This window comes from Celeribacter litoreus, assembly GCF_020165855.1.
Taxonomy (GTDB): Bacteria; Pseudomonadota; Alphaproteobacteria; order Rhodobacterales; family Rhodobacteraceae; genus Celeribacter; species Celeribacter litoreus.
In genome coordinates this window covers 922,087-1,037,429 of record NZ_JAIUFY010000005.1, presented here as the reverse complement: position 1 = coordinate 1,037,429, position 115,343 = coordinate 922,087, and the positions used below count along the sequence as shown (strand labels likewise).

Here is a 115,343-nt window from a genome sequence, read left to right as displayed (position 1 = left end):
TTGGACAAACTCATTGCGGCCCCTGCGCCGAAGGAGGGCTAAGAGATGGAGATCCCCGTTCTCGACTGGCAACGTTTTACCTCCGGCAATGACGTTGAGGGCTTTGTCAAAGACCTCGGCCACGCCTGCCGCGATACAGGGTTCTTCCTGATTTCCGGCCATGGCATTTCAGAAGACCTCATCGCAGACGTCTTCGCGAAAGGCGATGAATTCTTTGCGCTCCCTGTCGCGGAAAAATCCAAAATCGACATCCGCAACAACCCGCACAATCGGGGCTGGGCCTGTCAGGGCTCAGAGGCGCTTGACGAGACGTCCGGCCTGATGGACCGCAAAGAGGCGTTCAATGTCGGGTTTGACCTGCCTGCCGACGACCCGCGCGTCCTTGCCGGAGAGCCGTTCAGGGGCGTCAACATCTGGCCAGAGGTCGATGGCTTTCGTGACACGATGCTCGCCTATTACAACGCCATTCTTGCGCTCTCCGTCGACCTTCATGAAGCGTTCGAGATGGACCTCGAACTGCCGAAGGGCTACTTCGCCCCGCACTTTACCGAACCGATGGCCACACTCCGCGTCCTGTCCTATCCCGCAGCGCCTGATGGCGAGGGGATCGGCGCGGGCGCGCATACGGACTATGGATCTGTCACCATGCTCTGGACCGATGGCGTCGGCGGGCTTCAGGTGAAACCGCGCGGGAAAGACTGGATTGACGTGCCGCATGTGCCGGGGGCCTTTGTGGTCAATATCGGCGACTGCCTCATGCGTTGGTCCAATGACATCTACGTTTCGACCCCGCACCGCGTCCTGCCCCCGAAACAGGCGCGTCGCTCCATCGCCTTCTTCCTCGACCCCAATCCGGACAGCGTGCTCTCTGCCCTCCCGGGCACGGGTGAGCCGAAATACCCGACTGTGACGGGTGCCGATTATCTGCGGTCGCGGCTGGACGCGACCTACACACCAAAGGAAATCCAATGAGACGTTTCGATTGGGCCGAATACCGCACGACGGAATTCGCCGACTTCGACCCCGAGAAAACCATCGTCATCCTGCCCACGGCCGCCATAGAGCAGCACGGTCCGCACCTGCCGGTTGGCGTCGATACCTACATCAACGAAGGCATGCTCGCACAACTTCGCGCAACCTGCCCCGACGATGTCGACATCCTGATCCTGCCCGTTCAGGCGGTCGGCAAGTCGAACGAACACATCCACGCCAAGGGCACGCTGACCTACACGGCCAAAACCGCGCTCGACGCGTGGACGGAGATCGGTCTGTCTGTCGCGCGCGCCGGTCTCAAGAAGATGGTGATTGTCAACTCCCACGGCGGGAACCTCGATCTGATTTCCATTCTGGGCCGCGAGCTGCGCGTGCAGGCAGGCATGATGGTCGTCAAATGCCAGTGGGGCAACTTCGGCAAGCCGGAGGGCATGTATAGCGCGCAAGAGAACAGCTACGGCATCCACGGTGGTGACCTCGAGACCTCGCTGATGCTCCACTTCAAACCGCATCTGGTGGATATGGAGATGGCCGAGGACTTCCGCTCCACCGCCGAGACCGCGCCGATTTCTCCGATTGGTCCGGTGAACCTCGCGTGGGTCTCCAAAGACCTGAACCCGAAAGGCACCGTCGGCGAAGCGCATCTGGCCACCGCCGAGAAAGGCGTCGCCACCTGCGAACATCAGGTTGCGGGCTTTATCGAGATGCTCAAAGAGTTGCGGGACCTGCCAACGGACGGCTACGCGCGGACCATTCCGGACTAAGCCGACCGCAGCGCTGGATTGAAAAAGGGGGCCATTTGGCCCCCTTTCTTATTCGTCGGTTTTCGGGGCCGTGATGCCCCCGAAGGCGCCGCCAAAGGCGGACGGGCTTTCCGGTTTGGGCGCTGGCTCGGGCGCGGGCGCAGGCGTTCCGAGACCGCCAAACGCGCCACCGAAGGCGGAGTTGGACTTCGGCAGGGTCTTTTCCTGCTCGGCTTCCATCGCTTCGATCTTGGCCCGTTGCGCCGCGCGGAGTTCTTCCTGACGGTCGAGCTTTTCTTGCAGGACACCGGCTTCGCAGACAGAGCTGTCATGTTGCGACCCTGCGTAGGAAATCCCGCCAATCACCGCCACAAGGATCGCAAGGACCACACCCGGGTGCGTGAGTGTCCGCGTGACCGGATTGAGATAGAGCGGAGAGCGTGAGGCACGCCCACCCATCTCGGCCTCTTTGCGACGTTGCAGCGCCTCGTTGGTCAGGGCCCCCACGAGTGTGATCGTGATGATGATCACCGCGAGCGCGGACAGGGAGGGGTCCGTGCCGTGGCGGACTTTGGAGGCCAGTGCGGTGGTGAATGTGCTCTCCGAGAGAACCGTGAACACCGTCGTGTTGTAGTTCTCGAACGACGCCAACAGCGTGATGAACGCAGCAGAGCCAATCGCAGGCGCCATGAACGGCAACAGGATTTTGCGGAACGCCTGCCCCGGTGTTGCGCCGAGGTCGAGCGCGGCTTCGGTCTGCGTCGCGTCAAAGCGTTGCAAGCGCGCGATGAAGACGAGCATCGCGTAGGCCGACACAAAGGTGATCTGACCCACGATGGTGAGGAAGTAACCGTTGTAGAGGAACCCCGCCCCCATCCCGCGAGAGATTTGGCCCCAAAGGACGATGGTCGAAATACCAAGCACAACGCCCGGGATCAGGATCGGCAGGATCAGAACCGTATAGAGCGCAGCGCGGAGCTTAGCCGGCAGTTCAGAGAGCGCGAGCGCACCGGCGAGACCAATTGGCACCGCGAGCGCCACAACGCCCACACCGATGATCACGGAGTTCAGCAAGCCCTCCATAAGGCGCGCATTGCCGAACAACTCGTTGAACCAGCCCGTCGTAAAACACTCCCACGGAGACACCCGCGGAAAGCGCGAGGAGTTGAACGCGGTCATCGACATGATGATCAGCGGGCCGAACAGGAAGGAGAAAAAGGCGATGGCATAGGCGCCACCGAAAAGCGTGTGTCGGTTCATTTGCCAATCTCCCCGACAGAAACCTTGAACACCCGCATCATCAGAAGGACGAAGGAGATACAGGTCACGAGAAGCACGACCGCATAGGCGGAGCCGCGCGGCCAGTTCGAGGATTCATTGAACCACTGATAGATGACTTGCGTGAACCAGAGGGACGACGGCCCGCCCAAAATCTGCGGCGCGGCCAGCGCACCGGCGGTGAGCATAAAGACCATCGTCGCACCGGACGCGATCCCCGGCTTGGCCATCGGCAGGACAACACGCCAGTGCACGCGCCAGAGCGGTGCGCCCATATCGCGCGCGGCCTCGACCTGCGTATGATCGAGCGCTTCGACCGCGTTGTAGATCGGGAAGATCATCAGGAGGATATAGGCATAGGCCAACCCGCAATAGAGCGCGACATCGGCACGGATGAAATCAATCGGCGCATCCCAAAGGCCGAGCTGCATCCCCCATGTGTTCACAACGCCCGTAGCACCGAAAAGCACACGGAACGCAAAAGCGCGCAAAATTTCGTTGATCCAGTAGGGAATGATCAGACCAATCACCATGAGGCGGGCAGCGACGCCGTTGGCCCCATGCGCGAGGATGTAGGCGATGGGGTAGCAGATGATCACGTCAATCGCCGTGACGATCAGCGCCGCAACCAAGGTGCGCACGAGGATCGTGATGTCGAGCGTATTGATCGAGCCATCGTTGTTGAAGAAGAAACTGCGGTATTGCTCAAGCGTGTAGTGGTCCGCATCGGTGCCGAGTTGGTCGACCGGCAGGTTGAAGCGGAAGGAATAGTCGAGCATCGACAGCTGCGGCAGGGTGATAAAGACGACGACCCAGAGCGTGACGGCAATGGCCACGAACAGCGCGGCCCCCATGCCGTGACGCGCGGCGAGCGTCGTATAGGCGGCTTTCAGATGTTTCATGCTTCACTCGCCATGTGACCGACGGGAAGGATGGTGGCGTTCAGGGGCCGGAACCCGAGGGAGAGGGTTTCGCCCTGCCCCGGCAAGCTGCCTGCGAGACCGGCGTTGACCATGGAGATGCGAAGTTCCTGATCGCCGGTATTAGCAAACACATGGTTCGTCGCCCCCTCGAATTCCTGACGCGAGAGCACGGATTGGAATGCATTCGCGCTTTCGCCGGGAATGAGTTGTTCGGGACGAACGAACAGGAGCGCTTTGTCCCCTGCCTTGTATTTGCGGCCACCGCCGACGCGGGCTTCAAACGTGCCCATCGGGGTCTCAAGTGCTGCGGTTTCCCCCGACTGGCCTTTGATAATCCCCTCAACGGCGTTGTTCTCCCCCACGAAGGACGCAACAAAGGCAGAGCGTGGACGGTTGTAGATGCGGTCCGGTTCGCCAACCTGTTCGATCACACCGCGGCTCATAACGGCCACACGGTCGGACATGGTCAGAGCCTCGCCTTGGTCGTGGGTGATGTAGATGAAGGTCACGCCGACCTGTTTCTGAATGGCGCGAAGTTCCGTCCGCATATGCTGGCGCAGTTTGAGATCGAGCGCGGAGAGCGGTTCGTCGAGCAAGAGGATATCCGGCTCCACCGCGAGTGCGCGGGCGATAGCCACACGCTGTTTCTGACCGCCCGAAAGTTCGCCGGGCTTCTTGTCACCAATCCCCGGAAGCGCAATCATTTCAAGAAGTTCATCCGCTTTCTTGCGACGCTCTTTTTTGGAGACACCACGGACCTCCAGCGGGAAGGCAATGTTCTCCGCCACGGTCATCAACGGGAACAACGCGAGGTGTTGAAAGATCAGTGCCGTCGGACGTTTGTTCGGTCCGACACCGGCCATATCCTTGCCGCCGATGAGCACCTTGCCCTCGGTCGGCTCGGAGAAGCCCGAGATACAGCGCAGCATGGTCGTCTTGCCGCAGCCGGAGGGCCCTAGGAAGGAAAAGAATTCGCCTGAATTAATTTTGAGATTTGCGTTGTCGACGGCAGTGAAATTGCCGAAGCGGATCGTGATGTGGTCGAGGAGGACGGATCTGTCGGGCATATCGATTCTGATTTTTATGGTGCCAAAAGGTCAGGCCCCGCACACGGGGTGCACGGGGCCTGATGGAGGAGTGTTTAGGCAGAGAGGAACTTGTTGGTGAATTCGGTACGTTTTTCCGAATACCACGGGGCCTCTGCCGGCCATGCGTTGAGGTTCGCGAGGGCCTCACCCGGATAGGCGTCTGCGAAGTTTTTCGCGTAGATCTCGCCACCATAGGTGTCAGCGCCCAGAACCGGCGAGTTGTAGCCGTGCGTCTTGATCGCTTCACCGGCCCACTCGGGGTTGTAGCAAGCGTCGATGAAGGCATAGGCCTGTTCGATGTTCTTGGCACCGGTCGGCATCGCCATACCGTCGACCCACGCCATCGCGCCTTCGACTGGCGCACGGTACATGACCGGCTCACCTTCGTTTTTCAGGGCGATCGGCGGGCCGTCCCAAGTCTGGCCAACGATGACGCCTTCGTTCAGGAGACCGTTTTTCTGGGTGTCCGCGTCGTTCCAGATCAGCTTGATGTTGCCTTTCTTTTCGATCGCGTGCTCAACGAGCATGCTCCAGACCTCATCCATTTTCTCCGGTGTCTCATAGGCCGCCCACATGGAACCCGGCTCCATCATGCCGAGACGTTCCATGCCGAGACCGAGGCCCAAGAGCATGGAGTGACCGCGACCCATGGTTTTACCGGCGTTGGCGTCGTCCCAGATGTCGTAATAGGACGGGAACTCGCCCGCAGGGGTGAACATGTCGGTGCGCCATGCAACGCCTTCGGTGCCCCAGATGTGCGGGACCCAGCAGGTGCCGCCGAAGTTCCAGTGCGCCTCACCCAGAGCCATCGCCGGGTTCACCTTTTCAATGGCGATCTTGGACATGTCGAACGGCTGCAGAAGGCCCAGTTCAGCCCACAGGAGGTTACGGTTCACGGTCGGGGAGATGATGTCGAACCCTTCGCCACCGGTGGCTTTGAGTTTATTGATGATCTCTTCGTTGGAGCCGATGCCGGTAAAGTTCAGTTTGATGCCGGTGGAGCCTTCAAACGCGGTGACAAAGCTTTCCGGAAGATAGTCGGACCACATCATCACATTGATCTCGCCGGAGGAGGCGAGAGCCTGTTTGCTCACGATGGCCGGTGCTGCCAGACCGCCGAGCACCGTTGCGGTGCCCTTGAGGAACGAGCGGCGTTTCAGACCGGTGGGTTTGGTGAGGTTTGTCATAATCACTCCCTGTGATTTTTAATATTTAAAATACGTTACGCGCGAAGCCGCTGGCCCCCGCGGACTGACAAAGATGTCCACGCTGCGTATGAGAATGAGCCTAGGAGCCAGCAAAAGAGCCCATTTAGAGCCAGAGGCCCCAAACTATAGGTCCAGAAGGGGATTGCCCTGACCACTTGGAAAAATGCACAATAGAGTGGCACCTGTCGCCGCGCCTTGCACGTGATCGGGGCAGGACATGAACATGTTGAAAAGGCACGAGTCGCCCCATGCTGGAACGCTATTTCGAGACCCCGTTTGACGACAGCGCCTCTTTGCAGCATCAGATTCAGGAACGCTTGATCGAAGCCATTCTTGACGGGGCGGTTTCACCTGTCGATCCCCTGCCCTCCTCGCGAGAATTTGCCAAGACAATCAATGTCTCCCGCAATACGGTTTCGATTGTCTACGACCGGTTGCATCAGGATGGGTTCATCACCGCGAAACCGCGCCGTGGCTATTTCATTGATGAGAATTTCGTCCGTGAAAAGCTCGACGTCGCGCCGCCGCGTCACCGGCCCGGATCGGCGTCCAAACCGGATTTCGGCCGGTTCATCCCACGGCGCTACACCGCACAGGTGAATATCGAGAAACTGCACGACTGGCACCGCTATCCCTATCCGTTCATCTTCGGACAGGTCGCGCGGGACGACGTTTCCGTGGCGCGCTGGCGCGACTGTCTCCGTCGCGCGGGCACGTCTCGGCACGTGGGCACATGGGCTGACGATTTGACGGACAGCGACGATCCGCTTCTCTTGGAACAGATTACCCGCCGCGTGCTCCCGCAGCGCGGGTTCCGTGCGGGAGCTGATGAGCTATTGATCACCGTCGGTGCGCAAAATGCGATTTGGATGGTCGCGACCCTGTTTCTCGACACCACCAAAACAATCGTTGTCGAGGACCCCGGTTATGTCGATGCCCGCAATATCTTTCTCTCGCACGGCTGCGAGGTCCGGCCTGCGCCTGTGGACAGCAAGGGGCTCAATTTCCGTTCAAAGCTCGACGGCGCGGATATGGTCTATGTCACCCCGGGACACCAGTCCCCTACCAATGTCACCATGCCGATGGAGCGACGTCTCGCGCTCATTGAGGCGGCGAATGAGCAGAACTTTCTCATTCTCGAAGACGACTACGAACACGAACTCAACTTTATCGGCGCCCAACACCCGACGCTCAAGGCGCTCGACGCCACCGGTCGCGTGATCCACGTTGGCTCTCTCACCAAACCGCTCTTCCCCGGCATTCGCCTCGGGTTCATTGCGGCGGATCGGGAGGTGATTGCGGAACTGCGGGATTTGCGCCGTCTGATGTATCGTCACCCCTCCGCGCTTGCGCAACGCGCGATGGCGCTCTTTCTGTCAGAAGGTCACTACGACGCCCATATCCGGCGGCACAGACGTGGAATGGCGGAGAAATGGCGTGTGATGCTGCGTGAAATCGACCGCCAGCTTCCCGAGTGCTCCGTGACGATGACGACGGGCGGGTCAGGCATCTGGCTCGCACTACCTGAGGGGGTAGATGCCCCGTCCGTCCAGAAAGCCGCCCTCGAACTCGGTGTCGTGATCGAGGCCGGCACGGTGCATTACATGCGTGAAAATCCACCCCAAAACAGGCTCCGGATGGGGTTTGGCGCGATTGATGTCTCGAAAATCCCGACCGGGATCGCCCGACTGTCAGAGGCTATCAACCGCGCCAGATGACGCGTGAGATTAGTCCATCGCGATGACGATGGTCTTGGAGCGCGTGAAATGCGCGAGCATGGCTTCGAGCGAGGCTTCTTTCCCGAGACCGGAGCGACCGAACCCGCCATAGGACACGTTCGGCTGGATCGTCAGGTTCTGGTTCACCTGCACATAGCCCGCGTTTAACCGAGACGTCGCATCGAGAGCAGTCGAGAGCGTTTCCGTCCACACCGTCGCGGCCAGGCCATAGCGACTGTCGTTCGCCTTTGCGATCACGTCCTCATAGTCGGACCACTTCTGAACAACGGCCACCGGCCCGAAAATCTCGTTCTGAACGCAGGGGTGATCTTCCGGCAGGTCGAGCAAGAGCGTCGGCAAAGCGAAGAGATCAAGTGAAAGCGTCGTCCCCTCCGGCATCTGACCGCAGCGGATCACAGTCGCGCCCTTAGCAGCCTCCGCCTGCGCGACGTAGTCGTCAACCACGGCCGCTTGTTTGGCGTTGATGATGGTGCCTATGTCGGTTTCCTCATCGAGCGGATCGCCAATTTTGAGCGCGTTCAGGGCATCCGTTAGCGCCTTGAGAAACGGCTCATAGAGGCTTTCATGCACGTAAATCCGCGAGGACGCCGTGCAGCTCTGTCCCTGGCGGGTGAAACGCATGCCGGAGATGGCACCAGCCACAGCTTTGTCCAGATTGGCATCGTCGCAGACGATCATCGGGCTTTTACCGCCAAGCTCCAAAGAGACTGGCACAATGCGCTCAGCGGCGGCTTTGTAGACCGTTTCACCGACAGCTTCGGAACCGGTGAAGGTGATCTTCGCCACGTCCGGATGCGCGGTCAGCGCCGCGCCACAATCGGGGCCGTTGCCGTTGATGACGTTGAGCACGCCAGCGGGGAGAAATTCCATCACAATCTCGGCGGCGAGATAGGTCGCGAACGGGGCTTCCTCCGACGCTTTGACCACCACCGTATTGCCCGCCACGAGTGCTGGTGCAATCTTGAGCATCATGAGCACGAGCGGCACGTTCCACGGCACGATCGCCCCCACAACACCGAGCGGCTCCCGCGTCGTCATGGTGAGCATATTCGGGCTGAACGGGATGGTCTCGCCTTTGAGTTCCGATCCCAAACCGCCATAGAATTCAAGGATATCTGCGGCTGTCTTGACCTCTCCACGGCATTCCGTGCGGATCGCTTTGCCCGTCTCGCGTGCGAGCACTTGCGCGACAAGTTCGAAGTTCTCCAGAAGCGCACGTCCCGCCGCGGCTACGGCCTTGCCCCGCTCCCGCGCCGGTGTCGCACCCCAAGCCGGAAAGGCCTCTTTCGCCGCCGCGACAGCGGCACCCGTTTCCTCGGCCCCCGACGCGGCCGCCTGACCAAGAACCGCGCCTGTCGCAGGGTTCAAAACGTCTAGCCCCGTAGAAACAGGCACACGTTTGCCCCCCACGAGGTTAAGGTTGCGGTAAGCCGCAGTTACGGCCTGCGAGTCGGGGAAGGTGGAAGCAATCTGGGTCATATCCCTTGCATTGCCCGAAACCTGTCAGCCGAATAGGTGCCAGAGATTCAAAACAATGAGTCCAGTATATTCGACCTCTTGCGCTGGACCGATAAATGTCATTCGCTGGCTCTAGACCCGTCTATGAGCGGTATGATTTGCTCATGGAACTGAACTACGGAGAACTCCATGCACGACAATGATCTCTCAGCCATCGTAGAGGCCGACCGCGCCCACGTCTGGCACCACATGTTCCAGCACAAGGCGCTGGAAACCCGCGACCCGCGTATCATCGTGGAGGGCAAAGGCATGTCTGTCTGGGATCAGAACGGGCGTGAGTTCCTCGACGCTGTGTCCGGCGGCGTCTGGACCGTGAACGTCGGCTACGGCCGCGAGCGCATCGCCAATGCCGTGCGCGACCAGCTCATCAAGATGAACTACTTTGCTGGCTCCGCTGGCTCCATACCGGGCGCGCAATTCTCTGAAATGCTGACCGAAAAAACCCCCGGCCTGAGCCGCGTTTACTACTGTAACTCTGGTTCGGAAGCCAATGAAAAGGCTTTCAAAATGGTCCGTCAGATCGCGCACAAACGCTATGGCGGCAAGAAGACCAAAATCCTGTTCCGCGACCGCGATTACCACGGCACAACCATCGGCACCCTGTCCGCATGCGGCCAGCAACAGCGCGCCCAACAGTACGGTCCGTTTGCCCCTGACTTCATCGAAGTTCCCCACTGCCTCGACTACCGCGCCCAGTGGGATGTCGAGAACTACGGCGAACGCGCTGCAGAAGCCATCGAAGAGGTCATTCTCCGCGAAGGCCCCGAGACGGTCGGCGCACTTTGCCTTGAGCCCGTAACCGCTGGCGGTGGCGTGATCGTTCCGCCGCAGGGCTACTGGGAAAAGGTGCAGGAGATCTGCAAAAAGTATGACGTGCTCCTCCACATCGACGAAGTCGTCTGTGGCATGGGCCGCACGGGTGAATGGTTCGGCTATCAGAACTATGGCATCAAGCCCGACTTCATCACCACCGCGAAAGGCGTCGCCTCCGGCTATGCCGCCATCGCTTGCATGATCACCACGGACGAAGTGTTCTCCATGTTCTCTGACACGCCGGAAGACCCGATGAACTACTTCCGCGACATCTCGACTTTCGGCGGCTGCACGGCCGGTCCGGCGGCGGCAATCGAGAACATGAAAATCATCGAAGAGGAAAACCTCCTCGCCAACACCAAAGTCATGGGCGATCGCCTGATGGCGGGCCTCGATGCTCTGATGGACAAGCACCCGCTCATCGGAGACACGCGTGGCAAGGGCCTCTTCTGTGGCGCTGAACTCGTTGTGGATCGCGCGACGAAAGAGCCGCTCTCCGAGAAACTCGTTGGCGCTGTCGTCGCGGAATGCGACAAGCAGGGCGTCATTATCGGCGCGACCAACCGTTCTGTGCCGGGATTCAACAACACACTGTGCTTCTCGCCTGCGCTGATCTCCACCGCAGACGACATTGATCGCATCCTGAATGCGGTCGACAACGCGCTCACGACCGTCGCGGCGACGATGTAACTTCGCCTCGCAACACTCTGATTAAAATGGATTACGCCTCGCCGATGTGCGGGGCGTTTTCTTGCGTGAGGGTGCCGCTTTCCTCTTTGAGACCGGTGCCCGTGAGCCCCCGCTCAAGCGCCGTACGTGTCAGCCAAGCGATTTTTTCCGCTGCCTGTTCGTAGGACATGCCGCCCTTGCCGTGGATGTTGGAGAGGCAGTTGCGCTGGCTGTCTTTGACACCTGCTTTCGGGCCATAGGTCAGGTAGGCTCCGAGGCTATCAGCAACCGTCAGGCCAGGGCGCTCACCGACCAGAAGGACGACAAGCCGTGCGCCGAGGGCTGCACCGATTTCGTCGCCGATGGCCACCCGCGCTTGTGAGGCAACCACGACAGGACCGAAGGACAGTCCTTCAAGTTTTGCGCGGGCCGCATGAACAACCGAGGCCGCATGGGCCTGCACAGCCGCGGAGGACAACCCGTCCGCAATGACGAAGGCCACATCACACAGGGGCCGCGCGTTGAGTTTATCCGCCTCGCCCGCCGCCAGTTTGCGCCCCAAATCCGGACGCCGCAGATAGTTCGCGCGGTCGGGCGCAGCAGAGGCTACTCGGATGGTTTCGAGCGGCGCCAACTCCGCCTCAAGCGCATCCATATCCAGCGCGGAGTGCACCGCATCACGGGCACGGGCATGGGCAAACTGGAATTCGAGGTTCGCACCGGTCGGAAGCCCCGCCCCCGTGCGCCCGAGCGCAATCCGCGCAGGCGTCGCCTGACGCAGGGCCGCCCATTTGTCTTTCACCACATCGCTCATTGTGCGGCCTCCAGAAGTCTCTCGGTGGCCTGTCCGCTCGGGAGCAAGTGGCCCGCCTCATTCACCAGCCCCATGGACGTCAACCACGCCTCGAACTCCGGCGCGGCCTTCAGGCCCAGAGAGTTACGCAGATAGGCGATGTCGTGGAAAGAGAGACTCTGGTAATTCAGCATGATGTCATCTGCCCCCGGCACGCCGATCAGGAACTGCGCGCGGGCATTGGCGAGGAGCGTCATCAGAACATCCATGTCGTTCTGATCGGCTTCTGCGTGGTTCGTGTAACAGACGTCACACCCCATCGGCAGGCCGAGAAGCTTGCCGCAGAACACGTCTTCGAGCCCCGCGCGGATGATCTCCTTGCCGTCGTAGAGGTATTCCGGCCCGATAAAGCCGACCACGGTATTGACGATCAGCGGATCATAGGCGCGGCAGACCGCATAGGCGCGCGCTTCCAAAGTTTGCTGATCGATCCCATGATGCGCGTCAGCAGAGAGCGCGCTGCCCTGCCCCGTTTCGAAATACATCACATTGGTGCCAACCGTGCCGCGCCCGAGCGACAGCGCCGCCTCATGCGCCTCTTTGAGCATCGAGAGCGTGACACCGAACCCCTCGTTCGCGGCCTGCGTCCCCGCCACGGATTGGAACACGAGATCGAGCGGCGCGCCACGATTTATGATCTCAATGGAGTTGGTGACATGGGTCAGCACGCAGCTTTGCGTCGGAATGTCATAGCGTGCCCGAAGATCGTCGAGCATGGACAATAGAGTCATCGCCGTCGGAATATTGTCCGTCGCCGGATTGATCCCGATCACCGCATCGCCCACCGCATAGGACAACCCGTCGAGGGTCGAGGCCACGATGCCCTTCAGATCATCAGCGGGGTGATTGGGCTGAAGCCGCGAGCCGATGCGGCCCTCAAGGCCGAGGGTAGAGCGAAACGCCGTCACGACCGTGATCTTGCGCGCCACGGCAATGAGATCGCGGCTTCGCATCAGTTTGGAGACTGCAGCCGCCATTTCCGGCATGAGACCGGGCGCGAGCGCCTTAAGCACCGTCGGCGTCGCTGCATCCGAGAGGAGCCAGTCGCGAAACTGTCCAACTGTCATGTGCGACACGGGCGCGAAGGCCTCCGCGTCATGGCTGTCGACGATCAGGCGTGCAACCTCGTCCTCCTCATAGGGGATCAACAGCTCCTCAAGAAACACCTTGAGCGGCAAATCGGCGAGAACCATCTGCGCCGCGACCCGCTGCACATCGCTTTCCGCGATCAATCCCGCCAGTGCATCGCCAGACCGCGCGGGCGTCGCTTTCGCCATCACATCTGCCAAGTTCGGGAATTGAAATCTCTCGCCACCAAGGGTGCAGGAATAGGCGCACATGGGTCTTCTCGTTCTTTAGGTCCTTTGAGACACTAGCGCGTGTTTGCGCGAACGCCCGCATTTTCGACGGGCGGCACGCACCAGAAAACGCTCTGCCCGCGTTTCAGGCACGCGCGCCCATTTTCACGGCACAGCCATCAAGGAACAAGCGGATGGCGAGAGCACGGCGTTCGGCTTCCTGTTCGGACGACGGCTCAACAAAATCGGGTTCGATCAACTTTCTGAGCGGATCATCGAAGGCCATATTAACCAGAAGATCTGCCGCCAGCGCGCATTGAGCAGACGTCAAAGTGAGGCGTCCCATTTCAATCTCGCGCTCCAATTCCTGACATACATACCGGTTGAGACGGTCGCGCCCGTTCCTTAGCAACTCAAGGCACAAGGTCGGGTAAGTCTGGGCCCGCGCAATCAAAGTGCGCAGGAATTCGCGTTTGTGAGCGTCCGTTCCCGGGGGCTTGTTGATCGTCAACAGCCGATCAAGACGTTCTGAGATGTGCGCATCACGCATTTCAGCCGGAAGTGGTTCAAAAATACTTTCCCCGACCCGCGCGATAACGCGGCCAAGAAGTTCTTCCTGACTGTCGAAATGTTCATAAACGGTCCGCTTCGACATCCCCGCACGCCGCGCAATCGATGCCATAGTGATCTGATCAAAGCCCTGCTCCGTCATCAACGCCTGTGTCGCATCGAGGATCAGACCTTCGCGGACCTCACCGTCCATCTGGACCGGACGTCCGCGCTTGCGTTCGGCGACACCGAACACACTACATCGCTCAACCTGCATTTTTTTTGCACACATGCAGCTACCCACACCCCCTTGATCATCAGAGCACACTCACCGCGCTTTACAAAACCATCGGGTTTCAATAATCGAAAATCAAGCCCAGTTCCAACGCACAAAACCGGAACGCGTCATTTTGAGGGCGATTTTTCCCTCCCCCGCACTAGATCGCGGGCATGTTCTGCCGGAGTTACCTATGACACACCTTCGCCCTTCCCTGACATTCGGCTCTGGAGCAGTGCTCGCACTGTCTCTCGCACTTGCCCAACCTGTTTTTGCCCAAAGCGGCCCGCCCGCGATGCCTGTGACTGTTGTTACGCTCTCTGCGCAAGACGTGACGCTGAGCAGCCCGCTCCCCGGTCGTGTGGCCGCCTCGTCCGAGGCAGAAGTGCGCCCGCAGGTCGGCGGCATCATCCAGACGCGCCAGTTCGAAGAAGGCAGCGCGGTGAATGAGGGGGATCCCCTCTACCAAATCGACGCGGCGACCTATCAGGCCGCGAAAGCCGTGGCAGAGGCCAGCCTCGCCCAAGCCAAAGCTGCGCTGAAGTCGGCTGAAATTGAATACGAGCGCCAGCAGGAACTCAAATCCCGCAACGTCGTCGCTCAGCAGAACCTCGACACGGCGATTGCAGAACGCGACTCCGCCGCAGCCGCGGTGAAAGTTGCCGAGGCGAACCTCCTCGCCGCTGAAATCGATCTGGAACGCACCGAAATCCGTGCGCCGATTTCTGGCGTGGTTGGCCTCAGCGACATCAGCCAGGGTGCACTCGTCACCGCAGGACAGGCGAGCGCCCTCACCACCATCCGTGCGCTTGATCCGATTTATGTGGACGTCACTCAATCCGCGTCTGAAATGCTGCGTTGGCGCCGTCTCGGCAGTGGCCAGGAATTCGCCGACGACCTCGGACAAACTGTGTCTCTCACACTCGCCGACGGCATCGCCTACGATCACAAAGGCGAACTTTCCGCCGCTGAACCCTATGTGAACGAGGACACCGGCACGATCCTGTTGCGTCTCTCCTTCCCGAACCCTGACAACTTCCTGCTGCCAGGCATGTACGTTCAGGTCGAGATGCCGCAAGGCGTCGTGTCTGACGCGATCCTCGTCCCTCAAGAAGCCGTCAGCCGCGACCGCCGCGGTCGTCCGATGGCGCTCGTCGTCAACGCAGAGAACGTCGTTGAACAGCGCGTCCTCGAGGTGGTGAGCGATCAAGGCGCTAACTGGGTCGTCACCGATGGTCTCGCCGCCGGTGATCGTGTCATCGTTGCAGGCCTCCAGAAAACCGCACCGGGTGCAACGGTCGTGCCGCAAGAACAAGGCGCGGCCGCACAACCCACCGCAGACAACAACTGACCGGCAAAAGGATCCCTTTGAATGGCTCGCTTTTTTATTGATCGCCCGGTCTTTGCGTGGGTGATTTCCATCTTGATCATGGGGATCGGCCTGTTGTCGATCTTCTCCCTCCCCGTCGCACAGTATCCGCAGATCGCGCCGCCCTCCATTTCGGTGCGCGCCACCTATCCGGGTGCGTCGGCTGAAACCGTCGCGAATACCGTCACCCAGATCATCGAACAGCAGATGACCGGCCTCGACGGCATGCGCTATATGTCGTCGTCCTCGACATCTGCCGGCTCTGCCTCGATCACATTGACGTTTGAGACAGGCACAGACCCTGACATTGCTCAGGTTCAGGTTCAAAACAAACTGTCACAGGCGACCGCGCTCCTCCCGGATGCGGTGCAAAGACAGGGTGTGACCGTCCAAAAGAGCTCCGCAGGCTTCCTCATGGTGATCGGCGTGATCTCTGAGGACGGCAGCATGGACCAATCCGACCTCGCCGACTATCTCAACACGAACCTCGTGGATGCCTTCAGCCGGATCGAAGGCGTGGGCGGTACGCAGGTCTTCGGTGCGAAATACGCAATGCGCGTCTGGCTTGACCCGTCCAAGCTCGCCGCATTCGACATGACGCCCTCCGACATTGTGTCTGCAATCTCCGGCTACAACGCCCAGATTTCCGCTGGCTCCTTTGGCTCCATGCCGTCGCCCGACGGTCAGGCCTTCACAGCAACCATCACCGCGCAATCGCTCCTGCAGACGCCGGACGACTTCCGCAACATCATTCTGCGGTCCGAGCAGGACGGCGGTCTTGTGCTGCTCGACGACGTGGCACGGGTGGAGATCGGTGCGGAAAACTACATGACCATTTCCCAATACAATGGTCAGCCCGCATCCGGCATGGCGATCCAGCTTGCCCCCGGTGCAAACGCTCTCGACACCTCGCACCGTGTGCGTGAGATGGTTGAGGACTACGCGGAATACTTCCCCGAGGGCATGAGCTACGTCATTCCTTACGACACCACACCGTTCATCGAAATCTCGATCCACGAAGTGCAGAAGACCCTCATGGAAGCCATCGTTCTGGTGTTCTTCGTGATGCTTCTCTTCCTGCAAAACCTCCGTGCAACCCTCATTCCGACGCTGGCTGTGCCGGTCGTGATCTTGGGGACCTTCGCGATCCTCGCGCTCTTCGGGTTCACCATCAACGTGCTGACCATGCTCGCCATGGTGCTCGCGATTGGTCTGCTCGTAGATGACGCGATCGTTGTGGTGGAGAACGTCGAACGGATTATGGAAGAAGAAGGGCTCAGTCCGCGTGAGGCGACCCGCAAGTCCATGGATCAGATCACCGGCGCGCTCGTGGGTATCGCCCTCGTGCTCTCCGCTGTGTTCATTCCGATGGCCTTCTTTGGCGGCTCCACCGGCGTGATCTATCGCCAGTTCTCGATCACCATCGTCTCCGCGATGATGCTCTCTGTGCTGGTCGCACTGACGCTGACCCCTGCACTCTGCGCCACGATCCTACGCGGCAAGGACGCCCACCACACCCATCGTGGCCCCTTCGGCTGGTTCAACACTGCGTTTGACAAGCTCTCCGGCGGCTACGGCGGCACTGTGGGCTATATCATCCGCCGTCCGCTCCGGATGCTAATGGTCTATGCCCTCATGGGTGGCGGCATCGCGTGGCTCTTCATGCAAACTCCGACAGGCTTCCTGCCGGATGAGGACCAAGGCATCATGATGGCCCTCGTTCAGGGTCCGTCGGGGTCCACCTCCGAGAACACGCTCAAGGCCAACACCCAGATTAAGGACTACTTCCTCTCCGCCGAGAGCGAGAACGTCGAAGCCGTGTTCAGCATCGTTGGTTTCTCCTTTTCCGGTGCGGGTCAGAACAACGGTCTCGCCTTCATCCGGATGAAGGACTGGGAAGAACGGCCTGATCCGTCCCAATCCGTTCAGGCCGTTGCAGGACGTGCCTTCCCGGCCATGATGGGCATTCAGGAGGCCATGGCCTTCCCGATCGTCCCACCGGCTGTGATCGAACTGGGCAACGTCTCCGGCTTTGACTTCTACTTGCAGGCGCAGGCCGGTCAGTCACACGAGCAGCTTCTCGAAGCACGTAACATGCTCCTTGGCATGGCGGGCCAAAGCGATCTGATCGCCTCCGTACGCCCCTCGGGTCTCGAAGATGCGACACAGTTCAAACTCGACATTGACTGGCGCGCTGCCGGTGCGATGGGGATTGATCCGGGTGTCGTCGGCAACACGCTCTCTATCGCGATGGCGGGCACCTATGTGAACGACTTTAACGACAATGGCCGCACCAAACGCGTCTATGTCCAAGGCGATCCGGATAGCCGTGCAACCCCGAGCGATCTCCAGAAATGGCGCGTCCGGAACAACGCTGGCGAGTTGGTGCCCTTCTCCAACTTCACGAGCGAGCGCTGGGTCTATGGTCCGCAGGGCCTCACCCGCTACAACGGCACCCCATCGATGCAGATTCAGGGCTCTCCGGCGCCGGGTGTCTCGACCGGCGAAGCAATGGCAGAGATCGAACGTCTCGTCTCTCAAATCCCCGGCGGCTTCTCCGTCGCATGGACGGGCCTGTCGCTCGAAGAACGTGAATCCGGCTCTCAGGCGCCGATGCTCTATATGCTCTCTCTTGCTGCGATCTTCTTCTGTCTCGCAGCACTCTATGAAAGCTGGGCGATCCCGTTCTCAGTCATGCTCGCCATGCCGGTGGGTATCCTAGGCACGCTCTTCACCGCATGGCACTTCGGCTTCCAGAACGGTGTGTTCTTTCAGGTGGGTCTGCTCACCGTCATCGGTCTGACCGGTAAGAACGCTATCCTGATCGTCGAATTCGCCCGTGAACAGGTGGAGGCGGGCGTGGATATGTTCGAGGCCGTATTGACAGCCGCGAAGCAGCGTTTCCGTCCGATCGTGATGACATCGATGGCCTTCTCCCTCGGGGTTGTGCCTCTGGTGCTCTCCTCCGGCGCAGGTGCCGGTGGCCGCCAAGCGGTTGGCGCAGCCGTCCTCGGCGGGACGATCACGGGGACGGTGCTCGGCATCCTGTTTGTGCCGCTGTTCTACGTCGTGGTGACCAAGCTCACAGGCAAAAAGAAACGCACGGCCTGACCGCTAAAATATGACCAAGAAAAAGGCCGGAGCATCTCTGCTCCGGCCTTTTTTGTTGAGATTTATGCTGCGCGTTAGGTGATGACATCCGGCGCATTCCGCCCAGTCCGCGTGCGGATTTCCGCGAGTTTGTCCGCCGCAGACACCACATCGGAAAGTGCATTCTGCGGGTTGTCTTGAAGCGCGGCAGGGTTCGTCTCCACCGTCTCCAGATACACGCGCAAGGTCGCCCCTTCGGTCCCTGTGCCGGACAGACGGAACACGATCCGGCCACCGCCCTTGAACATGATGCGGATGCCCTGCCCTTCGGAACGCGATCCGTCGACCGGATCGTCATAGGCAAACTCGTCCGCAGCCTCGACGGTCATGCCCTCAACAACGCGACCCTTCAGGTTCGGCAAACGCGTGCGGAGCGCCTGCATCAGGCCATTCGCAGCGTCGCTATCGACGGCCTCATAGTCATGGCGCGAATAGTAGTTGCGGCCATATTTGGACCAGTGATCGGCCATCACCTCGGCAACAGACTGTTTGCGCGCGGCCAGCACATTGAGCCAGAACAGAACAGCCCAAAGGCCATCTTTTTCTCGCACGTGATCGGACCCCGTGCCCGCGCTCTCCTCACCGCAAAGCGTCGCACGCCCCGCGTCGAGCAGGTTGCCAAAGAATTTCCACCCTGTCGGCGTCTCATAGCAGGCATATCCAGCAGCCTCGGCCACGCGGTCGAGCGCGCGAGACGTTGGCATAGAACGCGCAACGCCCTTGAGGCCGCCTTTGTAGGCGGGCACAAGTTCTGCATTCGCGGCGAGCACCGCGAGGCTATCGGACGGCGTGACATAGGCGTTGCGGCCCACGATCATGTTCCGGTCACCATCACCATCAGAGGCCGCGCCAAAGTCTGGTGCGCCGGAGGAGAACATCAGATCCATCAGCGTCTTCGCCCAGATCGGGTTCGGGTCCGGATGGCCACCACCGAAATCGGGCGACGGCACGGCATTGACAACAGAGCCCTCGGGCGCGCCAAGCGTTCCTTCAAGGATCGCCTTCGCATAGGGGCCAGTCACAGCATGCATCGCGTCAAAGCAAAGGGTGAAACCGGAGGCAAAAAGCGCCTTGATCGCGTCGAAATCAAAAATGCCCGCCATCATCTCCGCGTAATCGGCCACGGGATCGACGACTTCGATCTCCATCCCTTCGAGCGTCTTGGTCCCCAGTGTCGCAATGTCGATATCGGTGCTGTCACAGATCGCATACTCGGTGAGCGTCTTCGTCTGTTCGAAAATCTTCTCGGTCACGCCCTCCGGCGCAGGACCGCCGTTGGGGTTGTTGAACTTGACGCCGAAGTCTTCTTTCGGCCCGCCCGGGTTGTGCGATGCCGACATAATGATGCCACCATCGGTCTCACGAATGCGGATCAGGTTCGACGCCGCCGGTGTCGACAGGATCGCGTTTTGGCCGATGATCACCTTCTTCGCGCCATTCGCCGCCGCCATGCGCAGGATCACTTGCGCGGCGCGGTCGTTGAAGTAGCGACCATCCCCGCCGACGACATAGGTTTTCCCCTCCGCGCCGCCTGTTGCATTGAAAATCGACTGCACAAAATTCTCGAGATAGTGCGGCTGCATGAAAACAGGCGTTTTCTTTCGCAGGCCGGATGTCCCCGGTTTCTGTCCTTCGATCGGTGTCGTGGCAACCACGTGACGCGTCATGGGTTTTCCTCTCTCATCGGTCGTTCTGGCGCATGATCTCTGCCACGCGCTCAAGTTTCTCGTGGCCGGCGAGTGCCGCCCCCCCTCCAGGCAGTCTGATCCGCCAGTTCGGATACTCGGTCGTCGTGCCCGGCAGATTCTGCTGATCTACCATATCAAAGAGCACCTCGGCCTGAACCGCAACCAAACGGGACGGTGTGGCGGCCAGAAAGCTGTGAAGCGCATCCTGATTGTCTGTTTCAATGACGCGATCAATCGCCGCGACTTCTTGGGTGCGAATGTCGAGATCTGTCTCGGTCTCCTCGGGCGACAACCCGCCCGCTTCAAACCGGGCCGTGATGTCCGCGCCCTTGCGCCACCCATGCCATGTCGGCAGATCGTGGGTCGAGAACGAGGCAACAGCGGCTTCGTCATAGGCCTCAGACGTCTTGAACTCCGGCGTTTCCCAATCCCAGCGCTCGAACATCGCGACACGGCATCCGAGAACACCCGACGCCGAGAGCGCCCCGCGCAAACCGTCGGGAATATTCCCGAGATCTTCGCCAACGATGATCCCGTTTGCCCGCGCCGCTTCGATCCGCGCAACCGCGAGCATCGAGTCTCGGGGCATGGTCACGTAGGATCCGGGCGCGCCATCCGGCACCCAGAAGGTCCGCTCGAACCCGAGAATATGGTCGATCCGCATCATGCCGGAAAACCGCATCTGACGTGCGAACGTCTCGGACAGAGCGCTATAGCCTCGGTCGCGGAGGGTAATCGGATTGAACGGAGCCAGACCCCAGTTCTGACCATCCGCCGAGAACGCATCCGGCGGCGCACCGAGGGAGGCACCGAAGGCAAAGCTCTCACGATCTTCCCACGTCTCTGCGCCGTGCGGGTGCGTGCCGACTGCGAGATCGAGATAGAGCCCATGGGCCATGCCGCTCGCGATGGCCTCAGACTGCACCTCGGCGAGCGCTTCCTCTGCCTGCCACTGGAGCCATGCGTGGAACTGGATGTCTTCGGCCAGATCAGCGCGGGCCTGCACGGAGGCGTCGCTCTCCGGGTCCTGCAATGCCTCCGGCCAATGGCACCAGAACGGACCGTGCACCTCAGACAGCGCCTGATGCAACGCGAAGGTTTCGAGCGCCGCGCCCTCGCGATTGAGATAGCCGAGGAACGCCGGAGACAGCTTTTGCTTCGCAAACGCCTTCCGCAGCGCCTTCATCCGCGTCGGGCCGTCTTTGACGTAATCCACGAGTTTGGTCGCACGTCCGGTGCCAGATGCCAGATACCCAACATTCAACCTGCGACGGTGGCTCGGGGTATAAGGGCTAAAGAGCCCCGGATCGGTCGGGAAACCGGCGTGAACAGGGTTGATGCCGAGAAAGCCCGCTCCTTTCGCGCCGAGGCTCTGAACCACCGGCATGAGGTCCTCATAGGCCCCGATCCCTTTCTGGGCGAGCGCATAGAGCGGTGCGGTCATACCCCAACCGCGCGCTGGCATCTCAATCGTCGGCGGCGCGGCCAAAAGGGTGATCCGCTGTGGCCCATGCGGGAATTCGGAGACGAGTTGATGGATGCCAAGCGGAACAACTGGCAGACTATCAGCCCCGCGTCCCTCCACCATGGTCCCGTCTTCGAAGATCAGTTCCCAAGTCGCGTCCCCGATATCGACATAGGGCTTTGTGCCCGCCTCAAACACGATGTCCCATGGCAGATGCCCGTCACCGTGATCAAGATGCTCTTGGGCCGCGGCCTCTGTCGGCGCGTCGATCCCGAGGGCGGCCAGAAGCGAGACGGCAGCCTCGACGCCAAGTTCGTGGAACCCGCCCATCTGATCATAGTAGCTTCGGTGGATGCCGCGCTGCTCTGCGAGCACCAGACGCAAGTCAGTCATTGTAGGCCTCCAATTCCAGTGCCAACACCGTCTCCGTGCCTGCGTGAACTGTGGGTTTCGTCATTACTTTGCCGTCAATCTCGGGACGACCAGTGTCGATCCAGAGCCGCCAACGACGGCCATCGGGGCACTCCGGCAGAACAACATCGACGGCTTCACCGCGGTTGAAGATGAGAAAGAGAGCTTCTTCCCGCTGCGCGTAGGCGGGTGTGCCCGAGGCAATTCGCATTTCCGCGCAGAGCGTCTTGACCTCCGCCGCGCCCCAATCACTATCGCGCATCGGCTCCCCGTCCGGACGCCACCAGAAGAGGTCTTCGATGCCATCGACGATCCGTTCATGGCTATGAAGGAACCGTTTTTGCCGCAAAATCGGGTGTTCGCGGCGGAACGCGATTAGGCGGCGCGTGAAGTCGAGGAAATCCTGATCATAGTCGGACCAGTCGATCCAACCGATCTCATTGTCCTGACAATAGGCGTTGTTGTTGCCCATCTGGCTGTTGCCAAGCTCGTCGCCCGCCAAGATCATCGGCGTGCCTTGTGAGAAGAACACGGTCGCGAGAAGGTTGCGGCGGCGTTGCGCGCGGGCGGCGATGATCGCGGGATCATCCGTTGGCCCCTCTTCGCCCATGTTGTCGGAACAGTTGTCCCCGTGGCCGTCACGGTTGCCCTCACCGTTCGCCTCGTTGTGCTTGGCGGTGTAGCTCACGACATCCATGAGCGTGAACCCGTCATGCGCGGTGACAAAGTTGACCGAACTCGTGGCTGGACGGCCCGAGTGGTCGAACTGGAGCGCCGATCCGGTGATCCTGTCCGCAAGCACGGCCACATGGCCCGCATCCCCGCGCCAGAAACGGCGCACACCGTCGCGGAACTTGTCATTCCATTCGAGGAACGGCGGCGGGAAGCCCCCAACGCGATAGCCGCCCGGACCGATGTCCCATGGCTCTGCGATGAGTTTGACCTTTGTGAGCACCGGATCCTGACGGATGGCGTCAAAGAACGACGCGCCGCGATCAAAGCCTGTGGGCGTACGGCCGAGCGTCGTGCAGAGATCGAAACGGAAGCCGTCCACATGCATCTCTTCGACCCAATAGCGCAGGCTATCGAGCACCATGCGAAGCACCATCGGGTGATCGATGTTGAGCGTGTTCCCTGTGCCCGTGTCGTTGATGTAGTAGCGCGGATCGTCGGCAAGCCTGTAATAGCTCCGGTTGTCGAGACCACGGAACGAGAGCGTCGGGCCAAGCTCGCTCCCCTCGCCGGTGTGGTTGTAGACCACATCCATAATGACCTCGATCCCCGCCGAATGAAGGCGCGCGACCATGTGCTGGAATTCGGCGAGTTGGTCATAGGCGAGGTAACGCGGGTCCGGCGCGAAGAAGCCGAGGGTCTGATAGCCCCAGTAGTTCACCAGCCCTTTTTCGACGAGAAACCGGTCGTTGAGAAAGGCCTGTGCGGGCAACAACTCGATCGCCGTCACGCCGAGGTTCAGCAGGTGATCCAGAACGGCATCAGAGGCAAGGCCAAGGAATTTTCCCTTGTGCTGCACATTCGGGTGCATCTGGGTGAGGCCCTTGACATGGGCTTCGTAGATCACGGATTGCGCGATGGGGGTGTGCGGGGCCTTGTCCCTGCCCCATGCGAAGAGCACGTCCTCAACAACGCAGCGCGGCATATAGCGGGCGCTGTCACGTTTGTCGAAACTCAGGTCCACATCAGCATGGCCGACGCGGTAGCCCATGAGGCTATCGTGCCAATCGAGATGTTTGGTCAGTCGCTTGGCATAGGGGTCAATCAACAGTTTGTTGTAGTTGAACCGGTGCCCCTCCTGCGGCGCGTAGGGGCCATCGGCCCGCAACCCGTAAAGCTGTCCCGGACGTAGCCCCGGCACATACCCGTGCCACACATCGCCATCCCGTTCGGGTAGGTCGATACGGTGCGTCTCTGTCCGGCCATCGGGCGAAAAGAGACAGACAGAGATGCGGCGCGCGTGTTCGGAAAACACCGCAAAATTGACGCCCTCGCCGTCAAACGTGGCCCCGAGAGGAGCTGCATGGCCTCCCAGGACGGTCAGTGAACTCATTCGGCGGCTTCCTCTAGCGCGGCGGATGCGCCGACCATGTTCGTGAAGAGATCGGCATATTGCGCGGCAGATGTGTCCCACCCGACCGGCTGCGCCATAGCGTTGCGGATCATCTGCTGCCAGATCTTTGGTTTCTGGTAGAGATCACAGAGCGTGTTGATCGAATGTTTGAGCGCCTCGACAGAGGTCGGGTAAAATTGGAGACCTGTTGCGACCCCTCTGGAGAGAGACGCAGGCGTTGCAGGGATCACAGTATCGGCCAGACCGCCGGTGAGAGACACCAGCGGCAGAGTGCCAAAGCGCAGGCCGTAGAGCTGCGTCAGGCCGCACGGTTCAAAGCGCGACGGCACGAGAATAGCATCGCCGCCCGCGATCAACCGCCGTGCCAGCCCCTCGTCATAACCAATGCGCACAGAGACGTTTTCGTGACGGAGCGCGGCATCGCGGAACGCACTCTCGAAATAGCCCTCACCGGAGCCAAGAAGCGCCAGTTGCCCACCGTTTTTGAGCAGCGTAGGAAGGGACTCAAGCAGGAGATCAAAGCCCTTCTGCCCCGTCAAACGGGAGATCACAACGCAGAGCGGGCCGTCGCTCTCTGGCAGGTGCATTTCCTCGCGCAAAAGGGCCTTGTGCTTTGCCTTTCCGCGTGCGGATTTATAGGACGGCGACCACACGTCGAGGTCGATCCCATTGAGAATGCCTGTAAAATCGCCGCCACGGGCCGCAAGAACACCTTCCATGCCCATGCCGAAAGAGCCATCCATGAGCTCACGCGCATAGGTTGGTGAAACTGTGGAGACCTTCGAAGAGGCGATAATCCCCGCCTTGAGCATCGACAGCTGGCCCCAGTATTCGAACCCGCCCGACGTAAAGCCCTGCGGCGGCAATCCGAGCGTTTCGACCATATCGGCGCCGTAACAGCCCTGAAAGGCGACGTTGTGAATGGTCATGAGCGTTTTCACACGCTCTGCCGCACCCAGTTCACGAAGATAGATCGGGGTGAGACCCGCCTGCCAGTCGTGGAGATGCATCGCATCGGGAAACCATTCCTCAATGCCGTGCGTCGCAATCATGGCCGCGGCGAGAGAAAGAGCCGCAAACCGCTGGGCATTGTCGCCCCAATCGTGCCCGTCCGGCCCGGTGTAGGGACGTCCGTCACGGTCATACAGATGCGGTGCGTCAAGAATGTAGAGAACGGACGCCTCGGAGCCGGAACCGAGCACGCCACGACGAACGCGCGCGGGACCGCCGAACAGGTCCCAGACTTCGAACACTGTTTCGGCGTCTGGTTGCGCCGAGAGCACCTCTCGGTAGCCGGGCAACAGAGTGCGCATTTCTACGCCATGTGGGGCCAATGCACCGGGCAATGCGCCCGCAACATCCGCCAAACCTCCGGTTTTGACCAACGGAACGCATTCCGATGTGACCGAAAGAACCTTGATCATACGCCTGCTGCCCTCTTGTCGATCATTTCTTGAGTGATGAGAGTGACCCCGCCCTCTGACACGCGGAACCAGCGTGCATCTACCTCGGGGTCTTCGCCCACGACCAGCCCCGCAGGGATCTGAACGCCGCGGTCGATCACCACATTCTTGAGACGACAATGTCGTCCGATTTCCGCCTTCGGCAAGACCACGGCCCGCTCAAGCGACGAATAGGAGTTCGTCCGCACGTCAGTGAACAAAAGGCTTTCGCGGATCTCCGTGCCCGAGATGATACATCCGCCGGACACCATCGAACTCACAGCAGAACCACGACGGTCGGGGCGGTCGTGAATGAACTTCGCGGGCGGCGTGTTCTCCGAATAGGTCCAAATCGGCCAATCGCGGTCCCACATATCAAGCTCGGGCGTAAAGTCCGTGAGGTCGATGTTCGCCTTCCAGTAGGCATCAATCGTGCCCACGTCACGCCAATACGCCTCCGCCTCCGAATGACGCACGCAACTGTCGGTGAAGCGGTGGGCCTGTGCCTTGCCGTTCTTCACAATCGACGGGATCAAGTCATTGCCGAAATCGTGGCTGGAGGATTTGTCCTCCATGTCGGCGAGCAGAAGCTCTCGCAGGAACTTCCAGCTGAACACATAAATCCCCATGGACGCGAGCGCCTTGTTCGGCTCGCCCGGGATCGCGGGCGGATCAGCGGGCTTTTCGAGGAAGGAGACGATGCGGTCGTTTTCATCGACCCCCATCACGCCAAAGGCGCTCGCTTCTTTCCGATCAACGGTCAGACAGCCGATCGTCACGTCGGCATTGGTTTCCACGTGCTGACGGATCATGATTTCATAATCCATCTTGTAGATGTGGTCGCCCGCGAGGATTAGAATGTAATCAACGTCATAGCTGTCAATGATGTCGATGTTCTGGGCAACAGCGTCCGCAGTGCCGCGATACCATGTGCTCTCCTCATAGCGTTGGGACGCCGGAAGAATGTCGATGAATTCATTCCGTTCCGCGCGGAAAAATGTCCAGCCACGTTGGATGTGGCGGATCAGGGAGTGCGCCTTGTATTGCGTCGCAATCGCCATCTTCCGGATGCCGGAGTTGAGCGCATTCGACAGCGCGAAATCAACGATCCGGTTTTTCCCACCGAAATAAACGGCAGGTTTCACGCGATTGTTTGTAAGTTCCTTGAGACGAGACCCACGCCCACCGGCCAGAACGAAAGCCATTGAGCGATTTGAAAGTCGGTTTCCCATGTGCGGCATTTTCTATTCCTTCTCCCCAAGTGACCGGTTTCGAGAGACCGGTTTTCCCGTCACGCTGTTTACTTGACAAAAATCAGCGTGCTTAGTGGTGGAAGCGTCAAAGTTGCGAAGGCCCCCTGCCCTTGCCAACTTCCGTCTTCCGCGATGATTTTCCCCATATTTCCACGCCCGCCGCCGCCATAAATCTCGGCGTCGGTATTGAGTGCTTCGATCCACGTGCCGGTGGACGGCAGACCGAGTTTGTAGCCGGTGCGTTCAACAGGCGTGAAATTACACACGACGACGACCTCCGGCTGTCCAGCTCCGCCTCGGCGGACCCAGGCATAGATCGAGTTCTCGGAGTCATTCGCCTCAATCCACTGGAAGCCATCTTCCTCGCAGTCTTTCTCATAAAGAGACGGCGTTGAGGTATAGAGATGGTTGAGGTCGCGAACGAGGTTCTGAACCCCGCTGTGCATGTGATAACCGAGGCAGGCCCAGTCGATCTCCGACTCGTAATTCCACTCATGCCATTGGCCAAACTCCTGCCCCATGAACAAAAGCTTCTTGCCCGGATGCGCCCACATGAACCCGTAATAGGCCCGCAGGTTGGCGAATTTCTCCCACTCATTGCCCGGCATTTTGGTGAGCATGGAGCCTTTGCCATGCACCACTTCATCGTGGCTGATCGGCAGGATGAAGTTCTCAGAAAAGGCGTAGTGGAGGCCAAAGGTCATTTGATGGTGATGGTATTTGCGGTGGACGGGTTCGCGCGACATGTAGTCGAGCGTGTCGTTCATCCACCCCATGTTCCATTTGAACCCGAAGCCTAGGCCGCCCGTATCAACCGGCGCGGACACGCCTGCAAATGCCGTGCTTTCCTCAGCCGCCGTCATCGCGCCCTCGACCTCGCCGTAAACGAGGGTGTTCATCGTCTGGAGCATGCCGATGGCTTCGAAATTCTCGCGTCCGCCGCGGGAGTTGGGGATCCATTCCCCGTCCTTGCGCGAATAGTCGCGGTAAATCATCGACGCGACCGCATCCACGCGCAGACCGTCGATGTGGTATTCCTTGAACCAGTAAAGCGCGTTGGAGGTCAGGTAATTGGACACCTCGTGCCGCCCGTAGTTGTAAATGAGCGTGTTCCAGTCCTGATGGAACCCTTCGCGCGGGTCGGCGTGCTCATAGAGCGCCGTGCCGTCGAATTTCGCGAGACCATGGCTATCTGTCGGGAAGTGTCCCGGCACCCAGTCGAGCAAAATCCCGAGACCTGCCTCATGTGCGGACTCCACAAGATCGCGGAATTCATGCGGAGGACCGAAACGGATCGTCGGGGCGAACATACCCACCGGTTGATAGCCCCAAGAGCCGTCATAGGGATATTCGGACACCGGCATCAGTTCGATGTGAGTAAATCCCATGTCTTTGGCATAATTCACCAGCTCAACAGCGGCTTCCTTGTAGGAAATCGGACGCCCGCCCTCCTTGCGCCGCCAAGACCCGAGCTGCACCTCGTAGATCGAGATCGGCTTGTCACGCTTCTGGACGGCCTCACGGGTCGACATCCACGCGTCATCGGACCAGCCATAGCCGGAGATATCGCGCACGACCGAGGCCGTTTCCGGCGGATGCTGCGCACCGAAGCCAACGGGGTCGGCCTTGAGCGCCGCCTCACCGTAGGCACCGAGAATTTCGTATTTGTAGATCGTGCCGTCCCCGAGGTCCGGCATGAAGATTTCCCAGACTCCCGTCGCCCCGCGTCTGCGCATCACATGGCGACGACCGTCCCACGCGTTGAAGTCGCCAACGACAGAGACGCGACGGGCATTCGGTGCCCAGACCGCGAAGTGCGTGCCTTTGACGCCTTCGTGCTCAATGACATGCGCGCCGAGGGCTTTCCACAACTCGCGGTGAGAGCCCTCGCCGAGCAAGTATTCATCGAGATCACCGAGAACGGGACCGAACCTGTAGGCATCTTCAACCTGCCAGATATCGCCCCCGAACTTCCCGCGGATCACATAGGGTTTTGCGCCGGAAACCTTTCCGTGGAAAAGGCCTTTATACCCGTCGACGGGCGCGAGGGGGTATTCCTTGCCCGCCGCCAGCGCCGTGATTGTCTCGGCGCCGGGGTCGAAATAGGTGACGTAGCGCACCCGTCCGATTTTGTGCGGTCCGAGCACTGCGAAGGGATCGTCATACGTTCCTTCGCAGATGTGAGCTAAAGTTATTGGGTCCGCGAAGTCTTGGGCGGTTGGCGAGGCCATCAAAAAATTCCCTTTATTCTCTGCCACCTTAGGAGATTCGCCAAACCGATCAATCCTGCGAAAACTAGGCAAGCAGACTCTCTGCCCCCCAAATATCGCACATGTAGCCGCGGATTGTCCTGTCAGAGGAGAACCAGCCTGAGCGCGCCGTATTCAGAGCAGCCATCTTGCTCCATTTCGGCTTAATCTTATACGCTTTGTCAACTTCGCGCTGCGCACGCCAGTAGTCGGAGAAGTCCGAACAGACGAGGAAATAGTCCGACCAAGTGAGGTTATCCGCGATGTGATTGTAGCGTCCCGGCTCCTCCGGAGTGAAGGTTCCATCGCGCAATGCGGCGAGTGCACGGCCCAGACGCGGATCGGCATCAATCGCCTGTTGCGCATGGTCGTGGATCATCCGGCGCTGCATGACTTCGTCCGCCAACAAGCCGAAGAGGAAGAAGTTCTCTTCCCCGACTTGCTCGCGAATTTCGACGTTGGCCCCGTCGAGCGTGCCGACCGTCAGCGCGCCGTTGAGCGCGAATTTCATGTTGCCCGTGCCAGACGCTTCTTTACCAGCGGTCGAAATCTGTTCACTCAGATCGGACGCCGGAATGAGACGTTCTGCGAGGCTCACATTGTAGTTCGGCAAGAAGATCACCTGAAGCGCATCGCGCGTCTCCACATCCGCGTTCACCACCTTCGAAACGTCGTTGATCAGTCGGATGATATCTTTGGCGAAGTAATAGCCCTGCGCCGCTTTCCCCGCGAAGATTTTGACGCGCGGCACCCAATCGGCATGCGGGTTATCCTTGATCTCCTGCCAATGGGCGATGGTTTCAAGGATATTGAGGTGCTGACGCTTGTATTCGTGCATCCGCTTGATCTGGACGTCGAACATCGCGTTCGGGTTCAAAACGACACCGTGCGACTTGGCGACGTAATCCACAAGGGCCTGCTTGTTGTTCTGCTTGACCTGCATAAAGCGGTCGAGCCAGCCTTTGTCGTCAATCACCCCTTCGAGCTTTCTGAGCTGTTCGAGATCCGCGACCCACTCGTCCCCGATGCTCTCGGTGATGAGAGAGGACAGAGCGGGGTTACAGCTATGGACCCAACGGCGCGGCGTGACGCCGTTCGTCTGGTTCACGATGCGGTCGGGGTGCAACTCGTGCAGTTCTTTAAACACAGTCTGCTTCATCAGATCAGTGTGGAGCGCGGACACCCCGTTTACCTTGTTGGCGACGATGAAGGACAGTTCCCCCATCTTGACCTGCCCGTCAGAACGCGCCGAAAGGGTGCGGGACGGATTGGCCTTGGCGTGCGCGTCGTCAATCCGGTCGATGATCTGGAGGTGACGCGGCAGAAGACGGCCCATGAGACGCTCGTCCCAACGCTCAAGCGCCTCCGGCAGAAGCGTGTGGTTGGTGTAGTTCAGGCAGCCATGTGTGATTTCCAGCGCCTCCTCAAAGGAGAACCCGCGCTCATCGTGCAGGATGCGAAGAAGTTCCGGCCCTGCAATCGCGGGGTGCGTGTCGTTGAGCTGAATGGCAATCTTGTTCGGCAGTTCACGCAGATCGTCATGCGCGCTCTCAAAGCGGCGGAGAATGTCGCGGATGGAGGCTGCGGAGAAGAAATACTCCTGCTTGAGGCGCAGCTCTTTACCGGCCTCGTTGCTGTCCTCGGGATAAAGCACACGGGAGATCGTCCGCGCGAGGGCTTCGTGCTCCGCAGCGGCGGCAAAGTCACCGGAGTTGAACAGCCCGAGGTCAAACGGATCAACAGCACGACCGGCCCAGAGGCGCAGGGTGTTGGCCCATTTGCCCTGCCAGCCGCAGATCGGGGTATCGAAGGCTTCGGCCTCGATCATCTCCGACGGGCGCCAGAGGGTCTTGCCGTTCTCGTAATTCACTTCACCGCCGAACCCGATGCGCAGCAGCACTTCGGGACGTTCGAATTCCCACGGATGCGGTTCTTGGAGCCATGTCTCCGGGCTCTCGACCTGACGGCCATCGACAAAGCTCTGTTTGAAGAGACCGTTCTCATAGCGGATGCCATAGCCCATGGCTGGACACCCGATGGTGGAAAGACTGTCGAGGAAGCAAGCCGCCAGACGGCCCAAGCCGCCATTGCCGAGCGCGGCGTCGGGTTCGTCGTCCAGAATGGTGCGATAATCCATGCCGAAGCTCGTGAGAGCCTCTTTGACCTCATCCACCAGTTCGAGGTTCACAATACCGTCTTCAAGCAAGCGCCCGATCAGGAACTCCATGGAGAGGTAGTAAACCCGCTTGCCGTCCTGCTGATACGTCTTGCGCGTTGAGGAGACCCACGTGTCCACGATCCGGTCACGGATGGCGTGGCTCAGCGCCATACGCCAATCGAAAAACTGCGCGTGCTCGGGGTCCTTACCCATGGTGTAGGTCAAATGCCGAAGCAGGGCGTCGCGGAAATTCGGGGAAGAGGTCGAAGCCATGGGTCACCTTCTTATGTGAATTGGAGATCCCACGCGCACATTCGCGCAGTATCTCGTCAAGCTCTTTAGCGACGCTAAGTCACATTCAAAATACATAGCAAGACAGCGCGTTAATTTTTCTTGCTGCTTGGCAGCATTCGTCACACCGATCTACCTATCTCTGCCGAATTGCACTTAATTCAGGCAGGTTAGTCAGATAGCTGCCTGGGCGCTCACGGCAAGGGGCTGATCCCGATGACTGGCCCGTGTGCAAAGAGCAAAACCCCGTAGAGTGCGACTCCTAGAAGCCCGCGTATGATGAGTCCTGACGGCGTTGCTTGGGTCGTGAAGAGAGGGGCGGACCGTGTCGCAATGCGTAAGTCGTCATGTCGCGCGCCCATCTGCCGACGCTTGCGCCGGTCGATCATCCGCATCCCGAAGACGGAGAAAATTGCGAATGACCCGAACACAAGGACATGCGCCAGATCGCCATTCGCAATCACATGCGTGCTAGACCAGATCAGCAAGACTACCAACAGAGGATGACGCACCCACCGGATAAGGCCCGGTTTTTCAGGCACATAGGCCTCACTCTTCCCGCCGCCGAAAGAGAACGGGTTGGGCCGCCCGATGGCAAATGCCAGAAGGAGACAGGCGGGCAACATGAGCGTCATAACGAGGTGATTGATCCACAGCGGCTTGCCCCAAAGAGGCACAAACGGCGCGCGTCCAGCCGCCATAAGAAGCCAGATGAGCACAGCGAGGGATAAGAGGGAGTAAGCAATTGAGAAGCCGCGCGCCCCGATGAGCGCCACGAGACGCGCTTTCACCGGCGGTCGCACTGGGATGGCATGTGTCGCGAAAAACGCGATGAATGCGATCAGAAATCCGAGCCAGCCCTGCATGATAAATCCCTCAAACCGTTCTCTGTTTTGACGGGACTATCACAACTTAGCAAATGCGGGGCAACTGTTCACCGACGAGCATATCGACAATCCGCGCACCACCAAAGAGCGTGCGCATGGTCACCTTCGGCCCCGGCCCTGCAGGTTTTGCCTTGCCGATGATCACAGCCCCCTCACCCTCCGGCACCGTCCGCATGGCAGCAAGCGCGGCGTCCGCCTCGTCCGCAGGGACGAAGAGAACGAGACGCCCTTCGTTGGCGAGGTAAAGCGGATCAAGCCCGAGGATTTCGCACATCCCTTTCACTTCGGTCCGAAGCGGGAGTGCGTCTTCATCGAGTTCAATGGCAACACCTGCCGCCTCTGCGATCTCATTCAAACAAGACGCCACGCCGCCCCGCGTCGCGTCGCGCGCGCACCGCAGGTTCGGGCAGGCCTCCGCGACGGCGGCCATCAGATGCCCGAGACCCGCACAGTCGGATTGGAGATCAGCGCTCAGCGCCATGTCCCCGCGCGCCGCGAGGATAGTCGCCCCATGGTCGCCCAACACCCCGTTCACGATGGCGACGTCGCCCTCTTGGACCGCCTCCGCCCGCAGGTTCCGTCCCGCAGGGATCACACCGACGCCGGAAGTTGTGACAAAGACGGTATCCGCAGAGCCGCGTTCGACGACCTTCGTGTCACCCGTCACAATGCGCACGCCCGCTTTCTCGGCCTCCGCCTTCATTGAGGCGACGACACGTTTCAACAGCGCGATCTCTGTGCCTTCTTCGATGATGAACGCCGCCGACAACCACAGAGGCGTCGCACCGCCCACGGCCAGATCATTGACCGTTCCACAGACGGCAATCTTGCCAATATCTCCGCCCGGAAATTCGACCGGCTCGACCACAAAGCTATCCGTCGTAAAGGCAAGCTGCGCGCCCGGTTCTTGGAGCGCGTCAGACATTAGGCGCGCCTGATCTTCCATGCTGTCGGGTTCGAACACGGCGGTGAACACTTCCTCGATCAAATCCCGCATTGCCTTGCCGCCGCCACCATGTGCCAGCGTGACTTTGTCGCCTCTGAGTGCCATTTCTCTGGCCTTTCTAATTATGGAATGCTTATTCGGCGGGCTCGGCTGCGCGGGCACCACCGTATTGATAATAGGCCGCGCAGGCGCCTTCGGAACTCACCATCAGAGCACCGAGCGGCATCTCGGGCGTGCAGCCCTTGCCAAATTGCGGACATTGCGTCGGCTTCATGCGGCCAGTCATCACGGCACCACATTCGCAGCCCTCCGGCTCCTGCACACTGCGCTCGCCTGCCGCATAGCCGATCCCGAATTTCTCTTCGGCATCATAGGCGCGGTATTTCTCTCGAATGCGCAGACCCGATTTGTCGATCTCGCCAAGACCGCGCCACTCAAACGACGGGCGCATCTCATAGACATCTTCAATCGCGGCAACGGAGACCGGATTGCCGTGCTCCGGCACAACGCGGGAATACTGGTTCTCGACCTCCGCACGGCCCTCTTTGATCTGGGTGAGGACCATGAGAACGGATTGGAGCAGATCAAGCGGCTCGAACCCCGCGACGACAATCGGCTTTCCGTAGTCTTCCGCAATGAAATCATATGGATGCGTGCCGATAACCATGGACACATGTCCCGGCCCGACAAAGCCGTCAAGCATCATATAGGGATCATCCAAGAGCGCCTTGATGGGCGGCGGGACGGTGATGTGGTTGCAGAACACGGTGAAGTTGGTGAGCCCTTCGCGCGACGCCTGCTGAATCGAGAGAGCGGTGGAGGGCGTTGTCGTTTCAAACCCGAGGCCGAAGAACACCACCTCGCGGTCCGGATTGCGACGGGCGAGTTCGAGCGCATCAAGTGGGCTGTAGACCATGCGAATGTCCGCGCCGTCGGCCTTGGCTTGCATCAGGGATTTCTTCTGCCCCGGCACGCGCATCGCGTCGCCGAAGGTCGTGAAGATTACGTCACGCCGTTCCGCAATCTCAACGCATTCGTCCACGCGTGCCATTGGAAGCACACACACCGGACAGCCCGGTCCATGGATAAATTCGACACCCGGATGGGTCAGCTTATCAAGGCCATAGCGGAAGATCGCGTGGGTATGACCGCCACAAATCTCCATGATGTAGACCGGCTTTTCCTTCGTCGCACCAATCGCGTCGCAGGTCTCTGCGATTTTCGCGAGGAGCGCTTTGGCGGCCTTCGGGTCGCGGAATTCTTCTGCGTATTTCATGCCCGCTCCTCCGTGCCTTGCGCGAGGGCTTTGTCGCCTTCCGCCATCGCCTCAAGCGCTTCTTGCGCCTCGCCGAGATCATGGAGCGCTTCGAGCGTCGCAGCGGCCTCCTCCTCATCAATGATCGCCATAGCAAATCCGACATGGATCAGCGCCCATTTGCCAATGAGCTCCTCAATCGAACCGGTCAGCACAGGGGCCACCGACACCTCACGTTTGACACCGGAGACATCGGCCAAGGCCATCATGCGGCTCTCGTCCGTGATCTCGACAATCTGTCCGGGAATTCCGAGACACATGATTATTCCTCCTCGTCAGATTGGCTGCGAACACCGGAGCGTGCGGGCTCAATCAGTCCATAGCGTTCAATTTTCGCCCGCAGCCCCACACGGGACAGCCCAAGTTCGTTGGCCGCGCGGCTCTTGTTCCATTTCAGGCGGGTGAGCGTCTCGCGCAAGATGCGCATTTCGATTTGCTCCACCCGATCCTTGAGCGTGCCTGTGCCGATGAGCACTTGATCCACCGCCGTCTCGCTCACGCCGCGTTTTTCCGGTGTGGCCTGAAGGATGTGGCGGGAAATGAGTTCCGGCCCAAGCAGCGCGTCCTGCGAGAAAATCAGCATCCGCACGACTTCGTTCTCAAGCTCGCGCATATTGCCCGGCCAGTCGTAATCGGAGAGGAACTGGAGGGCATCGTCCGAGAGCCCCTTCACAGGTTTCCCGTGCTCTTCCGCCGCTTCAAAGAGATAGGTCTGGGCCAAAATGCCGATGTCTTCACGACGCTCCCGCAACGGCGGCACGCAAAGTGTTGTGCGGGCGAGCGAGTAATAGGTCTCTGGGTTGAACCGACCTTCCGAGACCTCCAGTCGCAGATCGCGGTGGGTCCCTATCAAAAGGCGCACGTTGGAGCGCATCATTTCGTGGCCACCCAAAGGACGGAACGCGCCATCGCGGGCGGCCCGCAGAAGAAGCAGTTGCAGACGCGGAGAGAGCGCCTCGATCCCCGATAGATAGAGCGTCCCGCGATCGGCTTTCTGAAACAGACCCGCCTTGTTCGTCGGCAGACCCGTGTTCGCCCCGCGCCGCGCACCGAAGAGTTCCATCTCCAGAATGTCGTCATCCACGGCCGTGCAGTCGAACTCGAAAAACGGTTTATCCGAGCGCAGTGACGCATAATGCATCGCCCGCGCGAGCGTCCGCTTTCCTGTCCCAGCCTCACCCGACAGGATCACCGGTACATCGAAGGTCGCAAACTGGCGCGCCTGTTCGATCACCGCGTTCATCGGAGAATTGGCAGAGCGCAGCACGCTCTCGAATCCCATCCCCTCACGAAGGGCTTTCCGCTGGGCCTCGAGCTTCACCTCGACAGATTTGGAAAGATACCGCATTTCCAGAGACATACGGTCGTGATCGCGGGTCAGACGGAACAGATCGACGGCGTTTTTGGCGGCCATCATGAGCTGATCGGGATGCCAAGGCTTTGTCAGGAACTGGTAAATCCCCGCCTCGTTGATCGCGTCGATCATGTCCGTGGTTTCCGTATAGCCCGTGATGATGATCCGCACCGTGTCCGGCCATGTCGCGCGCACCTCGGAGAGGAACTCGACACCGGTTTTGCCGGGCATCCGCTGATCGCAGAACACGACCTGAACGTCATGCTCCTCCATGAAGGCCCGCGCCTCGTCCGCGCCTTTCGCGGTCAAACAGTCGAAGTCGTCCTCAAGCGCCATCCGCATCGCGGAGAGCGAATGTTCTTCGTCATCAACCAGTAGGATTGTGGGCAAGGTCTGGGCCATGGCGTCTCTCACTCGGCGGCGTCATGATGGTGAACGTGGACCGGCTTGGTGGCGAGGCGATGCTTGAGCCAATCGACCCATGCCTCCATCCCTTCGCCGGTGCGGGCGGACACGCGCAGGATTTCAATCTGCGGATTCACGCGGCGCAGGTTGGCCTCGTAGAGATCCAGATCGACATCGCAATAGGGCGCGAGGTCCACTTTATTCAACAGCGCAATTTCCGACACGGTAAACATATCCGGATATTTCAAAGGCTTGTCTTCGCCTTCAGTGACCGAGAGGATCGCAACCTTGCAATCTTCGCCGAGGTCGAAACCGGCGGGACACACGAGGTTGCCAACGTTCTCGATAAAGAGCATCGCGCACTCTTCGAGCGTCAGATGTTCAAGCGCATGACCAACCATATGGCCGTCGAGGTGACAGCCCTTGCCGGTGTTCACCTGCACAGCGCGTGCACCCGTTTCGCGGATGCGCTCTGCATCATTGGCGGTCTGCTGATCTCCCTCGATCACAGCGAGAGGTTGATCCCCGAGCATCTCGATTGTCTTACACAACAGGGTCGTCTTGCCCGAGCCTGGCGAGGACACAAGGTTCACCGCAAACGCACCGAGATGAGCGAGTTTGTGACGGTTGCCATCCGCATACCGGTCGTTTTTGGCGAGGATGTTGGTTTCGATCTCGATCAGACGGTCCTGCGACATGCCCGGCACTTCTGTGCCCGCAGGCCCATGGCCGAAATGCATGTTATCGCCATCGTGATGATGGTGGTGATCATGCGCGTGATCGTGGTGGTGATGATCGTGGCCATGGGCGTGATCATGGCTATGGGAATGGTCGTGACCATGCCCCTCAACGCTCGCCGTTCCGCATCCGCATCCGCAAACCGTACACATCAGTTGACCTCCAAATCTTTGATCCGCATTTCATCGCCCCCTGAGGGCATCAGCTTGCCACCGCCACAAATCGGGCAGAGGTCCAAGCGGTGTTCAATCTCGACCTCTTTCGCGCAGTCGTAGCACATGGCTTTTCCCGGCAGGTCGATCATTTCCAATATGGCTCCTTCGGCCACAGAACCGCGCATGACCACGTCAAACGCGAATTCCAGCGCGGGCTTTTCAACGCCCGCGAATTTCCCGATTTCGACGCGCACCTTTTTCACGTGATCGAACCCGTTCACGCGCGCGCTATCCTCAATCACCGTGCGGATGCCTTCTGCGAGCGACATTTCATGCATCAGCCGCGCCTCCGGACAGGTTCACGGGCACACACGGGTCGAGCGTGTCGAGAACGACCGCAGCGAGGTGGTGTTTCGAGGCTGGCAGGTTTTCCAAGGTCTTCTCCATGATACCACCCGAGGCCATGAGGTGATCCGTCGGGGTCACCCGCGAGAATTGCGTCACATACCCGTCTTTGGCCGTCGCACGCACAGCGTAGACACCGCGCGACGCCGGAACGAGCGCTGCCCCGTCGCCAATCAGACGCGGCGCAGGCAGGTCGCCCGACAGACAGTCCTGCAAATCCAGGAGACGGGCTGTCGCGCGCCACAATGGACCGCGTCCAAACTTCTCTTCCATGATTTGCATCAACGGTTTTTGAATATGTCTGATCGCGGTGGAGTTTTCATAGGCCCCCGCCTCAAAGAAGTCGTCGTCCGTCGGTGTCGGCAAAACCGCCACCGCTTCGCCCGCTTCAAACGCCTCATTGAGCGCGGCAAACACGGGCGCAAAGCCCTGTCCGCTCTCCATCCATGCGCTGAACGCATCCCAGTCCGCAGGCATATCCGCGGGCATCAGGCCCTCAGCCCCCTGCCCGACCGGCAGAGGATCAAGACCGAGGCTCTTCGGCAAGATCAGCCCGAGACGAAGAAGGTGATCACGCGCGAACTCGGCCCCGAGATCGGCGGTCGCTGTGGCCCCGAGATCGACACCAAGCGCAAGTTTGACCGCCGCTTCCTGCGCCCCTTTGCAGAGATTGAACAGTCGCGGGATCAGGGCGACGACCTCACCCACCGGCTTGCCAATAACCAACTGCTGCACCGGCAGAGCCGGAGCACAGGTGGCAGCAAGAGGGGCAAATGAGGACGTCATGGTAAGTTACTCTCCGGTAGCCTCTGCCTGTTCCGGCGCGGATGCAAGTCCTGCGGTCAGAACCTGACGACGGGACGGCGCGGATGCCAGTTCCTCGGCGCGTGCCTCGGCCTCGGCCTCCTCGCGTTCTGCGGCCTCTACGGCGGCAACTTCGTCCTCACGGGCAGCACGAATGTCGGCGCGGCGGTCGGTCTCGGCACGATGCTCTTCTTCGAACAGGTGGACCATCACAGCAGCAGCGACATCAACGGCCTGTTGGTGGGTCTTGAAGTCCCCCATCGGCGAAAACAGAGAACAGGCCTTGTAGCCGCCAGTTTGCTCGCGGGTGTTATGGATGAACTCGTAATCGCCTGAAGGGAAAGAGATAACTTCCTTCTCACCAGCTTTCAATTCACTCCAGTCCTCCCCCTCGGCGGGGAGCATCATCAGGTTCATAAACCATGGTGAGATTAGGACACCGAGGGGGCGGCCGTCGTATTCCATAAAGCCCACAGCCTGCACATGCAGGAGCTTGTTCACCAGCGGCACATCCCGCATTTTCGCGTGCCAGACCTCGGTGAAATCATTCACCAGTGCTTCGGTCTTGCGCGACAGGCGGGCGGCCGCGAGCATGGCGTCGGAACCCGGGTCCTCAGAGACAAGAAACTGCTCTTTCGGTGCGTCGCAGTTCGGGCATTTCCAGTCCTCCGGCAACGCGAGGAACGGCGTGCCGGGCAGGATGGAGCGCGTGTCATCGCCTTCCGCCGGATCGTAGGGCGTCCAGCAGATTTTGCACTCCATGATCGCCTGATCGGAGATTTTATCATTCGCGCCCAGATAGGAGCCCTCAAACCCGCTCATCGGATGGCCTCCAGCACTTCTTTGACGCGCTCTGCGCTGTCTTCGAGGTCTTCTTTCGCGGCGAGCGCGACCTCCGGCATGTCGGTCACTTCAAACGTGTCGAGGATCAGCGTGTCCATCGAGTTGTAGAACTGCACGCGCCAGACATAGGGCAGCGCCGTCGCCGTCACCCGGCAGTTGCCATACCCGCGAGAGAGCACTTCTGTCGCGCCTTGCCCGAGCGCCTGTGCGAGCCATGCGAGGTCTTCCTCGGTGTGCGGCAGCAGCGTGAGGTTCACAACATGCGGCACATCGCCAAGCGTGTAGGTCTTCGATTTATCAATCAGCTCGACGAGCAGTGAGGGCGCGTTGACCACGCCAACGGTGCGCGGCGCATCATTCAAGAGCGCGGGGCGGAACGGCTCATGCGCACGGCTCTGCGCGAGGTCCGGCACACGGCCCACTTCGATCTTGTCGACACCTGCCGCCTTGAGGCCCCAAACACCCGCGAACACGCTTTCCTGAACGGCGACGGCGGGAATGCCGCGCACTTTCATCGCCACTTCGCCCGCGCCCATTGTTTCCGCCATGAGAGCACGGTTTTCCGCATTCAACCCGCTGAGATCAAAGGTTTCCCCGATGCCGGTCTCTGCAGCGACAGCGCAGGCGCGGGAGATTTGTTCCATCATTTCGAGAGCGGCAGACACATCGCCCATCTCGTCCATTTCCGGCACGTGGAGGCTATAGGTCCGCATGTCCTGCGGCATGTCCATGTATTCGAGGTCTTCGCCCTCTTCGACCTGAGACCCGGGACCAAATCCCATCGGCGGAAGCTGAAAGTTGTTTACCATGTGTGCGTGTCCTTCTTGTCCCTTACGCCGGCTGCGGCGTGGGCATCGCGAGGATTTGCGCGATGCGGTTCATGTAGTCGTCCCAGTTGCGGACCTTCGGAATACCGGCGAGGAACTGTCCGTCGCGGTAGAAAATCAGCGAGGGGGTTTTGAGCACGCCGGTCGCCTCGCGCAGCGCCGTTTCCACGCCCGCACCCACTACGGCGCAGTCGAACTTGCCCTGAAACGCGAGTTTAAGCTCAGGCAGGATCACGGCCACGTCGGCGCTCTCCAGATTGCGTTTCGGATCGCCCGGGCAAAAGAAGACGTGCGTTCCCGGCAGGCTGCCGAATTCGCGAATGTCATGTTCGGTGTCCAGAACCGGCCAGCCGAATTCGCTGGTCAATCGTTCAATCAATGGATGGCTCATCCGACTGTCTCTCCCTTGTCATAGGCCGCCTGCAGGTGCGGCGGCAGTTGTGGTTCGCGTGCTTCGAGATCAGCGAAGGCGTCACCGAGATCGCGGCCCTCCATCAGAGCCGCGAGGCCCTTGAGCGCGCTTTGGATTTTGAGGGCCTGCTCTTCGTCGAGCACGTCTCGTGCGGTCCCGAGGAAGGTGAGAACCCATGTCCCCGGCTCGACCGGCCCCGTCAGGGACATGTCGATCAGGTGGTTCTGTTCCCCGTCGGTGGCCGTCGCGTGGAGGTCTTCACCGAAGAGGATTTTCATAGGAATGCCGACACACATCGGATCAGACCTGCGGCAGGAAGCGGTCGTCGCCGATGCGGCACGCCTCTTCTTCGCTCGGACGGCCATCCTCATAGGCGCCGCGCATGATGGACGGATCGGCGAGGTCGTTGGTCGGCGTTTGACCGAGTTCGAAAGCGACACCCAGCGCGCGGAGTTTTTCGAGCGCGATCTCGATCGCGGGCGCGATCTGGGCCGCGACGATGTCACGCAGACCTCCGCCGTAGTCTTCGAGTTCCTCGGGCTGGCAGCCGATGAGGATCAGACGCTCGGGGCAGATGCCTTTGAGTTCAGCGGTCGCGAGCACGTCCTGAAAGCCGGTCTGATGGAGCGACATTTTCTTTGCGCCCATGAAGGACGGCACCTCATCGTCCTCGACGATTTTGAGCGTGCCTGGCTCCAAACCGTAGTCCACCGCGTCAAAGACGAGGAGCGTGTCGACGTCTTCAAGAAACGGCAGGAGATAGAGACCCTGCGTGCCACCGTCCAGCAGCTTGACCTCCGGTCCGAACGCATAGGTCTGCGCAAGTTCTTCGACGCAGCGCACACCAAAGCCCTCATCCGCCCACAGCACATTGCCGATGCCGAGGATCAAAATTCGTGCAGTCATCTGCCCTTCCTCCTAAGGACCCATCCTGCCCCTTGCGCGTCTGTTAGCGCCCAAACGGGTGGATGGTTAGTTTCCGATCTTGTTGTCCAGTGATCGTATTCCTTCTGATTTTCGGGCTCACGCATTTTTCGGAATACAATGGCACACCGTTAAGACGCGGAAATTGCTGCATTTTGCGCATAACAATTCGCATATCCAGAAATGTGGGTGGAAAGTTTATTTCCGATTCATCCAAAAACCGAAAGGCAAAAATGCAGAAAGGCGAGGTTGCCCCCGCCATTCTTTGATTCTGATTTGTCGCCTTGCGGCACGATCGGAAGATTACTCCGGACGGTCGTCCTTGAACGTCCGCGTCCCCGAAATCATCGTCGAGACCATGGACTGGCGCGACAGGATGTCTTCGCGGATCGCCGCGTAGATGTGGATGATCATAAAGACCACAATGAACCACATGCCGAGATGATGAACGGAGTGGACGATCTGGCTATTGCCAAAGAGCGTCAAAACCCAACCAGCCACGCTATCAGCAAAGCTGCCCTGCCCTGTGCCTTCGGAATAGAGCGCCCAACCGGTCAGGATCATAAAGGTCAGACCAAGCGTCATGAAGAAGAACATAGCGGTTTGCGCCAAAGGGTTGTGACCCACGTATTTCTTCGGCTCTTTTTCAAGGAAAGCATACCACTTCAACTCGAAGACAACTTCCTGCCACCAGCGCTTTTTCCACACCGGAATGTAGAAGAGTTGCTTGGCGTGGTGGTTGCCAACGAACGCCCAGTAGATGCGCCCGAAGAAACCCACAGTGAGGATCATCCCTGCCGCGAAGTGTGCGAAGCGGATGTAGCCCATAACGAACTGATACGTCGCCTCGGCGTAGTCCATGGACGGAAGCGGAGACGCGATGAACCAACCCGAAAAGCACAGGATCATGATCGCGAGCGCATTCACCCAATGCCACAGGCGCACCGGCCATTCGTAGACAAAGACTGACGTCCGCGTGCGGATGCTTTCAATGTCCTCGGCCGTTGCATCCCCTGTCAGGCGGGACGCCTCCAAGGGGAGCGGCATGTTCGGGTTCGGGGTGTGAATGGAATCGTCAGCCATCCGTCATTCCCCCTTGGTGCGCGCGGCCCTACCTTTGACCGTCTCAACCACGAGCCAGACCACAGCGGCCGCAATGGCCGCCATCGCGAAATGCGCGGCCTGATGCCCGTGACTGCCAGCGAGTTCTGCGTGACCCTCATGGGCCAGCGCAGGGGTTGCCATCAGCATGGAGAGTGCGATGAGTTTTTTCATGGTGCGATCCTCCCTTAGCGCACTTTGACGGTCGTGAGTTCATCCCCGTCCGGAGACATCACGTGGGTCGAACAGGCAAGACACGGGTCGAACGAGTGCAGCGTGCGCAGGATTTCGACCGGTTCTTCCGGACGTTCCATCGGCGTGTTGAGAAGCGATGCTTCGAACGCCCCGATGTTGCCTGCGGCATCGCGCGGCGACCCGTTCCATGTCGTCGGCACGACGCACTGGTAGTTCTCGATGCGACCGTCCTTGATCTTGATCCAGTGACCCAGAGCACCACGCGGGGCCTCGGTCATGCCAACGCCTTTTGCCTCGGCCGGCCAAGTCGACGGATCCCACTTTTCGACGTTCGCCGTGGAGCTGTCGCCGTTTTTGATGTTCGTCACCAGCTTGTCGAAGAAGTGCTTCTGCAGGCGACCGCAATACTCGGATTCGAGCGCGCGAGCCGCCGTACGACCGAGCGTCGAGAAGAGCGCATCGACCGGCAGATCCATCGTGCGAAGCAAGCCGTTGACCTGATCCGTGATCTCTTCATGACCCTTCGCGTAGCCAACGATGTAACGGGCCAGCGGCCCCACTTCCATCGCGTGACCTTTCCAGCGCGGCGCCTTGATCCAAGAGTATTTCGCGCCCTCATCAAGCTCTTTGATGTTGGTGCGGGTGCCCTTGGCGTTCGGGCCAAGCTCGAACTTCGGAGAGGTTTCCCCATCCCACGGGTGCAGGCCTTTGCCCGGCTCGCCGTATTCGTACCACGAGTGATCGACGAATTCCTGAACCTGCTCCGGATCGCGCGGGTCAACGTCGTAGACGGTCGAGAGATCGCCATTGATGATCGCGCCGCGCGGCAGGTGAAGCTGCTCCGCGGAGAAGTCGTTCGCGTTTTCCGGAATGTCACCGTAGGCGAGACACGCCTTGGAGGACAGACCGCCACCGTAGAGCCAGTTTTTGTAGAAGCCGCCGATGGCGATCACGTCGGGCACATAGACGTTCTTGTTGAACTCGATGCACTTGTTGATGATCGACTCAACCATGTTGAGACGCTCCATGTTGATCGCGCCAACGCCACCAACACCGTCCACATTGATCGGACACGGCACACCACCCACGAGCCAGTTCGGGTGAGGGTTCTTGCCGCCGAAGATCGTGTGAACCTTCACCACCTCTTTCTGCAGATCGAGCGCCTCGAGATAGTGCGTGGTCGCCATCAGATCAGCTTCGGGCGGCAGTTTATAGGCCGGATTGTCCCAGTAGCCGTTCTTGAAGAGGCCAAGCTGGCCGCTCTCAACGAACTTCTTGAGACGGTTCTGCACATCGCGGAAATAGCCCGGCGAGGACAGCGGGTGAGACGGGCTCACCATCTGCTGCAACTCGGAGGTCGCTTTCGGGTCCGCTTTGAGCGCGTTGACGGGGTTCACCCAGTCGAGCGCGTGCAGGTGATAGAAATGCACGATATGGTCGTGGATTTGCAGGTTCAGCTGCATAATATTGCGGATGGAGTTCGCGTTGTCCGGGATCTGGATGCCAAGCGCATCTTCCACCGCGCGCACAGAGGTGAGTGCGTGGGTGCCGGTGCAAACGCCACAGATGCGCTCGGTGAAGGCCCACGCATCACGCGGATCGCGGCCTTTGAGGATCACTTCGAGACCGCGCCACATCGTGCCGGTGGACACGGCGTTACGGATCACGCCTTGCTCGTCCACGTTCACTTCGCAGCGCATGTGGCCCTCGATACGGGTCACGGGATCAACGACGATCCGTTTGCCCGTGTTGTCGAGGTCGAAACCATTGGGAGTGCTGACCATGGATTACGCCTCCTCTTTCTTCTTATTGTCTTGAACTTTGCGTTGTGCGGTTTTGAGCGCGGAGATAGCGGCATGGGCTGCGACACCGGCGCCGACGACACCGGCGGCGGCGAGACCGACCTTGTCGGCATTTGCTTCGACGCCGAACTGGGTGAGATCGGTCACGCGGTCATAGAAGCTGCCCTGATCCCAGAACCCGTCTTCAGAACAGCCGATACAGCCGTGACCGGATTGGATCGGGAAGGACACGCCCTCGTTCCAACGCACGGTCGAACAGGCGTTGTAGGTGGTCGGGCCTTTGCAGCCCATTTTGTAGAGGCAGTAGCCCTTGCGCGCGTTCTCGTCGTCCCAGGTCTCGACGAACTGACCGGCGTCAAAGTGCGGACGGCGGTAACATTTGTCGTGGATACGCTGGGAGTAAAACATCGCCGGACGACCTTGGCGGTCGAGTTCCGGCAGACGGTCGAAGGTGAGCATGTAGGTGATGACGCCGGTCATGACCTCTGCAATCGGCGGACAGCCCGGAACCTTGATGATCGGCTTGTCGGTGATCACCTTGTGGACAGGGGTCGCCTGCGTCGGGTTCGGCTTGGCGGCCTGCACACAGCCGTAGGACGCACAGGCCCCCCAGCTGATGATCGCCTTCGCGTCTTTGGCCGCATGTTTCAGCTTTTCAACGAACGGCTTGCCGCCCGTGATACAGAACATGCCATCCTCGTTGAGCGGCGGGTTGCCTTCCACGGCGAGGATATAGTTGCCTTTGTATTTCTCGATGGTCTCTTCAAACGCAGCTTCGGCCGCGTGACCGGCAGCCGCCATCAGCGTATCGTCGTAGTCGAGAGAAATCATCGACAGCACAACGTCTTTCGCCAGCGGGTGCGCCGAGCGGATGAAGGACTCGGAACAGCAGGTGCATTCCAGACCGTGCACCCAGATCACCGGCGTCCGCGGCTTCGTCTCCATCGCATGTGCGATCTTCGGCACGAAGGACGGTGACAGTCCGAGTGCAGCCGCTGTCAGCGAACAGTATTTCATGAAGGACCGGCGGGTAATCCCCTGCCGGCGCATGACGTCGTAAAACGTCTCGATCTGACCCTCAGTATTGGTCAATGTGCGTCCCTCCCGTTGTCAGGTTTGCGGGCCTTTGGCCCCTAACGAATGCAATGGCATACAATGCCTCACACCCATCATCGCGAGAGAGCAGACGCAAAACAAACAAAGTGCGACAATCTGTGCACCTGATTTAGACTATGGGATTCAAAGCCTTATGGGAGATACGGAGAGAAAGGTGCGGGAGGTGGCTAACCGCTCACCACTTCGAGCGGAAAGTCAGTTACCAACCCCTCAAAGTCGCCGCGCAGCAGCAACAAGCGCCTGCCCGAGCGCCAGACCGCCGTCGTTGGCAGGGGTCTTGGTGTGGATCAGGACGGGGACATCGCCGAGCGCGCAGAGGGTGAGATCGAGCAGCAGAGCGTTCTGAAACACGCCACCCGTGAGCGCGACTGCTTGCGCCTTACCAGACACAACAAGTCCTCGCGCCTCATCCGCAAACGCCTGCGCCAGAGAGGCATGGAAAAGCGCGGCGGGCGTGCGGGTCCAGTCTCCGACTCCAGCGCCATCCGGGTCAATCACAGCCATAAAAAGTACAGTAGGGTCTATCTCGCCGTTGCTAAAAGACAGACCGAGCGCCTCCAGAGCGTCAAACCCGTCGGACGCAATTTCCTTCAACGCCCGCGCTTCAAGCCACATTGCGGCCTGCCCTTCGAACGACTGCGCCTGATGAAAGCCCAGCAGCGCCGCAAATGCGTCGAACAAGCGTCCTGCAGAGGATGACATCGGCGCATTAACGCCCCGCTCAACGGCTCGGCGCAGAACTGAGACAGGCGCGTCATCGGGAAGAAGATCCTCCACCGCATCTCCGCATCCGGCCTGATCCATGCGCGCCAAAAGATTGCGCCACGGCTCCTTCGCCGCCATATCGCCACCAATCAGAGGCGCAGGCTTGAGCCACGCCGTCCGTTCGAATTCGCGATAATCGCCGAGAAGGATTTCACCGCCCCAAACAGTCCCATCCGTCCCGAGGCCCAAGCCATCGAGGACGATCCCCGCGACCTTCCCCCCATCCAGAGGCCAGCCATTTTCACCGAGGCACGCCGCCAGATGAGCATGGTGGTGCTGCACCTCTTCGACGGGCAATCCGGTTTCATAGGCGTGGATCGTCGCGCGGAACTCCGGATGCAGGTCACATGCTGCGATCTCCGGGCGATGATCGAACAGCTCCGCATAATCCGCGTCGGCCTTCAGAAACGCCTCGTAGGTCAGCGCCTCATCCAACTCTCCCAAATGATGCCCGAGGAGCGCCTGCCCGTCCTTGATCAGACAAATCGCACCTTTCATCTGCCCGCCGTACGCGACGATCTGCGGCGCATTCTCGAACCCCTTCGGGAGCGGCAAAGTTCCCGGCACGCGCCCACGCGCACGACGCAGGACCATCGGACCCTGCGGGGTGATCCGCTCCACACTGTCATCCAAGCGCCGCGCGATCTTGCGGTCGTGCATCAGATAGGCGTCAACAAAGCCGGAGAGCTTGTCCCGCGCTTCCTGATTGTCGATGACTTGCGGTTCGCCGGACAGGTTGCCGGAGGTCATGACCAGAGGCCGTCCGACGGTGTCGATCAGCAGATGGTGCAACGGCGTATAGGGCAGCATCCAGCCAAGCGTGGATTGGCCGGGCGCGATGCCTTCTGGGAATTTGTTGGCCTCAAGCAGCACAATCGGCGCGGCGGGGTACTCCAAGAGGGCTTGCTCGTCCTCAGTGACCGCACACCAGTCGCGGATCATCGGGAGCGACCCCATAAGGGCGAAAGGCTTCGCGGGACGCCGCTTGCGATCTCTGAGTGTTTGCACCGCGTCCTGATTGGTCGCGTCGCAAGCGAGATGAAACCCGCCGAGGCCCTTGATCGCAACGATCTCTCCGGCGAGAAGCCGTTTCGCAACGACCTCAATCGGGTCCCCCTCACTTTCCGGCTCCACCCAAATGCGAGGACCACAGTCCGGACAGGCAATCGGCTGTGCATGGAACCTGCGGTCCTCCGGGTTCTCATATTCCGCGCGACAGGCGGGACACATCTCATACGGGGCCATCGTCGTTTTCGGACGATCATAAGGAAGCCCTTCAACAATGGTGAACCGCGGACCGCAGTGGGTGCAGTTCGTGAATGCATACCCGTGACGGCGCGCCTCGGCGTCATGGATTTCCTCAACGCAATGCGCACAGGTCGCCGCATCCGGCGTCACCCGCGTGCGGGCTTCTCCGCCTTCCGAGGCAACAATCCGAAAGTCCTCCGCCAACCCCGAAATCGGATGGCTTTCGACGCTGTCGATACGAGCGAGCGGCGGCAACTCCGCCTTCAGTCGTGCCTCGAACCCGTCCGTTTCACCGTAAATCCGAACCAGCACACCCTGCGCATCGTTGAGCACTTCGCCCGTCAGCCCCATGTCGCGTGCGAGCAGCCAGACGAAGGGCCGGAACCCGACCCCCTGCACCTGCCCGCGCACGCGGACCTCAAGGCCTGTCATCTGCTCACCCGTCATCGCGCCGCCCTTAGTGCACCGTGCAAACCATGCACGGGTCGAACGAGCGCACGATATGCTGCACAGAGATCGGCGTCTCTTCACCCTCCCCGACGGGCGCACCCTCGAGCGCGGCTTCGACAGGACCCGGCACACCACGGCTATCGCGCGGGGAGAAGTTCCATGTGGTCGGGGCGATGATTTGGTAGCTGGCGATTTGCCCACCTTCGACACGGATCCAATGGCCCAACGCGCCGCGCGCAGCCTCGACCAAGCCAACACCCGTGCCGTTTTGCGGCAGTTTGACATGCTTCATAAATGGTTCACGCGGGTCGATCTCGGCCAAGAGGCGCTCCATCTCGATCTGTGTGCGGGCCAGTTCGAGCAAGCGACCCGCGACACGCGCGCGAACAGACCCCTTCTGCGCCAGTTCGACTGCGAGCGGATGACCGTCAATCGCCTGCCGGGCGAGGGCGCCCGTCTCATATGTCTGCCCGTTGAGGCGCGGGGCTTTGCACCAGCTATAGGCGTCTTCACGCATGTCTTCGTCCGGCATGGTCTGCCCCATCGACGGGTGCATGTCCGGCCCGAGCATCCACGCGTGTGACAGTTCTTCGACGATGTCCTGCGGCGCGAGGTCTGCCGCCACCCCCCCCGCGAGAATGCCCTGTTTGAACACTTCGCCGCTCTGAGAGGGATAAGCTCCGAAGGACAAATAGCGCCGTTTACCCACACCGGAATTTTCCAAACCGATCTCCTGCGCAACCCGCAGGAAAAGGCCCGCATCACCCGCCTCCCAATTGTCCAGCGCGGCAATCGAGCCGAGGCCAACAAACGCCTCCAGCGGGCCGCCAAACACCACCTCTTCGAGATACGAACGAAATGCCGCGAGGTCCGCGCCCATGCGCACTTTGTCCCGTGTTGTCGGTGCGCGCGTGACACCTCCGGGTTGGATGGCCAGCGTATGCGGCCACTTCCCACCCAATAGCCCCGTGATGTGCATGAGCGCCGCGCGGGCTTCTGTGGCGCGTCGGATCGCCGACCCTGCGCCCGCCGTAAAGCGCGACACGACATCATCATACCATCCCCGCGCCTCATACACCGGACGCGCGAAGTCGGGCATGAAGAACAGATTGAAATGCATCAGGTGGTCAGAGACGTTTTCGACCATATGAAGAAGCTGGGCCACCTTTTCGCCCTGCACAGAGGGCGTCACCCCCGCCAAATCCGCAAGCGCCCGTGCCGCCGCGATGGATTGGCTCACGGAACAAATCCCGCAAATCCGCGGCGTGATGGTGAGCGCATCGCGCGGCCCCTTGCCCTGCAAGATCGTTTCAAACCCTCGAAATAGCGGCGAATTCGCATAGGCCGCCGTGACGGCACCCTCCGCGATGTCCAAGCGGATTTCGAGATCTCCCTCGACCCGATTGAACGGGCCGACGAGCAATGTGGTGTTGTCAGTCATCTTTGCGTGCTTTCACCGACGGGGGGACTAGGGTCCGGTCCGCGACGGCATTCTTGGCCACCCGTTCGGGCGTCGCGCGTTTGGAGAGGGACGCGAGCGCCATGAACCACGCCTTTGGCATGTCCGTTGGCAGACCCACAGGAATCCCCGCGAATTTCGGCGTCTCTGTAAAGCCGTGACCGGGCTCTTCGAATTCAGGCGCAGTGCAGTTGATGCAGGGATAGCCCGCCCGCGTGCAGGACCCCTCGCCGTTCCAGAGCCGGATATTGCAGTCGCCAACCGCCTGCGTGCCGATACAGCCGAGATGCTCCATCATACAGCCCATCTGCGACAGTTCCTCCGCAGAGGCCTTGTATTCGTAGAACTCGTTTTTCGTACAGGCGTGGTGGACGAGGTTGTCAGCGAAGAAACGCGGGCGTGCGTAGCTGTCGAGATCGTTTGGCCCGAGCGCATCTTCGGCCAAGAGCAGCAGCGTTTCCGTGACCCAATCCGGATGGATCGGACAGCCTGAAATGTTGATCACCGGCAAACCCGATTGCGACCGGAACCCCGCGCCCAGCGCCGCGCCGGAATGACGACCATCGTATTGCAGACCCGTCGCATCGGACGGATTGGCGCCCGCAGAGGTCACACCGCCATAAGTCGCGCAGGTGCCGACCGCGACGACATGTTTCGCCTTGGGCGCGAGACTCTGCACCCAGTCGAGCATGGAGCGCCCCGTGCCCCCGAGCATCTGATACCGCCCTGTGCCGCGCGGCCCGTGGGCGATTGAGCCCTCGACACAAAGGATATCAAGTTCTTGCTCGCCGCTCTCAATCGCGGTCAAAAGACGCCGCACCTCCGCGCCCGTCGCTTCAGAGATCGACGGGTGCCAGAGAAATTCGAGACCGGCGGATTTGAACAGGTCAAAGACATTGGGGCTCTCGGCGCAGAGCAGAGACATCGTGCAGCCGCCACAGCCCGCCGATTGGAGCCAGAGGATATTCACGCGCGATCTCCCCGCTTCAAGGTCAGACGGAAGCAAGCGCCCGGCGCAACGTCCGGCAGGTAGGTGAGATCACCGCCATGCTCCTCCGCGATCTTTTGCGAGATCGACAGACCGAGCCCCGTCCCCTGCCCAACACTTTTGGTGGAAAAGAACGGATCAAAGATGGCGGCCTGCATGTCCTCGGGCACGCCTGGACCATTGTCGCAAACCTGAAGGATGGCAAAGTCGCCCTCGTAGCGAAGCTGGACCCTGATTTGCGCATTCGGCACGTCTCGCACCGCGTCAGCGGCGTTTTGGACGAGGTTCATGATCACCTGCTGGACATGCCCCACGCGCCCGAGCGCCATGCAGGGCATTTCGCCGTCCACAATGATTTCCATTTCGCTTTTGAGGCCGCGCTTGACCCAATCAGCGCCAACCTTCGCGGTCTCCGCGAGATCAAATGGCGCGATTTCACCGGACCCGTCCGACGACAGCCTGCGAAGGTCAGCCACAATGTCCCGAACCCGCTCCGCCCCGTCCCGCGCACCTTCAATCGCGGTGCGCAAGTTCCGCAGGTCGCGCTCGAGTTTCAGATCGACGCGCAACTGCACCAGCTCCTCACGCGTTGCACCGGCTTCGACACGGTCGAAATAGGTCTCGAAGCGGTCGAGGTATTTCTGGAGGCTATGGGTGTTCGCGTAGACAAAAGAAATCGGGTTGTTCAACTCATGCGCCACACCAGCGAGCAGGCGACCGAGGGAGGCGAGCTTTTCCGTGCGCACCAGTTGGATTTGCGCTTGCTTGAGGTCTTCGTGGCTCTGTTCTAGATCGTGATAGGCCTTGCGCAATTCACCCAACGGGCGGCCCGTGACGATAATCCCGTTCACGCGATGCCGACGGTCGAGACGCGGCGCGACACGGAAGTCCACGGGACTTGCGCCACCTGCAGCCTCGATATCGGCCTCGAACGTGGTCTCCATCCGCGTGCGCGTCACTTCCGCAATCGCATTCGTGAGGCGCTGCTGCATCTCACCCTCGAAGAATTCGGAGAGCGCCTGCCCAACGAGCCCGTCTTTTCCTCGCCCGATGGCATCACAAAAAGAGCGCGACACATCCGCGATTTGGCCGTCCTTGTCCGTCACGATCAGATAGTCGGAAATCGAGTTCATAATAGAGCCGAGGAACGCACGGAGCGCTGTGAGCTCGGTATTGCGCGTTTCTAGCTGCTCCTGATAGTCGACGAGCTCGGCATAGGTCTTGTCCACCGCATCGAGCACATCAACCCAGACCGCGTCGTCCAGACCCGGTTTCAATCCGTCACCCAATTTCGTGGAAATCTTTTCCATCGTCCGGTCGGGACCCTTTTGCGATCAATGCTTTGCCCCAAGGCTAGAGCAAGCCGCCAGCTTTGAGAAGAGCCGACCGCATATCAGCCCCGCGCCGCATTCGACCTTTCAGCCGCGCGGAATGTCGAGGCAGGCGCGAAGACCATGCGCGCCTTGTTCGAACCAGAGACGCCCGCCATGCTGTTCCGCAACGGTTGCAACGATGGTGAGGCCGAGCCCGAAGCCCGACACTGTGCCCACGTTTTCCCCACGTTCGAACGGGGCAAAAACGGCATCGATGTCCTCTGGTGACATGTCGGAGCCTTCGTCCTCCACAATGATCACAACGCGGTCATAGGTGGTTTCCAACCCGACCGACGCACGCCGCCCGTATTTGAGCGCGTTGTCGATGAGGTTTGCAATTGCACGCTTGAGTGACACAGGCCGGGCTGTCACGACAACATGCTCCGGCCCCGGCACCCACATTTGCCCGCGTTTGGAGGAAAAGAGCGACCCGCTCCCCTCGATCATGCGCGGCTTCATCGGAATGAGACTCACGGGGTGATCCATGTCCTCATAGTCATCGACCATAGCCGCGAGCAGGCTGTCGAGCGACAACTCGCGCGGCGTCTCCGCCGCGAGTTCGGCGCGCGTATAGGTGAGCACGCTTTCGATCATGTCGGTCATCTGTTCGATATCGCCGACGAATTTGTCACGAAGGTCTGGATCAGAGATCAAATTGGCACGGAGTTTCAGACGCGTTGCCGGTGTGCCGAGATCATGACTGACCCCCGAGAGCACGATCACGCGTTTACGCAACTGCTCGCGCTCCGCCTCAAGGGTCATATTGACCGCCGCAACGATCTCCTGAAGCTCCGCAGGGCCGTCGACGCTATAGCTCTCCGGTCCACCAAGACGTCGCCGATTGCGAAGGGCTGCCGCGAACTGTTCAAATCGTGCGGAAGTATCAAGCGCCCAAGTCGAAAGCGCGGCGAGCGCGACGACAGTGAGGAGAATGGCAAAGAGCCTGTAATCCCTTGGCGCGGCTTCACAGCCCCAGAGGGCAGTTCCGTCAATTTCGAGCCATGGTTGATCCCCGAGTTGCGCGTAGAGCAGAGGCTCGGAACAGAAAGTCGCGAGTGACCGTGTGAGCGCACCGAAGGCGAGCGCGACAGGCTGCCCCTCGGTGGATGGCAAATCCGAGACCGCATAGCGCAGGGCCGGAGATACGATCCCGAGTTTGAGTTCCTGCCCCGAGAGACGGTCCGGACTATTGCCCAGAAAGGACACGGTTGTGACAAATGCGGGTTTTGGGGCGCTCTCGATCTGCCCGAAATCCCCACCGTCCGCGAGGCTCGCATCGCGCGGCGGGAGCGGGGACAAGACGATGCCCTCTGGCATTGCGGTCCCGACCCGCATCGTCTCATAGAGCGCGACACCCGCGAGGTAGTTCTTTGACAGATGCGCTTGCCAGTTGAGCGCCGAAGAAAACCAGAGCCATCCGGCCAGAAACGCCGACAGGAAACTCGCACAGATCAATACGAGCCCCAAGGTGCTCAACCGCACTCTGTGCAGCAGAGGTCCGGCAGACTCCGCCACCTTATCCGGCCTCATCAAGAGCGACATCACAGGCGAGCACATAGCCCACCCCGCGCTCTGTTTTCAGCAGATCAGGGGATTTGGGGTTATTCTCGATTTTGCCACGCAGTCGTCCGACCAGCACGTCAATCGCGCGACCCGATCCTTCGTCCGTTTGCCCTCCTCCTGTCACATCCAGCGCCGCCGCGATTTCCTCGCGGGTGAGGGGAATACGTGGATTGGCAAGGAACACTTTCAACAGCGCCGTCTCTTTGCGCGAAAGGGCGACCTGAAATCCCTTGGGCGAGGCGAGATCATCGCGCTTGGCGTCATAGGTCCAGCCGTCAAAGCGATAGGTCGAGACCGACCGGCGATAGACGAGCGAGGACGAGCGCCGCGCCCGATGCAGCACCGCGCGCACCCGCGCGAGTAGCAAATCGAGATTGAACGGCTTTGCGATATAGTCGTCCGCACCGACCTCATATCCCGCCATCCGCTGGTGATCTGCCGAGAGAGCCGAGACGAAAATGATCGGCACATCTTGTTCCGAACGCAGATGGGAGCAAATCTCCACCCCGTTCTCGTCACCCAGCATGACATCAAGCAAGATCAGATCGACACGACCCGCCGCGAGATGCTCGCGGATGGCCGCCTCACTGTCACAGGGCAACGCGATGAAACCGTGCTGCTGCAGAAACTGCACCATCATCTCACGGACCTCACGATCATCATCGACCACGAGCAAACGTGGTATCGCCATACGTCTTCTCCCCCTCTTCCGGATGCCTTTCCTGCTCCGGATTCTGCCCCTTCGTAACAGTTGGTAACAAAACGGCAAAATTTGTCACCATTTGCGCCTTTCCAACCGCATCCAAGTGTTGCGTCAACCGTCTGCGAGCGCAACACTTGTGATCGTACCGCCCACATAGGCGGCTGCGATTTTTGGGAGGAAATCTATGAAACATTACGTAAAAATGGCCGCGTCGGCCATCGCTTTGACCTGTGCAACTGCAGCATTTGCAGAGCCACAAGCCGAGGTCCTTCATTACTGGACATCCGGCGGCGAAGCGAAGTCCGTGGCTGTTCTGCAGCAAGAATTTGCGGACAACGGCGGCACCTGGATCGACATGCCGGTGGCTGGCGGTGGCGGCGATGCAGCCATGACCGCACTGCGTGCCCGCGTGCTCTCCGGCAACGCGCCGACCGCTGTTCAGCTCAAAGGCCCGGCCATTCAGGAATGGTATGAAGAAGGCGTGCTCGCCGACATCTCCGCCGTGGCCGAAGCCGAAGGCTGGGCAGATGTCCTGCCGGCCTCGATCGCAGGTCACATGAAATGCGACGACATCTGGTGCGCCGCACCTGTGAACGTGCACCGCGTGGACTGGATCTGGGCCAACGCCGACGTGCTCGAAGCCAACGGCATCACCATGCCGACCACATGGGACGAGTTCAACGCCGCCGCTGAAAAGCTCCAAGCCGCAGGCATCACCCCGCTCGCGCATGGTGGTCAGGCCTGGCAGGACGCAACGGTGTTTGAAGCTGTCGCCCTCGGCATTCTCGGTCCGGACGGGTTCCGCAAAGCCTTTGTCGATCTTGACATGGACACACTGAAATCCGATGGAATGGTCGCTGTATTCGACCAGATGCGCACCCTGCGCGGCTACGTTGACGACAACTTCTCCGGCCGTGACTGGAACCTCGCCACCGCCATGGTGATCAATGGCGAAGCCGGTTTCCAGATCATGGGCGACTGGGCAAAAGGTGAGTTCATCGCCGCAGGCAAAGTGCCGGGTGACGATTTCCTCTGCCTCTCCACACCGGGTGACGGCTTCCTCTACAACGTGGACAGCTTTGCCATGTTCGACGTGGATGGCGCCGACAAGAAGGCTGGTCAGGAACTGCTCGCAAAACTGACGGTCGGCAAGAACTTCCAGAAAGTGTTCAACCTCAACAAGGGCTCCATTCCGGCCCGCACCGACGTTGACCTCGCGGACTTCGATAGCTGCGCGCATTTGTCTTCCGATGATATGAGCGCAAGTGCGGACAATGGCTCTCTGCTGCCGTCCTATGCACATGGCATGGCCCTTCGTGGTGCACAAGCGGGCGCGATCACTGACGTTGTCACGGCGCATTTCAACTCTGACATGTCCTCTGCAGACGCTGTTCAGATGTTGGCCGACGCTGTCGCGAACTCCATGTAATCCCCCCAGCGAACCCCGCGGCCTTTTCAGGTTGCGGGGTTCGTTTACTTATGCGCCGCCCCATCGGACGCGGCAGTCATCATGTCACCCCATTCAGGGATAAGAACAATGACCGAATGGCTTGAACGTCACATACCAAAGATGGTCCTCGCGCCCTCTTTCATTGCGATCCTCGTCTTCGTCTACGGCTTCATTGCCTGGACAGGCTGGGTCTCGCTCACAAGATCCAAACTCCTGCCGAAATACGACATCGTCGGCCTGATCCAATACGAGCGACTGTTTGACTCGCCCCGTTGGGACACCGCGCTGACAAACCTGTGGATTTTCGGCGGTCTCTTCATCACCACCGCGATGGTTCTCGGGCTTATGCTCGCCATCCTGCTCGATCAGAAAATCCGGGTCGAAGGCGCTCTGCGCACGATCTACCTCTACCCGATGGCCCTCTCGATGATCGTGACGGGCACCGCGTGGAAATGGATCATGAACCCGGGTCTCGGCCTGCAAAAAATGGTTCAGGACTGGGGCTTTGAGAACTTCACCTTTGATTGGGTGATCAACCCTGATCGCGCCATCTACGCTGTCGTTATCGCAGGCGTCTGGCAAAGCTCCGGCTTTGTGATGGCACTCTTCCTCGCGGGTCTGCGCTCCGTCGATGGCGAGATCATCAAAGCCGCACAAGTCGATGGCATCCCGAACTGGCGCATCTATACGGCGATCATCATTCCGTCGATGGCCCCCGTGTTCCTGTCGGCGTTCATCGTGCTCGCCCACCTCGCCATCAAAAGCTTCGACCTCGTCATCGCACTCACTGGTGGCGGACCGGGCTATGCGACCGATCTACCCGCAACCTACATGTACGCGATGGCCTTCTCGCGTGGCGACATCGGACAGGCGGCCTCTTCCGCCATGGTCATGATGGCCGTCGTCTTTGCGATCATCGTGCCTTACCTTTACTCCGAATTGAGGGCGAAACATGACTGATACGGCCCTTCACACAAACAGCCGCAGCCCGGGCGTCATCGTCCTGCGTTGGGGGCTCTTTCTCATCCTCGGGCTCTTTGCGCTCTTTTATCTCATGCCGCTCTTCGTGATGTTGACCACATCTTTGAAAAGCCTTGAAGAAATCCGCACAGGATCGCTCGTTGCCCTGCCCCGCGAGGTTACGTTCGAAGCGTGGCGCACCGCGTGGTCCGGCGCCTGCACCGGCATCCAATGTGAGGGCCTGCGCCCATACTTCTGGAACTCCGTGATCCTCGCCATCCCCGCCGTCGCGATCTCCACGATCCTCGGCGCGATGAACGGCTACGTGATTGCCCAGTGGAAATTCAAAGGCGCGAACTTCGTCTTCTCGCTTTTGCTCTTTGGATGCTTCATCCCGTTCCAGGTCGTCCTGCTACCGATGGCACGCATGCTCGGCCTCCTCGGGATCGCTGGCACCATTCCCGGACTGATCTTCGTGCACGTGATCTACGGCCTCGGCTTCACGACACTGTTCTTCCGCAACTACTACGTCACGATCCCCGCAGAACTGGTGAAAGCGGCGAAAGTGGATGGCGCGGGCTTCTTCCGGATCTTCTGGTCGATCTTCCTGCCGCTTTCCCTGCCGATCATCGTTGTGACCATCATCTGGCAGTTCACGCAGATCTGGAACGACTTCCTCTTCGGCGTTTCGTTCAGTCAGGCGGGCACACAACCAGTCACGGTTGCGCTCAACAACATCGTCAACTCCACCACCGGCGTCAAAGAATACAACGTGGACATGGCCGCAGCGATCATCGCCGCGCTCCCGACCCTCCTCGTTTATGTCGTCGCTGGCAAATACTTCATCCGCGGTCTCACCGCCGGGTCTGTCAAAGGATAAGTCTCATGGCACCGATCCTCGATATCAAAAACCTCTATAAAAGCTACGGCACCGTTGAGATCCTCAAAGACATCAACGTCGCCATCGAGCCGGGTGATTTTCTCGTCCTCGTCGGTCCTTCGGGCTGCGGTAAATCCACGCTGCTGAACTGCATTGCGGGTTTGGAGCCGATCACCTCCGGTTCCATCGCAATCGGCGGCAAGGACATGACGCATGTCAGCCCCAAAGACCGCGACATCGCGATGGTCTTCCAGTCCTACGCCCTTTACCCGACCATGTCGGTGGCGAAGAACATCACCTTCGGCATGAAAGTGCGCGGGGTCGATCAGGAGACACAGGACCGCAAACTCAAGGAGGTCGCCCATCAGCTCCAGATCACCGACTACCTGAACCGCCGTCCCGGTCAGCTCTCCGGTGGTCAGCGGCAGCGCGTGGCGATGGGACGTGCGCTCGTCCGTGATCCGAAACTGTTCCTCTTCGACGAGCCGCTCTCGAACCTCGATGCGAAACTGCGCGTGGAGATGCGGGCAGAGATCAAGAAGCTGCACCACAACCTCGGCGCCACCATGGTCTATGTGACCCACGACCAGATCGAGGCGATGACTCTCGCAACCAAGATCGTCGTGCTCAAAGGCGGCATCGTGCAACAGATCGGGAGCCCGTCGGAGATCTACAACCGTCCGGCCAACCTGTTTGTGGCCGACTTCATGGGCAGCCCTGCGATGAACCTCATCCCCGCGAAAACCAAGCGGAACGGGACAGGCATGCTCATCGAGATCGAGCGCGCCGGTGGCGAGATTATCACCCTGCACGACCACCACACCGAGAGCCTGCCGGAAAATGTGATTATTGGCGTGCGTCCCGAGGACATCGCTGAGGCAGGCTTCCGCGCGGGTGAGGATGTGCAAGAGGCAGAATGCCTAGTCGATATGGTCGAGCACGCAGGCGCAGACACCTATGTCGTCTCGCACCTCGGCGGGAGAAACGTCACGGCGCGTCTACACGCGGAGACCTCCGCGCATCCGGGCGAGGCGCTCAAGCTGGCGTTCGATCTCTCGAAAGTCTCCTACTTTGCACCTGACACAGGTGAGCGGCTCAACTGAGCCGCTACTATTGCGACACATAAAACGGGCCTCTCAATCGAGAGGCCCGTTTCTTGTTGGCGATGAAGGAACGACCACCGCCGACTGGAGGTTTTGTTGGTTAACTGGCGACGTATGCGTCGATAGCCGCCGCCATGCCCTCGGCCCAAATCAGGCGCAGATACTTGTCGAACGCTTCTGCAAAGCGTGGCTCCTGCCCGAGATCGCCATAGAACTGCGTCATGCCGAGCCATGCAGACGGATCGTCTTTGGCGCGTTTCGCGGTCTCGGTGAGCAGATCCCAGAACGGATCATTCGGCAAAATCTCGGTACCGTCCTCCCGCGCGCCCTCACACATTCGCGCCCAAGACGCTTCCACGAGGGCGAGTCCTTCAATCGGCGTGCCTTTGGCAAGGCCCTCGCGGATCGACGGGATGAGAAAGCCGGAGTGACGGGACGACCCATCAAACGCCACGCGGCGGGTCGTGTCGACGATCATCGGGTTGGAGAACCGGCGCTCGATCAAGGCCACATAGTCCTCGGGCGTCATACCAGGCACGGCGTGGACATGCGGCACAATCTCTTCGGTCTCGACCTTCCGGAACAACGCCGCGATTTTCTCATGCGCCATGCACTCGGAAATATGCGCCACGGACAGGATTTCACCCGGGTCGGAGATCACTTGATGCCCGCCGTTGAGAATGCGAATTTTCATCGTCTCGTAGCTGTGCACATCGTCGGAGAACGTCGCGCCCGCTTTGTCCCAGTCCGGACGTCCCGCGCAGAAATCATCTTCGATGACCCACTGGCGGAAGTTCTCGTGTGTGACGGGCACGAGGTCTTCGATGCCTGTCTCGGCGGCAAGCTTGAGTTCCTTCTCCCCCGTCGCGGGCACGATGCAGTCGACCATCGCGTTCGGGAAGCTGCAGTTCTCTTCGATCCAGTCGGCAAGCTCCGGATCGGACAGTCGCGCGAGCGACACGACGGTCTGACGCAAAATTGCGCCATTGTTTTGGAGGTTGTCACAACACTGACCGGTGAACGGACCCACGCCACGATCACGGCGCAGTTTAAGAGCCGCAACAATGGCCCCGAACGCAGTGCGCGGCGTGAACATGTTCTCCGCATCATGCACAATATCAGGATGGCTGGCGTCGAACCCTTTGGTCGCGGGATCAATGAAATACCCGCCCTCGGTCACGGTCAGCGCGACGATGCGGATGTCCGGCTGCGCCATACGTTCGATCAGAGCGCCATTGCCCTCCTCGATCGGCAAATAGTCGATCATGGAACCAACGACCTCCACCGACGAACCGCTCGGGTCCAGCTCAATAAGGGTGGTCATGCAGTCCTGAGCGATGAGTTTTTCACGCATGGCCGCATCATAGGGGCGCACGCCAGCGCCGATGATGGCCCAATCATGGGCAAGCCCCTGCTGCATCAAACGATGGAGATACCAGCTCTGGTGCGCTCGGTGAAAATTGCCCAATCCGATGTGAACGATCCCGGGCGTGAGATGGCTCCGGTCGTAACGCGGGCGCTCTACGCCCTCGGGCAATTGATCCAATGTCGCGTTGCACAGTTTCATCGCGGTCGTCCTTTGAGATGCAGCATGTTCGATGCTCTGGTGCCGCGCCCGTTCGTTGGGTGACGGGCGGCGAACAGTTCGAAATCCGCGCGCACCGAAGCGTCGCGCGGGAAAAGATCAGGCGATCCGGAGACCTTGGTCGTCGAACCGGTGGATGACGTCGGCACGCGGAGTGAGGAAGATGCGATCGCCGTATTTGAAATCCACTTCGCCGTTCATCCGGACGGTGATGGCCTCACCCAATCCCGTGTCATGGATATGTAGGAAAGTGTCGGAGCCGAGGTGCTCGGACACACCCACGCGTCCTTCCCATGCACCGGCCTCGGCAGACGCTTTGATATGCTCCGGACGGATGCCAATCGTATGCGCGTCATACTTCGCAGCCTCGGGGCCCTCGATCAGGTTCATTTTCGGACTACCGATGAAACCCGCCACAAAGGTGTTGCGCGGCGTTTGGTAGAGTTCGAGCGGAGAGCCGACCTGTTCGATATTGCCTTTGCGGAGCACAACGATCTTGTCCGCCATGGTCATGGCTTCGACCTGATCGTGCGTCACGTAGATCATCGTGGTCTCAAGGCGTTTGTGCAGCTCGGAGATTTCGAGACGCATCCCCACACGCAGCGCCGCGTCGAGGTTCGACAGCGGCTCATCAAAGAGGAACGCCGCAGGTTCACGGACGATCGCACGGCCGATTGCGACACGCTGACGCTGACCACCGGAGAGCTGACCGGGGCGCCGGTCGAGGTAGTCCGTGAGGTTCAAAACCGCAGCCGCGCCTTCAACACGCTTGTTGATCTCGGCCTGATCCATTTTCGCCATCCGCAGCGGGAACGCGATGTTTTTGCGCACGGACATGTGGGGGTAGAGCGCGTAGCTCTGGAACACCATCGCCAAACCGCGTTTTGCGGGTGGCACATTCGTGGCGTCCTCACGGTCGATCCGGATCTGGCCGGAACTGACATCTTCGAGACCCGCAATCAGGCGCAGAAGCGTGGATTTACCGCAGCCGGAAGGGCCAACGAAGACCGTGAATTCGCCATCATCAATGGTGAGATCCAGCGGCGGGATGACTTCTACGTCGCCGAAGCGCTTGGTGACTTTGTCGAGGGTGATACGTCCCATGTGTCTTGTCCTTAATTCGCTGGTTTACTTCACTGCGCCGAACGTCAGTCCGCGCACGAGTTGTTTCTGGCTGAACCAGCCGAGGATGAGGATTGGAGCGATGGCCATCGTGGAGGCCGCCGAGAGTTTCGCGTAGAAGAGGCCTTCGGGGCTCGAATAGCTGGCGATGAAGGCCGTCAGAGGGGCTGCTTTTGCCGCCGTCAGGTTGAGGGTCCAGAAGGCTTCGTTCCACGCAAGAATGATGTTGAGCAGGATGGTGGATGCGATCCCGGGCACAGCCATCGGCGTGAGCACATAAATGATCTCTTCCTTGAGCGTAGCACCGTCCATCCGCGCCGCTTCGAGGATTTCACCGGGGATTTCCTTGAAGTAGGTGTAGAGCATCCAGACGATGATCGGCAGGTTGATCAGCATGATCACGACGACCAGACCGATACGGGTATCGAGGATGCCGAGGCGGATGAAGATCAGGTAGATCGGGTAGAGCACGCCCACGGCAGGAAGCATCTTGGTCGAGAGCATCCACATCAGGATGTCTTTGGTCCGCCGCGAGGGCACGAAGGCCATCGACCATGCGGCGGGCACCGCGATGATCACACCGAGGAGCGTGGAGCCGCCCGCAATGATGACCGAGTTCCAGAGGAAGCGCATGTAGTTGGAGCGCTCCTGCACGACGGCGTAGTTTTCGAGCGTCCAGTCGAAGTTCAGAAAGATCGGCGGGCTCGCGATGGCCTGCGCCTCGGTCTTGAAGCTCGTGAGGATCGTCCAGAGGATCGGAAAGAAGATCAGGAGGCCCACAGCCCATGCGAGGGCTGTATTGAGCGCTTTGCGTTGGTTTGTAACAGATCGTGCCATGTGTCTTTCCCCTCAAGCGTCCAGGTTTTTGCCGACAATGCGCATCAGGAAGATGGCAACGATATTGGCGAGGATGATGGCGTAGACACCACCGGCGGAGCCGAGACCGACGTTCTGGCTTTCGAGCACGCGCTGATAGATGAGATAAGTCAGCGTGCGGGTGCCGAAGGCGCCTTGGGTGGTCACGAAAATCTCTGCGAAAATCCCCAAGAGGAAGATCGTTTGGATGAGCAGAACCACAGTCATTGCGCGGCTCAGGTGCGGCAGAACGATGAACCAGAAGCGCTTGAGCACAGGGGCACCGTCCATCTCCGCCGCCTCGAGTTGCTCACTGTCGAGCGACTGGATCGCGGTCAGAAGAATAAGGGTTGCAAAGGGGAGCCACTGCCAGCTCACGATCAAGATGATCGACTGAAGCGACGCCTGACTGAGCCATTCGAGCGGCTCTGCGCCAAAGAATTTCCAGAGGTGTGCAAACAGACCGTTCACAGGATCCATGAAGATGTTCTTCCACACGAGCGCGGACACCGTCGGCATGACGAAGAACGGCGCGATGACGAGGATACGGACAATCCCCTGCCCCCACATCGGCTGATCCAGAAGGATCGCAAGCAGAACACCGAACACGAGGGTGATCACGAGCACGCCACCGACGATAATCAGCGTCGCGGAAACCGCGGGCCAGAAGGCGCTAGAGGACACAAATCGGGCGTAGTTTTCGAAACCGACCCATCCAAGATCCCCGCCACGCAGCGGCAGGTATTTCTTGAACGAGAAGATCAGCGTCATGGTGAGCGGGACGAGCATCCATCCAAGGAGGAGGATAACTGCGGGCGCCATCATGAGACGCGCGGCGGATCGGGAATGTTGGGTAGCCATTGGAAACACCTTTTCCTACGGACGGTCGGGCCGCCTCTGGTCGGATGAAACAGTCGATAGGGTGCCCCTGAACAACGAAGGGCGGTCGGATAACCGCCCTTCGCGTTGGGAGGTTGCTTAGTAGCCAGCGGCTTCCATAGCGTCGGTTGTGATCGCCTGGGCTTTTTCCAGAGCTTCCTCAACGGACTGCTGACCGGCGTAGACAGCGGAGAACTCTTGGCTGACTTCGGTCGCGATGCCTGCAAACTCCGGGATTGCGGCAAACTGAACACCGACATACGGAACCGGATCAACGGTCGGGTTGTTCGGGTCAGCCGACAGGATCGAGTCCAGAGTCATCTTGGCAAACGGAACTTCCATATAGTTCGGGTTCTCGTAGAGCGAGGTGCGCGCTCCCGGAGGCACGTTTGCCCAACCTTCTTTGGAGGCAACGAGCTCGATGTAGTCTTTCGAGGTCGCCCATTCGATGAACTGCTTGGCAGCATCGACGTTCTGCGTACCTGCCGGAATACCGAGCGCCCACGCCCAGAGCCAGTTGCCGTTTTTCTCGATGCCGTCTTTGTGCGGCGCGAGGGCAAAGCCGACTTTGTCAGCGACTTCGGAGTCGTTCGGGTTGGTCACGAAGGACGCAGCCACGGTCGCGTCGATCCACATGCCACACTTGCCTTGCTGGAAGAGCGACAGGTTTTCGTTGAAACCGTTGGTGGAGAAACCAGCGGGGCCGGATTCCTGCATCATGTCATTAAAGAACGTCAGCGTGTCATTCCAAGCTGCCGTATCAAACTGGGCGTTCCAGTCTTCGTCGAACCAGCGTGCGCCGAAGGAGTTGGACATCGCGGTGATGAATGCACCACCCTCACCCCAACCGGCCTTGCCGCGCAAACAGATGCCGTAGATTTCGTTGTCACGATCCGTGATCTTTGCAGCGGCATCGCGAATGAATTCCCACGTCGGGCTATCCGGCATTTCGACCCCAGCAGCTTCGAACAGGTCGGTGCGATACATGATCATGGAGCTTTCGCCGTAGAACGGTGCCGCATAGAGCGTGCCGTCGTGGGACAGACCGCCGCGCATGGCGGGCAGAATGTCGTCGACGTCGTATTCGGCGGACAGATCATCGAGCGGCACGAGCCAGCCGTTCGCACCCCAAATCGGGGTTTCGTACATGCCGATGGTCATAATGTCGAACTGGCCACCTTTGGTGGTGATGTCGGTCGTCACGCGCTGACGCAGGACGTTTTCTTCGAGAGTCACCCACTCGACCTCATGGCCGGTTTTTGCAGTGAAGTCCTCGGTCAGACCCTGCATGCGGATCATGTCCCCGTTGTTCACTGTTGCGATGGTGATGGTATCAGCCTGAGCTGCCCCCGTAACGAGCGCAAGCGCAGTCGCCGCACGAAGTGCGTTCTTCATAGACATCCTCTCCTCCCTGGTTTTTGGATGTGTAATTGGTGAGAACAGCCTAGCGACAAATAATGGTTCGCGTCAATATTACTTTTTACGCGCGTAAACTTTCAAGGGGTCGGGCGAAAAATTTAAGACAACTCAAAGAGATAAGTTAGCGCTCACGCTGAGCCACGCATTTCGAGGCGACCATCCAGATACATCACCTCTCGGGCAGTAGGACGGATTCCCGATTCGATCATCGCAAGGAGACGCTGCACGCTATTCTCCGAAATCGCGGCGTAATCCTGGGACACCGTCGTGAGCGTCGGACAGGTATAACGCGAGAACGGATGATCATCATGACCAGCAATCCGCAAAGCGCACCCGGCCCCGTGCCCGACACGCAGGCCCGCCTGATAGGCCGCAGACAAAACACCGATCGCGAGACGGTCGTTGCTACACAAGATCGTATTCGTCGGAAGCTTGCGCCCCGCAAACAATTCACTCGCCGCCTCAAAGCCAATCGCCTCGAAATCCCAGCCCTCGCCTTCAGCCTGTAGAACATGAGGCTTATGGCCAAGCCGCTCCATCGTCTCGATATAGGCCGCGCGACGCTTATGCGCGTTCGGGTTGGCGGGCGTGCGCATTTCAAAGAAACACGGAGGTTCACCAGTCCGGCACAAATACTCTACAATCAATGCGATAGATGTATGGTTATTCGATCCAACGAAAGCCTCCCCGACCCCATCTATATTGCTATCAAACAGGACGGTCGGCACATCTTCACAGAACTTCTTGAGCTTCTCGACATCCGAAACACGTCCAAGAGGGGCCATCAAAACGCCCGCAGGCTTGATCAGACGCAGGTTTTCAAGGTTGTCGATTTCCTGCTCCGGATCACCACGTGACCCGAGCAAAACAGGACGATACCCGGCCTCGGCGACAAGATCCCCGATACCGCGCGACACCTCTGCGAAGAACGGGTCGGACAGGTTCGGCACGACGATGCCGATATTTTTTGTCACGTTGCGGTTCTGATTTACCGCGAAAAAGTTGGGCGTGTAGTCATAGCGCTCCAGCGCCGCCTCAATCCGTTCGCGCGTGCGGGGACGGACGCTTTCTGGGTCGTTGAAGTATTTCGACACCGTCGGACGGGACAAACCGCTGACAGCAGCGAATTCATCCATATTTCTAATTTTGATGTCAGACATACCCGCTCCCTCATTGAAACTCACCCGCGCGGACGGAGCCGAGCCACCCCAAGCCCAACCTTCACTTGAGGCCATTATTTTCTTTTCGCGCGCAAAAAATCAATATTCTTCGCGCAAACCCCCAGATATGGCAGGACATTGCCGCACAGGTTGGGTCAGAGATTGACCCAGCTCTGCTCGATAATGGCCTCCATGGCGACGTAGCTTGTCGTAGACGTAACGTAGGGCAAGGTCGAGATTTTCTCTGCCATAATCTGCCGATAATGCGCCATGCTCCGTGACCGGAGCTTGACTTGATAATCAAACCCGCCCGCAATCATGTAACACTCTTCAACTTCGGGAACTTTCCGGATCGCGGCATTGAACTCCTCGAGCGCCTTTTGGCGTGTATCAGACACCGTAATCTCGACATAGGTGACGTTGGTGAGGCCGAGTTTCAACGGCGACAGGATTGCACGATAGCCGGTGATCAGCCCTGCATCTTCCATCTGCTTGATCCGGTAGGCGACCGGCGTTTTCGACAGCCCGACCTCTTTTGAAAGTTCCGTCACAGGAATCCGCGCGTTACGCACGAGCGCGTCGAGAATCTTCCGGTTTGTCGCGTCCAACTCAAAGCTCATCCTAAATATTCCCCGAAATTAGGTCTGATACACTAGCCAACAACCATAGTTTGGTCACTCTGTCTATTTTATCCGCGATATACTCGAGGAAATGTTTGCTCCCGGAGAACCTCATGCACAATGTGACCTACCCCTCGTTGGGTTTCTCGGCGAAATACGCCTCTGAGTCAGAACTGCTCGACACCCTGATCTCGACCGCGGCCCTGAGCGCCGACACACGTCAGGCCATCAGCAAACGCGCTGCTGTGCTCGTTGAACGCATCCGCACCGAGGCCAAGCCGACGCTCATGGAACACTTCCTTGCGGAATATGGTCTCTCGACACGCGAAGGTGTCGCCCTGATGTGTCTCGCCGAGGCCATGCTGCGCGTGCCGGACACCTTCACCATCGACGCCCTAATCGAGGACAAGATTGCGCCCTCCGAGTGGAACAAGCACCTCGGCACGGCAGCCTCCTCTCTCGTAAACGCCTCAACATGGGCGCTCATGCTCACGGGTAAGGTTCTCAAAGACGAACAGCCCGGTGTGGCTGGCGTCATGCGTGGTGCGGTCAAGCGTCTGGGTGAACCCGTCATCCGTGCCGCTGTCGGTCGTGCCATGAAGGAAATGGGGCGTCAGTTCGTCCTCGGCGAAACCATCGAAGGCGCGCTCAAGCGGGGCCGCGGGATGGAGGACAAGGGCTACACCTACTCCTTCGACATGCTCGGCGAAGCCGCCCGCACGCAGGCAGACGCAGCGCGCTACGCCCGCGACTATGCGAATGCAATCAAAGCCATCGGCGCCGCTGCGCGGTTCGACACCATCGTCGAGAACCCCGGCATTTCCGTCAAACTCTCCGCGCTTCACCCGCGCTATGAGGTTGCCCACGAAGAGCGCGTGATGCGCGAACTCGTGCCCGTCGTCTCAAACCTCGCGCGTCAGGCGAAAGAGGCTGGCATCGCTTTCCACATCGACGCAGAGGAACAGGACCGTCTGGCGCTGTCCTTCAAAGTCATCGACACAGTGCTCTCCGATGAGGTGCTCGCAGGCTGGGACGGCTTCGGCGTCGTCGTTCAAGCCTACGGCAAACGCGCGGGCGCGGCGATTGACGAGCTATACGCCATGGCCAACCGCTATGACCGCAAGATGAACATCCGTCTCGTCAAAGGCGCGTATTGGGACACAGAGATGAAACTCTCCCAAGTCGCAGGCATGCCCGGCTTCCCGCTTTTCACGACGAAGGCAGCGACCGATGTGTCATATATCTGCCTCGCCAAGAAACTGTTTGGCATGACCGATCGCCTCTTCCCGCAATTCGCGACGCACAACGCGCATACCGTCGCCGCTGTTCAGGAACTGGCCGAGGGTCGCCCGTTCGAATTCCAGCGCCTGCACGGCATGGGTGAGCGTCTGCATGACATCGTGCTGAAAGAGACCGAAGGCCACTGCCGCATCTACGCACCCGTGGGCGCCCACCAAGATCTTCTCGCCTATCTCGTGCGTCGCCTTCTCGAAAACGGTGCGAACTCGTCTTTCGTGCACCAGATCGTGGACGAAAACGTCTCTCCCGAAATGATCGCCCTCGATCCGTTCGAGGCGCTCGAAACCGCGAAAGCCCCGAGAACCCTTGTCGCTCCGTCGAAGATTTTCGGAGAAGAGCGTGTAAACGCGCGCGGCTGGGACCTCACGGATGAGGGCGTTCTGGCGGACCTCGCGTCCCGCCGCGACATCGACTTCCTTGAAGCCGCGCCGATTACAGTCACGGCCCCGACCGGCACACGTGTTCCAGTGATCAACCCTGCGACCGGAGACGAAATCGGCGCTGTCATTGAGGCCGACACGGCGACCGTTGAAAACGCGCTCGATGATGCCGCGATCTGGTCCGCGTCTCCGGCGGAGCGTGCGGCCGTGCTACGCCGTGCAGCCGATCTCTATGAGGCGAATGCCCCTGAAATCTTTAGCCTTCTCGCACGCGAGGCCGGAAAAAACTGGCCCGACGCCATCGGCGAAGTGCGTGAAGCTGTGGACTTCCTCCGTTACTACGCTGGCGAAGGAGAGGTTGACCCGCGTGACCCCCGTGGCGTCATCACCGCAATCAGCCCGTGGAACTTTCCGCTCGCAATTTTCACCGGCCAGATTTCCGCAGCTCTGATCGCAGGCAACGCCGTTCTCGCGAAACCGGCGGAAACCACCCCGCTCATCGCCCACCGCGCCGTCACTCTGCTCCACGAGGCTGGTGTGCCGCGCAATGTGTTGCAACTGCTGACGGGTCGCGGCTCTACCGTCGGCGCGGCGCTCACCTCTGATCCGCGGATCAAAGGTGTCGTCTTTACCGGCTCGACCGACACCGCCCAGCGCATCAACCGGACGATGGCCGAACATCTGACCCCCGGCACGCCGCTCATCGCCGAAACGGGTGGCCTCAATGCGATGATCGTGGACAGCACTGCGCTCGCGGAACAAGCGGTGCGCGACATCGTGGCCTCGGCCTTCCAATCCGCTGGTCAACGCTGTTCGGCGCTTCGCTGCCTCTACGTTCAGGAAGACAGTGCAGAGCATGTGATCAACATGATCAAGGGCGCGATGGATGAATTGAACCTCGGCAATCCGGACGCTCTAACGACCGACGTGGGGCCGGTGATTGACGAGAACGCGCAGCACGGCATCGCGCAATACATTGCGAAACACGCGAATTCTGTCCTGCACCAAGTGAGCGCGCCTGAGACTGGGACGTTCATCCCGCCGACCATGATCAAAGTGAACGGTATCAATGATCTGGAGCGTGAGATCTTCGGGCCTGTCCTTCATGTGGCGACCTTCAAATCCAAGAACCTCCTGAAGGTGGTGAACGAAATCAACGCCCGTGGCTTTGGCCTCACCTTCGGCCTGCACACCCGCATTGACGACCGTGTGCAAAGCGTGAGCGATGCTATTCACGTCGGCAACATCTACGTGAACCGCAACCAGATCGGCGCGATTGTGGGCTCTCAGCCGTTTGGCGGCGAAGGTCTCTCCGGCACGGGTCCGAAAGCGGGCGGCCCGCTCTACCTGTCACGGTTCTATGCCCCTGAGAACGGTGTGGCAGAAGGTGCGCACTTTGATCGCGACGCAAATGAGGCGTCACTTCTGGCAGCCCTTGCGGCGGACACGCCAGAGCGTATCGGAGAACGCCTGATGCCTGGCCCGACCGGTGAATTGAACCGCCTGACGTTCCACACCCGTCCGCCCGTGCTCTGCCTCGGGCCGGGGGCCGCGACCGCCGAGGCGCAACGGCAGGCTGTCGAAGCGCTTGGCGGGCATGCCGTGGTTCCGGACGGAAAAGTTTTCGCGAAGCATCTCGCGGAACTCGACGGGTTCTCCGGTGCGCTCTGGTGGGGGGATGAGGAAATCGGGCGGAAGATGTCCAAAGCACTTGCCTCCCGCGACGGCGCCATTCTGCCGCTGCTGACATCTCTCCCTGACGCAGCGCATGTGCTCCACGAACGCCACATGTGCGTGGACACCACGGCCGCAGGCGGCAACGCGGCGCTGCTCGCAGGCTGAAACGAAAACGGCGGCTGGAAATCAGCCGCCGTTTCTCATTTCAGATTTTGAAGATCGGTTGGAGCAAGCGTGGCATAAAGCTCTTGAACCGAAGCGGCGCGTCCGTCGCCGCGAGACAGATACAGGGCGGCCCCGCATCCGCAATCGGCGTGTGCTCCAGCTCAGGCCCAGCCACTTCCATGTCACCCACACCGAACCAGCCGGTCTCGTCGCTGAAGCTGCCTTGCAGAACGAGGGTCAGTTCGATCCCGTTATGACCATGATCAGGCACCGCCTGCCCCGGCGGGATATACAGCAGCCGCACAGACCCCTCGGAGTCTCCTGCCAGAACACTCTGGCGCACGCCGAGACCGAGAGACTTCCACTTTGGCGGACGGCCTTTGAGGGCCTCCATGATCGGCCCCGGATAGACACCGGACTTGCGATAAATCGGCTCCGGCTCATAGGGCACATCCAAAAGGTCCAGCAGTGCGGACTTTGTATCCGACGACACGGATTCCTCGGCGCAGCCTTCAAGAACCATACCACCCATCGCCTGATGGGCCTCATAGCCCGCACGGCATTCCAGACACATCGAGACATGCGTCGCCACCACGAGCGCATAGTGCTCGGGCAAAGATCCGACCGCATACGCGGCCAGAAGCGAGTCGGGGATATGATGCGAAATGTCAGTCATCGCGACGCATCTCCTTCAGTTCATGGCGCAATTTCTCCAGCCCCAAACGGATCCTCGATTTGATCGTGCCAAGCGGCACGCCCGTCTCGTTTTCGATCTCCTGATGGGTCAGGTCTCCGAAATACGCCTTTTCAATCATCTCGCGCTGCGACGCTCCGAGCTTCGCCAACGCTTTTCTCAACACGTCCGCTTCCTGCTCGACAGCCAGGATCTGGCTGGCGTCAGGTTCCGTTCCCGGCTCTTCTTTCAGAGCTTCGGGCAACGGGCGATTTTCTTTCCGGATCACGTCGATCTGCCGATTTCGGGCGATCTGGTAAATCCAGCCGGACACAGGGGCACGTCCGGGGTCGTACATGTGTGCCTTGTGCCAAACAGCGAGCATGACGTCTTGTACGACCTCCTCGGCTTGCCCTGCCGCCATGCCTGATCTCATCAAAAAACCCTTAAGGCGCGGCGCGAAGTGGTCGAAAAGCTTCGCGAACGAGACTTTGCACCGCGTGTCCCGGACCGCCAACATCCAAACGGTTTCTTCAGAAATCCGCTTTTCCGGCGCCGGATTCGACGTCGATTTCACTGTGGTCACGCGCTCTCCCGCCCCCATAAAGGGGACCTGTTGGTTCGTTTCAGGTATAGGTCTCGTGATCAGCATACCCTGCTTACGGGACAGAAAAAATAATGGATCACAATTTGATCCAGAAATGTTTGCCTACCGTAAACTCTTTTGAAAAACCGGAGTTATACATGTCTCTCGACGCCCCACATATTGCACCACAGCGCGTCGCCATCATCGGCGGCGGCATTTCGGGACTGGCGGCTGCCTACCTTTTGGCCCCCCACCACGCGGTCACCTTGTTCGAAGCCGCACCACGTCTCGGCGGCCATGCCCGCACGGTCATGGCGGGGAAAACGGGAGAACAGGCGGTAGATACGGGGTTCATCGTGTTCAATTACGTGAACTACCCGCACCTGACGCGTATGTTCCATGATCTCGACGTGCCGGTGACCAAGAGCGACATGAGCTTTGGCGCCACGATCAACGGCGGGACGATTGAATATGGGTTGAACGACCTCATCGCCCTGACCGCGCAGCGCCGCAACCTGCTCCGCCCCGGCTTTCACCGGATGGTGCGCGATGTGCTGCGGTTTAACTCCCGCGCCGAAGAGATGGCCAAGGATGAGGACATGACCATCGGCCAACTGATGGATGAGCTTCATCTCGGCGATTGGTTCCAGCGGTTTTACCTCACGCCCCTCTCGGGCGCGATCTGGTCCACGCCGCCGGAGCAGATCCGTGGCTTTCCGGCCCGCGCCCTCGTGCAGTTCTTCCGCAACCATGCCCTTCTCTCTACGAGCGGACAGCATCAGTGGTGGACTGTCGATGGTGGCAGCGTCGAATATGTCCGCCGCCTCGAGGCGCATCTGCGTGGCCGTGGCGTCGCGCTGCGTCCGGGAACGCCGGTCGAGAGCGTGACACGCCTCGGCTCCCAAAGTCTTGTGCACAGCTCGGCTGGCCCGCTCGAACCTTTCGATCAAGTCATCTTCGCCTGTCACTCTGATCAGGCGCTCAAACTCCTCGCCAGCCCCACGAAGGAAGAGCAGCAAGCCCTCTCCGCCATGCGCTTCCAAGACAACGAAGTCATTCTCCACTGCGACCCGAGCCAGATGCCGAAACGCAAAAAGGTTTGGTCGAGCTGGGTCTACAAGGCGGACACCTCCCGCGAGGAAACCGCGATTGGCGTCACCTATTGGATGAACCGTCTTCAAAATATTCCGGAGAACGACCCCCTCTTCGTCTCCCTGAACCCGTCAGAACCGGTGCGCGAGGAGATGATCTATGATCAGGTCACGTTCCGCCATCCGGTCTTTGACGCTCCCGCCCTGCGTGCGCAGAAGCAACTGGCCAGCATTCAGGGGCAGAATAACACCTGGTTTGCTGGCGCCTACACGCGCCATGGCTTCCACGAGGACGGCTTTGCCAGCGCCGCCCGCATTGCGCGGATGATGGAGCGCCAGACCGTATGACCCTCGTGCCCGAACATATCGTGGGCGTGACTATGCACAAACGCCTCGGCGCGATCGGACATCTTTTCCGATACGGCGTGGATTATGTGCTGATTGATCCGGAGCATGAGACGCCCACTCCGGCGCTGTTCTCGCGCAACCGCTTCAATCTGTTCTCTGTCCACGACCAAGACCACGGCGGACCGATGAAAAAGGGACGCGGGGCACCGTGGGCGCGGGAGGTCTTGGCAGAAAACGGTCTGGATGATCCATCACTGACGCTGCATCTGCTGACTCAACCTCGGTGCCTTTGGTATAGCTTCAATCCGGTGAGTTTCTGGCTCGTCTGGCGGGAAACAGACCTCATTGCCGTCATCGCAGAGGTCTCCACCCCGTTCGGCGACCGGCACTCCTATTTCTGCCACGCTGACGACTTCGCACCGATCACCCAGCGCATGCAGATCGAAAAGGCCAAGCAGCTTCACGTCTCACCGTTCCAAGAGATCAAGGGCGGCTATGCCTTCCATTTCGGCATTCTTCCCGACCAGATCGCGATACGTATCCGCCACACGAACGGAGCCGAGGGCGTTATCGCGACGCTCGCAGGCCCACGTGCGCCGATGACCAACGGCGGCCTGATCAAAGCCGCGCTGCGTCGCCCGCTGGGAGCCTTGCGCACCATGTTCCTGATCCACTGGCAGGCCCTGCGCCTCAAACTCAAAGGTGCAACTTACCGCACCCGCCCGACCCCGCCACAGAAAGAGGTGAGCTGATGAATTTCCTGACCAAACGCGTGAAGCACGACTTTCTGGACACCTGCGAACAGATCAGCCACGGCAGCCTGCGACTCTATACGCCTGAGGGCGAGATTTTTGATTTCGGACGCGGGGCACCAGAGGCCGAGATGCGGATCAACGATTGGTCCACCGTGACCGCGATTGCCGCCCGTGGTGATATCGGCCTCGGGGAAACCTATGTTACGGGTTTGTGGGATACGCCGTCGGTCGAGGCGCTGACGCAGGTCGCTCTTTTGAACCTCGATCACTTTTCCGGCTATGCCTACGCGGGGTTCTGGAACACGCTGAAATTTCGCGTGGTAAACCGCCTCATGCGCGCCAATTCCCAACGCGGCGCGGCAAAGAATATCCGCGCGCATTACGACGTCGGCAACGAGTTCTATCAACTCTGGCTCGACAAAGGCATGACCTATTCTTCGGCCCTGTTCTCCGAAGGAGACATCGATCTTTCACGCGGGCAGAACCGAAAATACGACCGGATTCTGGATCGGATGAAAGACGCAGAGTCGCTTCTCGAAATCGGATGCGGATGGGGCGGCTTTGCAGAGCGCGCTTCGGACCGTGGCCACCAACTTACGGGTCTCACGATCTCACCGTCCCAAAAAGGCTACGCCGATGCCCGCCTCGACGGGCGCGCGGAGATCAAGCTTCAGGACTATCGGACTACCCACGGGCAATACGACGGGATCGTGTCTATCGAGATGATCGAAGCCGTGGGCGAACGCTACTGGCCGACCTATTTCTCCACCCTCAAGCGCCGCCTCAAAACCGGCGGTCGCGCCATGGTTCAGGCAATCACGGTGCAGGATGACTACTTCAAGACCTACCGGAAAGGCTCTGATTTTATTAGACATCACACCTTCCCGGGAGGTATGCTCCTATCAAATGAGGTAATTGCGCAGCAGGCGACCAAGGCTGGCCTGCAAGTGACCGACAATTTCGCCTTCGGCCGCGACTACGCACAGACCTGCCGCGCATGGGACCGGTCGATGGAGGCCGCCGCCCCGCGCATTTCGAAGCTCGGATATGACGCAGGCTTCCTGCGCAACTGGCGCTTCTATCTCGGCATCTGTGCGGCATCTTTCGAAGTCGGTCAGACGGATGTCGTTCAGGTGGAACTGTCCCATGCCTGACGCCAGTAGGACAGAGCGAATATGGATCATCGGCGCCTCGGACGGGATAGGCGCGGCGCTCGCCCGTGGCTATCATGCCCGTGGCGCGTCGCTCACCCTGTCCGCCCGTTCTGAAAACAAACTCAATGAGTTGAACGACAACCTTGACTCGAAACATCAGGTCGTGACGCTCGACGTGAGTAACCGCGAAAGCCTGAAGGCAGCGACTGACAAAGTTGCGGAGAGCGGCCTTGTGGACCGGATTGTGCATCTGGCTGCGCTCTACGATCCGGGCAAGGTTCTCGACCTCGATCCGGACATGGCGGCAAAGATCATCTCCGTTAATCTGACGGGCTGTTTTAACCTCGCACAGATCGCTCCGAAAGCGCTCAAACCGATGGGGCAGCTCGCAATCACAGGATCAGTGGCGGGCTACATCGGCCTGCCGCAAGGACAGATCTACTCCGCGACCAAGGCCGGGGTGATCAATCTTGTCGAAAGCCTACGTGCGGAACTGTCCGGACAAGTTGACGTGCGCCTGATCAGCCCCGGTTTTGTCGACACCCGCCTCACTCAACAAAACAACTTCGAAATGCCTGCCGTGATTGAACCGGATGAGGCCGCGCGCCGTATCATCAGTGGGCTCGATAGAAAGCGGTTCGAAATCCACTTTCCGCGCAGATTGACCCTGACCATGAAACTTCTGCGGCTCTTGCCCTACTGGGCCTCTATGCCGCTCACCCGCCGTCTCGTTCAATAATCCCTGCCATGCGCCTTCTCGCCTGAGGACTGACCATGAAACTTACACTGCTCTACTTCTCCACCGCGTTCATTTTTCTGGCTGTCGATGCCGTCGGCCTGAAACTCCTGATCAAGCCGATCTTCGAGCGCCATGTCGGGCACCTGCTGGCGGACCCGTTCCGCCTCGTGCCGGCTGCGCTGTTTTATCTCGGCTATGTGGGCGGGGTGATCTGGTTTGTGTCTTGGCCTGCGCTACGTGATGATCACGCGCTGACGGCCCTCGTTGGCGGGGTGCTCCTCGGGCTATTGGCCTACGGGACCTATGAGTTCACCAACTACGCGACACTTAGCGACTGGAGCGCGGAACAGGTGATCACGGATACGCTCTGGGGCGGTGCGTTGACGGGATTTGCCGCTTGGGCAGGTGTGAGCATCACCCGCGCCTTCACCTAAGGACGGCGCGCGCTGCTGAGAAGCTGGTCACATCCGGCCAGCTCCTCCAAATTTGTTCACATATCGCACACAAAAAATCCCATTAAGAACAAATATCAAAATACGAACAAATTGACTGGAGCCTCTAGCGACACGCGCCTATGCACCATCGCAGGAGGTTCCACATGGACAAAACACTTTCTTCTCCCGCAGAAGCCGTATCCGCCATTCCTGATGGCGCGAAGGTCATGATTGGCGGTTTCGGTGGCTCCGGCGCACCGATTGAACTCATCCACGCTCTGATCGACCGCTTCCGTGAGACCGGTAGCCCGAAGGCGCTCACTGTGATCAACAACAACGCGGGCAACGGCCACATCGGCATCGCCGCGATGATCAAGGCCGGCATGGTCAAAAAGATGATCTGCTCCTTCCCGCGCTCCTCGAACGCCGAAGCGTTCAACGAGAAATTCCTCGCTGGCGAAATCGAGCTTGAGCTGGTGCCCCAAGGCACGCTCGCCGAACGTATCCGTGCGCGCGGCGCTGGCATTCCGGCTTTCTACACACCGACCTCCTTCGGCACCGAACTGGCCGAAGGCAAGCCGACCGAAGAGTTCGACGGCAAGATGTATGTGCGTGAGCAGTGGCTCAAGGCAGACTTCGCCCTGATCAAAGGTCAGCAAGGCGACACCGTCGGCAACCTCACCTACCGCCTCGCAGGCCGCAACTTTAACCCGCTGATGGCGATGGCTGCCGACAAGACGATCGCACAGGTCTCCGAGCTTGGCGCACCGGGCACCATTGATCCGGAACAGGTCATCACCCCCGGCATCTTCGTCGACGGCGTCGTCGAAGTCGCCAATCCGCAACAAGAAGAAGTGCTCGTGCGCACGGGAGTGGTCCACTAATGGCTGGTTTCAACATTATGGAAGACAAACTCTCCAACGCCCAAATCGCATGGCGCGCCGCCCAAGACATCGAAGACGGCTCCTATGTGAACCTCGGCATCGGCTTTCCGGAGATGATCGCGAAGTTCCAGCCGGAAGGCCGCGATGTCACCTACCACACCGAGAACGGCGTTCTGGGCTTCGGCAAGGCACCGGCTGAAGGCGAAGAAGACTGGGACCTGATCAACGCAGGAAAAAAAGCGATCACACTCAACCCGGGCGCGTCGTTCTTTCACCATGCGGACAGCTTCTCGATGGTTCGCGGTGGTCATCTCGACCTCGCCGTACTCGGTGCCTACCAGATCGCGCAGAACGGCGACCTCGCCAACTGGCGCGTGGGTTCCAAAGGCGTTCCGGCTGTTGGCGGCGCAATGGACCTCGTTCACGGGGCGAAACGTGTGGCCGTTGTCACCGACCACGTGACCAAGGACGGCAAGCCGAAGCTCGTCGAGACCTGCACCTTCCCGCTCACCGGTGTGGGGTGTGTGACCCGCGTCTACACCTCGCTCGCTGTTATCGACATCGAAGACGGCAAATTCATTCTGCGTGAAAAACTGCCGGGCCTGTCGATGGAAGAGTTGCAAGCCGTCACTGGCGCGACGCTTCACATTGATGGCGACGTGGCTGACCTGATCGTTCCGGAGGACCTGTCATGACCGAAGTTTATATTTGCGACTACATCCGCACCCCTGTGGGCCGTTACGGCGGTGGCCTCTCCTCTGTGCGGGCTGATGACCTAGGGGCGATCCCGCTCAAAGCCCTTGCAGAACGCAACCCCGACATGGATCTCTCGGCCATTGACGAAGTGATCTTTGGTTGTGCTAACCAGGCGGGCGAAGACAACCGCAACGTCGCACGTATGTCTCTGTTGCTCGCGGGCTATCCGGACTGCGTTCCGGGCACCACAATGAACCGTCTCTGCGGCTCCGGCATGGACGCAATCATCACGGCTGCCCGCGCGATCAAATCCGGCGAAGCCGACCTCGTGATCGCGGGTGGTGTCGAGTCCATGTCCCGCGCGCCCTTCGTTATGCCGAAGGCCACGACCGCCTTCTCCCGCGCCAATGAAGTGCATGACACGACGATTGGCTGGCGGTTTGTGAACAAGCTGATGAAATCGCAATACGGCGTGGATTCCATGCCGGAAACCGCCGAAAACGTCGCAGAAGACTTCAACATCAACCGTGAAGATCAGGACCTCTTCGCCCTGCGGTCCCAGCAGAAAGCTGGCGAAGCCATGGCGAACGGTCGTCTCGCGAAAGAGATCGTCCCCGTGTCGATCCCGCAGCGCAAAGGCGATCCGATTGTTGTGTCCGAAGACGAGCACCCGCGCCCGTCCACGACGCTTGAGGCCCTGCAAAAGCTCAAAACCTTCGTGAAAGCCGACGGCACCGTGACTGCGGGCAATGCCTCCGGCGTGAACGATGGTGCGGCAGCTCTCATCCTCGCGACGAAGGAAGCGGCTGAAAGGCACGGCCTCACGCCGATTGCCAAGGTTCTCGGTGGTGCGACCGCCGGTGTGGCTCCGCGCATCATGGGCTTTGGTCCGGCGCCTGCGTCGAAAAAGCTGATGGCCCGTCTGGGTCTCAAACAAGAAGACTTTGCCGTCATCGAACTCAATGAGGCCTTCGCGTCTCAGGGTCTCGCCACGCTGCGCGATCTCGGCATTGCCGACGACGATCCGCGCGTGAACCCGAACGGCGGCGCGATCGCCATCGGTCACCCGCTCGGCATGTCCGGCGCACGGATTACCGGAACCGCGATGCTTGAGCTGAAACCGGGTGAGAAATCGCTCTCCACGATGTGCATTGGCGTCGGCCAAGGCATCGCGATTGCGCTCGAAGCCGTCTAAACACTTCTCAGCGGGCGGACATATCCTTCGCCCGCTGATGCAACAGTCCCGCGAGAAAATCCGCCGGACTGTCCCGCGTGAAATCGAACTTCCGCGTCAGACCCACAGCCCCTGTCATGTAGTCGACGCCAAGGTCGAACTGTGCGAGCCGCCCTTCGTCGAGTTCACGGGCAACCACACCGCGTGAGATGAACCAGAGCATATCGGACCGCTCGATCAGCGGGAGGCCGACGGGACGCGCGACGGTTTCGAAACGGACGGAGACACTCTCCTCAATCCCCGAGGCGATGAGATACTGCATCACTTGTTGGCGAATGATGGAACCGGGGTTGGGCAGGATCAGAGGGTAGCGGCGCAGCGCCTCGACCGGCGTCATCGACAGACCCGGATGCCCCGCGCGCCCGATCAGGATGACCGTTTCATCGTAAAGGTATTCAAAAGACAGCCCCGCCATTTCCCGCGCGGGGGCCATACGCCCGACCACGAGATCAAGCCCCCCGCTCCGCATCCGGTCAATCAGATAGCGGTTCGGACCGGTGATGACGGCAATCCGCGCGTCGGGGCGCAGTTCGGAGAATTCGAGCGCAACACTCGGGAAAAGCCCGCTGGCGACCGTCGGGAGCACGCCGACCCGCACAACATCCGTCTGACCGACCCCCGTGATCGCCCGCACCCCCGCCTCCAGACTTTGCAGCGACGAAAGGGTATGACGGCGAAAGGCTTCTCCCGCTGGCGTCAGAACCGCGCGGCGACCAGTCCGCTCGAAAAGTGCGGTCCCAAGCTGGGCCTCCAATTCCGAGATCGTCTTGGACAACGCAGGCTGCGAGACATTTCGCGCTTTCGCGGCACCCGTGATGGTCCCCGCCTCTGCCACCGACAGAAACGCCTCAAGGTGGCGCAGCTTCATCCCGCTTGGTATATTCATTTGGTTATGCTTTTCGCTCAAGATTGTATTTTTACGCCGGAAATAATTATGCCAATCTGTGTAAAAGGGAAGAGGTTTCCATGTACGCACTGAAACAAGACTGGGGCACGATGCATGTCAGCCGCAAAGACGGCGATGGCCCTGCTTTGGTCTTTATCAACTCACTCGGCACCGATTTGCGCATGTGGGATGCGGTTTGCGCCCTCCTGCCCTCGGATTGGGCCACGCTTCGCATGGACAAGCGCGGGCATGGGTTGTCCGAGACCGCCCCGTCCGGCTATGGCATTCCTGATCTGGCTGGCGACGTGATCGCCGCCATTGACGACGCAGGGTTCGAAAACGTCATCCTCGTCGGTTGCTCCATCGGCGGCCTCATTGCCCAACACATCGCCCTGATGATCCCGGAGCGTGTCACAGGCCTCGTCCTGTCGAACACCGCCTCCATGCTCGGCGCAGCAGAAGGCTGGCACGCGCGGATTGATGGCGTGCGTGAGAACGGCATGGCCGCGATGGCCGACGGCATTCTGCCGCGCTGGTTCGGGCCGAAGATGCTCGAAAACGCGGATGCCCCGCTCTGGAGGACGCTTTTGGCCCGCACGGACGCCGAGGGCTACATCGCCACCTGCGCCGCCATCGCGGGCACCGACATCACGGACCGCCTCGGAGAGATTGCCCAACCGGCGCTCGTTTTTGGCGGCAAGCACGACCTCGCGACCCCGCCGGAAGTGGTGGAAGCGCTCGCCCGCGCCCTGCCCCGCGCCGATCTCGTGATGTTTGAAGACACAGGCCACCTGCCCGCGATCGAAGCTCCGGTCGCGTTTGCAGACGCCTTGGTAAAGTTTGTGGAAAGGAACGCACAGTGAGTGAGAAATTCGATCAGGGGATGAAAACCCGCCGCGAGGTTCTGGGCGACGCCCATGTGGACCGCGCGGAAGCCGCAAAGACCGAATTCGACCTGCCGTTCCAGTCGCTCATCACAGAGAGCGCTTGGGGCACGGTGTGGTCCTCCGACAAAATCAGCCGCCGCGAGCGCTCGATGATCACCATCGCGCTCTTGGCTGCCACAGGAAACTTCGAAGAAATCCCGATGCACATCCGCGCCACCGCGCGCACGGGTGCGTCGAAAGACGACATTGCAGAAGCAATTCAACACGTTGCGATCTATGCAGGCGTGCCGAAAGCAAACCACGCCCTGAAGCTCGCAAAACAGACTTATGCGGAAATGGAGGAGACCACCCATGACTAACCTGATCACCGATCAGGGCCCGCTGATCCCGCGCAACCGCGAGATCCACCCGGTGCCCTATTATCCCGATTACAAGACCTCCGTGGCCCGTTCCCCGAACCTGCCGCTCCTGTCCATGGAAAGCAGCTTGTCCGAGGAAACCGGCCCGACCTTCGGTCATAACAAGATCGGCGCGCTCGACAACAACCTGATCCTCAACTGGACCAAAGGCGCAGCTCCGGCTGTGGGCGAGCGCATCCTGATGCACGGTCGTCTCCTCGACGAAAACAACCGTCCGATCCCGAACGCCCTGATCGAGATCTGGCAGGCGAACGCCGGTGGCCGGTATCGCCACAAGAAAGACACCTACTTTGCCCCGCTCGACCCGAACTTCGGCGGCTGCGGTCGCACAATCACGGATGAGAACGGCTACTACGAATTCCTGACCATCCGTCCGGGTGCCTATCCGTGGCCGAACCGTGCAAACGACTGGCGTCCGATGCACATCCACATCTCGGTCTACGGTCACAGCTTTGGCCAGCGCCTCATCACCCAGATGTATTTCGAAGGCGATCCGCTCATCAATCACTGCCCGATTGCAGCGACGATCCGCGACCGCAGCCAGCTCGACCGTCTGGTCGCACCCCTCGACTTCTCGAAATCGCGTCCGCTCGATTTCCTTGCTTACAAATTTGACATCGTCCTGCGCGGTCGCCGCCAGACTATGTTCGAGAACAAACTGGAAGGGATGTAATCATGGTCCAGAAACTCGACACTCTGATCGAATCCGCATCCCAAACTGCGGGTCCCTACGTCCACATCGGCCTGATGCCGACCTACGCAGGCAACGGCGGCTACTATGAAGAAGAGATTGCCACCACGCCGTTCCACGATGAAGCGAGCGCCAAAGGCGAGATCATCGAAATCGTTGGCTCCGTATTTGAAGGCACTGGCTGGGCGATGCGCGATGCACTGATTGAGTCCTGGCAGTGCGATGCCTCCGGCGTGTTCCCGGGCGCAGAAGGCGCGGACCCGGCCTTCACCGGCCATTGCCGCTTTGCTGCTGACGCGGAGACCGGTGAATTCACGCTGCGCACGCTGAAACCCGGCTCCTACAAAGGCCGCGGCGGCGTCGAAAGCGCTCCGCACATCTCCCTGTGGGTTGTGGCGCGTGGCATCAACATCGGTCTCAACACGCGCATCTACTTCGATGATGAAGACAACGCGAACGACCCGCTGCTAAACCGCATCGAACAGCGCCCGCGCGTCGACACCCTGATCGCGAAGAAGATCGAAGACGGCAAATACCGCTTCGACATCCGCCTCAGCGGTGACGGCGAGACGGTCTTTCTCGACCTGTAACGCGATAGAAAAACAACGTATAAGGGGCGGCACTGACCGCCCCTTTTGCCTTTGAACGAGGACAAATTTTATGACGACCTGCGTGTTCGACCACCCGTGGCTTTCCGGCTTGTTCAATGATGCCGAGATGGCGGACATCCTGTCCCCGGATCGCCAGATGGCCCATATGCTCGCCTTTGAGGCCGCGTGGTCGCGGGCCTGTGGCAAGGCCGGTCTGTTTGATGCCGTCAAAGCCGAGGACGCCGCCCGCGCCATCGAGAGCGCGCAGATCGATCTGGCCGACATTGCGGCCGGCATGGGCGAGGACGGCGTGCCGATTCCGCGTCTGGTCAAACAGTTGAAAGCGTTGGCCCCGGCAGAGGCGCTTCACAAAGGCGCAACGTCGCAAGATGTTGTCGACACCGCACTTGTCCTTGCGCTTCGCGAGGCATCTAACCTGATTGAGACCCGCTTGACCGAGTTGGAAAAACATCTCGCGACGCTCGAAACCGAATTCGGCGACACGCCCCTCATGGGCCGCACGCGGATGCAGGCCGCCACCGAAATCACCGTCCGCGACCGCGTTCTGTCTTGGCGCCTCCCGCTCTTGGATCATCTCAAGACCCTCGACCAGAAACGTGCAGACGTCGAAAAAGTCCAGATCGGCGGCGCATCCGGCGACCGCAAAGCGCTCAAGGACAAAGCCGATGTGGTGGTCGCAGATGTGGCCAACACTCTCGGCCTCGCCCCGACGGACAAAGCATGGCACGCGATGCGCCACGGGATCGCGGGCTATGCGTCCTTCCTGTCTCTGATCACCGGCACCCTCGGGAAATTCGGGCAGGACGTGGTGCTCATGAGCCAGCAAGGCATCGGCGACATTGCCATGTCTGGTGGCGGCGGTTCCTCGGCCATGCCGCACAAACAGAACCCCGTGTCCGCCGAATTGCTCGTCACCCTCGCCCGTTTCAACGCCACGCAAGTCTCCGCAATGCATCACGCCCTGATCCATGAGCAGGAACGATCCGGCACGGCTTGGACGCTCGAGTGGATGGTCCTGCCACAAATGCTGATGGCCACCGCGCGGTCCCTCGCAGTGGCCATCGACATGTCTCAGAAAATCACCCGGATCGGGCAAGCGCCCTCCGCTTAGAAGGGCAATCCGATGTAGTTCTCGGCGAGATCGCGGCGCGCGGTCTCGGAGGTCGCGAGGTGATTGAGCGTCGCCTTGCGCATCTGTTCTGCAAAGGCATCTTCACCGTCAAAACGGTGCAGCATGGTGGTCATCTGCCAGCTAAAGCGCATCGCTTTCCAAATCCGTTCGAGCGCACGGGCGGAATATTCTTCCACGCCAGTTTTCGTTCCGCCTTTCACCGCGTCGATCAGTGCGGTGTAGAGGTAGTAGACATCAGACGCCGCGAGGTTGAGGCCCTTCGCACCCGTCGGCGGCACGATGTGCGCGCTGTCGCCCACGAGGAACATGTTGCCCCAACGGAGCGGCTCCGACACGAAGCTACGGAGCGGCGCGATGGATTTCTCGATCGACGGGCCGGTCACGAGGCGGTTTGCGGCCTCGGACGGAATACGGCGGGAGAATTCGTCCCAGAACCGCTGATCCGACCAGTCTTCGACCTTATCGGACAGCGGGACCTGCACGTAATAGCGCACGAGGTTTTCGTTGCGCATGGATGCGAGCGCGAAGCCGTGGCGGGAGTTCGAGTAGATCAACTCATCGTGGACAGGCGGCGTTTCGGACAGGATGCCGAGCCAGCCGAAAGGATAGACGCGCTCGAACTCGCTGCGTTTTTCTTCGGGGATCGTCTTGCGGGACACGCCGTGGAAGCCGTCGCAGCCAGCCACATAGAGGCACTCAAGACGCTTGCGCGTGCCGTCGTGGGTGAATTCGACATAGGACGTCGCCTGATCGAGATCGTGGATCGACACATCCTCAACGCCGTGAATCACGGTCGTGCCCATGGTGTCCTGAGCGCCATAAAGATCAGACGTCACCTCAGTCTGGCCGTAGACCATCACCTGCTTGCCAGTCAGGTCTTTGAAGTCGATGTGAACCATCAGCTCTTCGTCGGTCAGATAGCAGCCGTCGTGCGGAATGCCCTCTTTGTCCATACGCCCCCCCACACCGGCCTCACGCAGCAGCTCAACGGTGCCCCACTCAAGGATACCGGCGCGGATGCGGGACAGAACGTGCTCACGCGACGAACGCTCCAGAATGACGGTTTCAACGCCCGCTTTGTTCAAAAGCTGGGACAAAAGCAGGCCGGACGGCCCGCCACCAATGATGGCAACTTCGGTTTTCAGGGTAGTCATGTGCATTTCCTCCAATTTGAGAAAACACTATCTCCTACGCCGAAACACGAGAATGGACCCGCTCGGCATTAAATGGTATTTTTCCGGCATGAGTGATACTAACCAAATTCCGGTCTTCAACCTCTTTGGTGAAACCAGCGTCTTTCCCGACGTGGTGCATTGCGAGCGCGTCTTTGATCGTGCGCGACTGCACGGCTGGAAAATCGCACCGCACCGCCACCATCACATGGCCCAGCTCTTTCATATCGAACAGGGCGATGCACGCGTCACGTTAGACGGGAAAGATAGAGACCTGAAATCAGGGGAATTTCTCTACATTCCGCCACAGGTCGTTCACGGATTTGAGTTTTCGAAGGGCACCGAAGGTTTCGTGCTCTCCCTTCCCGCGCCCGTTCTCAACAGGCTCGGTCCACGCACGGCGACACTCAGTGCGTGGTTGGCGTCACTGCATCACGGAGCGCTCACGGGATTGGCGGCGCACCTTCTCAACCAAATTGCACTATTCCATGACAAATCTGGCACATTTCGCGCACAACAGCTCGTCGCGCTCTCCCACGCGCTTCTCATGACGCTCGCTGAGGACGTGTCATCCGAGCACGATCCGAACCACCAGATCCAGCAATTGAATGACTTGATTGCGGAAAATCTCGCGAAGGGTTGGGGGGCCGCAGATTACGCGGGTGCGCTACACATGACTGCAGGGCATTTAAACAGGATTGTGCGGGCGCAGACGGGTATGACGCTTACCACCTATCTGGAAACCGCTGTGATGACGGAGGCCTGTCGCCTCTTGGCCTTCACACGGTTGTCGGTGGCTGAGGTCGGCTTTCGGCTGGGTTATACAGACCCGCCCTACTTTTCCCGCCGCTTCCGCCTCAGAATGGGAGAGACCCCGACGCGATATCGCGACAGGGTCTCGGGAGAAAAAGGGGCCGATTAGGCCGCCAGCGGCAATCTGACCGGCAGCGGACGACGCGCGACGCGCTTGGCAAGGCGCACCAACTCCTCATCGCCGGTCGCCGCGAGTTTGCACCACACCGCCTGAAACAGAAGTTCCGCTGTCAGCGCCATGAAGTCATGCGCTTTTTCCAGCGCATCCTCCGCCATACCCCGCCGTGCGTCCTGCCAATCAGCCAAAAGCGCGAGGCACGCTGCATCTCCGTTCGCGAGGCTCTCGACAAGCGCCGCAAACGCGTCCGGCCCCTCTGCCGCACGCAGACCACGGGTCGCGGTCGCAATCGCATGGATACCGTTCGCGCCCTCATAGATTGAGGTGATCCGCGCATCGCGCCATGTCTGGCTCACACGGTATTCGGTGAGATAGCCGTAGCCGCCGAGCACCTGAATCCCGAGATCAGCAGAGGCGATGCCTGCGTCGGTGCAGAACACCTTGCAGATCGGGGTAAGGAAGTCGACGAGAGGGCGGTTCTCGCCGAGCGTCAGCTCGACCATCGTAAGATAGGTCATCGCGCGTGCGCCAAGAGCGAGAGATTTTTGCGTGTCCAACATGCGCTGAACGTCGGGATGGTCAGACAAAACCGCCTCGGACCCATCCGCCTGCCGTCCCTGTTTGCGCTCTGCCGCGTATTGCGAGGCGATGTCATGCGCGCGGGCGGCGTGGGCCACGCCCTGCAGCGCCACGTCGAGACGTGCGTGGTTCATCATCGTGAACATGGCCATGAGACCCGCGCCCTCTTGCCCGATCAACTCTGCCTCAGCGCCATCGAAGGCAAGCTGACAGGTCGGAGAAGCATGAAGCCCAAGCTTCTCTTCGATCCGAGTGACCGTAACAGCATTGCGCCCTTCCTCTGTGTCCGAGGAACACAGGAAGAGTGACAGACCCTTAATCCCGTCTTCCGGCGCGCCCGTTCGTGCAAGGACGAGGTGAAGCGTGCCCTCAGAAAGATCCTGATCCCCGCCGGAGATGAAAATTTTCTCTCCCTCGATCCGCCAAGCGTCGCCCTCGCGGGTGGCCTTGGTGCGGATACGAGAGAGATCAGATCCCGCGCCGGGTTCCGTCAGGCACATGGTGGAGAGCAATTCACCTGCGGCCAGACGCGGGATCCAATTCTGTTTCTGGGTCTCGGACCCGAATTTCATAAGCGTCGAAACGGCACCCGGGACGAGGTTACACACCATCTGCATGGCATGGTTCGCGCCGGAGAAAATCTCGGAAACACCCGCGGCCAAAACTGCATTCTGCCCCATGCCACCAAAATCTTCGGGCGCGGTAAGACCTTGCCAGCCCCCTTCTGCGAGTTGTTCGAACGCGTCCTTAAACCCGTCGGGCATGGTCACACGCCCGTCGGTCAGAGTGCAACCCTGCGCATCGCCGCCTTCATCGAGCGGGGCAATGACGCCCTCCGCAAAGGAGGCGAAATGTTCGAGAATGCCTTCGGCCAGTTCGTCATCCCAATCGGGCAGACGATCTGCGCCTGCAACCTCTCGCAGACAGAACAGGATATCTTCGACAGGAGCCTTGAACGGGGTCATTCGCTCAGCCCCAACAGGCGCATGGCGTTTTCCTTGAGGATCAGCGGGCGGACCTCGTCGCGGAAGTCGGCTTTGTCGAACGCGTCGAGCCATTTCTCCGGCGCGATCATCGGCCAGTCAGAGCCGAAGAGCATCTTTTTCTTCAGCATCGTATTGGCGTAGCGGACCAGAATGGGCGGGAAGTATTTCGGCGACCATCCGGAGAGATCGATGTAGACGTTCGGCTTATGGGTCGCCACGCTCAGCGCCTCTTCCTGCCACGGGAACGACGGGTGCGCGAGGATGATCGGCATGTCCGGAAAATCGACCGCGATGTCGTCCATGTACATCGGGTTCGAATACTTGAGCCGCATCCCGTTGCCGCCCGGCATGCCGGAGCCGACGCCCGTCTGACCGGTGTGAAACAGCGCCGGTTTGCCGCTCTCGGCGATGGCCTCATAAAGCACGTAGGCGTTGCGGTCGTTCGGGTAGAACCCCTGCATCGTCGGGTGGAATTTGAAGCCCTGCACCCCGTGGTTTTCCACAAGATCACGAGCCTCCCGCGCACCGATCTTGCCCTTGGCGGGGTCGATGGACGCAAACGGGATCAGGATGTCGTCATGCTTGGCGGCGGCGTCCGCGACCTCGTAGTTATCGTAGCGGCGATAGCCTGTCTCGCGCTCCGCATCGACGGGAAAAATCACCGCCGCGATGTTCATATTGCGGTAATGCTCCGCCGTCTGGTCGATGGTCGGCGGATGGCTCCACGGCGCGCCGAAGTATTTGGCCATGGACGCCTGAAGATCATCATAGCCGTCATCGTCGTGACAGCCACAGGCCTCCTCGGCATGCGTGTGAAAATCAATCGCGCGGACTTTTGTGAAATCTACCATAGCTTCAATTCCTTACACTCGGATCAGGGCCGGATCTTCGTTGTCGTAAAGACGTTCAAGAAGATCAGCACGTCGGGTGATGATTTTGCGGGTGTTCAGAGACCCTTTGTCGGTAATCTCGCCATCTTTTACAGAGGGCGGTTCGGCCAGAATGATGGCGCGGGCAATGCGTTTTGCGGAGCCGGAGGCAGCGCGGGCCATCTTGCGCAGGACGTGATGGATTTCGGCCTGAAGATGCTCATCAATGACAGCCCCCTCAGAACAGTTGTCACCGTGCACATGATCGGGACGCGGGAAGACGAACAGGCCGATTTCGCCGCGATCATGACCGCAGATCACCACATCAAGCACCAGACCACGGAGCGCGTCGAGCGCGTCAAGGCGCAGCTTGCCGGCCTGCACCCATGTGCCGGTCAGAAGTTTGAAGTCCTCGGAAACGCGGCCATCAAAGACCAACCCGCGATCAGGGTCTTCAGGGTCGAGGAATTTGACCGCATCGCCGGTGATGAAAAACCCGTCTTCGTCAAAGGCCTCCGCCGACTTTTCCGGATCGTTGAGATAGCCCGGCATGACGTTCGGACCACGCACGCGGATTTCACAGCGCATGTCATCATCCGGCAGAAGTTTGACCTCTGCGCCCGGCAACGGGCACCCGATCACGCCGGAGCGGCCAATCGGTTCGTGGACCATGACGTTTGCAGGGGCGGTTTCCGTCAGACCCCAGCTTGAAATCATCAGGGGTAGCTTGCCACTCACTTCGCGAGACATCTCTTCGAGACGGGTCCAGATGTCCTGCGGCAGGGACGCGCCCGCGTAGAACAGCATGTCGAGGTCTTTGAAATAGGCCTCGCGGAGCTTCATGTTGTGCTCCATCTCATGCACGAGCATGGAGAACCCGACCGGCACGTTGAACGCGGACGTCCCTGCCTTATCGATAATGTTCTCGACCGTGTGCTGGAACAGCGCCTTCGTCGGCTTGCCGTTGTCGATGTAGAACGAACCGCCATGCATCAGCATCATGTTGACGTTATGGGAGCCGCCGAACACGTGGTTCCAAGGGAGCCAGTCAACGATGCGCGGAGTGCGCTCTTTCATGAAAGGCAGCACGGACACCATCTGCGCCTGGTTGGCACACATCATCCGCTGCGTCGTCAGAACGCCTTTGGGGTCGGAACTAGAGCCAGAAGTGAACAGGATTTTGGCGAGCGTATCCGGTCCGACATTTGCGTGCACCGCATCGAGATCCACGCCCGCGTCCCCTTTGAGAAGCTCGGCAAAAGGGGTCACGGGGCGTGGCGCGCCCTCCGGGAGAGAGGCCACGATCTCGATGCCATCAAGATCAGAGAGTTCGAGTGCCTTCGCATAGCGCGAAGCATCATCGACGAATGCCATTTTCGGCTGGGTCTTCTTGATCGCGTATTGAAGGCGGAAGTGGGCTTCCTCGATCAGGGAGTATTGCTCCGCGAGCGGCACGGTCGGCACACCGGCCCACTGCGCCCCAAAGGACAGAAGCGCGTGATCGACGGAGTTGCCGGACATGATCAGGATCGGGGTGCTTTCGTTGAGACCGCGGGCTGCGAGAGAGGCGGCAATCGCTTTTACGCGCTCGAGCACTTCGCCATACCCCAACTCCCGCCAACCGGCGCCGGAGCGCTCGGCGAGATAGATGGTCTCGGGACGCTCTGCCGCCCATTTTTCGAGCCAGACGCCTGTATGATCCACGACCGGATCAAGCGGCAGTTTCGAGGTGAGGATGATCTCTCCCGCGCCCTTGCGTTCCATCTGGACAGAATGCGGTGCGATTGTGAGCCCCGTCGTTTGATCTTTCATTACTTCCTCCCAAGACAGCGATCTGCGCTGTTGTTCCTCTCGGATTATTTCCGTCCAACCCGGCCCAGAAGGGACTTCAGGCTGGCGCGTTCCTCATCAGTCAGGTCTGCGAACAGACCGTCTTCGTGAGCATGGACGGCTTTTTCCGCCTCGGCCCATTTGGCCTCGCCGATCGGGGTGGCACGCAGGGCATACTGCCGCCGGTCCCCCTCAACGCGTCCGCGCTCGATAAATTCTGCGCGTTCCAGTTCATCCACCAGCACCACCACGCCGGAGCGTTCGATATGCAACGCCTCGGCGAGGCGGCTCTGGGAGATGTCAGGATTTTCAACGATCACCGCCAAAGCGGAGAACGAGGTCATGCGAAGCCCGATCGGCTCAAGAACGCTGGCGAGGTCTTCACGCACTGTCAGGAAAGCGCGCTTCATATTGTAGCCAACGAACTGACGCAGGTTGCAGTCGGTTGTCACCTTGGGTTCGCATGATTTTTTCATATCTGGTCCTCTTTCCTCAGTTCGCGACCAGATCAACCAACCAGAAGCTCAGGACCGGAAAGCTCACGAGAATGGCGATCCGGAAGAACTCCGCGATGATGAATGGTGTCGTGCCCCGGAAGATCTGGCTGGTCGGGATGTCCTTCGCCATAGACGAGATGACGAAGAGATTCATCCCCACCGGTGGCGTGATCAGTCCCATCTCCACGACGACGAGAGAGATGATCCCGAACCACATCGCTTGCTGTTCCGGCATTAGGCCGAAATCGAGCGCCATGATCGTCGGAAAGAAGACCGGAACCGTGAGCAGGATCATGGAGAGACTGTCCATGAGGCAGCCCATCACCAGATAGAAGACAATGATCCCCATCAGCACCAGCATCGGCGAGACGTGCGCAGCCGAGAAATAGTCTGCGACCTCGGTCGGCATACGGCTCAGGGCCAGCGCGACGTTGAAGATGTCCGCACCGAACACGATGGCAAAGATCATTGCAGTCGACCCGGCGGTATCAATCAGGCAATCGAGGATCGCGCGACCATTGAGACCTTTGGTCAAAAGACCCGCAACCAACATCAGGATCACGCCGACAGAGGCGCCTTCGGCGGGTGTGAAGAAACCACCGTAGATACCACCGAGAACGATCACGAAGATCAAAACAACGTGCCAGATATCCTTGAGCGCTTTCAAACGCTGACCAAAGCTCGCCGGTTCGTGGGTCGGACCCTCATTCGGGTAAAGGCGCACATAGACAGCGATGGCGATACAGAAGCCGATCACAGCCAGAATGCCAGGAATTGTCGCCGCGAGGAACAGCTTCACGATGTTCTGCTCTGTGAGCAGCGCGTAGATGATCAGCACCACGGACGGCGGGATCAGGATGCCGAGCGTGCCACCAGCCGCGAGAGACCCTGACGCCAGAGCACCGGAATACCCGTGCTTGCGCATTTCGGGCAATGCCACACGCGCCATCGTGGAGGCAGTCGCAAGCGACGAACCGGAGATGGAGCCGAACATCGCACAACCCGCGACAGAGGCCATTGCTAGACCGCCACGCAAGTGACCGATCCACGCATTTGACGCGGCGAAGATGGCGGCGGAGATGCCGGAGCGCGTCGCAAGATGCCCCATCAGGATGAACAGCGGCACGATGGCCAGTTCATAGGACATGAATTTGTCGACCCACGCCGTATTGAAATAGGCCATGAGCGCATAGGGAGAGGCGAGCGCGATGTAGCCCGCGGCACCGACCAAGCCCATACCAAGGGCAATCGGCATCCGCGCGAAGATCAGGAGCAACAGCACCACGACCATAATGATTGCAATCGTGAGCGGTTCCATCAGCGGACCTCCAGAGCGCGGAAGGCATTGCTCATCATCGGAAGGCTCTGAATGAGCGCAACGATGGCTGACAGTCCGGTGCCAAAGACAGCCGGCACATAAGCCCACCAGACGGGCGCGCGCAGCAGCATTGTCTTGTCTCCGTAGTCATGCATTTCGAGAAGCCCCATCACGAGGCGCCATGTCAGAAACGCCCAGCACACCGCGAAAATGAGTGTCCAAACACCATCGAACCGACGTTGGGTGACGGGTTTGAGCCAAAGAGTAAAAAGATCGACCATAACGTGGCCTTTGTTGAACTGGCACAGAGGTAGAAACAGTGAGGCACAGGCCGCACAGGCCAGTTCCACCAATTCAAAGTCACCGCGAATGCCGCCGATGCCGATGTTGCGCATCACGACAGACAAAGTAACAGCCAGAGACGCCGCAAAGATGACGGCGCCGCCGAGGCCCGCAGCGGCGAGGCAGATGACCCGGAGGGTCCGGAACAGGGGGGTATGCTCCCCCTGATCCGTCTCGATATTAAGCCGTTCGGCCATCTCGATTAGCCCGCGTCCAGAAGTTCGTTCGCGCGGCCAACGATCGCAGCACCGTCGAGGCCAGCGTCGTTGAGCTTGCCGATCCACTCTTCGTAGACCGGAGTAGCCATCTCACGCCATTTAGCGATTTCTGCGCCCGGAATGGTGTGGATCTCGTTGCCCTGCTTTTCGACAACACCGCGACCGAAGGCCTCAAACTCGTCGAACTGCGCGCCGAGGCGACGGGACAGGTCGATGCCGGAGTGATCGTCGATGACTTTGCGCAGATCGTCGGAGAGACCTTCGTATTTGCGCTCGTTCATGACGAGAGCAAATGTGTTGGCGTACAGACCGCGAGAACCGGCTTCCGGCTCGTTGGAGATCGAGGTCAGTTCCTGAAGCTTGAAGGCTGGAACAACCTCATACGGAAGACAGCAGCCGTCGATCACGCCGTTGGACAGACCAACAACCATCTCGGTCACCGGGAAGAACACGGTCTCTGCGCCCATTAGTTCGAGCATCTTGCCCGTCGCCTGGTTCGGCGCGCGCAGTTTGAGGCCCTTGAGGTCTTCAGCCGTGGACACGCGCTGACCACGGGTGTGGAACTTGCCACCGTCGTGAGTGTGGAACGCGAGCGGTTTCAGGCCCTTGTATTCGTTCTGACCGAATTCATCCATCAGGGTGTGCATCGCGACAGAGGTTTTCTCCGCGTTGGTCACCATAAACGGCATTGCCATCGTTTCAGCTACCGGGAAACGGTCCGGCGTGTAGACCGGCAGTGTCCATGTGATGTCTGCGATACCCTGACGTGCCTGATCGGCGAGCTGAGGCGGCTTGCCACCGAGTTGCATGGACGGGAACATCTGCATTTCGATCGCACCGTCAGTGGCGTCTGCGATCTCTTTGGCCCAGACGTCAAAGAAACGGGTCTGCATCGGCGCGACACCCGGCAGGAAGTGACCAACGCGGAGGGTCACTTCGGCAGCGTGTGCTTTTTTCAGGAATGCAGGGGTAGCAAGTGCGGCGCCCATCGTCGCCATCGCCATACGGCGGGTCATCTGTGTCATGTAAATTCCTCCCATGTCATGACAGTGTCCGGTCATTGCCGGACTACGATGTGTCCAACGCGGGCGACCTCCCGTGCCGCCCGTGTCGATCTCCTCGGACCTGTGTTTTAACGGAACACAGGTACACGTTTCTCGAGGAAGGCCTTGAGGCCTTCTTCGGCGTCCTTGCTGGTCTGGGACACGGCAGCACACATGCTTTCCATGAACAGACCGTCAGATTTCGCCATGTCTTCGATCCGGCTGATGGCCTGGATCATCATGTAGTTGGACAGGGTCGCGTTCTTTGCGATCTTCGCTGCGAGCTTCTGCGCGAGCGCGAGCGCCTCCCCTTCGTCCACGGCGTAATGCGTCAGGCCAAGTGCGAGGCCCTCGTCAGAGTTGTATTTGCGACCGGTGAGCATCATCTCACACATGCGATCTGCACCGAGGATGCGGCCAATACGGACGGACGCGCCACCACCGACGAAAATCCCGCGCATCCCCTCGGGCAGCTGGAAAATCGTGGAGGGCTCAGAGATACGGACATGCGTGGACGCGGCGAGTTCCAGACCGCCCCCGATGACAGCACCGAACATCGCGGAGATGACCGGCAGGCCGCCGAATTGGATTTTGTCCATCACGCCGTGCCAGTTGCGGGAGTGGCGCATGGTGCCCTCCGCGTCGCGGGCGACGTGCTCGGACAGGTCGAGCCCGGAACAGTAATGCCCTGCGGTGCCAGTGAGGATCACCACGCGCACACCTTCCGGCGGCGCAGAGAAAAACCCGTCGAGCGCGTCCAACAGTTCGTCGCACATTGCATTGCGTTTGTGCGGACGGTTCATCGTCAGGGTCGCGATCGCCCCTTCGATTTCAACCTTCAAGATATCGGCATCAGTTGTCATAGCGGCTCTTCTTTTCGTCTTTTTGTTTGTCTTATTTGATTGGCATACGCGCAGCGGCGTCGAGGCGGATGGTCGTCCCGTTCAGCATCGGGTTCTCGACAATCGCCTGCGCGAGGCGCGCATATTCATCCGGATCGCCCATGCGCGACGGATAGGGAACGTTCTTGAGGATATCGGCCTTGATGTCGTCCGGAAGTCCGGCACTCATGGCCGTCTCGAATAGGCCCGGCGCAATTGCCATCACACGGATGCCAAAGCGCGACAGTTCGCGCGCGGCAGGCAAGGTCATGGAGGCAACGCCGCCCTTGGATGCAGAGTAGGCAGCTTGGCCGACCTGACCGTCTTCGAAAGCGACAGAAGAGGTGTTGATGATCACGCCGCGGGCGCCATCGTCGTCAATCGCATCCGCCGCCGCCATGGCGCGGGCTGCGATGTTCATCACCGCGTAAGTGCCCAGCAAGTTGACGTTCAGGGCCTTTGCAAAGGTGTCGATCGTTAGGGAGCCGTCGCGCGGCAGGATGCGCGCAGCCGTTCCGATGCCCGCACAGGATACAACGATGCGCGGTGTGCCCAGATCGCTCTCGATTTTCGCGAAGGTCGCTTCAACAGCCGCCGGATCGCTTACGTCCACTGCATAGCCAGTTCCACCAATCTCGGCAGCCGCATTTTCCGCTGCGTCATTGGACAGATCAAGAATGGCGACACGTGCGCCCTGCTCTGCTAGCCTTTTAGCAGTCGCGAACCCAAGCCCACTGCCGGCGCCGGTCACAACGGCGACACGCCCTTCGATTTCCATGAATTTTCCTCCCGTTTGAAAGAAAGATGCAGAAGCATAATTGTTCTGTCAATTAACAATTATTCCGCAAAACATAAAATGCCGACTAAAGCACGGATTTGCCTCAGAAAATTAGCGCAAACATTTACTTTGGATCAGCCTCCGACCGGCACTCAAACCGCTGCATTCATGCGAAATTCTCCCCAAAACCACCTCAAACCAACGTCGCCACGACGGTCTCCGCCCCGCTCGCTTAGACACCTTGGCCGACCGATTGATTCCACCCAGCTGGCTAGTCTGTGATGGTTTCGGGGGCACATCGCGAAAAACAGAGAGCAGATTTGCGCGATTATCGCGCCTCAGTTGACAGCGATCCGAACCGCCCCGTAACAATTCTCTAAATGCAAACAAATTCATTTTCATACCGGGGACCGATCCTCTCAGCGGTCGCGATCAATATCGCAGTGCTCGTCGTTTTCGTTGTTCTCGCGGTTTTGCAGTTCGATCAGGTCCGGACAGGACTGGAAAAAGAACGCCTGACGGCGGTCGCGGATCGCGCCTCAGAGCCCCTGGCCTCCGCCGCGATGATCGGCCTGGATCTCGCCTCGGTGCGCAATCTCGACTCTATCCTCGAACGTGCACGCCAATCGGATGAGGCAATCATGGCGCTCCATGTTCTCGATAGAAACGGTGCGATTGTGAAGAGCACCGCACGGAGCACGATCAGCCTCGAAACGCCGGAGATACAACGCTATTTTGAGGACGCTGCCTCCGGGACCAGTTTTCAGGAGAGCGGCACCTTTCGCTACCTCAGAACTTTTACGCGACCCTCCGGCGATATCGTCGGGGCCCTGTTGATGGAGTATTCCGGCGAAACGGCGCGCACGGCCGTTTGGGCGATGGCCGGACGGCTCGCCACGGCCGCGCTCGGGTTCTGTGTGCTCAGTAGCATTTTCTCAATGCTCGCTGTGCGGTTTGTCTTTGACCGTGAAAAGCGGATCGACGACGTGTTTCTCTCTGCCGACGCAGCCTCTATGCAGCAGATGTGGCGCGATGAGACCACCCACGAGGACCGCCCAACAGGAGACGTTGAGGCGCTCATGAGCGCAGCGGAAGCAGAATACCACCGTTTGCGGGAGGCGCGCCTGTGATGCGCCGCGCCGTCATTTCCAAAAAGGATTTGCGCCTGCGCGTCACCCTCGCGCTCGCATTGATCATCGCAATGACAATTGCGACGTTCTCCGCTGCGACCTATCGCGCCTACAACAATGCGATTGCACCGGAGCTGCGTCAGAGGATGGATCTTCTTGGCACGATGCTCCGCGATGACATCCAGCGAACCCTCGATCTCGGCATTCCGATCGACGCGGTTGCGGGGCTCGATCAGCGGATCGCATCGACGGTCAAGGCATTTCCGGAGGTCCGCGAAGTCCGCATTGTTGCAAACAGCCGTGAGGTGCTGGTTCAAATCCAGAACGGGAACATCGCCGACGCAGAGCGAACTGCTGAAGGTGACGTTGCATGGACGAGCACCTACTCTGTTATTTCCGGAAGCAAGATCACAGCCGAAATCCAGCTTGTTGGCGATCCACGCCAAATCGAGACGCGCCTGTTCGGTGTCTTGATCGAAATCGGTGTTGTTGCGCTTGCGATCATCTTTTTGGGTGTCGAGATCATGCTCGCGCTTGCCGCGCGAACGATCTGGCAGCCGCGTGCCGCCGTCATGCGCCTCCTCGAGGCCCAAAGTCGCGGAGATTTCACGAGAACGATTTCTGTGCCCCCGGACGCCCCGCTCCGGAGACTTGTCACGCGACTGAACGACCGCGCGCTGCATCTTGCCAACGGTGAGCGCCCGAAACGGCTGGACGTCTCTCTCCCGTTGACCGGTCGCTTGCCGATGTTCCTGCTCGCGCTAGGGACCGAGACGACGGCCTCCTTCCTCCCGATCATGGCGCGTAATGCCGACAGGATGGAGGCACTCCCCGCCCCGATTGCTGCTGCTCTGCCACTGGTGCTCTATCTGTTTGCAGCCGCCGTTTTTGCGCCTGTCGCGGCACGCGCGAACCAGCGCATCGGCCCACAGAAAGCATTCTTCTGGGCAACTCTCCCAATCCTGATCGGCCTGATCGCAATGGCGAGCACCCAAAATCTTGCCCTGATCGCTTTCGGGCGCATGTGTGTCGGTGCGGGCTATACGCTTGCGGCTGTCGCCTGCTCCGCCTTCATGCTGCGCGCGGGCGGAACGGAGGCTGCCGCCCAGACACAGGCCTCACTCAACACGGCACTTTATGGCGGCGTGCTATCGGGATCGGTTATCGGCGGGATTACAGCATTTGAAGTGGGATATCCGGCGGCTATTCTCCTCGGCGTAGTAACAACGATGATCGCATCGATGGCTGCCTACTGGGGCCTTTCGGGACCTGCAGGCCAAGTCGCAAAGACGACCACAGCCGCGCAAACCGAGGCACGCCGCGTTATCCCGTTCGCCACCATTGTGGCCTTCCTCGCCGTCCCGATGAGTGCGAGCACCGCCATCGTGGTCTGGTATTTGATACCTTTGAACCTGTCCCAAGCAGGCTTTGAGACCACGATGATCGCCCGCATTGTCATGCTCTACTACCTCGCAGCCATTCTGGTGTCGCCAATCGCAAGCAATGTCTCCGTCTCACTCGGACTCAAAGACAGCTTCGTGGCCGGCATTGGTGCGCTCATGGCTGCGACAGCGCTTTTTAGCGCAGGATTTTATGGAACGCCTCCCGTATTCGTGGTCGCACTCCTCGGGATTGGACATGCCGTCCTGAGAGCGCCGCTCTATGCGCTGGTCGTGTCCCGCTCCGGTAGAAACCCGATCTGGATCGCCCGATATCGCCTCTCGGAGCGCGTTGGTGCCATCGTCGCCTTTGTCACTGTTTTCTTTTTTGAAACCGACAGCGATCCGGCGGTGATCTTTTCAATTCTTGGCCTGCTCTCCTTGTGTGGTGCTGCGGGTTTCCTCATCATGACCCAGAATTGGGATCGAAAGGGAGAGGTTCGAGCACCATGACGAGACGTAAGACGCTAGCAGCAATGGCCCTCGCGTTATTTGCGACGCAAGCCGCCGCAGAGGAAAAGCATGTGCTCTTCGCCACATGGCGAGGCTGTGAGGAGGCTTGTCAGGGGGTACTCGACTATCTCAATGAGGTTGACCCTAACATCCAAGTCACCGTGCGTGATGCGGCGAGAGACAAGGAGCAGCTCGAAGGGATCGTTCCCGAGGCGCGCGCCTCAAGTGTCGATGCCATCATTTCGTGGGGCACGTCAGTCACTCTCGCCACCGCAGGGACACTGGCGCAACGCAACGATGCGGCAAAAAATACCGACATTCCCCAAGTCTTCATGATCGTTGCAGACCCTGTCGGCTCTGGCATCGTCGAGAGCCTTGAAGCCACGGGGCGGCCGAATTTGACGGGCACCTACAATCGCGTGCCGGAAACAGTCACCGTCAACACCCTGCGTCGGATTGTTCCCGATTTCGGAACACTCGGCCTGCTCTACAACCCGAATGAGACGAATTCTGTTGTGAAGCGTGACGAATTGGCCGCTCTTCTTCCCGAGATGGGCATCGATTTCGTTGATATCGGCTTTGAACTCACAGAGGCGGGGTTACCAAAGGTCGAAGACATCGGTGAACTTGTGCGGCGGCTGAAACATAACGGTGCTGATGCGCTCTATGTCGGCAGTTCGTCCTTCCTGCGCTCGAATGCAGCAATCCTCGGATCCGCCGCGAAATCGGCCGAACTCCCGGTGATCAGCTCCTACGAAGAAATGGTGCGCGACGGCAATGCACTTATCTCTGTGGCGGCACGTTACTACGACGTCGGGCAGTTGGCTGGGCAACAAGTGGCCGCAATCCTTATTGACGGCCAAGACCCCGGTTCCCTCCCCGTTGCGAAGATGGAAGAATTTGCCCTCACCGTGAATTTGAGCTTTGCGGGCGAGATCGGTGTCTGGCCCCCCGTCGACCTTCTCGAATTCGCCGATGTGGTGAAGTGAGCCTCTCCGCACCACACTCAAATTTGCGACCTACGGACAACTTGATACGATAGGCTCGGCTCCCCTACCAAAGAGGTGTGTCCCTTCGCGGAGACGTCGCAATTTTGGGAGAGCGCACGTGAAAGCCGAACAGGCGGTCAGGAACGGAATGCGGTACGCCCGTGGCTTCGGCGCCCTTTTGGCTGTTGTCCTGCTGCTCGTCCTCGCCTCATTTGCGACGCAAGCCTCTGCACACAACGTAACTGAGGGCGACGCGGGCTATATTCAGGAGATCTGGGGCGCCAATCTCATACCCTTCGCCTATCTCGGCGCGAAGCACATGGTTACAGGTTACGATCACATCCTGTTTCTCTTGGGTGTCGTCTTCTTCCTCTACCGGATGCAGCACGTCGCGATTTATGTGAGCCTCTTCGCTCTCGGCCATTCGACCACCATGCTCGCCGGTGTCTATTTCGGCTGGGACGTGAATGCCTATCTGATCGACGCCATCATCGGCCTTTCAGTGGTCTATAAAGCCCTCGACAACCTCGGGGCCTATCAGCGGTGGTTCGGAATTCAGCCGGACACCAAACTCGCCACGCTGATCTTCGGCTTCGTCCACGGTTTGGGGCTCGCCACCAAAATCCTCGACTACGACATCGCCGCCGAGGGGCTCTTGCCCAATCTTCTCGCGTTCAACGTCGGTGTCGAACTCGGGCAGATCATGGCGCTGTCCGTCATCCTGATCGCGATGGGGTGGTGGCGGCGCCAAGACAGCTTCTGGCGCCATGCCTACACCGCCAACGTCTTCATGATGTCCATGGGCTTCATTCTCATGGGATACCAGATCACCGGTTTCCTCGTGGCCAGCTCAACGTGAAAGGACGCGTCCCATGTATAACGCAGACAAACCCACCACCGAGGACCTGCCGAGCAGCGCTCAGCTTTTGAAGTCGACGTTGATCGCGCTTGGTGCAGCGATCGTCATCTTGTTTACGGTCGTCCTGCCTGCCGAATACGGGATCGACCCGACCGGCGCGGGCCGTGTTCTGGGCCTGACAGAAATGGGAGAGATCAAGAGCCAGCTCGCGGAAGAGGCTGAGATGGATAGGCAAATGTCCAAAGAACTCTCGGAAAATGGAGACCAGTCGAGCCTTCTCGACCACTTCTTCGGTCTCTTTATCACGCCAGCCTTTGCAGAGGAGTTCGACGCGGAGGACTGGCGTGATGAGCTTCGTCTGACACTCGAACCGGGGGAGTCAGCGGAGTGGAAACTTGTGATGACTGAGGGCCAAACCGCGCTCTACCGCATGACCGTCGAGGGTGGGCGCGTCAATTTCGACATGCACGGGCATGGCGCGGACCAGTCCGTTACCTATGAAAAGGCGCGCGGCTCCGCTGGATCGGAGGGCGGACTGATCGCGCTTTTCGACGGTCAACACGGCTGGTTCTGGCGCAACCGCGACAAAGAGCCTGTGACCGTCACCCTACTGGTCCGTGGGGAATATGCGGAATTGAAAGAAGGCGAGTGAACTCAGAGAACGCCGCTCACTCGGCGAGCTCGATCCGCACAGACGTATCACCGGCGGCGACAAGCGCAGAAAGCGATCCGTCGAAAGCACCCAACCGGACCAATCCGCGGGATTTCTGGAACGGTTTGTAAAAGATCGCGAGATTGCCCCACGGCGCGTACAGCGTGATGTCGCCGGTCTCGGGTTTGTAGGCATCCGGCGCGCCGCTGGTGTCGAGTTTGCGCGGGAGGTCGGAAACTTTCTCGATACCGTGGTAATCCGACAGCATCAGGTCAAGCGGGAGCATCGCAGCGAAATCACGCCCCGCAGCGGTGTCGTCGAGCGTGGCCGTGAGAACCTCGGAGCCGAAAGTGAATTGGATTTTGGTCATGTGAGGGTCTTTCTGAAGTGTCGTATCGGATGCGTCCGCCCAAGCCGGAAGTGTCAGAGCAAAGAGGCCGAGCAAGACCGAGCGAAAACAGCGCGCAAGAAATCTGAACATCTGCCTGGCTCCACATAGTAAGTACATCAGGACGGACGCAGTCGCCCGTCCTGACAGGATGGCATCAGGCCGCAGTCATGTCGATGACATACCGGTAGCGGGCCTCTTTGTTGACGACCTTTTCACAGGCTTCGCCAATCTGATCCGGCGTGATCATCTCATAGCTTGCAGCCACGCCGTGGTCGGCGGCAAAGTCGATCACAGCCTGCGTTTCCGCAATGCCGCCGGTCATGGAGCCAGCGAGGCTCTGACGGTTGAACGCCATCATCATGCCTTGCGCGCCTTCAACTTCGAAGAGAGCGCCGACGTTTACCAGCGTCTTGTCGAGTTTGAGCATGTTGAGGAACGGCTGCATGTCGTAAGCCACGGGCACGGTGGAGATCATCAGATCAAAGCTCATCGCCTGTTTGGCCAGCGCTTCTTCATCGGACCAGAGATAGGCCTCGACAGCACCGAACTCTTTGGCGTCTGCGATTTTGTCCTCGGAGGTGGTGAAGACCACAACCTCGGCACCTTTCGCGACGGCAAGTTTCACGGCGAGGTGGCCGAGACCGCCCATGCCGATGACGCCATAGCGCTGACCCGGTTTCAGGTCCCAGTGATTGATCGGGGAGAAGGTGGTGATGCCGGCGCAAAGCAGCGGGGCAAAACCAGCGAGATCAACTCCCGGCGGGATGCGCAGGGCGAACTCTTCCTTGACGACGATCTTCTTGGAATATCCGCCATAGGTGATACCGCCGGAGATTTTGTCCTCGGACCCATAGGTGAAGGTCGTGCCGTTAAGGCAGTTCTGTTCGCGGTCGGCGAGGCAGTTGGCGCATTCGCCACAGCTATCGACCATGGTGCCAACACCGGCATAATCGCCTTCGCGGAACTTGATCACGTCCGCGCCCACGGCCACAACGCGGCCCACCATCTCGTGGCCCGGAACCAGCGGGTACACGGCAGGACCCCAGTCGCCTTTGTAGGTGTGGATGTCGGAGTGGCAGATCGAGCTATACATGATCTCGATGACCACATCTTTCGGCCCTGCGGCGCGGCGGGTGATGGTGTGCGGCGCAAAAGAGCCGTCGGTATCAAATGCGGCCCAGGATTGAACTTGGCTCTCAGCCATTGCATCGGCGCTCTGCGCATGGGCGGCCCCAGCAAAGCTCGTGGCTGCCAGCGGCGCTGCAACGGCGGCAGCACCCGCAGATGTCAGGAAACCGCGGCGACTCTCGCCGTCGCGAGTGAGAAATTCAGGTGAGTTATTACAGGCTTCGCACATAGCGTCCTCTCTGTTGGGAAGGGGATTGAAGTACGCACTGTAAAATGGCGCAAATCCCGTCGGGGATAATCTCCCTTCCCCTCAAGCCATTCATGAGACGCGATCATGAATGCTCTGAAGGATCGGGCCATGATCATGCCCGCCCCGCTTCCTAGGTTGAATGCAACGACACGCGATGTCGCAAACACTTTGACCCTCGACAAAGGAAAGACACGATGAAACGCACTCTCTTGCTCGGACTGGCACTAGCTGCCGCTCCCCTCATGGCGACGGCGCAATCCGTTGAAATCACGCACCACGCCGACCGCGCCGGTTCAATCGGCAGCGACGAGTTTTTCACTGGCACAGCCTACGTGTCTCCGGTCTTTGCACCAAAAATGAATGATGTGAGCGCGGGCGAAGTGACCTTCCTCCCGGGCGCGCGCTCTGCATGGCACACCCACCCTGCCGGTCAGATGCTCGTGATCACCCACGGGACTGGCTGGACGCAGGAACGCGGTCAAGAAAAACACATCATCGAAGCTGGCGACGTGGTCTGGTGCCCGCCGGGCGTCGAGCATTGGCATGGCGCGACCGACAGCACCTCTGTGACGCACTATGCGATTCAGGCCGGTGTCGATGGCGTCGCCGTCGAATGGGGTGAGAAAGTCACGGATGCCGAATATGGCGAGTAAGCTCACTCGAAACCTGCAGCGCCTCACTCTCGGAGTGGGGCTGTCTGCCTCTCTGGCTGGTGCAGCTATGGCCAATGGAGAGACCGTGCTCGACGGTCTCGACTACCCGTGGGACATCGAAGCCCACGAGGGCACCATCTATGTCACTGAAAAAGCAGGCACACTTGGCCTGTTTGACGGAGAGAGCTTTACCCGACTGCCGGTCCTGGCGAGCGCGCCAATCCTCAATGACCGTGGCGGCGGGCTCTTGGGGCTCGCGCTGCGTCCGGACTTTGCCGAGACGGGTCGTGCGGTCCTCTATCATCACACGGGAACGCCCGACGCACGCACCAATCGCGTCATCGAGGTAGAGCGCGATGGGGAGACATGGCGTGAAACCCGCGTGCTCTTCGACGGCATCCCCGGCCACCCGCTCTACAACGGTGGACGTGTCGCCTTTGGCCCCGACGGCATGCTCTATGTCACGACCGGCTGGACCGAAAACCCAGCCCTGCCGCAGGACCTCGAGAGCCTTGCAGGGAAAATCCTGCGCCTGACGCCGGATGGCGATGTGCCAGAGGACAATCCCTTTGCTGGCTCTCCCATCTTTTCCTACGGACACCGCAACCCGCAGGGGATCACTTGGGACGAAACCGGCCAGATGTATGCCGCAGAACATGGGCAATCCGGCAATGACGAGGTCAATCGCATCGTGGCTGGCGGGAATTACGGCTGGCCTGTCATCCAAGGCAACGAGCGCCGCGAAGGGATGCAAACGCCCCTCGCCCAGTCGGGCCGCAGCACATGGGCGCCCTCCGGTCTGACGTGGCATGAGGGCCGTCTTTTGCTCGCCGGATTGCGGGCGGGTGCGGTGCTCGGGGTCTCGACCGAGGGCGACGTGACCGAAGCCTATCCCGGAGACGGGCGCATCCGTGATGTGCTGGTCGTCGGAGATGAGGTCTACGCCATCACCACAAATCGTTCACCACGGCGCGATGGGGCCTCTGATGACAGCCTTGTGAGACTCACAGACTGAAATTTTCAACAGTTAACTCCGCACAATCCATCGACTTTATGAGTGTGGAACATATATCGTGAGGGAACCCGTTTGATCATCCACTCCCAATCCCCGGCTTCCCTCATGATACGCGAAAATATCAACGATTTGATCGCCTTTGCGGCTGTCGCAGAAGAACGCAGCTTCACCAAGGCTGCGGCACGTCTCAACGTGTCGCAATCGGCCTTGAGCCATACGATCAAAGGCCTTGAGAAGCGTCTTGGCCTGCGCCTTCTGACGCGCACGACGCGGAACGTGGCTCCGACCCTTGAGGGGGAAGATTTGCTCGCGACCCTGAACCCCTGTTTCGAGAAGATCGAAAACAGGTTGCAGGCCCTTAACGACGCGCAGGACAAGCCCACGGGCACCGTGCGGATCGTCGCCGTCGAATATGCAATCGAGACCATTCTCTGGCCGAAGCTCTCGCCAATTCTCAAGCAATACCCGTCCGTGAACGTCGAGTTCGTCATGGATTACGGCTACACCGACCTCGCCGCCTCTCAATGCGATGCGGGTGTGCGCTATGGGGATCAGGTGAGCGATGGCATGATCGCAATGCGCATCGGCCCCGACGAACGGATGATCTGTGTCGGCGCACCGGAGTATTTCGAGGCACATGGCACGCCGGATGTGCCTCAGGATCTGGTGGATCACCGCTGTATCAACCTGCGCCTCTCAACCCACGGCGCGCTCTATGCATGGGAATTCGAGGACAAGGACGGGCAAGAGATCAACGTCAAGGTCAAGGGCCAAGCCTGCTTCAACACCGTCAATCCGGTGATGCAGGCGGCGATTGACGGGCATGGGCTTGCGCTCATTCCGGAGCGATTGGCACAACCGCATCTCGACCGTGGGGCGCTCCGCATGTGTCTCGATGATTATTGCCCGTATTTTCCGGGCTTTCATCTCTATTATCCAAGCCGCCAACGCCCCTCTTCCGCCTTTACGGTCGTGCTTGAGGCCCTGCGCGAACGGGGCTGAAGACTATTCATGAAATCGGGTCATAAGTGGGGTGATGTAAGTAGGCATTAACCATCTGCCGCATTGCACCACATGAAGGGAAGAACACCGAACAAAGGAACTTCCCATGAAGACTCATATCGCCGCTTCCGCTTTTGCAGTTCTGACGAGCGCAGCCTTCGCTCAAGATGTCAGCGAGACAATTCCCGACGCAGTATCCAAGGTCTCCCCAGCGCTTTCCGCCTATACCACCGACACCATCATCGGCAACGAATGGACCAACGAGGCGATGTCCCCGCGTGACCGTGCGCTCGTGACCTTTGCCGCGCTGATGACACGTCACGAGACCGAGAACCTCGATAGCTATGTGACGCTCGCGTTAGACGCTGGTGTCACGCCGGCAGAACTGTCCGAGACGATCACGCATCTCGCGTTCTATACCGGTCTCGGCAACGCAACTGCCGCCGCTCAGGCAGCAGCGCCAGTTTTTGATGCCCGCGGCGTTACACCGGACAGCTTGCCAGGTGCAGAAGTCGAATTTCTGCCGCTGAACCAAGAGGCCGAGGACGCGCGCGAAGAACTCGTCAGCGGGCTGTATAGCGACGTGAGCATCGGCGTCGTGGACAACACCCGTGAGATCCTGTTCCGCGACCTGTGGCTCCGTCCAGACCTAGAGCCGCGTGACCGCAGCCTCGTAACCGTGGCCGCTCTGATTGCAGCCGGTCAGCCTGAGCAGATGACCTTCCACCTCAACCGAGCAATGGACAATGGTTTGACCCAAGAAGAAGCTGGCGCCATGCTGTCGCACCTCGCTTTCTACGCGGGCTGGCCCAAAGTTTTCTCGGCGATGCCGGTTGCAAAAGAGGTATTTGAAAGCCGCGCCGAATAAACCCGCGCAAGTTTTCAAATCACAAGAGATAAGGAGAAACACATGAAAATCGGTATCTTGGGGTCTGGTCTGATGGGGGCGAAACTCGGCTCTATTTGGGCAAGCGCCGGACACGATGTGTGTTTCTCCTACGCGCGGAGCGCCTCCAAGCTTGAGCGCCTCGCAAGAGATGCGGGTGCGACCAGTGGCTCCGTCGCGGAGGCCGTCAAGGACGCCGATGCGCTGCTTTTGGCCGTTCACTGGTCCCGCGTTCCGGATGTTCTGGAGCAAGCCGGTGATCTGGATGGCAAGGTTGTGCTAAACTGTTCTCTACCGCTCAATGCGAGCAACTCGCAGTTGGTGGTCGGAACCACTTCCTCCGGCGCTGAAGAGATCGCCAAGATGCGCCCCAAAGCACGCTGGGTGTCCTGTTTCAACACAAACCCGTCGGAGAGCTTCTACCCGGTCTATGCGCGCAAGGGTAAATCTCCTGCCCCGCAGGTCATGACCTACGGCGATGACAAAGGCGCAAAGAAGATCGCGGGCGACTTGATACGGGATGTCGGCTTTGAACCGCTCGAATGCGGCGGCATGAACAACGCCCGTTTCATCGAACCTTTCGCGATGGCAACCGTGGAATTGGCCTATGTCCAGCCCGGCGGCGCCGCGCTCACATATAACTTCAATAAAATACGCGACTAAACGCGTGAAAGGAGACCATCATGAAAATTATCCGCTCCGGCACCATCCCGTCGATGAAAGGCCCTGAGGACTGGTTCACCGGCACTGTCCGTGTTGACCCGATGTTCCAGGCAGAAGAACCCGGCCGCGTCAGCGGCTCGCACGTGACGTTTGAGCCCGGTGCCCGCACCGCGTGGCACACCCACCCTGCAGGTCAGACCATCATCATCACCTTCGGTCGCGGCCGCGTGCAGCGTGAAGGTGGCCCGGTCGAAGAAGTATCGCAAGGCGATGTCGTATGGTTCCCGGCAGGTGAAAAACATTGGCACGGCGCGGCTCCGGAAAATGCCATGAGCCACTACGCTATTCAGGAAGCGATCAACGGCGAAGCCGTGACCTGGATGGAGAAAGTCGCAGACGAAGATTACAACGGCTGATCTCCGATCAATTGCGAGAAACGCCGGCACAAAACACCGGCGCTTTCCAATCGGGGCTATTTATGACACCGCCTCATGAGTGCCATCTATTTTGCCCCGATTATCATACCAACGTTGCGCGCTTAGGTATCGAGACATGAGAGAGAAATCTCCCGCGTCTTCGAACGGAGAGCTTTTCAAAAGCTCGCGCGGGAACGATCGCTCCCGAACGCGGGGCGAAAAAACGAACACTGGAAAGGAGTACATCATGATCCTTCAAGAAACATACACCCTCGCCAATGGCGTCGAAGTTCCGAAACTCGGCCTAGGCACATGGATGATTGACGACGACAAAGTAGCAGACGCTGTCAAAGCCGCTATCGAGCTTGGCTACCGCCACATCGACACCGCCCAAGCCTACGGCAACGAGCGCGGCGTTGGCGAAGGCCTCCGTGACAGCGGCGTTGCACGTGAAGAGCTGTTCCTCCAAACCAAACTCGACGCAGGCATTAAGGACTACGAGGGCGCAAAAGCCGCTATCCAAGGCTCGCTCGACCTGCTCGGCGTTGATTACATCGACCTGATGATCATCCACAGCCCGACCCCGTGGGAAAACTTCGGTGGCGACGACCGCTTCTTCGAGGGCAACCTCGCAGCATGGAAAGCGCTCGAAGAGTTCTACAAAGAGGGCAAAATCCGTGCGATCGGCGTGTCCAACCACGAGAAAGCCGACCTCGACAACCTGATCGAGAACGGCACCGTCGCTCCGATGGTCAACCAGGTGTTGGCACACATCACCAACACCCCGTTCGAACTCATCGACTACTGCAAGAGCAAGAACATCCTCGTAGAGGCTTACTCTCCGATGGGCCACGGTGAGCTAATGAAGAACACCGACGTGCAAGCGATGGCCGACAAATACAATGTCAGCCTGCCGCAACTCGCGATCCGTTACTGCCTGCAGCTCGACCTGCTGCCGCTCCCGAAAACGGCCACTCCGGCCCACATGGAAAGCAACGCAGCGCTCGACTTCGAGATTTCCGCAGACGACATGGAAACGCTCAAGTCCATGGAAAAAATCAAGGACTACGGCGAGCACAGCTTCTTCCCGGTCTACGGCGGAAGCATGTAAGCATACGCATCACGATGTGACGCAAACGGCCAGCAGGGTGAAAATCCTGCTGGTCTTTCCATTTCTGACGACTACCGACCTGGGAACACCCGATGTCGTGGCGCGGAATTTGCGTCGATATGTGTCACAGCCAGTCCACCATTTATGCAGTCCGCGCATAAACGCATTCGTCATTCACCGTCTAATCATCACGCTGCAGCCCGCTAAATACGTCGGCAACAGGAAAGAGAAAGCATGAGCATCATGAAGGCCGTTTTGGTTGCCATCGGGACTAGCACACAGTGGCAGGCGTTTGAGCTATGACAGTCGCGGACAAAGACACCCTCCCCCGCCCGCACGCCGCTGTGTGGCACGTCATGATCGTGCTCGCGGCCTTAATGGCCTTTGCCGGTCTGTCGACGGACATCTACCTCCCCGCCATGCCCGAGATAGCGGACAGTTTTGGCGTCGATCATGGCGCAATGGAATTTACGGTCACGAGCTTTCTGATCGGCTTGTCTCTCGGGCAGTTGGTCTGGGGGCCCATCAGTGACAAGTTCGGTCGCATGTGGCCTGTCGTGATCGGACTGGGCCTGTTCATCATCGGCACCATCGGGTGCGCCCTCTCTAGCTCTGTCCCCGAAATGGTCGTCTGGCGGGTCTTACAGGCCACTGGCGCCTCCGCGAGCGTGGTATTGTCGCGCGCGATGATCCGTGACCTCTATCCCGGTGCACGCGGGGCACAGATGATGTCGCTCCTGATCGCGGTCATGACAATCTCGCCCCTAATCGCCCCGAGCATCGGGGCGCAGGTTGCGGGCGCATTTGGCTGGCGCGCGGTCTTCTGGGTTCTCGGCGGGATCGGGATCATGGCGCTTTTAGGGATGCTGTCTCTCGGAGAAACCCTTGCCAAACCAGAGCGCAACGACAGTGCGCTCGGCGCAAGCTTTCGCGCCTATGCGGTGCTCCTGTGCAACCGGCATGTGATGGCACACGCGCTGGTCGTTGGTCTGTTTTATGTCGGAATGTTCGCCTACATCGCAGGGACCCCGGCGATCTTTATCGGTTTCTACGGTCTCTCACCCGAAGCCTACGGGCTGGTTTTCGGAAGCGGTGTTGTCGGCATTTTCATTCTGAACCTGATCAATGGACGTATCGTCGCGCGCACGGGCACGACGCTCCTCTTGCGCATCGGGGCGACCGCAACACTGGCCTTCGGCGCGCTCATCGCGGTGACGGCGGTGAGCGGCATTGGCGGTGTTTTGGGCTTCTACCTTCCTTTGATGGGGTTCGTCGCCATGTCGGGCCTCATCATGCCCAGTGCCCTGTCAGGTGCGATGTTGGGCGCCGGTCGAAATGCGGGGGCAATTGCGGCGCTGTGCGGCGCCATTCAGTACGGCGGCGGGATTTTCGGATCCGCTCTCGCGGGTTTCTTTGCCGACGGCACGCCTGCACCCCTCGGCTTCATCCTCTTGGCCGCAGGCGCATTGACCTTCGCCGCGAGCCTCATGCTCCGAACCCAGCGCTGTTAAGACGGCATCATCTCAATCGCACCCGAGACACTAATCTTCCCGAAAGCTGCGATTCATCGACTGCACAATCGGGTTGAAGAGATACTCGAATAGCGTTCTATCTGCGTCGAGGATCATGACTTCGGCAGGCATCCCGGGAACCATTCTAATGTCGTCCACAGTTTCAAGTATCGCGGGATCGAGTTCGACTTTCGCAAGGAAGTAGGCCGCACCGGTCCTGTCCTCGATGACCCTATCGGCCGAGACCGAGGCCAAAACCCCGTGCATCAAAGGCAGATTGCGCTGCTTATAGGCGCTCAGGATCACACGCGTTTCCATTCCGGGGTAGATCCTGTCGATGTCATTCGGCTTTACGCGGGCATCAATGACAAGACTACTGTTGTCAGGGACGATTTCGAGAATAGTCTCCCCCGGGCCAAGCACCCCGCCCACTGTCTTCGTGCTAAGATTGAGCACGCGACCAGAGATCGGGGCCAGAACTGTTGTCCGTGCGAGCGTATCTCTTCGTGAGGGAAGCTGTGCCCGGATTTCAGAGAGGCTCCGCTGAACCTCAGCCAAAGAGCTATTGGCCTCTTCGACGATCTGTTCCTTCATTGCAATAAGCTGCAATTCAGTTTCTCCGATCTGCTCCTCGTTTGCTGCGATGCGCGCGACATTCTCGGCCTTGCTCGCCTCGATATCGGCTTGTTCACGCATGAGGGCAAGCAGGCGGGGATACTTCGCAAGTCCTGTTTCGTAGAGCTCTTTGACGGTTGAGACTTCCTCCTCGAGCAGTTCGACTTGCCGGTTCTCTGCTGCGATCACCTCATGAAGCCCTGCATTCTGCCGTTGCAGTTGAAGAACGCGTTTCTCGAGAATTGCGCCTCTGTTGAGAGCCGCATTTACGCGACTTTCCAAGAGCTGTTTCTGAGCGGTCATGATTGTAACCACGTTCGGATCGCTCGAGTTGGACAGCTCCGTCGGGAAAAGGATCGTCGTCCGGCTCTCTTGTTCCGCCATAAGCCGCGCTTCGACAGCTAACAAATAGCGGTAGCGTCCATAGAGCTCATCGAAAAGTGCCTTCGCTTGCACATTATCCATGATCACAAGCGGGGCGCCTTCCAATACGAAATCTCCCTCTTGGACATTGATCTCTCTTACAATGCCCCCCTCGAGATGTTTTACGACTTTTCTGCTGCCCTCCGGACTAACGACACCCACCGCAAGTGCGGCACTCGACAAGGGCGCAATTTGAGCCCATCCGGAAAAGACGAGTACGAGCATGAGGGTCGCCAAAGCGGCGACGCGTCGTGGCCCCCGTGTCAGAGCAGGCAAAAGAGAAAGCCTCTGCCGCCTGCGCGAGCCACGCACAATAACAAGCAAAAGCATGTAGGCGGTGAGCAGGCAAAGCGCCACTGTAAGGATAATGATGAGACGCTGTTCTTCAGTGTCCGTGACTCCGACATAAGCGAGGAATTCTTTCAGTGCAGGTAAGACGACTTCGAGCCAATAGGCCTTCGCGACCGATGCCAACACCAGCATCACCTCTTTTGCGCGTTCAAAATAGTCAGATATTTGTTGCGTCCACATTTTATGACCCTTTGACTTGCGCAGCCTTCACGGCGACGACTTTCTGGCCACGACTTGGGCGCTTCGGCTGCTGTGCGGGCGCGTTCGGTGGCGACACCGGCTTCACGGGCTGAAGCATGTCTGCCATATCTCCGAAGCTCACGACGTGACCATCCTGGAGCAACAACATCTTGTCCGCAGTTTTGAGAACTTCTGCTCTGTGCGAAACGATAATCACGGTACGTTTGCGGGCCTTAAGAGACATCAACGCGGCGACAAGCGCCTGATCACCTTCGCGATCGAGATTGGAGTTGGGCTCATCGAGCACGATCAAAGACGGATCTCCGAACAAAGCGCGCGCAAGAGCGATCCTCTGTCGCTGTCCGCTCGACAACATGTTCCCGGATTGACCAACCGCAGTTTCATAGCCTTTCGGGAGGCGAAGGATGAGGTCGTGGACGTCAGCAGCTTTGGCTGCCGCGATCACGGCCTCACTATTCAAAGCTCCGAAGCGCGCAATATTTTCCGCAATCGTGCCTGGGAAGAGTTCTACCTTTTGAGGCAGATATCCAATGTGCGGCCCAAGTTGCTCGGCACCCCATTCAAATACATCTGCCCCATCGAGACGGACGTTGCCTTTTGCGGGTTTCCAAGCGCCGACCAACATCTTGCACAATGTTGATTTCCCCGCCCCAGAGGGCCCGGTCACGGCGCAGACTTCTCCGGCGTTCAACGCAAAGCCAATACTGCTCAGGATGAGTTTGCCGCCTCTCGGCGCCAGACAGCTTATACTTTCAACGTCCAATTGACCTTTCGGCTGTGGCAACCGCAGCGGCTCTGCATCGTCCCCGATCATTTGGAAAAGTTTGCGGAGCCGTTCGTTTGCCGCTTTCGCGGCGACATATCTGGCCCAAGCAGCGGTCACTCGTTCAAGCGGGGCAAAGGCTCTGCCGCTGACGATTGAGGACGCAATCATTGCGCCCGCAGTGATTGCCCCCTGCAAAACAAGATAAGCGCCGGTCCCGAGGATCGTAATCTGGAGGGCGAGCCGTAAAGACCGCGTGAAGCTCAGAACGGATGTCGTCGTTTCACCTAGCGCCTGTTGTTCAGACCTCGCTTCGTTTTGGAATGCCTGCCAACGATCGAAAATCGCATCCGTCATGCCCAATGGAGAAATCGTTCCGGCCCCATCAAGGTAGTGCAGCGCCAACTCGTTTGCTTGACGGACTTTGAGTGCGGCCTCTTTCTGCCGCGCACGCGTCATTCTGTCATTCGCGATGGATGCGATCAGCAAGACAACCGCGCCGAGAGTGGCGATGACCCCCAAGAAAGGATGAAGTGCCCAAATGAAAAGAAGGAACACAATACTCCATGGGGCATCAAGAAATGCCAAAGCCGCGTCCGATTGGTAGAACGCACGAAGATCGCTCACATCGCGAATTCCGGCCTCAGCTTCGCCGCCCGCCACTTTCGTTTTCAAAAGACGTTTGAGGACGGGCGAGGCGAGCTCGCTTTCGATGTATCCGGCACTTCGTGACAGGATCAGGCGACGGGACTGTTCCAAGACGCCGTAGATAGCAATCGCGAAGAGAGCCAACGCAGTCAGCCAAAGCAACGTATCGAGCGATCCGCTCGTCAGGACCCGATCATAGATCTGCAACATGTAGATCGAGGTCACGAGCAGGAGAATATTCCCGATGCAACTGATCACCACGAGCGTAGGATAGTTGTGACGAACAGACGCCAAGACATCTTTGTATGTGGTGGTCTCTACAGGCATAGTCTTACCTCACTGGTTCATCTCTCGGAGGCGCGAAGGGCGAAGACTGAGGCGTTTCCTGGCTGGATGGTGGACAGATAGACCCAATCAGTGGCCGAGGATCTAAAAGAGACAGCCGCACCGAGAGAGCGGCGCCGAATGATACGGCCCGTTTCTTGGTTTGTTGCTCATATTGAAAATGATCGATCCCGAACGGCTGTCAGGATCAACGCTGCCTACTCAGTCCGGAAACGCATTCTTCACTCCCCCACACGAATACATGCGCAGGAGGCCCCCCAGCCTCCCGAAATTTTCATAGAAGCCGATCACACAGATCGGCACTGTAGCGAATTCACATGTGTGGAGTTGCGTCGCCCGTGAACGTCAAACGCCAATATAAGCGGATCCGCCCTGCCAGCTTCATCCGTTTCTGCTCGTCGTCTTGCCCAATCGCCTTTTTGGCACGCTTATATCGGTCTTGGCTCCAAGGAGCGACGGCGCTTTCCACCGATGACAAAAGCGCTCGCAGAATTCATGAGTAGCACAGAAAAGATATTCGCGCAATTTTTTGGACTGGAGGGGCTGTGCCACAGTTTCAAACCTCGCGACCCTCTAGGCATACGACTCACCCTAGAGCACACACATTAATCGGGGGTGTCGATCGCTCCGCAGGCCGCGTACCTCGCATCCAAAAGCGCGTTCAGCGAAAGCCACGTTTCATATCACGAAGATGGTTTGTCCGACCTCGAAGACTGAGAGAGCTTGATGTCTGGGTTAAGACTGTTCTCACGAACCATGCCCCCCTCATCCTCGTAGAAATCTATCGAATTTTTTTTAAGATGGACAAAAAATCTGATCGCCATGCGGGTCAGTCCGGACGAAGTAACGGAGAAGGTTTGACGCTTCCGAATTGGCTCCCTCTTCGCGCATAGACGCCCGTGAACCATCACCGCCAGAAAGGTCCGAATCGGACCCAGATTGACAAATTTCGGGAATTGTGGTCTTTTTAAGGCAGGGAGGAAGCCTGAAAGAGTGGGGTTCGTTTCCACCAACTTCAGGAAAAAGAGTTGAGAGCGGAGCGGGTTTTCGTTGCGTCTCAGACAAGCTGACAATGGAACGAAGGTTCCGTTTCTTCTGGACACAATTTGGCATCTACTGGTCTCAGTTTGGCATAGCGCAAAGTGCTATGTCTTCTGGCATTTGGTGATGTTTGCTTTGGGGTAAAGAGAAGCTTTCCGGCGTTCCGCACGAGTGATCGTTCACGGCCGCATAAATGTGCCTCGCTCACCAAGTCATTTGTCATAGCTCCACGGTCTCGAAGGTTTCCCCGCAAAAAATCTGCGCTCACTCCGGGGGGACTGAAAATGCCATTTGAAGAAATCACCACGAATTTGGTTCATGATCACTCTGTTGGTCTCGAAGATAGCGACATCGCCTACAACGATGGCACTGCGGATGATCTGGAGACACGCGCAAACTCATTCTATCAAATGCTCGTTGCAGCCAATCTGATTACAGATGGCGAAGACGAAACCTCCACTTATGGAGATCGGGGTGGTGTCGGCGCCAGCACAGATGATTGGGTTTCGATAGACGAATCCGACCCTGTCAATGAACTACGATTTGCTGCCGACAGTTCTGGCGCCGCACTAGATGGTGACATCTGGACCGACCCCGCAAGCGATGACCCGATGGATTACGTGCGGACATCAGATACCGGTGAGATTATCTATCTTTATGCAGTCGAGGACGGAACAGTGCTGGTTGGATCAACCACCAGTCCTGATGACGTCTCGTGGGGTGGGGAACTCCCGGATTCACTAGATGATTTCGAGACATCCTCAATCGCCGTCGTCGGATATCTTGATGCAGCTGAGGACAACAAGACTGCCGAAGTCTACTGGGCCTCGTTCCGCCCCATCACGAACCCGGACGAAACACTGAGCGATGGGGACACCGTCGATCTCGGCGACAACGTCTGGCTCTATGCGGACACCTCCCGCGTCCTGACCTTTAGCGGCCTTGATCCCAAGAAATTCCTATTCGGCCTTGCCGGAGAGGACGCGCCGGACGACTCGTCCACAACAAAGATTTTCGTTCTGGGCGAGGATTACAACGTCGATACGAATGAAGATTACGAGAAGGGCGGTGACGCTGGCGCCATGCTGAATACAAGCAGCGCAGGCAAATTCCCGCTCTACCCCGACCTTCCGGATGTCGCGACCGTCGGCGTCAACAACCAGAGTGTGAACGAGGATCAGGGTATCTTTGTTATGCTCGTCGACACCGACCAACCTGTCGGCAATTACTACAATGGCACAGATGCCGATGATCTCGACACCATCCTTTCACAGGACACAATGTCGTTCGGCATTGTGCAGGCCGTGGGCAACACAGGCGTCGAAGTTCAAATTTCTGGATATGACGGCGAATATTCCGACGGTGCAGATCTCATTGTCGACAACGGAGCCTCCGACGCAGATCCTGACAGCACTCTCGGCGATGCCTCCGACGTTGTCGGAATTGAGGCTGTTTCGATCACATGGACGGAAGATGTCGGAGAACCGGTCTATGAAGACATCGTGTATTACGATGGCGATGCCGTAGAATACCTCGATCTCAACGGTCGGACGGTGACAGTCGTCTTCAGCGAATTCAACGCAGAAGGACAACCAACCCTTGTGACCCTAAATGGCGTCGCGGCCTACGACCTCATCGAGGTGCAATGGGTTGATGACGTTGACCACGCTCTGCTGCATACCAATCTTGGCGCCATCGACTGGGGTATTATTGGCGGCGAATTCGGTGGCTCGCTTGCAACAAATATTGGCGAGCACATGCTTGTCGATGATGCCGGTCCAACGGCCGATGTCACGGATGGCGGGACGGAGCCTGATGCGGTTTATCTGTTCGATGGCAACACCACCGTCGAGGGCAATTACGAAGGTGCGGATGGCACCGGTTATCCGACCGGTGACGCC

Annotated in this window: 102 protein-coding genes (1 of these 102 running past the window's edge); 40 read left to right on the top strand and 62 right to left on the bottom strand. The window is 59.4% G+C overall.

What is annotated here, in order from left to right; genetic code table 11:
- The 3 genes in view from LA304_RS07085 to LA304_RS07075 are tightly spaced (at most 3 nt apart) and all read left to right on the top strand, a layout consistent with a single transcriptional unit that may run on beyond the window.
- A protein-coding gene (locus LA304_RS07085; protein WP_224502407.1) for an NAD(P)H-dependent oxidoreductase crosses the window boundary here: on the top strand, positions 1 to 42 show its end. 579 nt of this gene lie to the left of the window's left edge; only the last 42 of its 621 coding nucleotides appear in the window; the start codon falls outside the window, past its left edge; the stop codon is at positions 40 to 42.
- A 3-nt stretch (positions 43 to 45) separates the two neighbouring features.
- On the top strand, positions 46 to 972 hold the full coding sequence (locus LA304_RS07080) for an isopenicillin N synthase family dioxygenase (protein ID WP_224502406.1): 927 nt from the start codon (positions 46 to 48) through the stop codon (positions 970 to 972).
- The gene (locus tag LA304_RS07075; protein ID WP_224502405.1) at positions 969 to 1,757 is read left to right on the top strand and encodes a creatininase family protein; all 789 of its coding nucleotides are present in this window, start codon (positions 969 to 971) and stop codon (positions 1,755 to 1,757) included. Before LA304_RS07080 ends, LA304_RS07075 begins: the two co-directional genes overlap by 4 nt.
- A 48-nt stretch (positions 1,758 to 1,805) precedes the next feature.
- Here LA304_RS07075 and LA304_RS07070 read toward each other — a convergent pair whose 3' ends face one another.
- The 4 genes from LA304_RS07070 to LA304_RS07055 all read right to left on the bottom strand — a co-directional run bounded on the left by LA304_RS07070 (position 1,806) and on the right by LA304_RS07055 (position 6,212).
- The gene (locus tag LA304_RS07070) at positions 1,806 to 2,996 is read right to left on the bottom strand and encodes an ABC transporter permease (protein WP_224502404.1); all 1,191 of its coding nucleotides are present in this window, start codon (positions 2,994 to 2,996) and stop codon (positions 1,806 to 1,808) included.
- The gene (locus LA304_RS07065) at positions 2,993 to 3,916 is read right to left on the bottom strand and encodes an ABC transporter permease (protein ID WP_224502403.1); all 924 of its coding nucleotides are present in this window, start codon (positions 3,914 to 3,916) and stop codon (positions 2,993 to 2,995) included. The genes LA304_RS07070 and LA304_RS07065 overlap by 4 nt, the downstream gene beginning before the upstream one ends.
- Positions 3,913 to 5,004 carry an ABC transporter ATP-binding protein gene (locus tag LA304_RS07060; protein WP_224502402.1) on the bottom strand — a complete coding sequence of 364 codons (1,092 nt, stop codon included), beginning with the start codon at positions 5,002 to 5,004 and terminating at the stop codon, positions 3,913 to 3,915. The genes LA304_RS07065 and LA304_RS07060 overlap by 4 nt, the downstream gene beginning before the upstream one ends.
- Positions 5,005 to 5,078: 74 nt before the next feature.
- Positions 5,079 to 6,212: an extracellular solute-binding protein gene (locus tag LA304_RS07055; RefSeq protein ID WP_224502401.1), complete on the bottom strand. Its 1,134-nt coding sequence runs from the start codon at positions 6,210 to 6,212 to the stop codon at positions 5,079 to 5,081.
- A 269-nt stretch (positions 6,213 to 6,481) separates the two neighbouring features.
- On the opposite strand from LA304_RS07055, the gene LA304_RS07050 reads away from it, so the two are divergent.
- Positions 6,482 to 7,951: an aminotransferase-like domain-containing protein gene (locus tag LA304_RS07050; protein ID WP_224502400.1), complete on the top strand. Its 1,470-nt coding sequence runs from the start codon at positions 6,482 to 6,484 to the stop codon at positions 7,949 to 7,951.
- A 9-nt stretch (positions 7,952 to 7,960) separates the two neighbouring features.
- Here LA304_RS07050 and LA304_RS07045 read toward each other — a convergent pair whose 3' ends face one another.
- Positions 7,961 to 9,451, bottom strand: coding sequence for an aldehyde dehydrogenase family protein (locus tag LA304_RS07045; RefSeq protein WP_224502399.1), 1,491 nt, complete (start codon positions 9,449 to 9,451; stop codon positions 7,961 to 7,963).
- A 168-nt stretch (positions 9,452 to 9,619) separates the two neighbouring features.
- Between LA304_RS07045 and LA304_RS07040 the strand changes: the two genes are divergently transcribed.
- Positions 9,620 to 10,993 carry an aminotransferase family protein gene (locus LA304_RS07040; RefSeq protein ID WP_224502398.1) on the top strand — a complete coding sequence of 458 codons (1,374 nt, stop codon included), beginning with the start codon at positions 9,620 to 9,622 and terminating at the stop codon, positions 10,991 to 10,993.
- Positions 10,994 to 11,024: 31 nt separating this feature from the next.
- Here LA304_RS07040 and eutC read toward each other — a convergent pair whose 3' ends face one another.
- The 3 genes from eutC to LA304_RS07025 form a co-directional block, all read right to left on the bottom strand.
- Positions 11,025 to 11,786 carry an ethanolamine ammonia-lyase subunit EutC gene (gene eutC / locus LA304_RS07035; RefSeq protein ID WP_224502397.1) on the bottom strand — a complete coding sequence of 254 codons (762 nt, stop codon included), beginning with the start codon at positions 11,784 to 11,786 and terminating at the stop codon, positions 11,025 to 11,027.
- Positions 11,783 to 13,165, bottom strand: a complete 1,383-nt coding sequence (locus LA304_RS07030) for an ethanolamine ammonia-lyase subunit EutB (protein WP_224502396.1) — start codon at positions 13,163 to 13,165, stop codon at positions 11,783 to 11,785. Before LA304_RS07030 ends, eutC begins: the two co-directional genes overlap by 4 nt.
- A 103-nt stretch (positions 13,166 to 13,268) precedes the next feature.
- Complete coding sequence (locus LA304_RS07025) at positions 13,269 to 13,949, bottom strand: TetR/AcrR family transcriptional regulator (protein WP_224502395.1); 681 nt, start codon at positions 13,947 to 13,949, stop codon at positions 13,269 to 13,271.
- Between the two features lie 193 nt (positions 13,950 to 14,142).
- Between LA304_RS07025 and LA304_RS07020 the strand changes: the two genes are divergently transcribed.
- On the top strand, positions 14,143 to 15,300 hold the full coding sequence (locus LA304_RS07020) for an efflux RND transporter periplasmic adaptor subunit (RefSeq protein WP_224502394.1): 1,158 nt from the start codon (positions 14,143 to 14,145) through the stop codon (positions 15,298 to 15,300).
- A 21-nt stretch (positions 15,301 to 15,321) separates the two neighbouring features.
- Positions 15,322 to 18,429, top strand: a complete 3,108-nt coding sequence (locus LA304_RS07015; RefSeq protein ID WP_224502393.1) for an efflux RND transporter permease subunit — start codon at positions 15,322 to 15,324, stop codon at positions 18,427 to 18,429.
- Between the two features lie 74 nt (positions 18,430 to 18,503).
- On the opposite strand, the gene LA304_RS07010 is transcribed toward LA304_RS07015, so the two are convergent.
- The 30 genes from LA304_RS07010 to LA304_RS06865 form a co-directional block, all read right to left on the bottom strand.
- Positions 18,504 to 20,135 carry an alpha-D-glucose phosphate-specific phosphoglucomutase gene (locus LA304_RS07010; protein ID WP_224502392.1) on the bottom strand — a complete coding sequence of 544 codons (1,632 nt, stop codon included), beginning with the start codon at positions 20,133 to 20,135 and terminating at the stop codon, positions 18,504 to 18,506.
- A gap of 13 nt (positions 20,136 to 20,148) precedes the next feature.
- Entirely contained in the window at positions 20,149 to 22,014 is a 1,866-nt protein-coding gene (gene malQ / locus LA304_RS07005) for a 4-alpha-glucanotransferase (protein WP_224502391.1), read from the bottom strand.
- The gene (glgX, locus tag LA304_RS07000) at positions 22,007 to 24,097 is read right to left on the bottom strand and encodes a glycogen debranching protein GlgX (protein WP_224502390.1); all 2,091 of its coding nucleotides are present in this window, start codon (positions 24,095 to 24,097) and stop codon (positions 22,007 to 22,009) included. The genes malQ and glgX overlap by 8 nt, the downstream gene beginning before the upstream one ends.
- Positions 24,094 to 25,542: a glycogen synthase GlgA gene (gene glgA, locus LA304_RS06995; RefSeq protein ID WP_224502389.1), complete on the bottom strand. Its 1,449-nt coding sequence runs from the start codon at positions 25,540 to 25,542 to the stop codon at positions 24,094 to 24,096. The genes glgX and glgA overlap by 4 nt, the downstream gene beginning before the upstream one ends.
- Positions 25,539 to 26,801, bottom strand: coding sequence for a glucose-1-phosphate adenylyltransferase (gene glgC / locus LA304_RS06990; RefSeq protein ID WP_455423505.1), 1,263 nt, complete (start codon positions 26,799 to 26,801; stop codon positions 25,539 to 25,541). Before glgC ends, glgA begins: the two co-directional genes overlap by 4 nt.
- A 59-nt stretch (positions 26,802 to 26,860) precedes the next feature.
- Positions 26,861 to 29,044 carry a 1,4-alpha-glucan branching protein GlgB gene (gene glgB / locus LA304_RS06985; protein WP_224502388.1) on the bottom strand — a complete coding sequence of 728 codons (2,184 nt, stop codon included), beginning with the start codon at positions 29,042 to 29,044 and terminating at the stop codon, positions 26,861 to 26,863.
- A 64-nt stretch (positions 29,045 to 29,108) separates the two neighbouring features.
- Positions 29,109 to 31,493, bottom strand: coding sequence for a glycogen/starch/alpha-glucan phosphorylase (locus tag LA304_RS06980; RefSeq protein ID WP_224502387.1), 2,385 nt, complete (start codon positions 31,491 to 31,493; stop codon positions 29,109 to 29,111).
- A gap of 212 nt (positions 31,494 to 31,705) precedes the next feature.
- On the bottom strand, positions 31,706 to 32,377 hold the full coding sequence (locus LA304_RS06975; RefSeq protein WP_224502386.1) for an NnrU family protein: 672 nt from the start codon (positions 32,375 to 32,377) through the stop codon (positions 31,706 to 31,708).
- A gap of 46 nt (positions 32,378 to 32,423) precedes the next feature.
- On the bottom strand, positions 32,424 to 33,449 hold the full coding sequence (hypE, locus tag LA304_RS06970; protein ID WP_224502385.1) for a hydrogenase expression/formation protein HypE: 1,026 nt from the start codon (positions 33,447 to 33,449) through the stop codon (positions 32,424 to 32,426).
- 28 nt (positions 33,450 to 33,477) lie between these two features.
- Complete coding sequence (gene hypD, locus LA304_RS06965) at positions 33,478 to 34,620, bottom strand: hydrogenase formation protein HypD (RefSeq protein ID WP_224502384.1); 1,143 nt, start codon at positions 34,618 to 34,620, stop codon at positions 33,478 to 33,480.
- On the bottom strand, positions 34,617 to 34,919 hold the full coding sequence (gene hypC, locus LA304_RS06960; protein ID WP_224502383.1) for a HypC/HybG/HupF family hydrogenase formation chaperone: 303 nt from the start codon (positions 34,917 to 34,919) through the stop codon (positions 34,617 to 34,619). The genes hypD and hypC overlap by 4 nt, the downstream gene beginning before the upstream one ends.
- A 2-nt stretch (positions 34,920 to 34,921) precedes the next feature.
- Positions 34,922 to 36,415, bottom strand: coding sequence for a sigma-54-dependent transcriptional regulator (locus LA304_RS06955; RefSeq protein WP_224502382.1), 1,494 nt, complete (start codon positions 36,413 to 36,415; stop codon positions 34,922 to 34,924).
- 8 nt (positions 36,416 to 36,423) lie between these two features.
- Entirely contained in the window at positions 36,424 to 37,308 is an 885-nt protein-coding gene (gene hypB, locus LA304_RS06950) for a hydrogenase nickel incorporation protein HypB (protein WP_224502381.1), read from the bottom strand.
- Entirely contained in the window at positions 37,308 to 37,649 is a 342-nt protein-coding gene (gene hypA / locus LA304_RS06945) for a hydrogenase maturation nickel metallochaperone HypA (RefSeq protein ID WP_224502380.1), read from the bottom strand. The genes hypB and hypA overlap by 1 nt, the downstream gene beginning before the upstream one ends.
- A complete protein-coding gene (locus tag LA304_RS06940) occupies positions 37,642 to 38,502 on the bottom strand; it encodes a hydrogenase expression/formation protein HupK (protein ID WP_224502379.1) in 861 nt (286 codons plus the stop codon). The genes hypA and LA304_RS06940 overlap by 8 nt, the downstream gene beginning before the upstream one ends.
- A 6-nt stretch (positions 38,503 to 38,508) precedes the next feature.
- The gene (gene hybE, locus LA304_RS06935; protein WP_224502378.1) at positions 38,509 to 39,342 is read right to left on the bottom strand and encodes a [NiFe]-hydrogenase assembly chaperone HybE; all 834 of its coding nucleotides are present in this window, start codon (positions 39,340 to 39,342) and stop codon (positions 38,509 to 38,511) included.
- Positions 39,339 to 40,172, bottom strand: coding sequence for a hydrogenase expression/formation protein (locus tag LA304_RS06930; protein ID WP_224502377.1), 834 nt, complete (start codon positions 40,170 to 40,172; stop codon positions 39,339 to 39,341). Before LA304_RS06930 ends, hybE begins: the two co-directional genes overlap by 4 nt.
- Before the next feature lie 22 nt (positions 40,173 to 40,194).
- The gene (locus LA304_RS06925; RefSeq protein ID WP_224502376.1) at positions 40,195 to 40,581 is read right to left on the bottom strand and encodes a thioredoxin domain-containing protein; all 387 of its coding nucleotides are present in this window, start codon (positions 40,579 to 40,581) and stop codon (positions 40,195 to 40,197) included.
- A complete protein-coding gene (locus LA304_RS06920) occupies positions 40,578 to 40,898 on the bottom strand; it encodes a HypC/HybG/HupF family hydrogenase formation chaperone (RefSeq protein ID WP_224502375.1) in 321 nt (106 codons plus the stop codon). The genes LA304_RS06925 and LA304_RS06920 overlap by 4 nt, the downstream gene beginning before the upstream one ends.
- Before the next feature lie 4 nt (positions 40,899 to 40,902).
- The gene (locus LA304_RS06915; protein ID WP_224502374.1) at positions 40,903 to 41,508 is read right to left on the bottom strand and encodes a HyaD/HybD family hydrogenase maturation endopeptidase; all 606 of its coding nucleotides are present in this window, start codon (positions 41,506 to 41,508) and stop codon (positions 40,903 to 40,905) included.
- A gap of 321 nt (positions 41,509 to 41,829) precedes the next feature.
- A complete protein-coding gene (cybH, locus tag LA304_RS06910) occupies positions 41,830 to 42,609 on the bottom strand; it encodes a Ni/Fe-hydrogenase, b-type cytochrome subunit (RefSeq protein WP_224502373.1) in 780 nt (259 codons plus the stop codon).
- Between the two features lie 3 nt (positions 42,610 to 42,612).
- Complete coding sequence (locus LA304_RS06905) at positions 42,613 to 42,801, bottom strand: DUF6732 family protein (protein WP_224502372.1); 189 nt, start codon at positions 42,799 to 42,801, stop codon at positions 42,613 to 42,615.
- Positions 42,802 to 42,815: 14 nt separating this feature from the next.
- Entirely contained in the window at positions 42,816 to 44,606 is a 1,791-nt protein-coding gene (locus LA304_RS06900; RefSeq protein WP_224502371.1) for a nickel-dependent hydrogenase large subunit, read from the bottom strand.
- A gap of 3 nt (positions 44,607 to 44,609) precedes the next feature.
- Positions 44,610 to 45,716: a hydrogenase small subunit gene (locus LA304_RS06895; RefSeq protein ID WP_224502370.1), complete on the bottom strand. Its 1,107-nt coding sequence runs from the start codon at positions 45,714 to 45,716 to the stop codon at positions 44,610 to 44,612.
- A 234-nt stretch (positions 45,717 to 45,950) separates the two neighbouring features.
- Positions 45,951 to 48,200 carry a carbamoyltransferase HypF gene (gene hypF / locus LA304_RS06890; RefSeq protein ID WP_224502369.1) on the bottom strand — a complete coding sequence of 750 codons (2,250 nt, stop codon included), beginning with the start codon at positions 48,198 to 48,200 and terminating at the stop codon, positions 45,951 to 45,953.
- A 10-nt stretch (positions 48,201 to 48,210) separates the two neighbouring features.
- Positions 48,211 to 49,644: a nickel-dependent hydrogenase large subunit gene (locus LA304_RS06885; RefSeq protein WP_224502368.1), complete on the bottom strand. Its 1,434-nt coding sequence runs from the start codon at positions 49,642 to 49,644 to the stop codon at positions 48,211 to 48,213.
- A complete protein-coding gene (locus tag LA304_RS06880; protein ID WP_224502367.1) occupies positions 49,637 to 50,632 on the bottom strand; it encodes an NADH-quinone oxidoreductase subunit B family protein in 996 nt (331 codons plus the stop codon). Before LA304_RS06880 ends, LA304_RS06885 begins: the two co-directional genes overlap by 8 nt.
- Positions 50,629 to 51,960 carry a PAS domain-containing sensor histidine kinase gene (locus tag LA304_RS06875; RefSeq protein ID WP_224502366.1) on the bottom strand — a complete coding sequence of 444 codons (1,332 nt, stop codon included), beginning with the start codon at positions 51,958 to 51,960 and terminating at the stop codon, positions 50,629 to 50,631. The genes LA304_RS06880 and LA304_RS06875 overlap by 4 nt, the downstream gene beginning before the upstream one ends.
- A gap of 108 nt (positions 51,961 to 52,068) precedes the next feature.
- Positions 52,069 to 53,565 (bottom strand): sensor histidine kinase, encoded by a 1,497-nt coding sequence (locus LA304_RS06870; protein ID WP_224502365.1) that lies wholly within the window; start codon positions 53,563 to 53,565, stop codon positions 52,069 to 52,071.
- On the bottom strand, positions 53,540 to 54,277 hold the full coding sequence (locus LA304_RS06865; protein WP_224502364.1) for a response regulator transcription factor: 738 nt from the start codon (positions 54,275 to 54,277) through the stop codon (positions 53,540 to 53,542). Before LA304_RS06865 ends, LA304_RS06870 begins: the two co-directional genes overlap by 26 nt.
- A gap of 196 nt (positions 54,278 to 54,473) precedes the next feature.
- Between LA304_RS06865 and LA304_RS06860 the strand changes: the two genes are divergently transcribed.
- The 4 genes from LA304_RS06860 to LA304_RS06845 all read left to right on the top strand — a co-directional run bounded on the left by LA304_RS06860 (position 54,474) and on the right by LA304_RS06845 (position 58,682).
- A complete protein-coding gene (locus LA304_RS06860) occupies positions 54,474 to 55,718 on the top strand; it encodes an ABC transporter substrate-binding protein (RefSeq protein WP_396022176.1) in 1,245 nt (414 codons plus the stop codon).
- A gap of 108 nt (positions 55,719 to 55,826) precedes the next feature.
- On the top strand, positions 55,827 to 56,699 hold the full coding sequence (locus LA304_RS06855) for a carbohydrate ABC transporter permease (RefSeq protein WP_224502363.1): 873 nt from the start codon (positions 55,827 to 55,829) through the stop codon (positions 56,697 to 56,699).
- Entirely contained in the window at positions 56,692 to 57,579 is an 888-nt protein-coding gene (locus LA304_RS06850; protein WP_224502362.1) for a carbohydrate ABC transporter permease, read from the top strand. The genes LA304_RS06855 and LA304_RS06850 overlap by 8 nt, the downstream gene beginning before the upstream one ends.
- 5 nt (positions 57,580 to 57,584) lie before the next feature.
- The gene (locus tag LA304_RS06845) at positions 57,585 to 58,682 is read left to right on the top strand and encodes an ABC transporter ATP-binding protein (RefSeq protein ID WP_224502361.1); all 1,098 of its coding nucleotides are present in this window, start codon (positions 57,585 to 57,587) and stop codon (positions 58,680 to 58,682) included.
- Between the two features lie 100 nt (positions 58,683 to 58,782).
- On the opposite strand, the gene LA304_RS06840 is transcribed toward LA304_RS06845, so the two are convergent.
- The 7 genes from LA304_RS06840 to LA304_RS06810 all read right to left on the bottom strand — a co-directional run bounded on the left by LA304_RS06840 (position 58,783) and on the right by LA304_RS06810 (position 66,322).
- A complete protein-coding gene (locus tag LA304_RS06840; RefSeq protein ID WP_224502360.1) occupies positions 58,783 to 60,249 on the bottom strand; it encodes a mannitol dehydrogenase family protein in 1,467 nt (488 codons plus the stop codon).
- 117 nt (positions 60,250 to 60,366) lie between these two features.
- A complete protein-coding gene (locus LA304_RS06835; protein WP_224502359.1) occupies positions 60,367 to 61,371 on the bottom strand; it encodes an ABC transporter ATP-binding protein in 1,005 nt (334 codons plus the stop codon).
- A 24-nt stretch (positions 61,372 to 61,395) separates the two neighbouring features.
- Positions 61,396 to 62,226, bottom strand: coding sequence for a carbohydrate ABC transporter permease (locus LA304_RS06830; protein WP_224502358.1), 831 nt, complete (start codon positions 62,224 to 62,226; stop codon positions 61,396 to 61,398).
- Positions 62,227 to 62,238: 12 nt separating this feature from the next.
- On the bottom strand, positions 62,239 to 63,105 hold the full coding sequence (locus tag LA304_RS06825) for a carbohydrate ABC transporter permease (RefSeq protein ID WP_224502357.1): 867 nt from the start codon (positions 63,103 to 63,105) through the stop codon (positions 62,239 to 62,241).
- A gap of 117 nt (positions 63,106 to 63,222) precedes the next feature.
- Positions 63,223 to 64,524 carry an ABC transporter substrate-binding protein gene (locus LA304_RS06820; protein ID WP_224502356.1) on the bottom strand — a complete coding sequence of 434 codons (1,302 nt, stop codon included), beginning with the start codon at positions 64,522 to 64,524 and terminating at the stop codon, positions 63,223 to 63,225.
- A gap of 146 nt (positions 64,525 to 64,670) precedes the next feature.
- Positions 64,671 to 65,702: a LacI family DNA-binding transcriptional regulator gene (locus LA304_RS06815; RefSeq protein WP_224502355.1), complete on the bottom strand. Its 1,032-nt coding sequence runs from the start codon at positions 65,700 to 65,702 to the stop codon at positions 64,671 to 64,673.
- Between the two features lie 155 nt (positions 65,703 to 65,857).
- Positions 65,858 to 66,322 (bottom strand): Lrp/AsnC family transcriptional regulator, encoded by a 465-nt coding sequence (locus LA304_RS06810; RefSeq protein WP_224502354.1) that lies wholly within the window; start codon positions 66,320 to 66,322, stop codon positions 65,858 to 65,860.
- 113 nt (positions 66,323 to 66,435) lie between these two features.
- Between LA304_RS06810 and putA the strand changes: the two genes are divergently transcribed.
- Positions 66,436 to 69,843 carry a bifunctional proline dehydrogenase/L-glutamate gamma-semialdehyde dehydrogenase PutA gene (gene putA, locus LA304_RS06805; protein WP_224502353.1) on the top strand — a complete coding sequence of 1,136 codons (3,408 nt, stop codon included), beginning with the start codon at positions 66,436 to 66,438 and terminating at the stop codon, positions 69,841 to 69,843.
- Between the two features lie 40 nt (positions 69,844 to 69,883).
- On the opposite strand, the gene LA304_RS06800 is transcribed toward putA, so the two are convergent.
- Complete coding sequence (locus LA304_RS06800; RefSeq protein ID WP_224502352.1) at positions 69,884 to 70,519, bottom strand: ChrR family anti-sigma-E factor; 636 nt, start codon at positions 70,517 to 70,519, stop codon at positions 69,884 to 69,886.
- On the bottom strand, positions 70,512 to 71,036 hold the full coding sequence (locus LA304_RS06795) for a sigma-70 family RNA polymerase sigma factor (protein ID WP_224502492.1): 525 nt from the start codon (positions 71,034 to 71,036) through the stop codon (positions 70,512 to 70,514). Before LA304_RS06795 ends, LA304_RS06800 begins: the two co-directional genes overlap by 8 nt.
- 224 nt (positions 71,037 to 71,260) lie before the next feature.
- Between LA304_RS06795 and LA304_RS06790 the strand changes: the two genes are divergently transcribed.
- The 8 genes from LA304_RS06790 to pcaF all read left to right on the top strand — a co-directional run bounded on the left by LA304_RS06790 (position 71,261) and on the right by pcaF (position 78,398).
- The gene (locus LA304_RS06790; RefSeq protein ID WP_224502351.1) at positions 71,261 to 72,541 is read left to right on the top strand and encodes an NAD(P)/FAD-dependent oxidoreductase; all 1,281 of its coding nucleotides are present in this window, start codon (positions 71,261 to 71,263) and stop codon (positions 72,539 to 72,541) included.
- Positions 72,538 to 73,293, top strand: a complete 756-nt coding sequence (locus LA304_RS06785; protein WP_224502350.1) for a DUF1365 domain-containing protein — start codon at positions 72,538 to 72,540, stop codon at positions 73,291 to 73,293. The genes LA304_RS06790 and LA304_RS06785 overlap by 4 nt, the downstream gene beginning before the upstream one ends.
- On the top strand, positions 73,293 to 74,450 hold the full coding sequence (locus LA304_RS06780) for an SAM-dependent methyltransferase (protein ID WP_224502349.1): 1,158 nt from the start codon (positions 73,293 to 73,295) through the stop codon (positions 74,448 to 74,450). Before LA304_RS06785 ends, LA304_RS06780 begins: the two co-directional genes overlap by 1 nt.
- On the top strand, positions 74,443 to 75,189 hold the full coding sequence (locus tag LA304_RS06775; RefSeq protein ID WP_224502348.1) for an SDR family NAD(P)-dependent oxidoreductase: 747 nt from the start codon (positions 74,443 to 74,445) through the stop codon (positions 75,187 to 75,189). The genes LA304_RS06780 and LA304_RS06775 overlap by 8 nt, the downstream gene beginning before the upstream one ends.
- A gap of 35 nt (positions 75,190 to 75,224) precedes the next feature.
- Positions 75,225 to 75,623, top strand: a complete 399-nt coding sequence (locus LA304_RS06770) for a DUF2177 family protein (protein WP_224502347.1) — start codon at positions 75,225 to 75,227, stop codon at positions 75,621 to 75,623.
- 164 nt (positions 75,624 to 75,787) lie between these two features.
- On the top strand, positions 75,788 to 76,507 hold the full coding sequence (locus LA304_RS06765) for a 3-oxoacid CoA-transferase subunit A (RefSeq protein WP_224502346.1): 720 nt from the start codon (positions 75,788 to 75,790) through the stop codon (positions 76,505 to 76,507).
- A 17-nt stretch (positions 76,508 to 76,524) separates the two neighbouring features.
- On the top strand, positions 76,525 to 77,202 hold the full coding sequence (locus tag LA304_RS06760; RefSeq protein WP_455423506.1) for a CoA transferase subunit B: 678 nt from the start codon (positions 76,525 to 76,527) through the stop codon (positions 77,200 to 77,202).
- On the top strand, positions 77,199 to 78,398 hold the full coding sequence (gene pcaF, locus LA304_RS06755; RefSeq protein ID WP_224502345.1) for a 3-oxoadipyl-CoA thiolase: 1,200 nt from the start codon (positions 77,199 to 77,201) through the stop codon (positions 78,396 to 78,398). Before LA304_RS06760 ends, pcaF begins: the two co-directional genes overlap by 4 nt.
- 7 nt (positions 78,399 to 78,405) lie before the next feature.
- On the opposite strand, the gene LA304_RS06750 is transcribed toward pcaF, so the two are convergent.
- Positions 78,406 to 79,323: a LysR substrate-binding domain-containing protein gene (locus tag LA304_RS06750; protein WP_224502344.1), complete on the bottom strand. Its 918-nt coding sequence runs from the start codon at positions 79,321 to 79,323 to the stop codon at positions 78,406 to 78,408.
- A gap of 80 nt (positions 79,324 to 79,403) precedes the next feature.
- Between LA304_RS06750 and pcaD the strand changes: the two genes are divergently transcribed.
- The 5 genes from pcaD (at position 79,404) to LA304_RS06725 (ending at position 83,042) form a co-directional block, all read left to right on the top strand.
- Positions 79,404 to 80,186 (top strand): 3-oxoadipate enol-lactonase, encoded by a 783-nt coding sequence (gene pcaD / locus LA304_RS06745; protein WP_224502343.1) that lies wholly within the window; start codon positions 79,404 to 79,406, stop codon positions 80,184 to 80,186.
- Positions 80,183 to 80,569: a 4-carboxymuconolactone decarboxylase gene (gene pcaC, locus LA304_RS06740; RefSeq protein ID WP_224502342.1), complete on the top strand. Its 387-nt coding sequence runs from the start codon at positions 80,183 to 80,185 to the stop codon at positions 80,567 to 80,569. Before pcaD ends, pcaC begins: the two co-directional genes overlap by 4 nt.
- On the top strand, positions 80,562 to 81,302 hold the full coding sequence (pcaH, locus tag LA304_RS06735) for a protocatechuate 3,4-dioxygenase subunit beta (protein ID WP_224502341.1): 741 nt from the start codon (positions 80,562 to 80,564) through the stop codon (positions 81,300 to 81,302). Before pcaC ends, pcaH begins: the two co-directional genes overlap by 8 nt.
- 2 nt (positions 81,303 to 81,304) lie before the next feature.
- Positions 81,305 to 81,910, top strand: a complete 606-nt coding sequence (gene pcaG / locus LA304_RS06730) for a protocatechuate 3,4-dioxygenase subunit alpha (RefSeq protein WP_224502340.1) — start codon at positions 81,305 to 81,307, stop codon at positions 81,908 to 81,910.
- A 70-nt stretch (positions 81,911 to 81,980) separates the two neighbouring features.
- Complete coding sequence (locus tag LA304_RS06725; protein WP_224502339.1) at positions 81,981 to 83,042, top strand: 3-carboxy-cis,cis-muconate cycloisomerase; 1,062 nt, start codon at positions 81,981 to 81,983, stop codon at positions 83,040 to 83,042.
- Here LA304_RS06725 and pobA read toward each other — a convergent pair.
- Positions 83,039 to 84,217, bottom strand: coding sequence for a 4-hydroxybenzoate 3-monooxygenase (gene pobA / locus LA304_RS06720; RefSeq protein WP_224502338.1), 1,179 nt, complete (start codon positions 84,215 to 84,217; stop codon positions 83,039 to 83,041). The two genes, LA304_RS06725 and pobA, sit on opposite strands and share 4 nt — an antisense overlap.
- A gap of 88 nt (positions 84,218 to 84,305) precedes the next feature.
- On the opposite strand from pobA, the gene LA304_RS06715 reads away from it, so the two are divergent.
- Positions 84,306 to 85,157: a helix-turn-helix domain-containing protein gene (locus LA304_RS06715; protein WP_224502337.1), complete on the top strand. Its 852-nt coding sequence runs from the start codon at positions 84,306 to 84,308 to the stop codon at positions 85,155 to 85,157.
- Here the strand turns inward: LA304_RS06715 and LA304_RS06710 are convergent.
- From LA304_RS06710 to LA304_RS06670, 9 genes are all read right to left on the bottom strand, one after another.
- On the bottom strand, positions 85,154 to 86,710 hold the full coding sequence (locus tag LA304_RS06710) for an acyl-CoA dehydrogenase family protein (protein WP_224502336.1): 1,557 nt from the start codon (positions 86,708 to 86,710) through the stop codon (positions 85,154 to 85,156). The genes LA304_RS06715 and LA304_RS06710 overlap by 4 nt on opposite strands.
- On the bottom strand, positions 86,707 to 87,582 hold the full coding sequence (locus LA304_RS06705; RefSeq protein WP_224502335.1) for an amidohydrolase family protein: 876 nt from the start codon (positions 87,580 to 87,582) through the stop codon (positions 86,707 to 86,709). The genes LA304_RS06710 and LA304_RS06705 overlap by 4 nt, the downstream gene beginning before the upstream one ends.
- Before the next feature lie 12 nt (positions 87,583 to 87,594).
- Positions 87,595 to 89,412 (bottom strand): feruloyl-CoA synthase, encoded by a 1,818-nt coding sequence (locus tag LA304_RS06700; protein WP_224502334.1) that lies wholly within the window; start codon positions 89,410 to 89,412, stop codon positions 87,595 to 87,597.
- Positions 89,413 to 89,456: 44 nt separating this feature from the next.
- Positions 89,457 to 89,906, bottom strand: a complete 450-nt coding sequence (locus tag LA304_RS06695; protein WP_224502333.1) for a MarR family winged helix-turn-helix transcriptional regulator — start codon at positions 89,904 to 89,906, stop codon at positions 89,457 to 89,459.
- Positions 89,907 to 89,922: 16 nt separating this feature from the next.
- Positions 89,923 to 91,245, bottom strand: coding sequence for a TRAP transporter large permease (locus tag LA304_RS06690; RefSeq protein WP_224502332.1), 1,323 nt, complete (start codon positions 91,243 to 91,245; stop codon positions 89,923 to 89,925).
- Complete coding sequence (locus LA304_RS06685) at positions 91,245 to 91,784, bottom strand: TRAP transporter small permease (RefSeq protein WP_224502331.1); 540 nt, start codon at positions 91,782 to 91,784, stop codon at positions 91,245 to 91,247. Before LA304_RS06685 ends, LA304_RS06690 begins: the two co-directional genes overlap by 1 nt.
- A 5-nt stretch (positions 91,785 to 91,789) precedes the next feature.
- On the bottom strand, positions 91,790 to 92,830 hold the full coding sequence (locus LA304_RS06680) for a TRAP transporter substrate-binding protein (RefSeq protein ID WP_224502330.1): 1,041 nt from the start codon (positions 92,828 to 92,830) through the stop codon (positions 91,790 to 91,792).
- Positions 92,831 to 92,937: 107 nt separating this feature from the next.
- Complete coding sequence (locus tag LA304_RS06675; protein WP_224502329.1) at positions 92,938 to 93,711, bottom strand: crotonase/enoyl-CoA hydratase family protein; 774 nt, start codon at positions 93,709 to 93,711, stop codon at positions 92,938 to 92,940.
- 31 nt (positions 93,712 to 93,742) lie between these two features.
- Complete coding sequence (locus LA304_RS06670; RefSeq protein ID WP_224502328.1) at positions 93,743 to 94,507, bottom strand: SDR family NAD(P)-dependent oxidoreductase; 765 nt, start codon at positions 94,505 to 94,507, stop codon at positions 93,743 to 93,745.
- A 380-nt stretch (positions 94,508 to 94,887) separates the two neighbouring features.
- Here LA304_RS06670 and LA304_RS06665 point away from each other — a divergent pair, with 380 nt between their 5' ends.
- The 5 genes from LA304_RS06665 (at position 94,888) to LA304_RS06645 (ending at position 100,029) form a co-directional block, all read left to right on the top strand.
- On the top strand, positions 94,888 to 95,637 hold the full coding sequence (locus LA304_RS06665; protein ID WP_224502327.1) for a hypothetical protein: 750 nt from the start codon (positions 94,888 to 94,890) through the stop codon (positions 95,635 to 95,637).
- Entirely contained in the window at positions 95,637 to 97,529 is a 1,893-nt protein-coding gene (locus LA304_RS06660; RefSeq protein WP_224502326.1) for an MFS transporter, read from the top strand. Before LA304_RS06665 ends, LA304_RS06660 begins: the two co-directional genes overlap by 1 nt.
- Entirely contained in the window at positions 97,526 to 98,518 is a 993-nt protein-coding gene (locus LA304_RS06655) for an ABC transporter substrate-binding protein (RefSeq protein ID WP_224502325.1), read from the top strand. The genes LA304_RS06660 and LA304_RS06655 overlap by 4 nt, the downstream gene beginning before the upstream one ends.
- Positions 98,519 to 98,666: 148 nt before the next feature.
- A complete protein-coding gene (locus LA304_RS06650; RefSeq protein ID WP_224502324.1) occupies positions 98,667 to 99,377 on the top strand; it encodes a HupE/UreJ family protein in 711 nt (236 codons plus the stop codon).
- Positions 99,378 to 99,390: 13 nt separating this feature from the next.
- Positions 99,391 to 100,029, top strand: coding sequence for a transmembrane anchor protein (locus LA304_RS06645; protein ID WP_224502323.1), 639 nt, complete (start codon positions 99,391 to 99,393; stop codon positions 100,027 to 100,029).
- Between the two features lie 16 nt (positions 100,030 to 100,045).
- On the opposite strand, the gene LA304_RS06640 is transcribed toward LA304_RS06645, so the two are convergent.
- Positions 100,046 to 100,510 carry a cyclophilin-like fold protein gene (locus LA304_RS06640; protein ID WP_224502322.1) on the bottom strand — a complete coding sequence of 155 codons (465 nt, stop codon included), beginning with the start codon at positions 100,508 to 100,510 and terminating at the stop codon, positions 100,046 to 100,048.
- A gap of 64 nt (positions 100,511 to 100,574) precedes the next feature.
- Positions 100,575 to 101,777 carry an NAD(P)-dependent alcohol dehydrogenase gene (locus LA304_RS06635; protein WP_224502321.1) on the bottom strand — a complete coding sequence of 401 codons (1,203 nt, stop codon included), beginning with the start codon at positions 101,775 to 101,777 and terminating at the stop codon, positions 100,575 to 100,577.
- A gap of 215 nt (positions 101,778 to 101,992) precedes the next feature.
- Between LA304_RS06635 and LA304_RS06630 the strand changes: the two genes are divergently transcribed.
- The 8 genes from LA304_RS06630 (at position 101,993) to LA304_RS06595 (ending at position 109,055) form a co-directional block, all read left to right on the top strand.
- On the top strand, positions 101,993 to 102,451 hold the full coding sequence (locus LA304_RS06630; protein WP_224502320.1) for a (R)-mandelonitrile lyase: 459 nt from the start codon (positions 101,993 to 101,995) through the stop codon (positions 102,449 to 102,451).
- Positions 102,441 to 103,466, top strand: coding sequence for a PQQ-dependent sugar dehydrogenase (locus tag LA304_RS06625; RefSeq protein WP_224502319.1), 1,026 nt, complete (start codon positions 102,441 to 102,443; stop codon positions 103,464 to 103,466). Before LA304_RS06630 ends, LA304_RS06625 begins: the two co-directional genes overlap by 11 nt.
- A 105-nt stretch (positions 103,467 to 103,571) precedes the next feature.
- Complete coding sequence (locus LA304_RS06620) at positions 103,572 to 104,468, top strand: LysR family transcriptional regulator (protein WP_224502318.1); 897 nt, start codon at positions 103,572 to 103,574, stop codon at positions 104,466 to 104,468.
- 106 nt (positions 104,469 to 104,574) lie between these two features.
- Positions 104,575 to 105,336, top strand: a complete 762-nt coding sequence (locus LA304_RS06615) for a carboxymuconolactone decarboxylase family protein (RefSeq protein WP_224502317.1) — start codon at positions 104,575 to 104,577, stop codon at positions 105,334 to 105,336.
- A gap of 42 nt (positions 105,337 to 105,378) precedes the next feature.
- On the top strand, positions 105,379 to 106,017 hold the full coding sequence (locus LA304_RS06610) for an NADPH-dependent F420 reductase (RefSeq protein ID WP_224502316.1): 639 nt from the start codon (positions 105,379 to 105,381) through the stop codon (positions 106,015 to 106,017).
- A gap of 20 nt (positions 106,018 to 106,037) precedes the next feature.
- Positions 106,038 to 106,433 carry a (R)-mandelonitrile lyase gene (locus LA304_RS06605; protein WP_224502315.1) on the top strand — a complete coding sequence of 132 codons (396 nt, stop codon included), beginning with the start codon at positions 106,038 to 106,040 and terminating at the stop codon, positions 106,431 to 106,433.
- A 247-nt stretch (positions 106,434 to 106,680) separates the two neighbouring features.
- The gene (locus LA304_RS06600; RefSeq protein ID WP_224502314.1) at positions 106,681 to 107,544 is read left to right on the top strand and encodes an aldo/keto reductase; all 864 of its coding nucleotides are present in this window, start codon (positions 106,681 to 106,683) and stop codon (positions 107,542 to 107,544) included.
- A gap of 299 nt (positions 107,545 to 107,843) precedes the next feature.
- A complete protein-coding gene (locus LA304_RS06595) occupies positions 107,844 to 109,055 on the top strand; it encodes a multidrug effflux MFS transporter (RefSeq protein WP_224502313.1) in 1,212 nt (403 codons plus the stop codon).
- A gap of 30 nt (positions 109,056 to 109,085) precedes the next feature.
- On the opposite strand, the gene LA304_RS06590 is transcribed toward LA304_RS06595, so the two are convergent.
- Together LA304_RS06590 and LA304_RS06585 are read right to left on the bottom strand one after the other, a co-directional pair.
- On the bottom strand, positions 109,086 to 110,576 hold the full coding sequence (locus LA304_RS06590) for an HlyD family type I secretion periplasmic adaptor subunit (protein ID WP_224502312.1): 1,491 nt from the start codon (positions 110,574 to 110,576) through the stop codon (positions 109,086 to 109,088).
- A gap of 49 nt (positions 110,577 to 110,625) precedes the next feature.
- Positions 110,626 to 112,383: a type I secretion system permease/ATPase gene (locus LA304_RS06585; RefSeq protein WP_224502311.1), complete on the bottom strand. Its 1,758-nt coding sequence runs from the start codon at positions 112,381 to 112,383 to the stop codon at positions 110,626 to 110,628.
- A gap of 1,343 nt (positions 112,384 to 113,726) precedes the next feature.
- Here LA304_RS06585 and LA304_RS06580 point away from each other — a divergent pair.
- Positions 113,727 to 115,343 (top strand): hypothetical protein (locus tag LA304_RS06580; RefSeq protein ID WP_224502310.1); only part of this gene is annotated, 1,617 nt, incomplete at its 3' end.

What these genes read in the sequence shown, in the direction of transcription:
- LA304_RS07080 (WP_224502406.1), top strand. Translation starts at nt 46, where the DNA reads ATGGAGATCCCCGTTCTCGACTGGCAACGTTTTACCTCCGGCAATGAC.
- LA304_RS07075 (WP_224502405.1), top strand. Translation starts at nt 969, where the DNA reads ATGAGACGTTTCGATTGGGCCGAATACCGCACGACGGAATTCGCCGAC.
- LA304_RS07070 (WP_224502404.1), bottom strand. Translation starts at nt 2,996, where the DNA reads ATGAACCGACACACGCTTTTCGGTGGCGCCTATGCCATCGCCTTTTTC.
- LA304_RS07065 (WP_224502403.1), bottom strand. Translation starts at nt 3,916, where the DNA reads ATGAAACATCTGAAAGCCGCCTATACGACGCTCGCCGCGCGTCACGGC.
- LA304_RS07060 (WP_224502402.1), bottom strand. Translation starts at nt 5,004, where the DNA reads ATGCCCGACAGATCCGTCCTCCTCGACCACATCACGATCCGCTTCGGC.
- LA304_RS07055 (WP_224502401.1), bottom strand. Translation starts at nt 6,212, where the DNA reads ATGACAAACCTCACCAAACCCACCGGTCTGAAACGCCGCTCGTTCCTC.
- LA304_RS07050 (WP_224502400.1), top strand. Translation starts at nt 6,482, where the DNA reads ATGCTGGAACGCTATTTCGAGACCCCGTTTGACGACAGCGCCTCTTTG.
- LA304_RS07045 (WP_224502399.1), bottom strand. Translation starts at nt 9,451, where the DNA reads ATGACCCAGATTGCTTCCACCTTCCCCGACTCGCAGGCCGTAACTGCG.
- LA304_RS07040 (WP_224502398.1), top strand. Translation starts at nt 9,620, where the DNA reads ATGCACGACAATGATCTCTCAGCCATCGTAGAGGCCGACCGCGCCCAC.
- eutC (WP_224502397.1), bottom strand. Translation starts at nt 11,786, where the DNA reads ATGAGCGATGTGGTGAAAGACAAATGGGCGGCCCTGCGTCAGGCGACG.
- LA304_RS07030 (WP_224502396.1), bottom strand. Translation starts at nt 13,165, where the DNA reads ATGTGCGCCTATTCCTGCACCCTTGGTGGCGAGAGATTTCAATTCCCG.
- LA304_RS07025 (WP_224502395.1), bottom strand. Translation starts at nt 13,949, where the DNA reads ATGCAGGTTGAGCGATGTAGTGTGTTCGGTGTCGCCGAACGCAAGCGC.
- LA304_RS07020 (WP_224502394.1), top strand. Translation starts at nt 14,143, where the DNA reads ATGACACACCTTCGCCCTTCCCTGACATTCGGCTCTGGAGCAGTGCTC.
- LA304_RS07015 (WP_224502393.1), top strand. Translation starts at nt 15,322, where the DNA reads ATGGCTCGCTTTTTTATTGATCGCCCGGTCTTTGCGTGGGTGATTTCC.
- LA304_RS07010 (WP_224502392.1), bottom strand. Translation starts at nt 20,135, where the DNA reads ATGACGCGTCACGTGGTTGCCACGACACCGATCGAAGGACAGAAACCG.
- malQ (WP_224502391.1), bottom strand. Translation starts at nt 22,014, where the DNA reads ATGACTGACTTGCGTCTGGTGCTCGCAGAGCAGCGCGGCATCCACCGA.
- glgX (WP_224502390.1), bottom strand. Translation starts at nt 24,097, where the DNA reads ATGAGTTCACTGACCGTCCTGGGAGGCCATGCAGCTCCTCTCGGGGCC.
- glgA (WP_224502389.1), bottom strand. Translation starts at nt 25,542, where the DNA reads ATGATCAAGGTTCTTTCGGTCACATCGGAATGCGTTCCGTTGGTCAAA.
- glgC (WP_455423505.1), bottom strand. Translation starts at nt 26,801, where the DNA reads ATGCCGCACATGGGAAACCGACTTTCAAATCGCTCAATGGCTTTCGTT.
- glgB (WP_224502388.1), bottom strand. Translation starts at nt 29,044, where the DNA reads ATGGCCTCGCCAACCGCCCAAGACTTCGCGGACCCAATAACTTTAGCT.
- LA304_RS06980 (WP_224502387.1), bottom strand. Translation starts at nt 31,493, where the DNA reads ATGGCTTCGACCTCTTCCCCGAATTTCCGCGACGCCCTGCTTCGGCAT.
- LA304_RS06975 (WP_224502386.1), bottom strand. Translation starts at nt 32,377, where the DNA reads ATGCAGGGCTGGCTCGGATTTCTGATCGCATTCATCGCGTTTTTCGCG.
- hypE (WP_224502385.1), bottom strand. Translation starts at nt 33,449, where the DNA reads ATGGCACTCAGAGGCGACAAAGTCACGCTGGCACATGGTGGCGGCGGC.
- hypD (WP_224502384.1), bottom strand. Translation starts at nt 34,620, where the DNA reads ATGAAATACGCAGAAGAATTCCGCGACCCGAAGGCCGCCAAAGCGCTC.
- hypC (WP_224502383.1), bottom strand. Translation starts at nt 34,919, where the DNA reads ATGTGTCTCGGAATTCCCGGACAGATTGTCGAGATCACGGACGAGAGC.
- LA304_RS06955 (WP_224502382.1), bottom strand. Translation starts at nt 36,415, where the DNA reads ATGGCCCAGACCTTGCCCACAATCCTACTGGTTGATGACGAAGAACAT.
- hypB (WP_224502381.1), bottom strand. Translation starts at nt 37,308, where the DNA reads ATGTGTACGGTTTGCGGATGCGGATGCGGAACGGCGAGCGTTGAGGGG.
- hypA (WP_224502380.1), bottom strand. Translation starts at nt 37,649, where the DNA reads ATGCATGAAATGTCGCTCGCAGAAGGCATCCGCACGGTGATTGAGGAT.
- LA304_RS06940 (WP_224502379.1), bottom strand. Translation starts at nt 38,502, where the DNA reads ATGACGTCCTCATTTGCCCCTCTTGCTGCCACCTGTGCTCCGGCTCTG.
- hybE (WP_224502378.1), bottom strand. Translation starts at nt 39,342, where the DNA reads ATGAGCGGGTTTGAGGGCTCCTATCTGGGCGCGAATGATAAAATCTCC.
- LA304_RS06930 (WP_224502377.1), bottom strand. Translation starts at nt 40,172, where the DNA reads ATGGTAAACAACTTTCAGCTTCCGCCGATGGGATTTGGTCCCGGGTCT.
- LA304_RS06925 (WP_224502376.1), bottom strand. Translation starts at nt 40,581, where the DNA reads ATGAGCCATCCATTGATTGAACGATTGACCAGCGAATTCGGCTGGCCG.
- LA304_RS06920 (WP_224502375.1), bottom strand. Translation starts at nt 40,898, where the DNA reads ATGTGTGTCGGCATTCCTATGAAAATCCTCTTCGGTGAAGACCTCCAC.
- LA304_RS06915 (WP_224502374.1), bottom strand. Translation starts at nt 41,508, where the DNA reads ATGACTGCACGAATTTTGATCCTCGGCATCGGCAATGTGCTGTGGGCG.
- cybH (WP_224502373.1), bottom strand. Translation starts at nt 42,609, where the DNA reads ATGGCTGACGATTCCATTCACACCCCGAACCCGAACATGCCGCTCCCC.
- LA304_RS06905 (WP_224502372.1), bottom strand. Translation starts at nt 42,801, where the DNA reads ATGAAAAAACTCATCGCACTCTCCATGCTGATGGCAACCCCTGCGCTG.
- LA304_RS06900 (WP_224502371.1), bottom strand. Translation starts at nt 44,606, where the DNA reads ATGGTCAGCACTCCCAATGGTTTCGACCTCGACAACACGGGCAAACGG.
- hypF (WP_224502369.1), bottom strand. Translation starts at nt 48,200, where the DNA reads ATGACGGGTGAGCAGATGACAGGCCTTGAGGTCCGCGTGCGCGGGCAG.
- LA304_RS06885 (WP_224502368.1), bottom strand. Translation starts at nt 49,644, where the DNA reads ATGACTGACAACACCACATTGCTCGTCGGCCCGTTCAATCGGGTCGAG.
- LA304_RS06875 (WP_224502366.1), bottom strand. Translation starts at nt 51,960, where the DNA reads ATGGAAAAGATTTCCACGAAATTGGGTGACGGATTGAAACCGGGTCTG.
- LA304_RS06870 (WP_224502365.1), bottom strand. Translation starts at nt 53,565, where the DNA reads ATGTCGCTCTTGATGAGGCCGGATAAGGTGGCGGAGTCTGCCGGACCT.
- LA304_RS06865 (WP_224502364.1), bottom strand. Translation starts at nt 54,277, where the DNA reads ATGGCGATACCACGTTTGCTCGTGGTCGATGATGATCGTGAGGTCCGT.
- LA304_RS06860 (WP_396022176.1), top strand. Translation starts at nt 54,474, where the DNA reads ATGAAACATTACGTAAAAATGGCCGCGTCGGCCATCGCTTTGACCTGT.
- LA304_RS06855 (WP_224502363.1), top strand. Translation starts at nt 55,827, where the DNA reads ATGACCGAATGGCTTGAACGTCACATACCAAAGATGGTCCTCGCGCCC.
- LA304_RS06850 (WP_224502362.1), top strand. Translation starts at nt 56,692, where the DNA reads ATGACTGATACGGCCCTTCACACAAACAGCCGCAGCCCGGGCGTCATC.
- LA304_RS06845 (WP_224502361.1), top strand. Translation starts at nt 57,585, where the DNA reads ATGGCACCGATCCTCGATATCAAAAACCTCTATAAAAGCTACGGCACC.
- LA304_RS06840 (WP_224502360.1), bottom strand. Translation starts at nt 60,249, where the DNA reads ATGAAACTGTGCAACGCGACATTGGATCAATTGCCCGAGGGCGTAGAG.
- LA304_RS06835 (WP_224502359.1), bottom strand. Translation starts at nt 61,371, where the DNA reads ATGGGACGTATCACCCTCGACAAAGTCACCAAGCGCTTCGGCGACGTA.
- LA304_RS06830 (WP_224502358.1), bottom strand. Translation starts at nt 62,226, where the DNA reads ATGGCACGATCTGTTACAAACCAACGCAAAGCGCTCAATACAGCCCTC.
- LA304_RS06825 (WP_224502357.1), bottom strand. Translation starts at nt 63,105, where the DNA reads ATGGCTACCCAACATTCCCGATCCGCCGCGCGTCTCATGATGGCGCCC.
- LA304_RS06820 (WP_224502356.1), bottom strand. Translation starts at nt 64,524, where the DNA reads ATGTCTATGAAGAACGCACTTCGTGCGGCGACTGCGCTTGCGCTCGTT.
- LA304_RS06815 (WP_224502355.1), bottom strand. Translation starts at nt 65,702, where the DNA reads ATGTCTGACATCAAAATTAGAAATATGGATGAATTCGCTGCTGTCAGC.
- LA304_RS06810 (WP_224502354.1), bottom strand. Translation starts at nt 66,322, where the DNA reads ATGAGCTTTGAGTTGGACGCGACAAACCGGAAGATTCTCGACGCGCTC.
- putA (WP_224502353.1), top strand. Translation starts at nt 66,436, where the DNA reads ATGCACAATGTGACCTACCCCTCGTTGGGTTTCTCGGCGAAATACGCC.
- LA304_RS06800 (WP_224502352.1), bottom strand. Translation starts at nt 70,519, where the DNA reads ATGACTGACATTTCGCATCATATCCCCGACTCGCTTCTGGCCGCGTAT.
- LA304_RS06795 (WP_224502492.1), bottom strand. Translation starts at nt 71,036, where the DNA reads ATGTTGGCGGTCCGGGACACGCGGTGCAAAGTCTCGTTCGCGAAGCTT.
- LA304_RS06790 (WP_224502351.1), top strand. Translation starts at nt 71,261, where the DNA reads ATGTCTCTCGACGCCCCACATATTGCACCACAGCGCGTCGCCATCATC.
- LA304_RS06785 (WP_224502350.1), top strand. Translation starts at nt 72,538, where the DNA reads ATGACCCTCGTGCCCGAACATATCGTGGGCGTGACTATGCACAAACGC.
- LA304_RS06780 (WP_224502349.1), top strand. Translation starts at nt 73,293, where the DNA reads ATGAATTTCCTGACCAAACGCGTGAAGCACGACTTTCTGGACACCTGC.
- LA304_RS06775 (WP_224502348.1), top strand. Translation starts at nt 74,443, where the DNA reads ATGCCTGACGCCAGTAGGACAGAGCGAATATGGATCATCGGCGCCTCG.
- LA304_RS06770 (WP_224502347.1), top strand. Translation starts at nt 75,225, where the DNA reads ATGAAACTTACACTGCTCTACTTCTCCACCGCGTTCATTTTTCTGGCT.
- LA304_RS06765 (WP_224502346.1), top strand. Translation starts at nt 75,788, where the DNA reads ATGGACAAAACACTTTCTTCTCCCGCAGAAGCCGTATCCGCCATTCCT.
- LA304_RS06760 (WP_455423506.1), top strand. Translation starts at nt 76,525, where the DNA reads ATGGAAGACAAACTCTCCAACGCCCAAATCGCATGGCGCGCCGCCCAA.
- pcaF (WP_224502345.1), top strand. Translation starts at nt 77,199, where the DNA reads ATGACCGAAGTTTATATTTGCGACTACATCCGCACCCCTGTGGGCCGT.
- LA304_RS06750 (WP_224502344.1), bottom strand. Translation starts at nt 79,323, where the DNA reads ATGAATATACCAAGCGGGATGAAGCTGCGCCACCTTGAGGCGTTTCTG.
- pcaD (WP_224502343.1), top strand. Translation starts at nt 79,404, where the DNA reads ATGTACGCACTGAAACAAGACTGGGGCACGATGCATGTCAGCCGCAAA.
- pcaH (WP_224502341.1), top strand. Translation starts at nt 80,562, where the DNA reads ATGACTAACCTGATCACCGATCAGGGCCCGCTGATCCCGCGCAACCGC.
- pcaG (WP_224502340.1), top strand. Translation starts at nt 81,305, where the DNA reads ATGGTCCAGAAACTCGACACTCTGATCGAATCCGCATCCCAAACTGCG.
- LA304_RS06725 (WP_224502339.1), top strand. Translation starts at nt 81,981, where the DNA reads ATGACGACCTGCGTGTTCGACCACCCGTGGCTTTCCGGCTTGTTCAAT.
- pobA (WP_224502338.1), bottom strand. Translation starts at nt 84,217, where the DNA reads ATGACTACCCTGAAAACCGAAGTTGCCATCATTGGTGGCGGGCCGTCC.
- LA304_RS06715 (WP_224502337.1), top strand. Translation starts at nt 84,306, where the DNA reads ATGAGTGATACTAACCAAATTCCGGTCTTCAACCTCTTTGGTGAAACC.
- LA304_RS06710 (WP_224502336.1), bottom strand. Translation starts at nt 86,710, where the DNA reads ATGACCCCGTTCAAGGCTCCTGTCGAAGATATCCTGTTCTGTCTGCGA.
- LA304_RS06705 (WP_224502335.1), bottom strand. Translation starts at nt 87,582, where the DNA reads ATGGTAGATTTCACAAAAGTCCGCGCGATTGATTTTCACACGCATGCC.
- LA304_RS06700 (WP_224502334.1), bottom strand. Translation starts at nt 89,412, where the DNA reads ATGAAAGATCAAACGACGGGGCTCACAATCGCACCGCATTCTGTCCAG.
- LA304_RS06695 (WP_224502333.1), bottom strand. Translation starts at nt 89,906, where the DNA reads ATGAAAAAATCATGCGAACCCAAGGTGACAACCGACTGCAACCTGCGT.
- LA304_RS06690 (WP_224502332.1), bottom strand. Translation starts at nt 91,245, where the DNA reads ATGGAACCGCTCACGATTGCAATCATTATGGTCGTGGTGCTGTTGCTC.
- LA304_RS06685 (WP_224502331.1), bottom strand. Translation starts at nt 91,784, where the DNA reads ATGGCCGAACGGCTTAATATCGAGACGGATCAGGGGGAGCATACCCCC.
- LA304_RS06680 (WP_224502330.1), bottom strand. Translation starts at nt 92,830, where the DNA reads ATGACACAGATGACCCGCCGTATGGCGATGGCGACGATGGGCGCCGCA.
- LA304_RS06675 (WP_224502329.1), bottom strand. Translation starts at nt 93,711, where the DNA reads ATGACAACTGATGCCGATATCTTGAAGGTTGAAATCGAAGGGGCGATC.
- LA304_RS06670 (WP_224502328.1), bottom strand. Translation starts at nt 94,507, where the DNA reads ATGGAAATCGAAGGGCGTGTCGCCGTTGTGACCGGCGCCGGCAGTGGG.
- LA304_RS06665 (WP_224502327.1), top strand. Translation starts at nt 94,888, where the DNA reads ATGCAAACAAATTCATTTTCATACCGGGGACCGATCCTCTCAGCGGTC.
- LA304_RS06660 (WP_224502326.1), top strand. Translation starts at nt 95,637, where the DNA reads ATGCGCCGCGCCGTCATTTCCAAAAAGGATTTGCGCCTGCGCGTCACC.
- LA304_RS06655 (WP_224502325.1), top strand. Translation starts at nt 97,526, where the DNA reads ATGACGAGACGTAAGACGCTAGCAGCAATGGCCCTCGCGTTATTTGCG.
- LA304_RS06650 (WP_224502324.1), top strand. Translation starts at nt 98,667, where the DNA reads ATGCGGTACGCCCGTGGCTTCGGCGCCCTTTTGGCTGTTGTCCTGCTG.
- LA304_RS06645 (WP_224502323.1), top strand. Translation starts at nt 99,391, where the DNA reads ATGTATAACGCAGACAAACCCACCACCGAGGACCTGCCGAGCAGCGCT.
- LA304_RS06640 (WP_224502322.1), bottom strand. Translation starts at nt 100,510, where the DNA reads ATGTTCAGATTTCTTGCGCGCTGTTTTCGCTCGGTCTTGCTCGGCCTC.
- LA304_RS06635 (WP_224502321.1), bottom strand. Translation starts at nt 101,777, where the DNA reads ATGTGCGAAGCCTGTAATAACTCACCTGAATTTCTCACTCGCGACGGC.
- LA304_RS06630 (WP_224502320.1), top strand. Translation starts at nt 101,993, where the DNA reads ATGAAACGCACTCTCTTGCTCGGACTGGCACTAGCTGCCGCTCCCCTC.
- LA304_RS06625 (WP_224502319.1), top strand. Translation starts at nt 102,441, where the DNA reads ATGGCGAGTAAGCTCACTCGAAACCTGCAGCGCCTCACTCTCGGAGTG.
- LA304_RS06620 (WP_224502318.1), top strand. Translation starts at nt 103,572, where the DNA reads ATGATACGCGAAAATATCAACGATTTGATCGCCTTTGCGGCTGTCGCA.
- LA304_RS06615 (WP_224502317.1), top strand. Translation starts at nt 104,575, where the DNA reads ATGAAGACTCATATCGCCGCTTCCGCTTTTGCAGTTCTGACGAGCGCA.
- LA304_RS06610 (WP_224502316.1), top strand. Translation starts at nt 105,379, where the DNA reads ATGAAAATCGGTATCTTGGGGTCTGGTCTGATGGGGGCGAAACTCGGC.
- LA304_RS06605 (WP_224502315.1), top strand. Translation starts at nt 106,038, where the DNA reads ATGAAAATTATCCGCTCCGGCACCATCCCGTCGATGAAAGGCCCTGAG.
- LA304_RS06600 (WP_224502314.1), top strand. Translation starts at nt 106,681, where the DNA reads ATGATCCTTCAAGAAACATACACCCTCGCCAATGGCGTCGAAGTTCCG.
- LA304_RS06595 (WP_224502313.1), top strand. Translation starts at nt 107,844, where the DNA reads ATGACAGTCGCGGACAAAGACACCCTCCCCCGCCCGCACGCCGCTGTG.
- LA304_RS06590 (WP_224502312.1), bottom strand. Translation starts at nt 110,576, where the DNA reads ATGCTGGTGTTGGCATCGGTCGCGAAGGCCTATTGGCTCGAAGTCGTC.
- LA304_RS06585 (WP_224502311.1), bottom strand. Translation starts at nt 112,383, where the DNA reads ATGCCTGTAGAGACCACCACATACAAAGATGTCTTGGCGTCTGTTCGT.